The 111,955-nt window shown below is 65.3% G+C and carries 110 protein-coding genes, 7 tRNA genes and 1 pseudogene (2 of these 118 only partly in view); 57 read left to right on the top strand and 61 right to left on the bottom strand.

Features of this window, described 5'->3' with window-relative positions; all coding sequences use genetic code 11:
* Positions 1-782 carry the 5' portion of a hypothetical protein gene (locus ACAH01_RS02635; protein ID WP_372480140.1) on the bottom strand. It extends 22 nt beyond the left edge of the window, so only the first 782 of its 804 coding nucleotides appear in the window; it begins with the start codon at positions 780-782; the stop codon falls past the left edge of the window.
* A 434-nt stretch (positions 783-1,216) separates the two neighbouring features.
* Between ACAH01_RS02635 and ACAH01_RS02630 the strand changes: the two genes are divergently transcribed.
* Positions 1,217-1,798 (top strand): 2Fe-2S iron-sulfur cluster-binding protein, encoded by a 582-nt coding sequence (locus ACAH01_RS02630; protein WP_153554543.1) that lies wholly within the window; start codon positions 1,217-1,219, stop codon positions 1,796-1,798.
* A 64-nt stretch (positions 1,799-1,862) separates the two neighbouring features.
* Positions 1,863-1,935, top strand: a tRNA-Arg gene (locus ACAH01_RS02625).
* Positions 1,936-2,127: 192 nt separating this feature from the next.
* Here the strand turns inward: ACAH01_RS02625 and ACAH01_RS02620 are convergent.
* Positions 2,128-2,643, bottom strand: a complete 516-nt coding sequence (locus tag ACAH01_RS02620) for a DUF302 domain-containing protein (RefSeq protein WP_372480139.1) — start codon at positions 2,641-2,643, stop codon at positions 2,128-2,130.
* Positions 2,644-2,794: 151 nt separating this feature from the next.
* Between ACAH01_RS02620 and ACAH01_RS02615 the strand changes: the two genes are divergently transcribed.
* On the top strand, positions 2,795-4,117 hold the full coding sequence (locus tag ACAH01_RS02615) for a M28 family peptidase (protein WP_372480785.1): 1,323 nt from the start codon (positions 2,795-2,797) through the stop codon (positions 4,115-4,117).
* Positions 4,118-4,259: 142 nt separating this feature from the next.
* On the opposite strand, the gene ACAH01_RS02610 is transcribed toward ACAH01_RS02615, so the two are convergent.
* The 3 genes and pseudogenes from ACAH01_RS02610 to ACAH01_RS02600 form a co-directional block, all read right to left on the bottom strand.
* Complete coding sequence (locus ACAH01_RS02610; protein WP_372480138.1) at positions 4,260-6,209, bottom strand: ABC transporter ATP-binding protein; 1,950 nt, start codon at positions 6,207-6,209, stop codon at positions 4,260-4,262.
* Positions 6,210-6,276: 67 nt separating this feature from the next.
* The gene (locus tag ACAH01_RS02605) at positions 6,277-6,606 is read right to left on the bottom strand and encodes a DUF192 domain-containing protein (RefSeq protein WP_372480784.1); all 330 of its coding nucleotides are present in this window, start codon (positions 6,604-6,606) and stop codon (positions 6,277-6,279) included.
* Between the two features lie 165 nt (positions 6,607-6,771).
* A pseudogene (locus ACAH01_RS02600) lies at positions 6,772-7,257 on the bottom strand (DUF192 domain-containing protein); the annotation flags it as partial.
* A gap of 86 nt (positions 7,258-7,343) precedes the next feature.
* Between ACAH01_RS02600 and ACAH01_RS02595 the strand changes: the two are divergent.
* A tRNA-Val gene (locus tag ACAH01_RS02595) sits at positions 7,344-7,416 on the top strand.
* A gap of 357 nt (positions 7,417-7,773) precedes the next feature.
* On the opposite strand, the gene ACAH01_RS02590 is transcribed toward ACAH01_RS02595, so the two are convergent.
* The gene (locus ACAH01_RS02590) at positions 7,774-7,941 is read right to left on the bottom strand and encodes a hypothetical protein (RefSeq protein WP_012807947.1); all 168 of its coding nucleotides are present in this window, start codon (positions 7,939-7,941) and stop codon (positions 7,774-7,776) included.
* The gene (locus ACAH01_RS02585) at positions 7,941-8,126 is read right to left on the bottom strand and encodes a hypothetical protein (protein ID WP_153554548.1); all 186 of its coding nucleotides are present in this window, start codon (positions 8,124-8,126) and stop codon (positions 7,941-7,943) included. The genes ACAH01_RS02590 and ACAH01_RS02585 overlap by 1 nt, the downstream gene beginning before the upstream one ends.
* A gap of 168 nt (positions 8,127-8,294) precedes the next feature.
* Between ACAH01_RS02585 and ACAH01_RS02580 the strand changes: the two genes are divergently transcribed.
* The gene (locus tag ACAH01_RS02580; RefSeq protein ID WP_170092679.1) at positions 8,295-9,257 is read left to right on the top strand and encodes a hypothetical protein; all 963 of its coding nucleotides are present in this window, start codon (positions 8,295-8,297) and stop codon (positions 9,255-9,257) included.
* A 67-nt stretch (positions 9,258-9,324) separates the two neighbouring features.
* A complete protein-coding gene (locus ACAH01_RS02575; protein WP_372480137.1) occupies positions 9,325-9,966 on the top strand; it encodes an HVO_2922 family protein in 642 nt (213 codons plus the stop codon).
* 49 nt (positions 9,967-10,015) lie between these two features.
* On the opposite strand, the gene ACAH01_RS02570 is transcribed toward ACAH01_RS02575, so the two are convergent.
* The 3 genes from ACAH01_RS02570 to ACAH01_RS02560 form a co-directional block, all read right to left on the bottom strand.
* Complete coding sequence (locus ACAH01_RS02570; RefSeq protein ID WP_372480136.1) at positions 10,016-11,476, bottom strand: aryl-sulfate sulfotransferase; 1,461 nt, start codon at positions 11,474-11,476, stop codon at positions 10,016-10,018.
* Positions 11,477-11,548: 72 nt separating this feature from the next.
* Positions 11,549-12,280: a sugar phosphate isomerase/epimerase family protein gene (locus ACAH01_RS02565; RefSeq protein ID WP_372480135.1), complete on the bottom strand. Its 732-nt coding sequence runs from the start codon at positions 12,278-12,280 to the stop codon at positions 11,549-11,551.
* A gap of 68 nt (positions 12,281-12,348) precedes the next feature.
* Positions 12,349-13,239 carry an ArsR family transcriptional regulator gene (locus tag ACAH01_RS02560; protein WP_372480134.1) on the bottom strand — a complete coding sequence of 297 codons (891 nt, stop codon included), beginning with the start codon at positions 13,237-13,239 and terminating at the stop codon, positions 12,349-12,351.
* Between the two features lie 158 nt (positions 13,240-13,397).
* Between ACAH01_RS02560 and ACAH01_RS02555 the strand changes: the two genes are divergently transcribed.
* The 5 genes from ACAH01_RS02555 (at position 13,398) to fer (ending at position 16,070) form a co-directional block, all read left to right on the top strand.
* On the top strand, positions 13,398-13,877 hold the full coding sequence (locus ACAH01_RS02555; RefSeq protein WP_153554554.1) for an RNA-binding protein: 480 nt from the start codon (positions 13,398-13,400) through the stop codon (positions 13,875-13,877).
* Between the two features lie 389 nt (positions 13,878-14,266).
* Complete coding sequence (locus ACAH01_RS02550; RefSeq protein ID WP_153554555.1) at positions 14,267-14,485, top strand: hypothetical protein; 219 nt, start codon at positions 14,267-14,269, stop codon at positions 14,483-14,485.
* 171 nt (positions 14,486-14,656) lie between these two features.
* Positions 14,657-15,094, top strand: a complete 438-nt coding sequence (locus tag ACAH01_RS02545) for a hypothetical protein (RefSeq protein WP_372480133.1) — start codon at positions 14,657-14,659, stop codon at positions 15,092-15,094.
* 13 nt (positions 15,095-15,107) lie between these two features.
* Positions 15,108-15,317: a helix-turn-helix transcriptional regulator gene (locus tag ACAH01_RS02540; RefSeq protein WP_153554557.1), complete on the top strand. Its 210-nt coding sequence runs from the start codon at positions 15,108-15,110 to the stop codon at positions 15,315-15,317.
* A gap of 102 nt (positions 15,318-15,419) precedes the next feature.
* Positions 15,420-16,070, top strand: coding sequence for a ferredoxin Fer (fer, locus tag ACAH01_RS02535; RefSeq protein WP_372480132.1), 651 nt, complete (start codon positions 15,420-15,422; stop codon positions 16,068-16,070).
* A gap of 66 nt (positions 16,071-16,136) precedes the next feature.
* Here fer and ACAH01_RS02530 read toward each other — a convergent pair whose 3' ends face one another.
* Together ACAH01_RS02530 and ACAH01_RS02525 are read right to left on the bottom strand one after the other, a co-directional pair.
* Positions 16,137-16,805, bottom strand: a complete 669-nt coding sequence (locus tag ACAH01_RS02530; RefSeq protein ID WP_153554559.1) for a hypothetical protein — start codon at positions 16,803-16,805, stop codon at positions 16,137-16,139.
* 80 nt (positions 16,806-16,885) lie between these two features.
* A complete protein-coding gene (locus ACAH01_RS02525) occupies positions 16,886-17,035 on the bottom strand; it encodes a hypothetical protein (protein ID WP_170092686.1) in 150 nt (49 codons plus the stop codon).
* A 264-nt stretch (positions 17,036-17,299) separates the two neighbouring features.
* On the opposite strand from ACAH01_RS02525, the gene ACAH01_RS02520 reads away from it, so the two are divergent.
* From ACAH01_RS02520 to ACAH01_RS02490, 7 genes are all read left to right on the top strand, one after another.
* Positions 17,300-17,641 (top strand): hypothetical protein, encoded by a 342-nt coding sequence (locus tag ACAH01_RS02520; protein WP_170092687.1) that lies wholly within the window; start codon positions 17,300-17,302, stop codon positions 17,639-17,641.
* Between the two features lie 92 nt (positions 17,642-17,733).
* A complete protein-coding gene (locus ACAH01_RS02515) occupies positions 17,734-19,494 on the top strand; it encodes a nitrite/sulfite reductase (protein WP_170092688.1) in 1,761 nt (586 codons plus the stop codon).
* A gap of 219 nt (positions 19,495-19,713) precedes the next feature.
* On the top strand, positions 19,714-19,977 hold the full coding sequence (locus ACAH01_RS02510; RefSeq protein ID WP_170092689.1) for a hypothetical protein: 264 nt from the start codon (positions 19,714-19,716) through the stop codon (positions 19,975-19,977).
* Between the two features lie 159 nt (positions 19,978-20,136).
* Positions 20,137-20,421: a DUF6360 family protein gene (locus ACAH01_RS02505; RefSeq protein WP_153554563.1), complete on the top strand. Its 285-nt coding sequence runs from the start codon at positions 20,137-20,139 to the stop codon at positions 20,419-20,421.
* Between the two features lie 68 nt (positions 20,422-20,489).
* On the top strand, positions 20,490-20,792 hold the full coding sequence (locus ACAH01_RS02500) for a CPCC family cysteine-rich protein (RefSeq protein WP_170092691.1): 303 nt from the start codon (positions 20,490-20,492) through the stop codon (positions 20,790-20,792).
* A gap of 79 nt (positions 20,793-20,871) precedes the next feature.
* Positions 20,872-21,711 (top strand): aldo/keto reductase, encoded by an 840-nt coding sequence (locus tag ACAH01_RS02495; RefSeq protein WP_372480131.1) that lies wholly within the window; start codon positions 20,872-20,874, stop codon positions 21,709-21,711.
* A gap of 104 nt (positions 21,712-21,815) precedes the next feature.
* Positions 21,816-22,070, top strand: coding sequence for a hypothetical protein (locus ACAH01_RS02490; RefSeq protein ID WP_372480130.1), 255 nt, complete (start codon positions 21,816-21,818; stop codon positions 22,068-22,070).
* A gap of 66 nt (positions 22,071-22,136) precedes the next feature.
* On the opposite strand, the gene ACAH01_RS02485 is transcribed toward ACAH01_RS02490, so the two are convergent.
* From ACAH01_RS02485 to ACAH01_RS02460, 6 genes are all read right to left on the bottom strand, one after another.
* Positions 22,137-22,475, bottom strand: coding sequence for a hypothetical protein (locus tag ACAH01_RS02485; protein ID WP_153554567.1), 339 nt, complete (start codon positions 22,473-22,475; stop codon positions 22,137-22,139).
* Positions 22,476-22,585: 110 nt separating this feature from the next.
* Positions 22,586-22,657 (bottom strand) — tRNA-Ala (locus ACAH01_RS02480).
* A gap of 179 nt (positions 22,658-22,836) precedes the next feature.
* Entirely contained in the window at positions 22,837-23,148 is a 312-nt protein-coding gene (rpsJ, locus tag ACAH01_RS02475) for a 30S ribosomal protein S10 (protein WP_012808023.1), read from the bottom strand.
* Between the two features lie 3 nt (positions 23,149-23,151).
* A complete protein-coding gene (tuf, locus tag ACAH01_RS02470; protein ID WP_372480129.1) occupies positions 23,152-24,414 on the bottom strand; it encodes a translation elongation factor EF-1 subunit alpha in 1,263 nt (420 codons plus the stop codon).
* Positions 24,415-24,663: 249 nt separating this feature from the next.
* The gene (locus tag ACAH01_RS02465; RefSeq protein ID WP_170092724.1) at positions 24,664-25,614 is read right to left on the bottom strand and encodes a homoserine dehydrogenase; all 951 of its coding nucleotides are present in this window, start codon (positions 25,612-25,614) and stop codon (positions 24,664-24,666) included.
* Positions 25,611-26,144 carry an amino acid-binding protein gene (locus ACAH01_RS02460; protein ID WP_012808026.1) on the bottom strand — a complete coding sequence of 178 codons (534 nt, stop codon included), beginning with the start codon at positions 26,142-26,144 and terminating at the stop codon, positions 25,611-25,613. The genes ACAH01_RS02465 and ACAH01_RS02460 overlap by 4 nt, the downstream gene beginning before the upstream one ends.
* A 352-nt stretch (positions 26,145-26,496) precedes the next feature.
* On the opposite strand from ACAH01_RS02460, the gene ACAH01_RS02455 reads away from it, so the two are divergent.
* From ACAH01_RS02455 to ACAH01_RS02440, 4 genes are all read left to right on the top strand, one after another.
* Entirely contained in the window at positions 26,497-28,356 is a 1,860-nt protein-coding gene (locus ACAH01_RS02455) for a tail fiber domain-containing protein (RefSeq protein WP_372480128.1), read from the top strand.
* Positions 28,357-28,599: 243 nt separating this feature from the next.
* Positions 28,600-31,482: a histidine kinase N-terminal 7TM domain-containing protein gene (locus ACAH01_RS02450; protein WP_372480127.1), complete on the top strand. Its 2,883-nt coding sequence runs from the start codon at positions 28,600-28,602 to the stop codon at positions 31,480-31,482.
* A complete protein-coding gene (locus ACAH01_RS02445; protein WP_372480126.1) occupies positions 31,479-33,338 on the top strand; it encodes an ATP-binding protein in 1,860 nt (619 codons plus the stop codon). Before ACAH01_RS02450 ends, ACAH01_RS02445 begins: the two co-directional genes overlap by 4 nt.
* A gap of 50 nt (positions 33,339-33,388) precedes the next feature.
* Positions 33,389-33,745 carry a VOC family protein gene (locus tag ACAH01_RS02440; RefSeq protein ID WP_372480125.1) on the top strand — a complete coding sequence of 119 codons (357 nt, stop codon included), beginning with the start codon at positions 33,389-33,391 and terminating at the stop codon, positions 33,743-33,745.
* A gap of 201 nt (positions 33,746-33,946) precedes the next feature.
* Here the strand turns inward: ACAH01_RS02440 and ACAH01_RS02435 are convergent, their stop codons facing one another.
* A complete protein-coding gene (locus ACAH01_RS02435; protein ID WP_170092729.1) occupies positions 33,947-36,136 on the bottom strand; it encodes an elongation factor EF-2 in 2,190 nt (729 codons plus the stop codon).
* A gap of 248 nt (positions 36,137-36,384) precedes the next feature.
* On the opposite strand from ACAH01_RS02435, the gene ACAH01_RS02430 reads away from it, so the two are divergent.
* Positions 36,385-37,137, top strand: coding sequence for a DUF5781 family protein (locus tag ACAH01_RS02430; RefSeq protein WP_170092730.1), 753 nt, complete (start codon positions 36,385-36,387; stop codon positions 37,135-37,137).
* A 6-nt stretch (positions 37,138-37,143) separates the two neighbouring features.
* Here the strand turns inward: ACAH01_RS02430 and ACAH01_RS02425 are convergent, their stop codons facing one another.
* The 11 genes from ACAH01_RS02425 to ACAH01_RS02375 all read right to left on the bottom strand — a co-directional run bounded on the left by ACAH01_RS02425 (position 37,144) and on the right by ACAH01_RS02375 (position 48,789).
* A complete protein-coding gene (locus tag ACAH01_RS02425) occupies positions 37,144-37,920 on the bottom strand; it encodes an energy-coupling factor transporter transmembrane protein EcfT (protein WP_372480124.1) in 777 nt (258 codons plus the stop codon).
* A complete protein-coding gene (locus ACAH01_RS02420) occupies positions 37,914-38,618 on the bottom strand; it encodes an energy-coupling factor ABC transporter ATP-binding protein (protein ID WP_372480123.1) in 705 nt (234 codons plus the stop codon). The genes ACAH01_RS02425 and ACAH01_RS02420 overlap by 7 nt, the downstream gene beginning before the upstream one ends.
* Positions 38,615-39,199 (bottom strand): biotin transporter BioY, encoded by a 585-nt coding sequence (locus ACAH01_RS02415; RefSeq protein WP_372480122.1) that lies wholly within the window; start codon positions 39,197-39,199, stop codon positions 38,615-38,617. Before ACAH01_RS02415 ends, ACAH01_RS02420 begins: the two co-directional genes overlap by 4 nt.
* A gap of 170 nt (positions 39,200-39,369) precedes the next feature.
* Positions 39,370-39,984: a 30S ribosomal protein S7 gene (locus ACAH01_RS02410; RefSeq protein WP_012808036.1), complete on the bottom strand. Its 615-nt coding sequence runs from the start codon at positions 39,982-39,984 to the stop codon at positions 39,370-39,372.
* A 1-nt stretch (position 39,985) separates the two neighbouring features.
* Positions 39,986-40,414 carry a 30S ribosomal protein S12 gene (locus ACAH01_RS02405; RefSeq protein ID WP_012808037.1) on the bottom strand — a complete coding sequence of 143 codons (429 nt, stop codon included), beginning with the start codon at positions 40,412-40,414 and terminating at the stop codon, positions 39,986-39,988.
* Between the two features lie 222 nt (positions 40,415-40,636).
* Complete coding sequence (locus ACAH01_RS02400; protein ID WP_170092733.1) at positions 40,637-41,062, bottom strand: NusA-like transcription termination signal-binding factor; 426 nt, start codon at positions 41,060-41,062, stop codon at positions 40,637-40,639.
* Positions 41,062-42,249, bottom strand: coding sequence for a DNA-directed RNA polymerase subunit A'' (gene rpoA2, locus ACAH01_RS02395; RefSeq protein WP_170092734.1), 1,188 nt, complete (start codon positions 42,247-42,249; stop codon positions 41,062-41,064). Before rpoA2 ends, ACAH01_RS02400 begins: the two co-directional genes overlap by 1 nt.
* The gene (locus tag ACAH01_RS02390) at positions 42,249-45,167 is read right to left on the bottom strand and encodes a DNA-directed RNA polymerase subunit A' (protein WP_170092735.1); all 2,919 of its coding nucleotides are present in this window, start codon (positions 45,165-45,167) and stop codon (positions 42,249-42,251) included. Before ACAH01_RS02390 ends, rpoA2 begins: the two co-directional genes overlap by 1 nt.
* A gap of 2 nt (positions 45,168-45,169) precedes the next feature.
* A complete protein-coding gene (gene rpoB, locus ACAH01_RS02385; protein WP_170092736.1) occupies positions 45,170-46,996 on the bottom strand; it encodes a DNA-directed RNA polymerase subunit B in 1,827 nt (608 codons plus the stop codon).
* Between the two features lie 3 nt (positions 46,997-46,999).
* Positions 47,000-48,562: a DNA-directed RNA polymerase subunit B'' gene (locus ACAH01_RS02380; RefSeq protein WP_153554591.1), complete on the bottom strand. Its 1,563-nt coding sequence runs from the start codon at positions 48,560-48,562 to the stop codon at positions 47,000-47,002.
* Positions 48,562-48,789 (bottom strand): DNA-directed RNA polymerase subunit H, encoded by a 228-nt coding sequence (locus ACAH01_RS02375; RefSeq protein ID WP_153554592.1) that lies wholly within the window; start codon positions 48,787-48,789, stop codon positions 48,562-48,564. Before ACAH01_RS02375 ends, ACAH01_RS02380 begins: the two co-directional genes overlap by 1 nt.
* Positions 48,790-49,115: 326 nt before the next feature.
* Here ACAH01_RS02375 and ACAH01_RS02370 point away from each other — a divergent pair.
* From ACAH01_RS02370 to ACAH01_RS02335, 8 genes are all read left to right on the top strand, one after another.
* Positions 49,116-49,188 (top strand) — tRNA-Asp (locus ACAH01_RS02370).
* Between the two features lie 43 nt (positions 49,189-49,231).
* Positions 49,232-49,304: transfer RNA gene (locus tag ACAH01_RS02365), tRNA-Asp, on the top strand.
* A 270-nt stretch (positions 49,305-49,574) separates the two neighbouring features.
* Complete coding sequence (locus ACAH01_RS02360; RefSeq protein WP_170092737.1) at positions 49,575-50,228, top strand: hypothetical protein; 654 nt, start codon at positions 49,575-49,577, stop codon at positions 50,226-50,228.
* 55 nt (positions 50,229-50,283) lie between these two features.
* Positions 50,284-50,583 (top strand): winged helix-turn-helix transcriptional regulator, encoded by a 300-nt coding sequence (locus tag ACAH01_RS02355; protein WP_372480121.1) that lies wholly within the window; start codon positions 50,284-50,286, stop codon positions 50,581-50,583.
* A 72-nt stretch (positions 50,584-50,655) separates the two neighbouring features.
* Positions 50,656-51,042 (top strand): fluoride efflux transporter CrcB, encoded by a 387-nt coding sequence (gene crcB, locus ACAH01_RS02350; protein WP_372480120.1) that lies wholly within the window; start codon positions 50,656-50,658, stop codon positions 51,040-51,042.
* On the top strand, positions 51,042-51,398 hold the full coding sequence (gene crcB / locus ACAH01_RS02345; RefSeq protein WP_372480119.1) for a fluoride efflux transporter CrcB: 357 nt from the start codon (positions 51,042-51,044) through the stop codon (positions 51,396-51,398). The genes crcB (ACAH01_RS02350) and crcB (ACAH01_RS02345) overlap by 1 nt, the downstream gene beginning before the upstream one ends.
* Before the next feature lie 51 nt (positions 51,399-51,449).
* Complete coding sequence (locus ACAH01_RS02340) at positions 51,450-51,899, top strand: carboxypeptidase regulatory-like domain-containing protein (protein ID WP_170092741.1); 450 nt, start codon at positions 51,450-51,452, stop codon at positions 51,897-51,899.
* A 144-nt stretch (positions 51,900-52,043) separates the two neighbouring features.
* Positions 52,044-53,225, top strand: coding sequence for a tubulin/FtsZ family protein (locus tag ACAH01_RS02335; RefSeq protein ID WP_372480118.1), 1,182 nt, complete (start codon positions 52,044-52,046; stop codon positions 53,223-53,225).
* Here the strand turns inward: ACAH01_RS02335 and ACAH01_RS02330 are convergent.
* Positions 53,222-53,959: a protein-L-isoaspartate O-methyltransferase gene (locus tag ACAH01_RS02330; RefSeq protein ID WP_372480117.1), complete on the bottom strand. Its 738-nt coding sequence runs from the start codon at positions 53,957-53,959 to the stop codon at positions 53,222-53,224. The genes ACAH01_RS02335 and ACAH01_RS02330 overlap by 4 nt on opposite strands.
* Positions 53,960-54,121: 162 nt before the next feature.
* Between ACAH01_RS02330 and ACAH01_RS02325 the strand changes: the two genes are divergently transcribed.
* Complete coding sequence (locus tag ACAH01_RS02325; RefSeq protein WP_372480116.1) at positions 54,122-54,634, top strand: hypothetical protein; 513 nt, start codon at positions 54,122-54,124, stop codon at positions 54,632-54,634.
* Here ACAH01_RS02325 and ACAH01_RS02320 read toward each other — a convergent pair.
* Together ACAH01_RS02320 and ACAH01_RS02315 are read right to left on the bottom strand one after the other, a co-directional pair.
* On the bottom strand, positions 54,621-55,241 hold the full coding sequence (locus tag ACAH01_RS02320) for a protein-L-isoaspartate(D-aspartate) O-methyltransferase (RefSeq protein ID WP_372480115.1): 621 nt from the start codon (positions 55,239-55,241) through the stop codon (positions 54,621-54,623). The genes ACAH01_RS02325 and ACAH01_RS02320 overlap by 14 nt on opposite strands.
* Position 55,242: 1 nt before the next feature.
* Positions 55,243-55,899 (bottom strand): HVO_0476 family zinc finger protein, encoded by a 657-nt coding sequence (locus tag ACAH01_RS02315; RefSeq protein ID WP_170092746.1) that lies wholly within the window; start codon positions 55,897-55,899, stop codon positions 55,243-55,245.
* A gap of 136 nt (positions 55,900-56,035) precedes the next feature.
* On the opposite strand from ACAH01_RS02315, the gene ACAH01_RS02310 reads away from it, so the two are divergent.
* Positions 56,036-57,211: a hypothetical protein gene (locus ACAH01_RS02310; RefSeq protein WP_372480114.1), complete on the top strand. Its 1,176-nt coding sequence runs from the start codon at positions 56,036-56,038 to the stop codon at positions 57,209-57,211.
* Between the two features lie 167 nt (positions 57,212-57,378).
* Here ACAH01_RS02310 and ACAH01_RS02305 read toward each other — a convergent pair whose 3' ends face one another.
* Complete coding sequence (locus ACAH01_RS02305; protein ID WP_170092748.1) at positions 57,379-58,329, bottom strand: aminopeptidase; 951 nt, start codon at positions 58,327-58,329, stop codon at positions 57,379-57,381.
* Positions 58,330-58,452: 123 nt separating this feature from the next.
* On the opposite strand from ACAH01_RS02305, the gene ACAH01_RS02300 reads away from it, so the two are divergent.
* Positions 58,453-59,535 (top strand): type II glyceraldehyde-3-phosphate dehydrogenase, encoded by a 1,083-nt coding sequence (locus tag ACAH01_RS02300; protein WP_170092749.1) that lies wholly within the window; start codon positions 58,453-58,455, stop codon positions 59,533-59,535.
* A gap of 74 nt (positions 59,536-59,609) precedes the next feature.
* Here the strand turns inward: ACAH01_RS02300 and ACAH01_RS02295 are convergent, their stop codons facing one another.
* The 9 genes from ACAH01_RS02295 to ACAH01_RS02255 form a co-directional block, all read right to left on the bottom strand.
* Positions 59,610-60,098 (bottom strand): metallophosphoesterase, encoded by a 489-nt coding sequence (locus ACAH01_RS02295; RefSeq protein ID WP_170092750.1) that lies wholly within the window; start codon positions 60,096-60,098, stop codon positions 59,610-59,612.
* A gap of 114 nt (positions 60,099-60,212) precedes the next feature.
* Complete coding sequence (gene pgk / locus ACAH01_RS02290) at positions 60,213-61,427, bottom strand: phosphoglycerate kinase (protein ID WP_372480113.1); 1,215 nt, start codon at positions 61,425-61,427, stop codon at positions 60,213-60,215.
* A 45-nt stretch (positions 61,428-61,472) separates the two neighbouring features.
* Positions 61,473-62,303, bottom strand: a complete 831-nt coding sequence (locus tag ACAH01_RS02285) for a hypothetical protein (RefSeq protein WP_372480112.1) — start codon at positions 62,301-62,303, stop codon at positions 61,473-61,475.
* Positions 62,304-62,528: 225 nt separating this feature from the next.
* Positions 62,529-63,062 carry a hypothetical protein gene (locus ACAH01_RS02280; protein ID WP_372480111.1) on the bottom strand — a complete coding sequence of 178 codons (534 nt, stop codon included), beginning with the start codon at positions 63,060-63,062 and terminating at the stop codon, positions 62,529-62,531.
* Between the two features lie 98 nt (positions 63,063-63,160).
* A complete protein-coding gene (locus tag ACAH01_RS02275; protein ID WP_170092754.1) occupies positions 63,161-64,504 on the bottom strand; it encodes an oligopeptide/dipeptide ABC transporter ATP-binding protein in 1,344 nt (447 codons plus the stop codon).
* On the bottom strand, positions 64,488-65,555 hold the full coding sequence (locus ACAH01_RS02270) for an ABC transporter ATP-binding protein (protein ID WP_170092755.1): 1,068 nt from the start codon (positions 65,553-65,555) through the stop codon (positions 64,488-64,490). The genes ACAH01_RS02275 and ACAH01_RS02270 overlap by 17 nt, the downstream gene beginning before the upstream one ends.
* On the bottom strand, positions 65,555-66,598 hold the full coding sequence (locus tag ACAH01_RS02265) for an ABC transporter permease (RefSeq protein WP_208627330.1): 1,044 nt from the start codon (positions 66,596-66,598) through the stop codon (positions 65,555-65,557). Before ACAH01_RS02265 ends, ACAH01_RS02270 begins: the two co-directional genes overlap by 1 nt.
* 2 nt (positions 66,599-66,600) lie before the next feature.
* Positions 66,601-67,557, bottom strand: coding sequence for an ABC transporter permease (locus ACAH01_RS02260; RefSeq protein ID WP_372480110.1), 957 nt, complete (start codon positions 67,555-67,557; stop codon positions 66,601-66,603).
* A gap of 12 nt (positions 67,558-67,569) precedes the next feature.
* The gene (locus ACAH01_RS02255; protein WP_372480109.1) at positions 67,570-69,480 is read right to left on the bottom strand and encodes an ABC transporter substrate-binding protein; all 1,911 of its coding nucleotides are present in this window, start codon (positions 69,478-69,480) and stop codon (positions 67,570-67,572) included.
* Between the two features lie 593 nt (positions 69,481-70,073).
* Between ACAH01_RS02255 and ACAH01_RS02250 the strand changes: the two genes are divergently transcribed.
* The 3 genes from ACAH01_RS02250 (at position 70,074) to ACAH01_RS02240 (ending at position 73,473) form a co-directional block, all read left to right on the top strand.
* Positions 70,074-71,336: a Tat pathway signal protein gene (locus ACAH01_RS02250; protein WP_372480108.1), complete on the top strand. Its 1,263-nt coding sequence runs from the start codon at positions 70,074-70,076 to the stop codon at positions 71,334-71,336.
* A 54-nt stretch (positions 71,337-71,390) separates the two neighbouring features.
* Complete coding sequence (locus ACAH01_RS02245; protein WP_372480107.1) at positions 71,391-72,443, top strand: iron transporter; 1,053 nt, start codon at positions 71,391-71,393, stop codon at positions 72,441-72,443.
* 178 nt (positions 72,444-72,621) lie between these two features.
* Positions 72,622-73,473, top strand: a complete 852-nt coding sequence (locus ACAH01_RS02240) for a hypothetical protein (RefSeq protein ID WP_170092759.1) — start codon at positions 72,622-72,624, stop codon at positions 73,471-73,473.
* A gap of 112 nt (positions 73,474-73,585) precedes the next feature.
* Here the strand turns inward: ACAH01_RS02240 and ACAH01_RS02235 are convergent, their stop codons facing one another.
* The 4 genes from ACAH01_RS02235 to ACAH01_RS02220 all read right to left on the bottom strand — a co-directional run bounded on the left by ACAH01_RS02235 (position 73,586) and on the right by ACAH01_RS02220 (position 75,794).
* Complete coding sequence (locus ACAH01_RS02235; RefSeq protein ID WP_153554617.1) at positions 73,586-73,798, bottom strand: hypothetical protein; 213 nt, start codon at positions 73,796-73,798, stop codon at positions 73,586-73,588.
* A 459-nt stretch (positions 73,799-74,257) separates the two neighbouring features.
* Positions 74,258-74,330: transfer RNA gene (locus ACAH01_RS02230), tRNA-Lys, on the bottom strand.
* Between the two features lie 40 nt (positions 74,331-74,370).
* Entirely contained in the window at positions 74,371-75,360 is a 990-nt protein-coding gene (locus ACAH01_RS02225; RefSeq protein ID WP_153554618.1) for a GTPase, read from the bottom strand.
* A gap of 107 nt (positions 75,361-75,467) precedes the next feature.
* Positions 75,468-75,794 carry a hypothetical protein gene (locus ACAH01_RS02220; RefSeq protein WP_240936922.1) on the bottom strand — a complete coding sequence of 109 codons (327 nt, stop codon included), beginning with the start codon at positions 75,792-75,794 and terminating at the stop codon, positions 75,468-75,470.
* Between the two features lie 157 nt (positions 75,795-75,951).
* Here ACAH01_RS02220 and ACAH01_RS02215 point away from each other — a divergent pair, with 157 nt between their 5' ends.
* On the top strand, positions 75,952-76,269 hold the full coding sequence (locus ACAH01_RS02215; RefSeq protein WP_372480106.1) for an ASCH domain-containing protein: 318 nt from the start codon (positions 75,952-75,954) through the stop codon (positions 76,267-76,269).
* Positions 76,270-76,497: 228 nt separating this feature from the next.
* Positions 76,498-76,821, top strand: coding sequence for a multidrug efflux SMR transporter (locus ACAH01_RS02210; RefSeq protein WP_153554621.1), 324 nt, complete (start codon positions 76,498-76,500; stop codon positions 76,819-76,821).
* A gap of 28 nt (positions 76,822-76,849) precedes the next feature.
* On the opposite strand, the gene hisE is transcribed toward ACAH01_RS02210, so the two are convergent.
* From hisE to pdxT, 3 genes are all read right to left on the bottom strand, one after another.
* Positions 76,850-77,149: a phosphoribosyl-ATP diphosphatase gene (hisE, locus tag ACAH01_RS02205; RefSeq protein ID WP_153554622.1), complete on the bottom strand. Its 300-nt coding sequence runs from the start codon at positions 77,147-77,149 to the stop codon at positions 76,850-76,852.
* Positions 77,150-77,191: 42 nt separating this feature from the next.
* Positions 77,192-77,332, bottom strand: coding sequence for a hypothetical protein (locus ACAH01_RS02200; RefSeq protein ID WP_372480105.1), 141 nt, complete (start codon positions 77,330-77,332; stop codon positions 77,192-77,194).
* Between the two features lie 112 nt (positions 77,333-77,444).
* Positions 77,445-78,038 (bottom strand): pyridoxal 5'-phosphate synthase glutaminase subunit PdxT, encoded by a 594-nt coding sequence (gene pdxT, locus ACAH01_RS02195; protein ID WP_372480104.1) that lies wholly within the window; start codon positions 78,036-78,038, stop codon positions 77,445-77,447.
* Positions 78,039-78,244: 206 nt separating this feature from the next.
* On the opposite strand from pdxT, the gene ACAH01_RS02190 reads away from it, so the two are divergent.
* Positions 78,245-79,264, top strand: coding sequence for a PrsW family intramembrane metalloprotease (locus ACAH01_RS02190; RefSeq protein ID WP_372480103.1), 1,020 nt, complete (start codon positions 78,245-78,247; stop codon positions 79,262-79,264).
* Here ACAH01_RS02190 and ACAH01_RS02185 read toward each other — a convergent pair whose 3' ends face one another.
* Positions 79,265-79,852: a riboflavin synthase gene (locus ACAH01_RS02185; protein ID WP_372480102.1), complete on the bottom strand. Its 588-nt coding sequence runs from the start codon at positions 79,850-79,852 to the stop codon at positions 79,265-79,267.
* 98 nt (positions 79,853-79,950) lie between these two features.
* Here ACAH01_RS02185 and ACAH01_RS02180 point away from each other — a divergent pair, with 98 nt between their 5' ends.
* Entirely contained in the window at positions 79,951-80,184 is a 234-nt protein-coding gene (locus ACAH01_RS02180) for a hypothetical protein (protein WP_170092765.1), read from the top strand.
* 99 nt (positions 80,185-80,283) lie between these two features.
* Here the strand turns inward: ACAH01_RS02180 and ACAH01_RS02175 are convergent, their stop codons facing one another.
* The 3 genes from ACAH01_RS02175 to ACAH01_RS02165 all read right to left on the bottom strand — a co-directional run bounded on the left by ACAH01_RS02175 (position 80,284) and on the right by ACAH01_RS02165 (position 83,342).
* On the bottom strand, positions 80,284-82,125 hold the full coding sequence (locus ACAH01_RS02175; RefSeq protein ID WP_372480101.1) for a UvrD-helicase domain-containing protein: 1,842 nt from the start codon (positions 82,123-82,125) through the stop codon (positions 80,284-80,286).
* 554 nt (positions 82,126-82,679) lie between these two features.
* Complete coding sequence (locus ACAH01_RS02170) at positions 82,680-82,979, bottom strand: hypothetical protein (protein ID WP_170092767.1); 300 nt, start codon at positions 82,977-82,979, stop codon at positions 82,680-82,682.
* Positions 82,980-82,991: 12 nt separating this feature from the next.
* Complete coding sequence (locus ACAH01_RS02165) at positions 82,992-83,342, bottom strand: helix-turn-helix domain-containing protein (RefSeq protein WP_012808086.1); 351 nt, start codon at positions 83,340-83,342, stop codon at positions 82,992-82,994.
* Positions 83,343-83,475: 133 nt separating this feature from the next.
* On the opposite strand from ACAH01_RS02165, the gene ACAH01_RS02160 reads away from it, so the two are divergent.
* Complete coding sequence (locus tag ACAH01_RS02160) at positions 83,476-83,976, top strand: PadR family transcriptional regulator (RefSeq protein ID WP_170092768.1); 501 nt, start codon at positions 83,476-83,478, stop codon at positions 83,974-83,976.
* A gap of 259 nt (positions 83,977-84,235) precedes the next feature.
* Here the strand turns inward: ACAH01_RS02160 and ACAH01_RS02155 are convergent, their stop codons facing one another.
* Positions 84,236-84,415, bottom strand: a complete 180-nt coding sequence (locus tag ACAH01_RS02155) for an HVO_0416 family zinc finger protein (protein WP_153554630.1) — start codon at positions 84,413-84,415, stop codon at positions 84,236-84,238.
* 926 nt (positions 84,416-85,341) lie between these two features.
* Here ACAH01_RS02155 and ACAH01_RS02150 point away from each other — a divergent pair.
* The 5 genes from ACAH01_RS02150 (at position 85,342) to ACAH01_RS02130 (ending at position 93,348) form a co-directional block, all read left to right on the top strand.
* Positions 85,342-89,319: a VWA domain-containing protein gene (locus ACAH01_RS02150; protein ID WP_372480100.1), complete on the top strand. Its 3,978-nt coding sequence runs from the start codon at positions 85,342-85,344 to the stop codon at positions 89,317-89,319.
* Positions 89,320-89,560: 241 nt separating this feature from the next.
* Entirely contained in the window at positions 89,561-89,926 is a 366-nt protein-coding gene (locus tag ACAH01_RS02145; RefSeq protein ID WP_372480099.1) for a hypothetical protein, read from the top strand.
* A 100-nt stretch (positions 89,927-90,026) separates the two neighbouring features.
* Positions 90,027-90,701 (top strand): hypothetical protein, encoded by a 675-nt coding sequence (locus ACAH01_RS02140; protein WP_372480098.1) that lies wholly within the window; start codon positions 90,027-90,029, stop codon positions 90,699-90,701.
* Positions 90,701-91,315 (top strand): hypothetical protein, encoded by a 615-nt coding sequence (locus ACAH01_RS02135; RefSeq protein WP_372480097.1) that lies wholly within the window; start codon positions 90,701-90,703, stop codon positions 91,313-91,315. The genes ACAH01_RS02140 and ACAH01_RS02135 overlap by 1 nt, the downstream gene beginning before the upstream one ends.
* 1,202 nt (positions 91,316-92,517) lie before the next feature.
* On the top strand, positions 92,518-93,348 hold the full coding sequence (locus ACAH01_RS02130) for an IS5 family transposase (protein ID WP_372479458.1): 831 nt from the start codon (positions 92,518-92,520) through the stop codon (positions 93,346-93,348).
* 21 nt (positions 93,349-93,369) lie between these two features.
* Here ACAH01_RS02130 and ACAH01_RS02125 read toward each other — a convergent pair whose 3' ends face one another.
* The 5 genes from ACAH01_RS02125 to ACAH01_RS02105 all read right to left on the bottom strand — a co-directional run bounded on the left by ACAH01_RS02125 (position 93,370) and on the right by ACAH01_RS02105 (position 97,266).
* A complete protein-coding gene (locus ACAH01_RS02125; protein ID WP_372480096.1) occupies positions 93,370-95,220 on the bottom strand; it encodes a minichromosome maintenance protein MCM in 1,851 nt (616 codons plus the stop codon).
* A gap of 211 nt (positions 95,221-95,431) precedes the next feature.
* Positions 95,432-96,010: a hypothetical protein gene (locus tag ACAH01_RS02120; RefSeq protein WP_372480095.1), complete on the bottom strand. Its 579-nt coding sequence runs from the start codon at positions 96,008-96,010 to the stop codon at positions 95,432-95,434.
* Between the two features lie 69 nt (positions 96,011-96,079).
* A tRNA-Phe gene (locus ACAH01_RS02115) sits at positions 96,080-96,153 on the bottom strand.
* Positions 96,154-96,209: 56 nt separating this feature from the next.
* Positions 96,210-96,698, bottom strand: coding sequence for an N-acetyltransferase family protein (locus tag ACAH01_RS02110; RefSeq protein ID WP_372480094.1), 489 nt, complete (start codon positions 96,696-96,698; stop codon positions 96,210-96,212).
* Positions 96,699-96,909: 211 nt separating this feature from the next.
* Entirely contained in the window at positions 96,910-97,266 is a 357-nt protein-coding gene (locus tag ACAH01_RS02105) for a hypothetical protein (RefSeq protein ID WP_372480093.1), read from the bottom strand.
* 102 nt (positions 97,267-97,368) lie between these two features.
* Between ACAH01_RS02105 and ACAH01_RS02100 the strand changes: the two genes are divergently transcribed.
* From ACAH01_RS02100 to ACAH01_RS02075, 6 genes are all read left to right on the top strand, one after another.
* Entirely contained in the window at positions 97,369-97,623 is a 255-nt protein-coding gene (locus ACAH01_RS02100) for a hypothetical protein (RefSeq protein WP_372480092.1), read from the top strand.
* 204 nt (positions 97,624-97,827) lie between these two features.
* A complete protein-coding gene (locus tag ACAH01_RS02095) occupies positions 97,828-98,790 on the top strand; it encodes a MoxR family ATPase (protein ID WP_170092838.1) in 963 nt (320 codons plus the stop codon).
* A complete protein-coding gene (locus ACAH01_RS02090; protein WP_372480091.1) occupies positions 98,787-99,764 on the top strand; it encodes a DUF58 domain-containing protein in 978 nt (325 codons plus the stop codon). The genes ACAH01_RS02095 and ACAH01_RS02090 overlap by 4 nt, the downstream gene beginning before the upstream one ends.
* Positions 99,761-101,977 (top strand): transglutaminaseTgpA domain-containing protein, encoded by a 2,217-nt coding sequence (locus ACAH01_RS02085; RefSeq protein ID WP_372480090.1) that lies wholly within the window; start codon positions 99,761-99,763, stop codon positions 101,975-101,977. Before ACAH01_RS02090 ends, ACAH01_RS02085 begins: the two co-directional genes overlap by 4 nt.
* A 43-nt stretch (positions 101,978-102,020) precedes the next feature.
* The gene (gene yciH / locus ACAH01_RS02080; protein WP_015761607.1) at positions 102,021-102,314 is read left to right on the top strand and encodes a stress response translation initiation inhibitor YciH; all 294 of its coding nucleotides are present in this window, start codon (positions 102,021-102,023) and stop codon (positions 102,312-102,314) included.
* Positions 102,315-102,762: 448 nt separating this feature from the next.
* Positions 102,763-104,769: an ATP-binding protein gene (locus ACAH01_RS02075; protein WP_372480089.1), complete on the top strand. Its 2,007-nt coding sequence runs from the start codon at positions 102,763-102,765 to the stop codon at positions 104,767-104,769.
* Between the two features lie 43 nt (positions 104,770-104,812).
* Here the strand turns inward: ACAH01_RS02075 and engB are convergent, their stop codons facing one another.
* The gene (engB, locus tag ACAH01_RS02070) at positions 104,813-105,430 is read right to left on the bottom strand and encodes a GTP-binding protein EngB (protein WP_170092834.1); all 618 of its coding nucleotides are present in this window, start codon (positions 105,428-105,430) and stop codon (positions 104,813-104,815) included.
* Between the two features lie 204 nt (positions 105,431-105,634).
* Between engB and ACAH01_RS02065 the strand changes: the two genes are divergently transcribed.
* The 4 genes from ACAH01_RS02065 to ACAH01_RS02050 all read left to right on the top strand — a co-directional run.
* Positions 105,635-106,783 carry a Gfo/Idh/MocA family protein gene (locus ACAH01_RS02065; protein WP_372480088.1) on the top strand — a complete coding sequence of 383 codons (1,149 nt, stop codon included), beginning with the start codon at positions 105,635-105,637 and terminating at the stop codon, positions 106,781-106,783.
* Positions 106,784-106,849: 66 nt separating this feature from the next.
* A complete protein-coding gene (locus tag ACAH01_RS02060) occupies positions 106,850-108,097 on the top strand; it encodes a Gfo/Idh/MocA family protein (protein WP_372480087.1) in 1,248 nt (415 codons plus the stop codon).
* Positions 108,098-108,287: 190 nt separating this feature from the next.
* Positions 108,288-111,461 (top strand): PKD domain-containing protein, encoded by a 3,174-nt coding sequence (locus ACAH01_RS02055; RefSeq protein ID WP_372480086.1) that lies wholly within the window; start codon positions 108,288-108,290, stop codon positions 111,459-111,461.
* A 70-nt stretch (positions 111,462-111,531) separates the two neighbouring features.
* Positions 111,532-111,955 carry the start of a TIGR00341 family protein gene (locus tag ACAH01_RS02050; protein ID WP_170092830.1) on the top strand. 860 nt of this gene lie beyond the right edge of the window, so 424 of the gene's 1,284 nt are visible here — the first part of the coding sequence; it begins with the start codon at positions 111,532-111,534; the stop codon falls past the right edge of the window.

Here is a 111,955-nt window from a genome sequence, read left to right as displayed (position 1 = left end):
ACCGAGTCTGCGATACTCCAGACTTTCTGGGCCTCGGGGCTAATTTGGAGGGAAAGTCCTCCCTTTCCACCAGTGATACTCTCAATCGCAGACGTGGGACTGACAGAGGTGGTGTGATTGTAGGATCCCCAAAGAGTCGACGGTACTTTGCCGTCTCGCAGACGGAACACACCGCTAAGAGTCGCTGTGGCTCGTGGAAGCGGGTCAGGGTTCACGTCTCTCTTGTCGTGGTTATGAATCTTCACGGTACCGGCGAGGGCATCATCTGCGACGTCATCTGATGTAAACCGTGCGCTGTGGTCCTTGCTTGCCCTGACGACGGGATTTCCCACAGGAGCCCAGTCGGAGCTGTTGTATCCAACACCGATTGCGTCATCACACCAGTATGCATGCCCCAGTGTCATCGTTGGGTCACGGAGGGCCATGCCGACGGAAACCCGCACTTTGTCGTCACTCCCGTCGACCTTATTTTGACTGACGAACAGTTTGGAATCCGTGTTTTCCGGATCTCCGTATTTGTGTTGAGGACTGATGCGGTCTGCATCGTCGGTCTCCTCTGCGAGCGTCTCTGGATCGGTCTGTACGCTGAAGTCGTTGTGCGACTTGACAGTTGGATCCTCGATACCGAGGTCTTCCAGGTTTGCCCGGGCACCGGCAGCACCGTCCTGGATTATGCCCCGGTGAAACGCCTTATTGACCTTCTGTTTGGAGAGTCCGTGTGTGCGTCGGGCGGCGCTAACAGTTCCGACGGTACTCAGAGCCGCGACCGATCCTGCTGCCATGCGAATGAAACTTCGTCTATCTCGCATTGCGTCTTCGCAGACGTGTCTATCAATTATATTTTTTTTTTGTTTATACTTACTTATATTTTTTAATTCCTAATATTAGAGATATTACTGATGGTGGCGAGATCCGCGAGGGTCGAGCGGTGCTCTGTGTCGATCTGCGGGCGGCCATCAGCGAATGAGGTTGAAGCGTTGCTCAGGGAAGCACAAGTGCCCGCGACGGCGCGGGCGACAACACCGCCACGCCAGTGACGCCGCTGACACAGATGTACGTCTCCCTTCCTGTTGCCCCTAGCAGTTATTGTCGCGAACTCATCGACGTGCCACGACGGAGTGAATCCTCTCATCCCGCTTATGGTTGCCCCGAAGACGGGAGCCCCGCCCTCAGCCAAAACAACAGCTAAATAAGCCAGTGCTCCAAAGCTTCGCGCATGGTAGAACCAGTGAGTGTCGCCGCTGGGGCCGTGCTCACCATCGTCGTCGTCGCGGTCCACTACAGCTCGGGCACGGGCTGGGAACCGAACGAGGATATCTCCCAGAACGTGATCGAGAAACGAGCGGCGACGGTGCCGGAGACGGAGTTCCCCGAGCCGTACAACCGCTCGATCGGCGGTGGCGGCAGCGCGGCGGCGATCCCGGCGGGCGAAGAGGGCGCAGAGCTCGAAGAGGGCCAAGAGGAGGCAGACGACGGATTCGACCCCGACGAGATCGCCGACGACGAGGTCGAGTACTACGAGATCGAGTTCGCCAAGGAAGGCGAGACGATCGAGGTCGCGAACAACGAGACCATCCTCGACGCTGGCGAAGACGAAGGCTGGGACATGCCCTACGCCTGCCGACAGGGCCAGTGTGTCTCCTGTGCCGGCCAGATCACCGACGGTGCCGCCAGCGACTACATCCGCCACAGCCAAAACGAGTCGCTGTTCGACGACGACATGGAAGAGGGCTACTGCCTGACCTGCGTCGCCTACCCGACCGACGAGTTCACCATCGAGACCGGCGAGCAGCCCTGACCGAGCCGGAGCTGTTCTCCGCGACCGATCGATTCAAACCGATTCGAGAGCAACGGTTTTGCGAGGGCGGCTAGTTCAGTGGACAGAACGCCTGGTTCCGGACCAGATGGTCGGGGGTTCGAATCCCCCGCCGCCCGTACAGCGAACGCAGTGAGCGAACCGGCAGCGCGGGAGTCGAAGCACGGAACGAACGAGCGAACGCGAGTGCGTTCAGGCGGTTCGAATCCCCCGCCGCCCACTATTCTGTGAGGAGTGGACACGACGAACGAATAGCTGACCGAAGGCGGTTCGTCTTCCCGCGGCACAGCACCAGAGAGGGTTCCAGCGTGTCACTCGCCGCTGGCCAGGCCGGCCAGCGCCGAGCCGATCGTCTCCAGCGTCCCGGCCCGGTCGTAGATCCCGTGGCGCTGTGCGAGCCAGGCGGGATCGTTGTAGGTGACGGTGACGGTTCCCTCGACCGCCGTGACCAGGAGCTTCTGTGGGAGATCGATCGCCACGCTCCGGGCAGACTGCATCAGCGGTGTCCCGAGCTGTGGGTTCCCGAACACCAGCAGCGTCGTCGGCGGGAGCTCCAGGCCGGCCGAGGCGGCGTTTGCGGCGTGATCGACGGTGGCGACGAGCGTCAGGTTCTCGTTGTCCTCGATCGCCGACGAGATGCGGTCGACGGTCGCATCGAAGTCGGCGTCGCTGGTCACGGTGACGAGGCCGTCGGCGACTCGGCGACCGCTCGGCCGCTCGTCTCTGTGGGTCGCGCGGCCGCGCTGTCCCGTCACAGTGCCCGCGAGCGTGAGCCCCGTCCCGGCGAGCGCGAGACGGAGGAACTGTCGTCTGTCGTGGTCGGACATTACGTCTCCGAGTTCGAAGCCGGCGAGTAAGTTATACGCCCAGTACGGGGCGAAACGGACGCTTTCCGGCACCGCGAGGTGAGAAAGCCGGTCTTTCCGCGCGACGGATCGGACCCCGTGATTCAAACCGATGCCGAACCCAGAGACGGACATGACCGAGTGGATCGGCGAGACGTTCACGAGCGACGCGGGCTGGACACACCTCACCGAACTGGTCGATACGGGCACCCGGATGGCCGGCAGCGAGGGAGAACGGGCGGCCGCCGAGGCGACGCGGGACGCCCTCGCGGCGTACGCCCGCGACGCCGGGCTGTCCGCGTTCGACATCCAGGGCTGGGAGCGCGAGACGAGTGCGATCACGGCCGGCGACGAGACCGTCGCCAGCGACGACCGAGCGGTGATCGCGCTCCCGCGCTCGCCGGCCGGTGCGGTGACCGGTCGGCTGGTCGACGCCGGCCACGGCCTGCCCGAGGAGTTCGACGAGGCGGACTGCGAGGACGCGGTGGTGATCGCGCGCTCGGACGTGCCCGACTGGTACGACCGCTACATCCACCGCCGAGAGAAGTACTACCACGCCGTCGAGGCGGGTGCGGCGGCGTTCGTCTACGTCAACCACGTCGAGGGGATGCTGCCGCCGACCGGCAGCGTCGGCACGCCCGAGGAGCCACTCGGCGAGATCCCCGCCGTCGGTGTCGCCAGCGAGACCGGTGCACGGCTGGCCCGCCGCCACGAGGGCGACGAGGTGACCGTGGCCGTCGACTGTGAGACACGGCCCGCGACGAGCCAGAACGTCCACGCCGAACTCGGGCCCGACACCGACGAGGCGGTGCTCGTGACCAGCCACGTCGACGCCCACGACATCGCGGAGGGAGCGATGGACAACGGCGCGGGGACGGCGACGCTCGTCGAAGTCGCGAAGGCACTCGCCGCTCGCGAGGACGAACTGGACACGCGCGTGGAGTTCGTCGCCTTCGGTGCCGAGGAGGTCGGACTCGTGGGATCGAGCCACCTGGCCGACCGGCGGGAGTTCGAGACCGTCGCGGCGGTCCTGAACCTCGACGGCGTCGTCCGCGGCCGGACGCTCCAGTGTTTCACGCACGGTTTCGACGGCCTGAGCGAAGCCACCGACGCCGTCGCCGACCGGCTGGAACACCCGATAACGACCGCCCCGACGATGAGCCCCCACAGCGACCACTGGCCGTTCGTCCAGTGGGGCGTCCCCGGCATCCACGTCATGAGCGAGACCGACGGCGAGGGCCGTGGCTGGGGGCACACGCACGCGGACACGCTGGACAAACTCGAACCCCGGACGCTACGCGAGCAGGCAGTCCTCCTGACGGAACTGGCGGTCGAGCTGGCGGACGACGAACGGGCGGTCGATCCCAGGCCGCCCGCAGCCATCGCCGAGGCGCTCGAAGAGCAGGACCTCGCGGAGGGGATGCGGATCGTCGGCGACTGGCCCTACGACGACTGACAGCGCCGGCTCCGCACCGATCGCACTGCTGTCCTGCGATCGGGTGTGCATTGATTTTCAATGGCTACTATAGCGAACTCCCGCCTACCCTTCTGTTTCGGTCGGTGCAGCGGGCTCGTACAGAATGTCTCAGCAATCTCTTTCAGTCGTCGTCCCCGACCTCAGCGTCGACCTGCGAGCGGCGTTCGGTCGCGCGCCGGACGAACTCCTCGGGGAGTTCGTCGATCTCGCCGGCCTGGACGGCCCAGAGGTTGGCGTACAGGCCGTCCTCGCCCAGCAGGTCGTCGTGGGTGCCTCGTTCGACGACCTGGCCGTCTTCGAGCACGACGATCTGGTCGGCGTCTTTGACCGTCGAGAGGCGGTGGGCGATGGTGAAGGTGGTTCGGTCGGCGGTGAGTCGGTCCAGCGAGCGCTGGATCAGCATCTCCGTCTCCGTGTCCACGTCGCTGGTGGCCTCGTCGAGGACGAGAATCTCGGGGTCTTTGAGGATCGCGCGGGCGATGGCGACGCGCTGGCGCTGGCCGCCCGAGAGCTTCACGCCGCGCTCGCCGACCATCGTCTCGTAGCCGTCGGGGAGGTTCTGGATGTAGCCGTGGGCCTCGGCGGCCTTGGCCGCCTCGCGGATCTCCTCGTCGGTGGCGTCGAAGCTCCCGTAGGCGATGTTGTCGCGGACGGTGCCGTGAAAGAGGAACGTCTCCTGGCTGACGTAGCCGATGGCGTCCCGCAGGCTCGGGATGGTCACGTCGCGCACGTCCTGGCCGTCGATCCTGACCGCGCCGTCGTCCACGTCGTACATCCGCATCAGGAGTTTCATCACGGTCGACTTGCCCGCGCCAGTCGGCCCGACGAGTGCGAGCGTGTCGCCACCGTCGACGGTGAAAGACACGTCGTCGAGGATCACCTCCTCGTCACTGGGATCGCTCCCCTCTCCGTACCCGAACGTGACGCCGTCGTACTCGACTTCCCCGTCGGTGACTGCCAGCTCCTCGGCGTCGTCGGTCTCCTCGATGAGGCTGGGCGTGTCCATCAGGCCGAAGATGCGCTCGGCGGAGGCGTAGGCCCGCTGGTACATGTTGATGATCTGCCCGAACTGGGCCATCGGCCAGATGAACCGCTGTGAGAGGAGGATGAAGACGACGAACTCACCTTCGGACAGCGTCCCGGTGAAGATCCACGGTCCTTCACCGCCGTACACCCAGAGCCCGCCGACGAGGAAGGTGACGACGAAGCCCACGCCCGCGAGCACGCGCAGGCCAGGGAAGAACTTGATCCGGGTCTTGATCGCGCCCCAGTTGGCGTCGAAGTAGTCACGAGAGGTGTCCTCGACGCGGTCGGACTCGTAGCTCTCGGTGCTGTAGGTCTTGATGACCTGGACACCGCCGAGGTTGTTCTCCAGCCGGGAGTTGAGCTGGCCGACTGAAGAGCGCACGTCGGCGTACTTGGGCTGGATCGCTTTGATGAACCGGTAGGTGAAGAAGCCGATCGCCGGGACGATCACCAGTGTCAGGAGTGCGAGTTGCCAGTTGTAGTAAAAGAGGATCGCCGAGATCCCCAGGACCATCACCGACAGCCGGAACGCCGAGTTCATCCCGTCGTTGAGGAACCGTTCCAGGCGGTTCACGTCGTTGCTGAGGACCGACATCATCTCGCCGGTCTGCTTGTCGGCGAAGAAGTCCATGTTCAGGCGCTGCATCCGGTCGTAGGTGTCGGTCCGGACGGCGTGTTGGATGCGCTGAGCGAAGGCGTTCCACCCCCAGTTTCGGGTCCAGTGGAACCCGGCACCGAGGATGAACGCCCCGGCGATGATACTCGACGCGAGTATCACCTGGGATTCGGGATCGGTGGCGTACACGGAGAGGTCGACCGGCCCCAGCGCGAACGGTCGATTGTCCCGGAAGATCGCGTCGACGGCGATCCCGAGCAACACCGGGGGCAGCAGATCCAGCAGCCGCGCGACGATACTACTCAGTAGACCGACCGTGAACGCGCCGGTGTTGTCCCGGCCGTACTCGGCGAACAGCCGGCGCATCGGGTGATCGACGTTTTCTCGAACGTCCTCGAAGGCGTCGTCGTCCCCGGCGTCGACATCCATGCACGCTTGTGAATGGGTCGGTCACCTAAAGCCCGTCGTCTCCGTGAGAACAGCACACACGGAGCAGCTACGACGCGGTGACGTTCGGGAGTCGCAGTCGGTCGCCGACGGAGACGCCGGTCTCGTTGGTCCAGCCGCGGTTGACCTCCAGCACGTACTTCCCGGTACCGGGATACCGGCGCTCGTACTCGCCGTCGGGGACCGGCGCGTGGTGAATCCGGGTGACCGTGCCGTTGGGCGCGACGTAGACGATGTCCAGCGGGAACGACATCTCTCGCATCACGAAGGCGTGCTCGCCGGTTTCGGGAAAGACGAACAGCATGCCCTCGTCCCACGCCAGCGAGTCGGTGTCGCTCAGCCCGGTGATGCGTTCGCTGTCGTTGTCCGCGATCGCCACGGAGACGGTTCCCAGCGGCGTACACGCCTCGTCCAGTGCGGTCACGGTCGCGTTCGTCGGCGACGGCGCCCCCGTCGGTCCGGCGTCACAGGACGGAGTCGATGCGGTCTGTCGGTCTGGGCCGCTCTCGTCGCCGGTCCCCGCAGGATCGGTCGTCTCGCCGGGAATCTGTACCCGGTCGCCGACGCGGACGCCGGTCTCGTTGGTCCAGCCGCGATTGACCTCCAGGACGTACTTGCCCTCGCCGCTGTACTCCCGGAGGTCGCTCTCGCTGGCTCCGTCGGCGGGCGTGGGCGCGTGGTGAATCCGCGTGATCGTCCCGTTCTCGGCGACGAAGACGATGTCCAGCGGGAACGACATCGCGCGCATCACGTAGCCGTGGCGCTCCTGTCGGTCGTGGACGAACACCATCCCCTCGTCGGCAGCCAGCGACTCGGTCCGGCTGAGCCCGACGAGTCGCTGCTGCCACGTGTCGGCGATGCGGGCGTCGACCACGCCGAGTTCCGTCCCGTCCTCGTCGACGACCGTCACCGTCGTCCGCTCGTAGCTCCCCGGATCGACGAACTGGAGCCAGACGCCCGACCAGACGACGAGCGCTCCGACGACGAGGAGGGCGATAACTCCCCCGACGACCGCTGTCGACCGCTCCATGCTCGACCCCTGGGGTGTGATCGGGGTAACGCTGTCGCCTCCAGAGAGAAAGGGTTATTTCCCCGCATCGTTTCTCTGCCGGTGTCGGGCCCGTGGTCTAGTGGTTATGACGCTTCCCTTACAAGGAAGAGGCCGGTGGTTCAAATCCGCCCGGGCCCATTCTGCTGCGAACGACAGTGAGCAGCGAATGGCACACGCGGATTTGAGCCCTGCGAGACGAGCGAAGCGAGTCTTCCTCCGGTTCAAATCCGCCCGGGCCCATTCTGCTGCGACGAGTGGACACGAGGGGCGGAGCAATCACGCCGGGTGAGGATTTGAGCCTTGCGAGACGAGCAGCGTGAGTCTCGCTTCGGTTCAAATCCGCCCGGGCCCATGCTGCTGCGAACGACAGTGAGCAGCGAATGGCACGCGCGGATTTGCACCCTGGAAGACGAGCGAAGCGAGTCTTCCTCCGGTTCAAATCCGCCGAGAGCGCACGGCGCAAAGCGCCGCGAACGCCCGCTCATGATCCGTCGCTCACATCGCACCGGCGACGCCGCTGCCGATCGCGGCCCCACACTCGCCGCAGGCGACGAGGTAGAACCGCTTGGAGGCGGTGAAAAAGCCCGTCGTCGAGTCCATGTCGACGAACTCCACGTCGTCTTGCTGATCGAGCGTCGCCTCGCACTCGGGACAGTGGGCCATCAGACCGCACCTCCGTTCGACTTCGCACCGGCGACGCCGCTGCCGATCGTCAGGCCGCAGGCGGCACAGTTGGCCGTGTAGAACCGTTTTGAGGCTTTGATGAAGCCAGTCGTGGCGTCGGTCTCGGCGAACTCGATGTCGTCGGCCGTTTCGAGGGTCGTCTGACATTCAGGGCAGTGTACCATGCGGCCGGGCCTGCGCCGGCCTGCGGTAAATACTTCGTGGTGATACTACCGGCTGTAAATCTGTGAACGATTTCGCCACCCCAGGGTGGCGAAGATCTTCACGAAGTTACAGCCGTCAGTATGAGTGTCACCCCGAGACGTTTGTCCCGCGAAGTCGTAGGGTGCCACATGCCCACCTGCTACGCCGCGCTGGACGACCGTCTGCTGGTGATCGAGGACGACGACTGGATGGCCCGGGAGCGACCCGTGGCGGACTCACTGGAGTGTGTCGCCGCCGCGCCGGAGCGTCCCGGGCGGGTCTTCGTCGGGACCGTCGACGCGGGCCTCCAGTACAGCACCGACGGCGGTGACAGTTGGACCACTGGACTGGACACCGACGACCGTGTGACCGCCGTGACGGTCAGTCCGCACGATCCCGACGTGATCTGGGCCGGGACCGAGCCCTCGCGGGTGTATCGATCGACCGACGGCGGCGACTCCTGGAGCGAGCGGCCCGGGTTGCAGGACCTCCCCTCGGCGTCGCGGTGGTCGTTCCCGCCGCGGCCGGACACCCACCACGTGCGCTGGATCGCCGTCGATCCGACCGATCCCGACCGTCTGTCCGTCGCAATCGAGGCGGGCGCGCTCGTCCGGACGGACGACGCGGGCGAGCACTGGGAGGATCACCCGGACGGAGCGCGGCGAGACAACCACACGCTGGGCACCCACCCCGACGCGCCCGAACGCGTCTACACGGCGGCCGGCGACGGCTACGCCGAGTCGCGAGACCGCGGCGACACGTGGTCGTTCCCCCAGTCGGGACTCGATCACCGCTACGTCTGGGGACTGGCAGTCGGCGCGGACCCAGACGATGTCGTCGTGTCGGCGGCCACCGGTGCCCGTGATGCACACAGCACGGAAGGCGAGTCCTACGTCTATCGGCGGACCGAGGACGGCTGGGAGCGGGCGATGTCGGGACTGCCGGGCCCCGACGGGCTCGCGCGGGCGGTGCTGGCCGCCCACGACGGACGGTTCTACGCGCTGACGAACCACGGGCTGTTCGCGAGCGAGGACGGGACGGCGTGGTCGGCGCTGGATCTGGCCTGGCCCGACGAGTATCGCCAGCTTCCCCGCGGACTGGCGGTCGTCTGACCGCGAGCGCGGTCGACGGTGAGACGAGGGTCACCACTATGTGTTTGCCACTTGACGATCAGAATGTATGCCAGAAGAGACCATCCACGAGTCCAGCGAGACGCGCAGTCGAAACGGTATCGCGTCGTACTTCCGGCGGCTCGCCCGCAGGTTCGCCAGGGGCGAGCCCGCACCGGCCGACGAGGAACAGACGGTGACGGTGTCGGCACCGCCGGAGGCCGACCTGGAGACCGAAATCGAGCGGGAAGGCGAGCGGCTGAGCCTCGAAATCGAGGTCGGCTGGACCGAAGAAGCAGGGGCCGTCGACACCGACGCGGCCGCGAGCAAGGCGACGTTCGAGCTGTACGAGGACAGCGCCGAGGAGTGGCGCTGGCGGCTGGTCCACGACAACGGCAACGTCATCGCCGACGGGGGCGAGGGATACTCGTCGGCCCAGAAGGCAGAGCAGGGATTAGAGAGCGTCCGCTCGAACGCGCCGGGCGCGAACGTGATCGACCAGTCGAAAGACGACGAGAGCCAGGACGGCGGGAGCGACGCGACCTTCGAGCTGTTCGAGGACAGCGCCGGCCAGTGGCGCTGGCGGCTCGTCCACGACAACGGGAACATCATCGCCGACGGCGGTCAGGGATACGCCTCGAAGCAGAAGGCAAAGCAGGGACTCCACAGCGTCAAGCAGAACGTCCGGGGTGCAGAGATCGAACGCCAGTAATGACATCCTCCCCGGCGTTCACGCCAGGGAGGGCAGCCACCGGGTCCGATCAGAACGGGAGTCGTCGCCGGAGCCCGCCGAGGAGTCGCTTGCGCCGCAGGATGGCTTCGCCGCCGGCCCAACTCACCGCGAGCAGGCCCGCGCCGACGAGGAACGCGGCGTCCCACGAGGAGAGCCAGACGGGACGGAACCACGGCATGTAGTGGCCCCACAGCTGTGCGAGGGCGTTCGCGGGACCGGACAGCAGCGTCCCCGAGAACGTCGCCTGGAGCCGAGCCGGGAAGTCGAGGTTGTCGCCGGTTCCGGGACGCAGGCCCGCACTACCGGAGAGTTCGTAGCTGCCAGTGGCGTTTTGCTGGCGGATCGTCGGGCCGTTGGACTCGTCGCCGGTCCCCAGTCGCTCGGCGTCGTACGGTCCCCAGGTGGCGTAGTACTCCCAGACGATCTCGCCGGTGGGCGTGACCTCGATCACGCGGTGGTTGAGGCTGTCGACGATCAGCGTGTTGCCGTTCGGGAGTCGGTCGGCGTCTCGTGGCCACTTGAGCGAGTCCGTTCCGACCTCCCAGGTCCGTTCCCACGAGCCGTTCAGGTGGGCGTACTCGACGACCCGGTCGTTGCCGCTGTCGGCGACAAGCATCGTCGGCGTCCCGTTCTCGCCGATGAGGTAGTCGGGGTTGTGCTGTTCGTTGAGCACCGAGTAGTCGTCGTCACGACCCAGTCGCTGGACGATCTCGCCGGACCGTCGGTCGACGACGATCGTCTGATCGAAGTTGCGCGGCGACAGGAGCAAGCGATGCTCGCCGACCTGGTCCACGTCGTTGAGGTGGCTCCAGTCGGCGTTCATACCGCCGTCGGTGTCGTTGTGGAAGTGCTCGCGGAACCGCCAGCGCCAGGTAATCTCGTCGGTGGTCAGGTTGTAGACCACCACTTCGTCGTTGCTGACCTCGCTGGTCTCGTTCCAGGCCCGCATGTGGCCGATCACGAGTTCGTCCTCGCTGAGCATGTCGGCGTCGTGGGTGTCTTCGAAGGGGAAGCGCCGTTCCCAGACGCGCTCTCTGGTCTCGGGATTTAGCTCGTAGATCAGCGTCTCGCCGCTGCGGGGCGAGACGACGAGCAGGTTCCCATTGTCGAGGGGATCGACGTCGAAGAACCAGGCACCGGACCCCTGTCGGCTCTGGTAGGTCCAGTCCGTGTTCGCGCGCTCGTCGGCCGCGATCAGTCGAGCGGGCTTCTTGTCGTTGACCGAGCCCTCGAAGGTGTACCCCTGAACGCTGACGATCGTCGTGTTGTCGGCCGGCTGGGTCACCGTCCCGCGCTGGAGGGTGGTGTCCTCGGCCGACGTGGAGGTCGCTACGTTGACCGCGACGACCGCGAGCAACACACAGATCGTCGCGAGCAGAGCGAATCGGAGCCAGTCGGCAGAGGTAGCGTTCGCACGCGCTCGTGCGACGCGAGCAGTCAGTCCTGTCCCGATCCGTCGACAGGAAGCGAGCAGGCCGTCGGAGAACACGGGTGCGACTACTCCGACGGCACCTCTATACTTTTCGACTCCTCCGGCCCTCGCGGTCGTTACGGACGGCGATCAGGACAGGAAGCGCTCGGCCGCGTGGTCGAGTTCGCCGACGGGATCGTCCTGTGATCCGTTCTCGTAGATGCGCCACTCGATGCCGGCGCGTTCGGCGGCGTCGAAGACGGCGTCGTAGTCCACGTCACCCGTGCCGAAGGCGGCGTGGGCCGGTTCCGGGGCGTCGACGTGCGTGTCCGTGCAGTGCAGCAGGTCGATCCGGTCGGCGTGGCTGTCGATCACCGCGGCCGCGTCGACGCCGGCGTAGGTCGCCAGCCCGACGTCGAGTTCGAAGGCGACGCTGTCGGTCGCCTCGACGAGCACGTCGAAGGCCGTCCGACCGTCGAGATCGGCGAACTCGGCGTCGTGGTTGTGATACAGGAGCGGATAGTCGTGGTCCGCGAGCCGGTCGGCGAGCCCGTCGAGGCGGCGGGCCGTCTCGCGGACGCGCTCGACGGTGCCGAACGACTCGCTGTCGAGGTAGGGAACCACGAGCCGTTCGGTCCGGAGCGAGCGGTACTGCTCGACCGTCGCCGCCAGATCGTCTTCGAGGGCGTCGACGGGGACGTGTGCGGCCGGCACCGCGAGGCCGGTCTCGTCGAGTGCCGTCCGGACGGCCTCGGAATCTGCCTCGGGGACGCGGTAGGCGTACTCGACGCCGTCGAAGCCGGCCCCGGCGACGCGATCGAGGAGTTCGGGGACGGAACAGTCCATGTCTCGGAGCGTGTACAGCTGGATGGCACTGGCCATTGACAGAGAAGAGAGAGGGAATCGTCTTCAGCGTTGGTCTACGTGTCACGCGAGCGACGGACGGGGCGTCACTCGGCGGGCGTCGCCGGGTCGCGGCGCGTCTCGACGATCTCGAGATCACCGTCGACGACGACGGCGAGCCGGTCGCCGTCGCGAGTCACGTCGACGCGGAGCCGCCAGGGATCGTCGTCGACGACAGTGACCGGGTGGTCGTCGACACACCAGTCGAGTCGCCAGTAGGGCGTCTGTGCGAGGTCGACGCCGTGATCCTCGTAGAAGCTCACGACGGGCGACTGGTCGAGGAGTCCCAGCCCGACGGCCGAACAGAGTTCGTGAGCACACTGCCGGCAGCGGTGGGTCGCCCGCACCGAGACGCCCAGACAGCAGTCCTCGCCGCGTCCGATCGTCGTCGCCATCCGGCCGTTACACTCCGGACAGACGCCGTCCTTGGCGAGACAGTGGAGGTGGCGCACGCGCTGGTCGAACGCCGACAGGATCTCCGCGTCGGTCCGGTCGTGGAGTCCCCCCGGCGGGAACGGATACTCGCCGTGGCCGTGCCCACACGACGGGCAGGTGATCGACAGCTGCTCGTCGACGTAGTTGGCCGACAGGGTCGCGCCACAGCGGACGCACGGATCGTCGATCTCGATCTCGCGTTCCGGATGCTGGGTGAACGAGCCGGCGAAGATGGCCTGGACGATCCGCTCGCCCGCGGTCCGAAGCTCGTACCCGTCGTCGGTCTTGCGGACGAACTGGTCGGTCAGCTTCCCGAGGTGGTAGTTGAACTGCGCGCTGTCGGTCATCCCGACTTCCGCACGGATCTCGGAGAAGGCGGCCGGCTCGTCGAGTCGCCACAGCGCTTCGAGGATCGAGAGGCGCGTCTCCTCGCCGACGATCGCGAAGGCGTCGGCCGGCGCGAGACAGTCCTCACAGTCCTGGAGGTCGTCTGCCCTGCTCATACCCGACGGACGGGGGCGACGAAGTAAACTGTTCGCCAAAGCGGTCTTTTGTAGCACAGCAGTCAGGATCCGGGACGGTGCCCCCAGTACAGCGCCGTCCGACGAGGACGCCGGCCGAGAACGGTCGATTTATCTCCGCTGCCCACGACGATGCGGGCATGAACGTCAAGTCGCGCCACCACCTCAGGGCCGACGAGATCGACGCCATCGAGGAGGCCGTGGTCGCGAACCTCGGCGTGGAACTGGACGCCGACACCTTCGAGAAAGTGGAGTTCGAGGACAGCGACTGGGACGTGGTGCTGGTCGACGGCGACCCGCTCGTGCTGTACGTCGACGGCGAGCCGTTCCTCACCGTCGAGGGACTCAACGCGTACCCGCCCGAAGACCACGTCGTCACCGTCGACAGCGGCGCGATCTCGTTCGTCTCTGACGGCGCAGACGTGATGCGACCCGGCATCACCGAGGCCGACGACGACATCGCCGCGGGCGATCTCGTCGCGATCAACGAGGAATCACACGGGAAGTTCCTCGCCGTCGGGCGTGCGAAGGCGAGCGGCGACGAGATGGTCGGCGACAGCGGGAAGGTCGTCGAGTCGATCCACCACGTGGGCGACGATCTCTTCGAGTTCTCCGTCTGATCCGAGGGGACCGGACGAGCGAAGCGAGTCCGTCTTTTCACCCATGTTTTGCGAGGAGTGGTCGCGCTAGCGATCCGACGAGTCAAAAGATGGTTGCGCGACGATCTCTTCGAGTTCTCCGTCTGATCCGAGGGGACCGGACGAGCGAAGCGAGTCCGTCTTTTCACCCATGTTTTGCGAGGAGTGGTCGCGTCAGCGACCCGACGAGTCAAAAGATGGTTGCGCGACGACCTCTTCGAGTTCTCCGTCTGATCCGAAGCGACCGGACGAGCGAAGCGAGTCCGTCTTTTCACCCATGTTTTGCGGGAGGGCATCGGAGCGATGCCGTCAGTTCGGGGAGCCCCGCAGGCTCGGAGCAGCTATTTCCGTGTCGTGGTCGTGTGCAGCGTATGGAGACAGCGACGCGACTGTACGACCGCGTCGACGCGTGGTTGCGAGACCGCTCTCGCGTGCCGTACGCGGCGATACTGGGGACGGCGACGGGACTCGGTGTCCTCGTCGTCGGACTGGTGTTGGGCAGCGGATTGCTCGTCGTCCAGGCCGTCACGATGGCAGTCGTCGTGTTCGGGCTGGAGTGTGTGTTCGGAGTTCACCAGACCGACGAGTGACGGAGTTGGCCGTCATCACCCAGAGACAGTTGGAGCGGAGTGACGACCACCGCTGGTGCTTTCCCGGACAGTGACGACGTGAGCGGCGACCGAGAGCTGGGTCTGAGCGGTAGCTTTATCTGGGTGTAAAGTATTCTTTACTGTAAAGGGTGCTTTACACCTGCGATACCCATGAGCGAGGAACTCACCGCCAGACAGCGAGTCGAGAAGCGCGAGCAGTACAGCCAGTGGATCAACAGGTCGGTCGGTTTCGGCGTGCTGAGTTTCTTCGTCGCGACCGCGCTGTGGATGCTGACCGACAGAGCCGTGGTGCTCTTCGCGGGACTGGGACTGTACTGGCTCGGTTGTCTCGGGATGGCCGTCGGGTACTGGCAGTCGCCCGTGTCGGTCGGCGACGAACTCGAACGGCGGATGGAGCGCGAGGCGAGTCAGACGACGTTCCTGTTCGTCACCGTCGTGGCGATACTCGGTCTGCCGGCCGATGTCGTCCTCTCGACGACCGGCGTCTACACCGCTCCCGCCGCCGTCAGGGGTGCGCTCTGGGGATATCTCCTGTTGATCCTCGTGTTCGGAGCCGTCCACCGGTTCGTGAAGCGACAGTACGAGTGAGCCAGCGAGGAGCATGAAAAACGAGATCGACACCTACCGGGAACGAGCGGGGTTGAGCCAGGGCGAACTGGCAACAGCCGTCGGTGTCTCACGACAGACGATCAACGCGGTCGAGCGAGAGCGGTACGATCCGTCGCTGGCGCTGGCGTTCAAGCTCGCCGCCTACTTCGAGTGCCGCGTCGAGGCGCTGTTCGAGCCCGACCTGGAGCCGGTCGGAGAGTGAGCGAACGCACCCCCAGATTGAAGGGTGAGGGTCGGCGGCCGAAGTCGGCGCGAAAACAGTGTAGGGCGAAGGTTTATTCCCACCATACCACTAGCAGCGGGCGTGGCGTCCCCGTTCGAAGTTCTCGCCGTCGACCCGGACGCGAGCGACGAGGCAATCGAGCGCGCTTACAGGGAGCGGGTCAAAGAGACCCATCCCGACCACGGCGGCTCGCTGGAGGCCTTCCAGTCGGTGCGGGCCGCGTACGAGCAGATCCTGTCGGGCGAGGCCGACGGCACCGAACGACAGCGCGCCGACGACGCCGACAGCGACGACGACGGCGGCTCGATCCACCCGCGCGTGGAGTATCTCAACTACGAGGTACTGGACGATCACGGCTGGCACGCGGACGACGACGACCTCTTCGAGAAGGCGGCCGGGGCCGGACTCGACGACACCGACTACGGGAGCTTCCACGTCTACCCCCGCGAGTCGGTTCTGGAGGCCGCAGAGCGCAACGACTTCGCCTGGCCCTTCGCCTGCCGTGGCGGTGCGTGTGCCAACTGCGCGGTCGTCGTCCTGTCCGGAGAGCTGACGACTCGCGTCGATCACGTACTGCCCGACGAAATGGTCGACCGGGGCTTTCAGCTGGCCTGCAACGGGATCCCGACGAGCGACGAGTTGCAACTGCTGTACAACGTCAAGCACATGGCCGAACTCGAAGAGCTGCTGTTGCCGCCACGGCCCTTCGAGCAGGCCCACTCCGACGACTGAGACCGACCCCTCGGTCTGTGAGAGAGTTGGGCGGTGAGCGCGCGTGCCAGAGCCCGCCGAGTGGTATCAGTCCAGTCGGTCGGCCAGTAGCTCGCTGACGACCGCGCCGGGCGACTCCCCGTCGAGCGCCGCGCGCCGACGCAGTTCGCGGTACACGGCCGGATCGAGCGCGAGTTCGAGTTCGCCCAGTCGGACCCCCTCGGCTTCGAGCGCGCTGGCGACCGACTGACCGTCGTTGACGTCGCTCGCGACCGAGCGGACCTGTCGGACGGTCAGGTCGTGATCGAGCGCGGCCCAGGCGAGCTGGAGGCGGGCCTCGCCACCGACCCGAGCGATGTGTTTGGCCGCGGTGGGAGCGATGTGTCCCATCGCGACGTGACGGCGGATCGAGCGCGGGAGGTCGTGGACGCGAGACCACTTGCGGATGAACGAGACGGTGGCGTCGCCCCCAGCGCGTTCGGCGGCGGCCTTGTACGATCCCTCACCCCGGACCAGCGCGGCACAGGCGGCCGCACCGCGCAGCATGTAGACGTTGTCGTCGGCACCAGCGGTGTTCTCCGAGAACGCCCGGACGGTCCGTGCAGCCAGGTCGAGGCTCTCGGGGTCGTCGGGGTCGAACTCCACGGCCTCCTCGGCGCGCTGGCCGGTCAGGGAGGGGTCACCGCGGATGACCGGCTTCCCGACCGGCGACTCGCGCTCGGCGTGGCTGGGGCCGTCGTGGCCATCGGCAGTCATCACTTTCCGTTGGGAACGGTCCGATAAAAGGGTCCGGTCCGACGTGTACCAGGACACGTCGAGACGCGTCTCACAGCGACTCAGTCGTCTGCGGCAGCGTCGTCTCGGTTCTCCGAGAGGTGCTCCCAGATCTCGGTACAACCGCATCCGTCCTCGACATCGTCGAGGTGGTCGGTCGCTGGCTCTTCGGCTTCGACGTCTTCGCGTGAACTCTGTTGTGCGTCTGTCATTGGTTTGTGCATCGCGCCAGTGAGCGCGGTGTTTCGGTACTCACCCGTACTACCTACACCCGCATAAAGCCGCTCTCACCCGTAATCCCTTCCACCACTCCCGTTTGCCGGCAATTTGTGCAGGTATCTCCGACGGCGGGCCACGAGCGCCGGTCAGTGCCACCAACACACATGGACCACCAGAGAGAGCGGGGATCGTCGCAGTTGCGGCGAAACTTGGCTACGCCGAACGACTGACGTGGCCGGCGGATCTAATGACATCTAATGACGACCGACGTTCACCAGCTCGACGACGGGGCCTGGATCAGCGTCAACGACTCCCGAGAGGTGAACGTCAGCGACCTGTGGTTGCTGGCGGAAAGTGAGCTTTGCCGGTGTGAGCCCACCGATTTCCTCGCCGAAGGGTTCGTCGATACGGGCGTCGACCCCCCGAATATTCAGGCCCGTATCGCCGGTCGCTGTATCGCCTGTGGAACGGAGGGCGTGACTGACTGGCTCACCGTCGGACGCGTCATCGACCCCGAATCGGGCGAGTTCTACGGTGTCGTCCACGACAGCGTCCACATCCCGGAGAAGCGCCACCGACTGGCCGACCCGCAAGAATAGGCAACATCATCCTGTTGCGGGGAGAGGTGGGGAGCCTTGTCGAGAAGGCGTGTTGTATATGGGTGGGTCCCAAGAATAGAGGTACACTAACCATGCCGACGAAAGTCGAGAACTGGAAAGACGAGGTGTACGGCAACGAGATCCGTGACCACCTCATGGAGTTTGCCGAAGAGGGTTGGGACGCAATTCCTGAGGACGAACACGACGCCTGGTTCGAGCGCTTCAAGTGGTGGGGCCTGTACCACCAACGCTCCGGCCAAGAGTCGTACTTCATGATGCGGATCGGGACACCGAACGGCGTCATCGAGCCCGGACAGCTGGAAGTGATCGCGGAGGTCGCCGACAAGTACGCCCGCGGCCCCGAGGAGAACCCGGAGTTCGGTGACGCCTACTGTGACTGGACGACCCGCCAGTCGATCCAGCTCCACTGGATCAAAATCGAGGACATTCCGGAGATCTTCGAACTGCTCGAATCTGTCGGTCTCTCGACCCAGCAGGCCTGTGGTGACTCCTGGCGGAACATCGTCGGCTGTCCCGTCGCCGGCAAGGACAAACACGAACACATCGACGCCTGGCCGATCGCCGAAGACCTCCACGAGACGTTCAAGGGCGACGACGACTACGCGAACCTCCCGCGCAAGTGGAAGGTCTCGGTCACGGGCTGCGATCAGGGCTGTGGCCAGGGCGACATCAACGACCTCGCCTACGAGCCAGCCGAGAAGGACGGCGAACTCGGCTTCAACGTCCGCGTCGGCGGCGGCCTCTCCCGAAAGGAGCCCCGCCTCGCCCGCGACATCGACGTGTGGGTCCCCCCGGAGAAGGCGGCCGACATCGGTCACGGGATGTCCGCACTGTTCCGCGAGTACGGCGACCGCGACGACCGATTCAACGCCCGCATCAAGTTCCTCATGGACGAGTGGGGTCCCGAGAAGATGCGGTCGGTCCTCCAGGAGGAGTTCGTCGACTTCGAGCTTCCGCGGGCCGGCGAGGACATGCGCGACCAGTACACCTACAACGCCGGCGGCAACGAACACGGCGACCACGTGGGCGTCCACGAACAGCCCGACGGCAACTACTACGTCGGCCTGAACGTCCTCGTCGGTCGGATGGGCGTCGACGACGTGTACGAACTGGCCGAACTCGCCGAGGAGTACGGTTCCGGCGAGGTCCGGCTGACCCAGCGCCAGAACGTCATCGTCACGGACGTCGACAGTGACCGCCTCGACGCGTTCCTCGACGAGCCGCTGCTGGAGGACTACTCGCCCGACCCCCACCCGTTCATGCGGGGCTCGATCGCCTGTACGGGGACGGAGTTTTGCTCGCTGTCGATCGTCGAGACCAAGAACCGACAGGTCCGCTACGCCCGCTGGCTCAAGGACAACGTCTCGCTGCCCGAGGGTGTCGAGGACTTCCACATCCACCTCTCGGGCTGTACGGCGTCCTGTGCCCAGCCCCAGATCGCCGACATCTCGCTGCGGGGTATGAAGACCCGCAAGGACGGCGAGCCGGTCGAGGCATTCGACATCGGCCTCGGCGGCGGCCTCGGAGAGAACCCCCACTTCGCCGACTGGGTCGAGATGCGCGTCGCCGCCGACGAAGTGCCGGGCTACATCGAGAATCTCCTCGACGCCTTCGAGGCCGAGCGCGAGGGCGACGAGACCTTCCGCGAGTTCGTCGCGGACCGCGACGAGGAGGCCCTACAGTCCCTGGCAGACCCCGAAGAGACCGGCTACGACGATCCGTACCTGGGCAACACGAAGATGACCTGGTACCCCTACGCCGAGGACAGCGACATGCAGTCCTCGCCGGCACCGACCGACGCCAACGACGAGCCGCTGCCGTCCGACGACTGATACCGTCGGCTGTCCATCTGTGACCGATTTCGCCTGGGGTGGCGAATTTCTCCACGAAGGGACAGCCAACAGTACGAGACGAGTCGCCGGAGTCCCCTCGTCGACGGTGTACCATCGTCGTCGTTCGTCCGTGCGACCAGCGCGGAGAGACGATCGCGCTGGACGGGCTCGTCAGTGCGTTGCCCCAGTGCTTTTGTACTGGCCCGCGAACGCTCTAGCATGGGATCTGACGGCGGTCGGAGCAACCTCAAGACGATCGCGCTGGGCCTCGCGGTGCTTTTCGTGCCCGCACTGATCATCGTCGCGACCCTGGAGTTTCTGATTCTCACCGGCGATCTCGTGTTGAACGAGCTGACGCCGCTCCAGCTCGTCGAGTTATATCTCATCGACCTCGTGCTGTTCGCTGGCGGCGCGTACCTCCTCTATCGACTCTTGCTGTACTCGATCGGAGGCCCGCTCGGCGGCACGGACGACGAGGAGTGATACTGCCGGCTGTCACTTCGTGAAGAGCTTCGCCACCCCGGGGTGGCGAAATCGTTCACAGATTTACAGCCGGTAGTATGAGTCGCCGTCGATCGTGCAGTGTCGACGACGGATCGGCAGTCACCGACGCTATAAGTCCGAGCCACTACTGTGTAGCATATGGTCGATCGGATCATGCGGGTCAACGCGTACACGACCTTCGACCTGCTGGAAGGACACGTCGAGGGACACGGCTTCGAGGAAGACGCCTACGCCGTGTTGAACGTCAGTACGGACACGCGTGAGGACCCCGACGCCGTCGAGGTACAACTGGAGATGGACAACACCGAGGTCGACGCCGTGGAGCCTCACGCCGACACCGTGTCGCTGTCGCCGGCCGAGGCTCGCGAGATGGCCGCCGAGTTAGAGAAGTACGCCAGCAAGGTCGAAGCCAGCGAGGAGTAGCACGGATCTGGCACGGACCGGTAGAACGATCCCGTGGTTCTTTGGTGTGTCGTGACATACCGCAGAGTATGTCGACGGATTCGCCCGGAAACCCTGCCTCCCGCGAGCTGGGCTTTTGCCCGTGTTGTGGCTACCGGACACTGCCGGAGGGCCAGCCCGGTTCCTACGAGGTCTGTCCGGTGTGTCACTGGCTCGACGACCCCGTCCAGTTCGGCGACGCCGAGTACGTCAGCGACACCAACCACGTCTCGCTCAGCGACGCCCGCAGCAACTTCGAGAAACACGGAGCCTGCACGCCCGAGGCCGCAGACCAGACTAAGACGCCCGCCGACGCGCCACGTGACCCGAACTGGCCCTACGCCGAGGAGTGACCGGCATCGAGGCCGTGAGACGGTGTCCCGTTCGCTGCATGCACAACGATTAACACCACGTGTACTCCCATCCTAGACGATGTCGCATCCAACGCGTACGCTCCCGAGCGGTGACGAGCTTCCGATCGTCGGCGTCGGCACCTGGAACATCGACGGCGACACGCTCCGTGATTCGGTCCGGGCCGGACTGGACGCGGGCTACACCCACGTCGACACCGCGGAGGGGTACAAAAACGAAGACGAGATCGGCGACGTGCTGGCCGACTACGACCGTGAGGAACTGTTTCTCACCTCGAAGGTCCTCCCCAAGAACCTCGACTACGAGTCGGTGATCGCCTCGTGTGAGGCCTCGCTGGAGCGACTCGGGACCGACTACCTCGATCTCTATCTCGTCCACTGGCCCAACCCCGCGATCTCGCTGCGCGAGACGATGAACGCGATGGCGACGCTACACGACCGCGGACTGATCCGAAACGTCGGCGTCTCGAACTTCAGCGCCTACCAGCTCAGCTGTGCCCACCACGTCAGCGACGTTCCCATCGCGGTCAACCAGATCGAGTTCCACCCCTACCTCCAGCGGCCCGACCTCGTCGACTACTGCCGCGAGACCGACACCGTGATCGAGGCCGCCGCCCCCCTCGCCCGGACGGAGATTTTCGACGACCCAGTGGTTCAGGAACTGGCCGAGACCTACGATAAGTCGACAGCACAGATCGTCCTGAAGTGGGCCGTCGAACAGGACGTGGTCGTCCTCCCCAAATCGTCCTCGCCCGAACACGTCCGCCAAAACGGCGCGCTGTTCGACTGGGAGCTGGCCGCCGAGGACCGCGAGCGCCTCGACGACCGGGACCGCGACCAGCCCGTCTACGACCATCCCGCTCGCGACTGGACCGGCGACACGTACGGCATCTCCCAGTAACTGGCACCGCTGCGACGAGTCCACGCCGAGACGAGTCGGAGTCGTCGCACTCGTCTGACCGTCGATCCCAAGCGATAGGTGAGTGGCACTCTCAGCCCCCGGTGATGGACGCCGACATCGACACCGCCGCCGAAGACCCACCACTGGGACTGCTCGCCGTCGCCGTCGTCGGTCTCCTGCTCACTGCGGCGGGCGCGCTCGCCTTCGTCCTCAACCTGGTGGGCACCAGCGATATCGTCCTCGGGGTCGTCCCCGCCCTGACGCCGCTGTTCGATCTGGCGCTGTTGGTCACCGTTCTGGGCGTCGCCCTGTTCCTGTTCGCGATGACCGAGTGGAGCCCGGATCTCGACACCCGATAGCTCCACTCCGACCGACGAGAAGAGAGTGACCGGAGCGACGGACCTCGCCACAGACACGCGACGGTATCAGTACCGGACAGTGTCGTCGACCCGCTCCCAGTCCGGTGCCTCGACGAGCGTCCCAAGCGCGTCGTCCAGTTCGGACCGCGTCGCTCCGTAGAATCGTTCTCGGCCCACGGGCGTCCGCACCCGAACGAGATCCGTGTGATCCGTCACGTGGAACAGCGACAGCGTCCACGGCCTGTTCGTACAGTCCCACCTGCTGTGTACCGTCGCCTCGTCGTCCGCGACGACACGCGCCCCCAGCTCCCAGCTCAGCCGCGTCAGAATCGGGAGCTCGAACGGCACGGCGTCGGGAAGAGTAGCGCTGTCTTCGTCGCCGGGTCGAGCGCTATGAGCAGCCATACCACGCTATCGGACAGCTGTGAGTAAAAGCGTAGCTATTCGCCGACGATCAAGGGCGGCGCTGTGTCGGACGACGAGAGAACGACTGATGGAGCGAAGCGACGGAAGAATGGACTCGCCGGGATTTGAACCCGGGGCCTCTTCCTTGCGAAGGAAGCGATCTACCACTGATCTACGAGCCCGCGTTGGCCACTCGCGCGCGGAACGGTTTAAACCCTGCGCGTGAGAGTGGCGTTCGGGAATCCGTCACACAGTGTCGGACGCCGAACGCTGGTTCGAAGCGGACGCGGCGTCGTGGCCGCGTTCAGTCCCGAAAGGCGGCGACGCCGTCTTTCGACCTTCGGACTCGCTGAGCGAGTCCTCAGTCCTCGAGGACGATCTCGATTGAGACGTCGTTCGGGACCTGGATCCGCATGAGCTGGCGCAGTGCTCGTTCGTCGGCGTCGATGTCGATGAGTCGCTTGTGGACGCGCATCTCCCAGTGTTCCCACGTCGCGGTCCCTTCGCCGTCGGGGGACTTGCGGGTGGGGACTTCCAGCGTCTTGGTCGGCAGCGGGACGGGGCCCGAGAGCTCGACGCCGGTCTTGTTCGCGATCTCGCGAACGTCACCGCAGATGTCGTCGAGGTCTTCGGGGCTGGTCCCTGCCAGCCGGACGCGTGCCTGTTGGGACATGCGTTATCGCTCGTCCACGTCGAGGACTTTCCCAGCTGCGATGGTCTGACCCATGTCGCGGATGGCGAAGCTCCCGAGCTCCGGGATCTCGCCCGAGGGCTCGATGCTGAGGGGCTTCTGGGGTCGGATGGTGACGACCGCGGCGTCGCCGTTCTGGATGAAGTCCGGGTTCTCCTCGGCGACCTCGCCGGAGGACGGGTCGATCTTCTGGTCGATGGACTCGATCGTACAGGCGACCTGTGCGGTGTGAGCGTGGAAGACCGGGGTGTAGCCGGCCGTGATCACGGACGGGTGCTGCATGACGACGATCTGGGCCTGGAAGGTTTCGGCGACCGTCGGCGGGTCGTCGGCCGGGCCACAGACGTCACCGCGGCGGATGTCGTCCTTGCCGATGCCACGGACGTTGAACCCGACGTTGTCGCCGGGCTCTGCCTTGGGCACCTCTTCGTGGTGCATCTCGACGGTCTTGACCTCGCCGCCCACGTCGCTGGGCTGGAAGGAGACGTTGTCGCCGACGTTCAGGATACCGGTCTCGACACGGCCGACCGGCACCGTACCGATGCCGTCGATCGTGTAAACGTCCTGGATCGGGAGGCGCAGCGGTGCGTCCGTCGGCGGCTCCGGCTCGGGCAGGTCGTTGAGTGCTTCGAGCAGGATGTCGCCGTCGTACCAGTCGGTGTTGTCCGACTCCTCGGCGATGTTGTCGCCTTCGAACGCGGAGATCGGGATGAAGCTGGCGTCCTCGGTACCGAAGCGGACCTGGTTGAGCAGGTCCTCGACCTCGGAGACGACCTGGTTGTAGTCGGACTCGCTGTAGTCGACGAGGTCCATCTTGTTGACGCCGACGATGAGCTCGCCGATGCCCAGCGTGCGTGCCAGGAAGACGTGCTCGCGAGTCTGGGGCGCGACACCGTCGTCAGCGGCGACGACGAGGACTGCGTTGTCGGCCTGGCTCGCGCCGGTGATCATGTTCTTGACGAAGTCGCGGTGACCAGGACAGTCGACGATGGTGAAGTCGTAGGCGTCCGTGCTGAACTCCTGGTGGGCGATGTCGATGGTGACACCGCGTTCGCGCTCTTCGGCGAGGTTGTCCATGACGTAGGCGAACTCGAAGCCGCCCTTGCCCTTCTCCTCGGCTTCTTCCTTGTGCTGTTCGATGACGTGCTCGGGGACGGACCCTGTCTCGTAGAGGAGTCGTCCGACGAGCGTACTCTTTCCGTGGTCGACGTGGCCGATGATGGCCAGGTTCTGGTGTCGGTCGCTCATTGTTGTATCTCACGCGCAGAGGCGCTATATCGGAGTCTTTGCGCGGTAGTTCATAAAACGATTTCGAAAGCGTCCGTAGGCCGTCCCGACGCCGTCCTGCGATTTGGCACGCGGTGACACGGGCCGAGCCCCGTTCGCGGCCCGCTCACACCACCGGAATCGGGGCCGATCGGGGGACAGAGGTGCCCCTGAGGTGCCCAGAGAGCGCGCGCGACACGACCAACCGGGTGGCGAGAAAGAGGAGGTCGGCTACTCGGGAAGTCGCCCGACGTCGGCCAGGACCGCACTCGCCGTCTCGGGGCCGCCGGCACCGCGACCCGAGATGTTGAGTCGTCCGGCGTGTTCCGTTTCGAGCTGGACGATGTTGCGCGTCCCGGAGACGGAGAGCGCGGCGTTTTCCGGAACCAGCCGCGGGCCGACGCGAACGTCGCCGTCGGCGACCTCGCCGATGAGGCGGATCGTGCGGCCGTCTTCCTGTGCGAGTTCGAGGGCGCTGCCGGGGATCGAGCTGATCCCCTCGACCGTGGCGTCGTCGAGCGTGTACTCGCGTCGCTCGCCCGCGAGGACGTTCGCGACGATGACACACTTCAGGGCGGCGTCGGTGCCCTCGACGTCGAACGTGGGGTCGGCCTCGGCGACGCCGAGATCCTGGGCCTCGGCGAGGACGTGTTCGTAGCCCAGGCCCTCGGCGGCCATCCGCGAGAGGATGAAGTTCGCCGTCCCGTTGAGGACGCCCCGCGCCGCGGTGATGTGTTCGGGGTCGAAGTCGTCGATCGTCGACAGGACGGGCATCGCACCGCCGACAGTCGCCTCGAAGAGCACGTCGCCCGCGCTCTCGCGTTCGAGCGCGCGCACGTCGGCGTACCGTTCTGCGACGGGGCCCTTGTTCGCGAGGACGACGTGACGGTCCCGCTCCAGTGCGGCCTCGACGTGACCGAAGCCGGGCTGGGCGTCGCCGAGCGTCGTCGGCGTGGCTTCGACGAGGGCGTCGTACTCCGCTTCGAGAGCGGTCTCGGGCCGGGCCGATCCGACCGTCCCGTCGGCCTCTTTGGCAGCGAGGGCCGCGTCGACGTCGATCCCGTCGGCGTCGACGACTGCCCCACTGGAGTCGGCCAGTGCGGTCACGGTGTGGCCGTAATCGCCCGCGAGTTCCGCGACCGATCGGCCCACCGCACCGGCACCGAGGACTGCGAGTTTCACGCGTCACCACCCGCCGTCAGCGGCTCGACGACAGTCAGTTCCTTCTCGGCGGCGATCTCTCGGACCGCCGCCAGCGCGTTGTCGGCGTTGCCCGCCTCGGTGGCGAGACGGAGTCGTGCGCTCGATACGTCTTCGGTGCCTTCCGGGGCCGACAGCGACAGGTCGGTGACCGTTGCCTCGGTGGCTTCCTGGATGTGTGAGAGCGTGTGAGAGAGGTCCGTGTTCACCAGGTGACCCGAGAGGACGATCGTCAGCGCCTCGCTGTAGCGCTCCGCGCCGGCCTGGATGATGTTGAAGTTCTCCGCCTGGAGGGCCTCGACGATGTCCTCGAACCGCTCGGGCGTGGCCTCCAGGTCGACCTCCACGGGGATGTGTCCCCGTGGCGTCATGTTCCCACGCTCGTGGAAGATAGAGAGGAGGTTGCCGCCGTTGTCGGCGATCGGGTGGAGCGCCCGGAGCAGTTCGCCGGGTTCGTCGACCAGTTCGAGCCGGACTGTGTAGGCTCGAACCTCGTCCTGCGAGTCGCTCATCGACCGCTCACCTCCTTCTGGATACTGCCGCTCATTGTGCAAGCACACGAACCGCGTGCTATAAGAAACCGTCCGTTCGCCGTCGACAGCCAGCGTCCAATCACCCAAGAACGGTCGTGCCGACGGTGAGACAGACGACCCCGATATCGATTTAACGGACAGTACTGCCAGAATCGGCCGGTGCCAGACCGAACACTTGAGGCTTTCGCCAGAACATTCATCATGCTGCTTGGAAACTCTTCACAGGGATGGCGCGAACGACGACCACAGAGAGACGGGTCCGGGATCACGGGCGGGGAGGAGACCGAGGCGAATCGAAACCACGCAGTCGGCGGCTACCGGAGACACCGGGATGACGACGGACGACCTCCGTCGGCGAGTCGAACGACTGGAGGCGATGGTCGCGACGGCGGACGACGAGCCAGAGGGTGAAGACGGTCTGACGCGTCGGACGATACTGAAGGGGCTGGGACTCGTCGGCGTCGGCAGCTACGCCGTCGGGAAGGCACGGGCTGATCCACAGGGCCAGCTCGGGACCGACACCGATCCGGTCGCGACCGTCTACGCCCAGCAGCTCCACGGCGGCCTGACGAGCAACACGGCGGTGAGTTCACTGCTGGGGCCGGGGCTGGGGATCGACAGCGGCTCGCTGTCGGCCGACGTGACCGGCGCGACGAGTACGGGTTCCGGCACCGACATCTACACCGGGACGACCGACAGGGACCTGCAGCTCCGATCGCTCGTCGGGGGCACGAACGTCTCGCTGTCGAGCGCCAGCGGAGCGGTCACGATCGACGCGACGGCCGGCTCGTCGGTGTGGAGCGATCCGGACGCGGACGATCTCCTCGAACCGACCAGCTCGTACACGGGGATCGATCTGAGTGGCGTCAGCAACCCGCGGGTCGTGACGCCCTGGATCGGCACCACGACGGCGACGGCGTTCGAGGCCTTCGTCGGCACCACCCGCGTCGCCCGGTTCACACCGACCGGAACCGACGGAAACACCGAAACGGCCGCGGGCAACGTCCTGCTGGGTCAGTACGCCCAGATCGGTGACGGGGCGACGGGCGTCGCGGTCGGCGGCGGCGGCAGCCCGACCAACAGTCACGAGAACGTCGCCTACGACAACTACGGGACGATCAGCGGCGGCCAGAACAACACGGTCGGGAGCAACGACGGCGATCCGGTGACGGCGGCCCACGCGACGATCGGTGGGGGCTACAGCAACACCGCTTCGAGCGAGTACGCGACGATTGCCGGCGGAACGGCCAACACCGCGTCTGCCAAGTCCGTGGCCGTCGGTGGCGGCAACGACAACACCAGTTCGGGCAACTACGCGGCCGTCGCGGGTGGCTACTCCAACAGTGCGAACAGCCAGTACGGGACGATCGGTGGCGGGTCGACGAACACCGCGTCGGGCCAGCACGCGACGGTCGGCGGCGGAAACAGCAACACGGCCGGCGGCGACCAGTCGACCGTCGACGGCGGGCAGAACAACAGCGCAACGGGACCGTACGCGGCGGTTCCCGGCGGCCAGAGCAACGCGGCCGCTGGGAGTCACTCGCTTGCGGCCGGCCGTCGCGCGGCGGCCAACGACGCCGGGGCGTTCGTCTGGGCAGACAGTCAGGACGCCGACTTCGCGTCCGACACCGACTACAACGGCTCCGGCGTGACCGGAACCGACACGTTCCACGTCCGGGCGCAAAACGGTGCCCGCATCGTCAACGGGGCCGGAACGACCTACATTCCGAGCGGGTCGACCGGGTGGACGGCGACGTCGACCAGAGCGGCGAAGACGAACTTCCAGCCGATCGATCCCGACAGCGTCCTCGACGGCGTCCGCTCGCTGGACGTGGCCACCTGGGAGTACAAGACCAGCGACGGCGAGGCCGCCGGAGTCGAGCACATGGGTCCGACCGCCGAGGCGTTCGACGACGCCTTCGGTCTCGGAGAGAGCGAGCGCCACATCAACTCCATCAACGCCGACGGCGTCGCCCTGGCGGCGATCCAGGGACTCGCAGACCGGGCCGACGAGCTGGCGGGCGAACTCGAACGGAGAGACGAACGCATCGACGAACTCGAAGGACGGCTCGCCGAACGAGACGAACAGGTCGACGAGCTGGCGGACGAACTCGAACGGAGAGACGAACGCATCGACGAACTGGAGGCGCGACTGGACGATCTCGAAGCGCTCGTACAACAGGGTGACTGAGACTGACAGCTGTCCGAACATTGCAGGACGGTTGCAGGGTAGTCTCTCGATTGATAACAATTGCCAATGCTTATAAGTCCGAACGGACGCGTAGTCACTGGTAGCACTATCGACGCTGTCGCGGCGTCGTGTCGGGGTTCTTGCCGACGAAGCCGGCGGGACCGTGACGGCCGACCAGAGAGAACGTACGACTGCGTCGGCGAACCACGCCGACCGCGGCGACAACTGGGATGACCGAATTACATGGAATCATGCACTCGTCGGGCAGTTGTCGCCGGGACGCTCGTCGCGGTGGTCCTCGTCTGGAGCGGACTCGTCCCGCTGTCGGCCGGAGCCGCGAGCGTCTCCGGTCTCGACTGCCAACCGGGGAGCGAGGGGGCCGTCTTCGCGACCGACAGCGGCCTCGAAGCAGTGTACGACGGCGAGACGCTGGACGGCAATCCGTTCGTCGACGACACCACGCTCGCGTTCCCGAACGTCACCGTCAGTGCGACTGACACCGCGTCGCTTCGCATCGTCGCAGCGACCGACGACGGCGTCTGCCTGCGCTCGATCGAACCCACCAGTGCACCGCTCCGGGTGACGCCGGACGCCGGTGAGACCGTCGTCGTTCGCGATTCGCTGGTGAACCTGAGCTACGGCTCGTTTCAGTACGCACGCTCGGCCGGCGGCGTCGATCTGGCGTACAACGCCAGCGCGCCAGCCGAGATCACGGTCGAGGACGGAGACCTCTCTGCCGGACGCACCGTCGAGGCCGTCGACGCCGACAGCGGGACGCAACTGACGACCGGAACCGTCGGTGCCGACAACACGGTCGACCTCCAGTTGCCGGCGGGACACCGGACCGTGGATCTACAATACGCGTCGACACAGACGGCGACGGCCACGTCGACCGTCCAGCCGGCCGCGACGGCGACTCCGACAGCGACGGACACCGCGACTCCGACGGCAACGACAATGGACACCACGACTCCGACGGCAACGACAACGGACACCACGACGCCGACGGCGACCACGGCGCGGACGCAGACACCGACCGCGACGGCGACTCCGACCGCGGGGGAGACGCCACCAGACAGCGACTCGGACACGGGCGGTTCGTCGGCCGACGACGACACTGCGACGCCGACTCCGACGCCGGACAGCACCCGGACGGCGACCGAGACCGCGACGCCCGCGAACGCCACGGAGTTCACCGTCCCGGAGTGGACCGGCGAGCTGGTGGCCTACGAGCCGACGCCACAGACCCAGCACGTCGGCGGCCTGCTCCCGTTGACGGTGTCGCTGTGGGGACTCGCCCTGTGGCTCGTGATCGCCCGTCGAGGACCCGAGACGCGCTTGCTCGCGCTCGTCCTCGTCGTCGCCTCCGTGCGAGCGACGAGCGATCTGACCCAGATCGTGCTCGACGGCTTCGTCGGCGTCGAAGCCCCGCTCGCGACGCTCAATCTCCTGCTTGAGTTCGCGACGGCGGTGCTGTTTGCCGGCTTCGCCGTCCAGTACGCCGACCTCGGCGAGCGCAGGACCCGGCACGCGAAACGCGCCCTCGGTGTGCTCGGGGCAGTCGGAGCCACCGCCGTCCTGACGAACCCTCTCCACGGACAGGTCTTTACCGACGCGGCCGTCGCAGCCGGCCCCTTCACCTACGTGACGGCCAGCGTCGGTCCGGTCGGCTGGCTCCTGTTCGCACTCACGACCGGGCTGGTCGCTGCCGGGGGCGTGCTCGTCGCTCGAACCTTCGTCGTCGGCTCGCCGCGAGGAGCCTGGCGACCGGTCGCCGTCATCGGGATCGGACTCGCCGTCGCGGTCGGCATCGCGGTCCTCGACGTGCTGGAACTGGGACCGGTGACCGGCTACGACTACAGTGCGACCGGCGTCAACTACTTCCTCCTGGCGACGACCGTCTCGCTGCTGGGCTACGGCTTCCAGCGGCTCAAGCCCAGCGGGCAGCGCTCGATCGTGGCCGACCTCGACGACGCGATCGTCATCCTCGACGACGCCTGGCGGGTCGTCGAGTGGAACGGGGCCGCCGAAGAGATCGTCCCGGAGCTGTCGACCGGGCGCTCGTTCGACGCCGTCTTCTCCGAGCCCCTGGCGCGCCCGACCGTCGATCAGACGGTCACCCGGGAGATGAGCCTACAGGTCGATCGGTGGGTGACCGACCGCGAAGCCGACGCCGAGTCGCCGACCGACAGTGACGACCGGACGGACGGAGACTCGGACGGCCAGACGACGGTGGAAGCCACCGACCGAGCCGAGACAACAGATCCCGGTGCGAACGAGACACAGCCGGACAGCGCCGCCGAAGCCCACGGCGAGCCGCCCGAGACCGAGCGACGCCACTTCATCGTCAACGCACGGGCGGTGACGACCGAGACCAGCAACGTGATCGGTTACACGGTCCGGTTCGCGGACGTGACGGCGCTGAAGCGCCACATGTCTCAGCTCGAGCGTCGCAACGAGCAGCTCGATCAGTTCGCTGGCGCTGTCACGCAGGATCTGCGCGGCCCGCTGGCCGAGGCACGCGAGGAGACGGAGCGTGTGCGAGCGGTGCTGGTGGACGCCGACGAGCCCGAGGCTGTCGACCGACGGGCACTCACGACTGCACTCGGTTCGATCGACGCGGCGCTGAACCGGATGGCCCAGCTCGTCGAAGACATCCTCGGACTGGCTCGCGACCGAGAGTTACAGACCGATCCGGAACCGATCCCGTTCGACGCGATCGTCGAGTCGGTCTGGGACCGCTTCGATCCGGAGGCGGCTACCCTCTCGGTCGAGGCCACCGGCGAGATCAGCGCCGACCGCGAGCACCTCGATCGACTCCTCGCCGTGCTGGTCCGGAACGCGATCCAGCACGGCGGCGAAGGGGTCACCGTCCGCGTCGGTCTCGACGACGACGGCTTCTACGTGGCCGACGACGGCCCCGGTATCGACTCGTCGGTCCGAGACCGCGCGTTCGAGGCGGGCGTGACGACCCGCGACGCTGCGGCCGGTCTCGGGCTCACGATGGCCCGACAGCGGGCCGCGGCCCACGGGTGGGAGATCGCACTCGACGGCGACGCGGCGGGGACGAAGATCGTCGTCAGCGGCTGTGAGACGGAGCTACCGTCGGAGGTGGTCGACGAATGACCGGCGGCGGGCTGTCCCGAGCGGTCGCGACGGCGCTGTCCGAGCTGCGGTTCGACTACGCCCCGTCGCTCCAGACCCAGCACCTCCTGCTGTTTGCCACGATGACTCTCGTCACCGTCGGGCTGGCCTACTGGATCACGCGAACCAGACAGACGAGGGGGGCACACCTTTTCGCGCTCACGCTCGTCGTGCTCGGGGCCCGGCTGGCCTCGGACGTCGCCCACGGGCTCGTCGGCGAGCTCTGGCCGGTCCTGGAGGTGCTGGTCGCGCTGAACCCGGTCCTCGAACTGGGGCTGCTGGTGCTGTTCGTGCGCTTTGCCGGCCGTTACGCCGGTGTCGAGCGGGTGGGGTCCGACCGGGCACGTCGAGCGATGGGCGGCCTCGTCGCCGTGGCGGCGATCGCGATCGCGACCAACCCCGTCCACGGACTGGTGTTCGACGCCGTCCGGCAGGTGTCGAGCCCGTTCACCCACGTCGTCGTCGAGCGTGGCGTCCTCGGGTTCGGCCTGCTGGGGGTCAACGCCGTCCTGTTGCTCGCCGCTGCCGGCCTGCTCGCGTACGCGGTGACGACGGGGTTCCGGCCGGCGTGGTGGCCGGCGATCGTCCTCTCGATCGCGGTCTCGGTCGCGATCGTGGTGATCGCCCTCCAGCTTCGCGTCGGCGGGGCACTGTACCAGTACGACTACACGGCGATCGGATACGCCGGGTTCTTCTTCCTGACGACGCTGGCGCTGGTCGAGCACGGCCTGCGCCGCATCGAGGTCGTCGCACGCGAGGAGATCCTCGACGACATCGACGACGCCGTCGTCCTGCTGGACACCGACGGCACCGTCGTCACGACGAACGCCGCCGCCGAGGGGCTGTTCGGGACGCTCGACGGTGCGGAGGGGTTCCTGGATCGGTTCGACGAACTCGGGAGCGAGCAGCTGGACGGCGACCGAGAACGGACCGCCATCACGATCGACCCCGAGACGACCGAGTGGGACACGCTCCGGAACACGACCAGGACCGCAGGGCGGGGGCCGCGGCACTTCCTCGTCTCCACCGAGTACGTCACCACGCAGACGACGCGGGTCATCGGCCACGTCGTCCGGTTCGTCGAGACGACGGAGCTCGAACGCCGCTCGCGGGAGCTCGAACGCAAGAACGACCAGCTCGACCAGTTCGCAAGCACCGTCTCTCACGACCTGCGCAACCCCCTGAACGTCGCGACTGGCTACCTCCAGATGGCGACCGAGGCCGTCGATCCCGACGACAGCGGGGCCTTCGACGTCGCGGCGGCGCTGACCTACCTCGACAAGGTCGAGGTGTCACTCGACCGGATGGCGACGATCATCGACGACATTCTGGCGCTGATCGACAACGCCGACCCGGTGACCGACACCGAGGCCGTCGACTTCGATTCGGTCGTCTCGGCCGCCTGGTCGACCGTCGACACCCGGTCGGCGACGCTCGAACGGAGCGGCGAGGGGACGATCGAGGCCGACGAGACACGTCTCCAGCGCCTGCTGGAGAACCTGTTTCGCAACGCCGTCGACCACGTCGGCGACGAGGTCACGATCGAGGTCGGGCTGACCGGGGACGGCTTCTACGTGGCCGACGACGGCCCCGGAATCCCCGAGGACGAACGCGAGCAGATCTTCGAACACGGCTACACGACCGGCGACGAGGGGACCGGACTGGGCCTGTCGATCGTCCAGCAACTCGCCGAGGCCCACGGGTGGACGGTCTCGCTCGATCCCGACGCCGACGGCGCGAAGTTCGTCGTCGAGGGCTGTGCGACGACACGCCGTCCGGCACAGACGACGGAGTCGACCGAGCCCGAGCGGCGACACCGTCCCGAACGAGAGCGGTGATCGATACCGGTGTCGACAGCCTTTTTTCCCCGGCGCAATGATTGCTGTGCATGACAGAGCTTCAGTTTATTACCTTCGCTTGTGACGCACCGGAGCGACTGGCGACGTTCTGGGAAGCCGCACTCGACGGCGAACGCCGCGACACCGAGGTCCCCGAGACGGCACTCGTCGACCGCCCCGGCGACGGCCCTGCTCTCCTCTTCAAGCGACTGCAGTCCGGCACGAAGTGGCGGATGGCGCTCCACCTCGATCTGTCGGTCGAAGACAGAGCCGAGAGCGTCGAGCGACTCTGTGAACTCGGGGCGACCGTCCGCGAGACGAAGACGGAACACCACGACGGGACGACCGCCGAGTGGACAGTGCTGGAAGATCCCGAAGGCAACGCCTTCTGCGTGTCCGAGTACTGACTGTCGAAGCAGGTGTCCCGCGGTCCGGCCGCGGTTTCACGGTCTGATCAGCGCTCTGACGAGCGATCGTTCGCTGGCAGTCGGGCTTTTTTCGCCACCGGGAGAGCCAGCTCTCCCGAGTCACTTCGCACCACTCAGTGAGACCGCGTTTTTCGAGGAGCGGTCGCCGGAGGCGACCCGACGCCGAAAGAGGTGGTTTGCCTAGAAGTAGTCGATCGTCTCGGGCAGTTCGAGCTTCATGCCCTTGCGGGTGCGGATCTCGTCGATCTTGTCGGGCTGGAGGTTGTCGGCCATGACCTGGAAGCCGGCGTTCTCGGTGTTCCAGGAGGCACGGCCCTCGGTCGCCGAGCGGATGTCCGAGGAGAAGCCGATCATCTCGTCGACGGGCGCGACGCCCTCGACGACCATCAGGTCGCCTTCCTGGTACATGTCGTCGACGCGGCCACGACGGCCCTGGATCTCGCCGGAGGCAGCGCCCATGTGCTCGTTGGGCACGTCGATGCGGACGTTCTGGATCGGCTCCAGGAGGCGGATCTCGGCGTCGATCAGGGAGTTGTGGACGGCCTCGCGCATGGCCGGGATGACCTGTGCGGGACCGCGGTGGATGGCGTCCTCGTGGAGGCGGGCGTCGTGGAGGCGGATGAGCGATCCCTGGACCGGCTCTGCGGCCAGCGGACCGTCGTTGAGCGCCTCTTCGAGGCCCTCGATGAGCAGCTCCATCGTCTCGTTGAGGTGCTGGATCCCCTTCGTGTCGTCGATGAAGACGTTCGTCCCGTGGATGTGCTCGACGTTCTGGGACGTCTCCTTCTCCATGCCGGCTTCCTGCAGCGCTTCACGGCGCTCCAGTTCGGGCATGTCCATGGAGGCGTCGCCGAGCTTGATGGCGTCGACGATGTCCTGTTCGAGCGGTTCGACGCTGATGTAGAAGCGGTTGTGGCGGTTCGGCGAGATGCCCTCGACCTCGCGGGAGGCCTGCTGGGGTGCCTCGCGGTAGACGACGATCGGTTCGCCGGTGTTGACCGGGATGCCCTGGTTGCGCTCGATGCGCTGGGTCTGGACTTCGAGGTGGAGTTCGCCCTGCCCGGAGATGAGGTGCTCGCCGGTGTCCTCGTTGATCTCGATCTGGATGGTCGGGTCCTCCTTGGAGACCTGTCGGAGCGTCTCGATGAGCTTGGGCAGGTCGTCCATGTTCTTGGCCTCGATGGACTTCGTGATGACCGGCTCGGAGATGTGGTCGATAGACTCGAAGGGAGTCATCTCGACGCTGGAGACGGTAGAACCGGCGATGGCGTCCTTGAGGCCGGTGACGGCGGCGATGTTGCCGGCCGGCACTTCCTCCACTTCCTCGCGTTCGCCGCCCATGTAGATCCCGACGCTCTGGACGCGGTTCTTGCCCGCGGTCCCGGAGACGTACAGCTCCTGGCCCTTCTCCAGGGTGCCGGAGAAGACACGACCGGCGGCGATCTCGCCCGCGTGGGGGTCGACGCCGATGTCGGTGACCATCAGGACGATCTCTCCGTCCTCGTCGACGAGCTTCATGCTCTCTGCGACCTCGGAGTCGGCGTCGCCACGCCAGATGCGCGGGATACGACGGGGCTGGGCGTCGATCGGGTTCGGGAAGTGCTCACAGACCATGTCGAGCACGACGTCCGACAGCGGCGTCCGCTCGTGGAGCTCCTGGCGCTTGTCGGCGCGTTCGAGTTCCATGATCTCGCCGAAGTCCATCCCGGTCCGCTGCATCGAGGGCATGGAGACGCCCCACTTGTACAGCGCAGAGCCGAAGCCGACAGTCCCTTCCTCGACGGAGACCGTCCAGTCCTCGTCGATGTCGTCCATCTCCTCGGTCATGCCCCGGATGAGCTCGTTCACGTCGGCGATGACGCTCATCAGGCGCTTTTGCATCTCCTCGGGCCCCTCCTGCAGCTCGGAGATGAGTCGGTCGACCTTGTTGATGAACAGCGTCGGCTTGACACCCTCGCGGAGTGCCTGTCGGAGGACGGTCTCGGTCTGGGGCATCGCGCCCTCGACCGCGTCGACGACCACGAGCGCGCCGTCGACGGCGCGCATCGCTCGGGTCACGTCACCGCCGAAGTCGACGTGGCCCGGCGTGTCGATGAGGTTGATGAGGTGGTTGGTGTCCTCGTACTCGTGGGTCATCGAGACGTTCGCCGCGTCGATGGTGATCCCACGCTCTTGCTCGTCCTCTTCGGTGTCCATCGCGAGCTGCTCGCCTGCGGTGTCGTCCGAGATCATCCCGGCACCGGCCAGCAGGTTGTCCGTCAGCGTCGTCTTCCCGTGGTCGACGTGTGCCGCGATAGCGATATTCCGGATGTGCTCCGGAGTGTTCATCAGTGTCTCGCATTCCTGTACAATTTTCTTACGTCGGCCCATTATACGGCATAGTATCAACAGCACCGTCAAAAGAGTGCTGTTTCGGTCTGAGTGCGTCAATTCGGAGCACGACGACCGGAACCCACCAGGGAGCGAGTGCGACGACGAGACCGAGACGGTGTGTTCCGCCGTCGAGGCGGAGAGTACAGAAGCCGACGCTCGTCGGCGTCGATCCGTGCTGGGACGACGATCGCCAGGTTCGGACAGCCGACAGCCTCATACGCAGAGAGCGCGTGGTAGGAACACACATGGACGTCCACGTTCGGGGTGGTCCAGCCGCGCCGTTTCTCAGTGCCGCCGACCTGTTCGCCACCGAGTACGAGATCGACGGCGACGTGACGGTCCGCGTCCGCGACGATCCGAACGAACGGACCCGCGTGAGCCACGACGAGGAGAGCCACTGTCTGACGATCTCACGGCAGGCGGCGACGAGCGCGATGGCCCGCGAGCTGGCGCTGCACGAGTTCGCGCACATGCACCGCTACGAAGAATCTCACCCCTCACACACCCAGTCGACGCGAGAGGCGATCTACCTGGCGCTGGCGGGCCAGAGCGTCGAGCGACGCACCCTCTCACACTGCTACCAGATCGCCAACCACATGAAAGACATCTACGCCGACGACGTGTGGCTCGACGTGGTGCCGGCGGACAAACTCGTCGCCTTCCTCGAATCGAGTCTCGCGGCCGCCGTCGCGGACTCCCCGCGAGAGCGGGGCACCTGGGACCGACTGACCCCCGCGACAGACCCCGACATCAACGCCGTCAACGCCGCCTTCGCGCTGGCGCTGGTCGAGCGCCACGACCTCGTCGGCCCGGAGCATCCGATCTACGACCTCGCTCACGCCGCCGCCGAGGACGCCCCACAGGTCGGTTTCGAGGAGTTTAAACGGCGATTCCGCACGCTGGCTCGCGACACCGACGAGAGCGAGTACCGCAAGGCACTGGTCGACGTGACTCGGGCCTACGCGGTCGCGAGCAACGGCGACAGCGCCGCCGACTGATACGGTTCAGTGGAGATGCTGACCGGCGATCGTCGCCACGCGGTAGACGATCACCGGGAAACCGCTCCAAAAACCCGTACGAACCAGCGGCGACAGCGCCAACACGACACCGAGCCCGGCGACCGGATAGTCCATCCGACCGAACGTCAGTGCCGGTAGCGTCGGGTTCCAGGCGAAACAGCGGGCCCGCAGCGCGACTGCCAGCCGGTCGGAGCGAGCCAGCGCCCGATCGATTCCCTGGACCGCGAGTCGTCGTGCCCGGTCCGTCACCGGCCGGTCGGCCCCGCCGCGGGCCACCATCGCCGTCCGGATCCGCCGGAGATCGGACACGACGAGCGGGAAGAACCTGACGACCAGTCCCGTGCCGACGCCGAGCAACTGACCGGCTCGTCCGGGGACGAGGCGTTCGACGGCACCACGGGTCGCGCGCACGGGCGTCGTGTAGACGTAGACGGCACTGACGGCCAGCACCGGCGGGATTCTGGCGACGGCCCGAAGCGAGGTCAGCGCCGGTTCGACACGAAACCACGGCGGTCCGATCGCGATGCCGGCGATCACCGGCCCCAGCGCGAGCACGAGGAAGACGACCCAGTAGGCCCTGGCGACTCGCCGGGGATCGAGTCGACCGGCGAGCAGTGCGAGCGCGGCCAGCGCGTAGACGCCGGCCAGCCAAGAGAGAGTCGTGTCCGCGAAGGCGGCGACGGCGAACCCGGCCTGAAAACACAGCTTCGATCGCGGATCGAGTCGGTGGGCGAACGTCTCGCCTGGTCGGTAGCTCAGCATCGTGGATCACGGACGCCGACGCCATCCAGTTCGTCGAGCACCGCCGAGGGCGGCCCGTCGAGTGCGATCTCGCCGTCGACCAGAGCCACGATGCGATCGGCGATCTCGGTCAGGTCCCGCAGGTCGTGCGTGACGACGACGACGCTGGTCTCGCCGTTCGAGAGAGTCGCGAGGTGATCGAGGACCGAGCGACGCGCCGCCAGATCGAGGCCGGTCAGGGGCTCGTCGAGCACGAGGTGGGCGGGTTCCATCGCGAGCGCCCCGGCGATTGCCACCCGGGCCTGCTCCCCGCCAGAGAGGTCGGCGATCCGGCTCTGGCGCTCGCCGGTGAGTCCGACCGCGGCGAGCGCGCGATCGACGCGGTCGTCGATCTCCGACCGTTCGAGGCCGAGGTTCTCCGGCCCGAAGGCCACGTCCGCGCCGACGGTGGCGGCGACGAACTGGTCGCGGGGGTGCTGGAACACCATGCCGACGCTCGTCCGGGCCGTGACCGGCGCTTCGTGTGCGTCGTGGCCGTCGACCTCGACGGTCCCCGCCTCGGGCGTCAACAGGGCGTTGAACTGCCGGACGAGCGTCGTCTTGCCGGAGCCGTTTGGCCCCACCAGCAAGACGCTCTCGCCGTCGTCGATCGTCAGGTCGACGTCGTCGAGGACGACCACGCCACCCCGACGAGCCGTCAGGCCCCTGACGGCGATCATTCACGGACGAGGTAGCCACCGCGTACGATCGCGATCGCGACGGCGACCTTCAGGAGGTCGAAGGGAACGTACGGTGCCATGGTCGCGGCGGCCCGTTGCACCGACAGTCCGAGAGCCCAGGACATCCACGGGACGCCGACGGCGTAGATGACGACGACCGCGGCCACCAACGCGAGCACCTGGGTCGCCAGGCCGATCGTCTCCAGCGACCGAGGCGTAGTCCGCCGATGGGCGATCCCACCCGCGATGACAGCCCCGAGCAGGAACCCCACGAGGAAGCCACCGGTCCCCTGCCCGACGAGGACGTAGCCAAGTCCCGCGTTCCAGTTCGAGAAGACGGGAGCGCCAGCGATCCCCACCAGCAGGTACAGCGCGAGTGCCAGCCCGCCCCACAGCGGCCCCAGCAAGAGGCCGGCGAAGAATGCGCCGAAGGGCTGGAGTGAGAACGGTGGCAACGATCCCGGCAGCGGGATTGACACCTGTGCCAGCGCCGCCGTCAACGCCGCCAGCAGCACTGCCGTCGCGAAGTGCTCGACCGTCTCGTCGCCGACGAGGGCGACAGAATCGTGTTGCTGTGCCATATCGTGGCTTGCTACGTCAACAGAGATATACCCGGTGGTTTACGACGCCGTCACAGGGGTGGCGTCGCCAGTGCCGGCCGTCCGTGCCGACGATCGCGACCGCCGCGAGTCCAACAGCCACGGCTGGCGGCGTGACGGGGCGTGTCAGAGAAAACTGCGCGCAGAGAGGATTACCGGGCTGCGGCCGCGACGCGTTCCTTCTCTTCTTTCTGGTTGACCGCGTAGGTCTGGACGTCGTTGTTGGCCGCGCCGATGAGCTGCTGGGCCAGCGCGTCCTCGGCGTCCGTCGTCGTCTTGAACGAGTCGCCGTAGACGCCTTCGGCGAGGAACTTCAGCGCCTGGTCGACGCGGCGCTGGGGCGCGACGTCGACGGCCTTCGGGACGGAGATGCCACCGTACTTCAGGCGGACGGTCTCCTCACGCGGGGCGCTGTTCTCGACGGCCTCGACGAGCACCTGCACCGGGTTCTCCTCGGTGCGCTCGTGGATCGTCTCGAAGGCGTCCTTGACGATGGTGGTCGCCAGCTGCTTTTTGCCCGTGTTCTCGTCGGTCTGCATCAGGCGGTTGATGAGTCGCTCGACGATGCTGATCTCCGACTTCTTGAACTGCTTTTCGGAGTGGCGGCCCATCGTGTGAGCGATCGGCGTCACCGTCACGTAGCGCTCGGTCGAGGGGTCCGAGAACTCGATCTCGGTCACGTCCCACTCGCCGAACAGCTGTGCGGGGGCGGCCTCGTCGTCGGTGCCGGCAGGTGCGTCCGGCTCGGGAGCGTCGTCTGCCGACATGTTATCGCACCGGCTTCTCCGCGTTACCGCGAACCAGTTCGATGAGCGAGACGCCGTTGACCTTCTCGACCTTGTAGTTGACTCCAGAGATGTCACCCATGGCACGACCCTTCGCGCCACCGATGCCGGCGATCGTCACTTCGTCGTGTTCGTCGATGAAGGAGATCGCACCGTCGCCGGGACAGAACGCCGAGACCTGCTTGCCGTTCTTGATCAGCTGGACCCGGACACACTTCCGGATCGCGGAGTTGGGCTGTTTCGCTTCGATACCGATCTTCTCGAGCACGATCCCTCGACCCTGGGGCGCACCTTCGAGCGGGTCGGACTTCTGGCCCAGCCCGCGCTCGCGGCGCGCGTAGTCAGAGTCGGACCACCGGTGGTTCTGGCGGTCCTTCTTGAGTTTGCGTGCGGCGTATTTGCCGTTCGCCATATAGGCTTTCGTATCCCTCGGAGCTACTTAAGACTCCTCTTTCGTCGGCGCGAAACGGACGGAGAACGGGTGGTAGCGACTCGCACGCGGGCAGTGAAAGAGACGACACGAGCGATCGACCTTCGCGGCTTCTCCGGGGGCGTAGACGGTGCCAGCCGACAGCGTCGCCAGAAAGGGCCTCACGGCCGCCGAGACGCGTCCTCGCCGGCCGAAACGTCGCGGCTACGTCAGTTCGATACCGTCCACGTCGAAGTGGCGTTTCGCGAGCCGGCGGGCGGCGTCGATGTTCTTCCCGTCGGCACCGATCGCGACGCCGCGGTCTTCCTGTGCGACCTCGACGTAGGCGATGGTGTCGTCGTTCTCCGAGATCGTCACGTTGTACACCGCGGCCGGTGCGAGCGTGTTCGCGACGAAGTTCGCAGCCGTGTCGGCGTCCTCGATCAGCTTGACTGCGCGGTCGAGTTTCGCCTCGATGCGGTCGACGACGACGCCGCCGGGACCGATCGCGTCGGCCATCTCGCCAGCCTTGACGACGTAGATCACGCGGTCGTTGTCGTCGTCGATCACGCAGTCCCGGACAGTTACGTCTGCCTCGGTCTCGAACAGCGCGATCAGCCGGCGCGCTTCGTCCGAGAGTTCGACGGGCATCAGTCCTGGCTCGCACCCATCCGGAGGTCCACGTCGCCGGTGCCAAGCTGGACCGGCTTACCGACGATCACGTTCTCGATGACGCCTTCGAGCACGTCGACCTCGCCGTGGATCGCGGCGTCGAGCAGGTGGTTGACCGTCACCTCGTAGGCCGCACGCGCGAGGACACTCTCCTTGTTGCCCGAGATACCGTGGCGACCGATCGACTCGATCTCACCGCGGTTGGTCATGATGTCGGCGACCAGCATCAGGTGCCGGATGTTCACGTCGTCGAGCCCCTGCTCTTCGAGCGTGTGCATCGTCTCGTTGATCAGCGTCTCGCGGGCCGCCTCGATGCCGAGGTTGCGGTAGATCTCGTGGATGTTGTTACACGTCGTCCGGGAGGCGTCGATCCCCTCGATACCGAGCACGTCGCCGAATGCCGACCCCTCGGTGTAGAGGACGAACTCCTCGCCCTCGTCGGTCTCTTCTTTCCGGATGACCACGCGGGAGATGTCCTCGATCCCCTTGAAGACGACCTCGCGAAGCTCTTCGACGAGTTGGAGGAGGTCGCGATACGACGGCTCGTCGGGGCCGAACTCGATCATCGTGCCGGCCTGGCGGGTCTGGACGCCCAGCTTCGACTCGATGGTCTCGGCGATCTCCTCGGCCACGTCCTCGACCTGGTCGACGGTGGGCCACCGCTCCATCAGCGTCTCCTCGTTGAGGTCGATCTGGACGAGCATGTCCGCGACGTTGGTCGAGATGTCACCCAGCGCGAGGATGCGCGTGGCCTCGATCTTCCAGACGACCTCGTGGGCCTTCTCCCGGTCGGTCGCGTACTCGTCTTCGAGGTGGACCGTCATCATCGGCGTGTCGGGCGTCTTCCGGGCGTCGACCAGCTCGATGAGCCGCGGCAGCCCCTGGGTCACGTCGATCTCTGCGACCCCGGCGTAGTGGAACGTGTTCATCGTCATCTGGGTGCCGGGCTCGCCGATCGACTGGGCCGAGACGGTCCCGACCGGGTCCAGCGGATCGACGCGCGTCTCCTGGTAGCGCGACTGGACGGCCTTAGCGATCTGGTCCGCCTCTTCAACGGTCACGTCGCGCTCTTCGATCGTACTGTACACGTCGTCTTTGAGCCGTCGCGGGAGGTCCGTATCCTCCACGATCGCCTCGATGTCGTCGGTTACGTTTGCTCGCGTCATCAGTCGTCACCCTCCGCCATCCACCAGTCGTCGGTGTGTTCCGACAGGTTGGTGGGTTCGGTGCGTTCACCGAGGAACTCGCTTTTGATGCTCTCGGAATCGAACTCGGCGTCGAGAACGCTGTCCGCGATCTCCTCGACGTCGACCGGCGTCTCCTCGTTCGAGGAGACCTGCACCGGCGAGGTGCCGTCCTCGCCGAACTCGAACTGGACGATGTTGTCCGAGGTGTCTCGGACGGTGCCGTCGTACTGGGCTTCGAGTTCCGAGAGCGCGTTGATCAGACGGCGCTGGAGGTAGCCGGACTTGGAGGTCCGGACTGCCGTGTCGACCAGCCCCTCGCGGCCACCCATCGCGTGGAAGAAGAACTCCTTGGGGTTGAGGCCGGAGCGATACGACGCCTCCACGAAGCCGTGGGCGTCCGATGAGAGGTCGTCCTGCTTGAAGTGTGACAGGGTGCGGTCCTCGTAGCCGCGGTTGATCCGCTCGCCACGGACCGCCTGCTGGCCGACACAGCCGGCCATCTGGGTCAGGTTGAGCATCGACCCACGCGCGCCGGACTCGGCCATCACGACCGCCGGGTTGTCGTCGTCGAAGTGATCCCCAGCGATGTCACCGGCGGAGTCACGGGCCTTGCCCAGCGTCTGCATGATCTTCATTTCGAGGGTCTCGTCGACCGTCCGACCGGGCAGCGACTCCAGTTCGCCCCGCTCGTAGGTCTCGATGAGTTCCTGGACGCGGTCGTAGGCGTTGTCGATTGCCTCGGTGATCTGGGCCTCCGCGGCCTCCGGGACGGACTCGTCGTCGATCCCGATCGAGAACCCGAAGTGCATGATCGAGCGCATCGCCAGCGCGGCGATCTCGTTGATGAAGATGCGCGCGCGGGTGTTGGAGTACTCCTTGGTGATGGTGTCGACGATCTCGCCGCCGAACCCACCGACTGCGCTGTCGTCGATGGTCCCCTCGACGAGCTGTCCGTCCTCGATGATCACGTCGTCGCCAGCCTCGCTGGTGAACGTCAGATCGAGGTCGTCGGGCAGCAGCTCCGAGAAGATGTCCCGACCCGTCCAGTAGGGCGTACCGTCGTCGTCGATCCCAGATTCGGGCGGGAGTTCGTCGATCCGGGTCGCACGCAGCAGGTCCAGCGCCTGGGTCTCGTTGAACTCCGGATTGGTGTGGGTCAGCAGGTAGGTTCCACTGATGTGGTCCTGGATCGCGCCGATGATGTTCTCACCGAAGCGCGGGCTGAGGATCTGTTCCTGGACGCGCATCAGCACGCGAGCCTCGGCACGGGCCTCCTCGTTCTGGAGGGCGTGCATGTTCATCTCGTCGCCGTCGAAGTCCGCGTTGTACGGCGGACACACCGTCGTGTTGAGCCGGAACGTCTTGTAGGGCATCACCACGACCTCGTGAGCCATGATGGACATCCGGTGCAGCGACGGCTGGCGGTTGAAGATGATGATGTCGCCGTCGATCATGTGACGGGACACTTCCCAGCCCGGTTCGACCTTCTCGGCCAGCTCCTCGCAGTTCTTCTCGGTGACCTTCAGTCGGCGGCCGTCGGGCCGCTTGACGTAGTTGGCACCGGGGTGGGCCTCGGGCCCGTTGGCGACGTAGCGACGAGCGTTGTCGAGGTTGCGCTCGTTGACGTTCATCGTCTGGGTCATCTCCTTGGCCACGCGGTCGGGGACGCCGACCTCGTTGAGCGAGAGCGTCGGGTCCGGGGAGATGACGGTCCGGGCCGAGAAGTTCACGCGCTTCCCGGACAGCGAGCCACGGAAGCGACCTTCCTTGCCCTTCAGGCGCTGTGAGAGGGTCTTCAGCGGCCGGCCAGAGCGGTGGCGGGCCGGCGGCGTGCCGCTGATCTCGTTGTCCATGAACGTGGTGACGTGGTACTGGAGCAGTTCCCAGAGGTCCTCGATGATCAGCTGGGGCGCGCCGGCCTCGCGGTTCTCCATGAACCGCTGGTTGATCCGGATGATGTCGACCAGCTTGTGGGTCAGGTCGTCCTCGGAGCGCTGGCCGTTGTCCAGCGTGATCGACGGTCGCGCGGTGACCGGCGGCACGGGCAGGACGGTGAGGATCATCCACTCGGGGCGAGAACGGGCGGGCTTCATGCCCAGCACCTCGATGTCCTCGTCCGGGATGTCCTCGAACCAGTCCCGGATGTCGCTGGGCATCAGCTTGTTCTCGTCTTCCTCGGTGAGATCTACGTCCAGCGCCGACTCGATGGCCCGTCGGTCGTCCTGTCGAGGGCGGAATTCGCCGGAGATGATCTCTTGAACGCGGGAGGGGTCGATACCCGTCTCGTCGGCCAGCTCCGAGGGTGTGGTCCGTTCGCGGCCGGCCTCCTCGTCGGGCTCCATCGCGGCGACGATCCGCTGGGAGTACTCCGAGGAGAGCACGTCCTGGACCTCGTAGTAGGTCGTCGGCTTCTCGTGTTTGATGTCGTACTGGGGCTCGCCACAGAACGGACAGCGGTCCTTCTTGCGGGCTTGCCGGATCGCGGCCTTCGTCACGTCGTTGACGTCCTTGCCCAGCTCCTCGGATCGTTCGAGGCGGTCCTCGAACTCCTCGCGTTCGCGTTCGTCGAGACAGAGCCGCGAGCACTCCCGACAGGTCCCGCGCAGCAGGCGTCGGATGAGCTTGTTGAATCCGACGTGGATGACGGGCGCTGCGAGTTCGATGTGACCGAAGTGGCCGTTACACGACCCGCTGTGTTTGCCACAGGTCTTGCACTCGAGCCCCGGGTCGATCACGCCCAGACGCGGGTCCATCAGTCCCATGTCGATCGGGAACCCGTCGTCGTCGTAGGTGTCGGCCGTGATGACCTTCGTGGCGCTCATGTCGCGGTACTCCTCGGGATCCATCAGCCCGAAGCTAATGGAACTGATCGACTTGGGTGTCTGTTGTGCACTCATCGTTAGACTGCGTCTTCCAGTTCGATGCGCGGTGCGATTCCGAGCGCCTTCATCTCGTCGAGCAGGAGCTTGAACGCGTACGGCATCTCGACCTCGTGGATGTCGGTCTCTTCCTCACAGTTGGGACAGTAGATGCGGCGTTGCTCGACGTTCTCGACGGCGGTCATGCCACACTCGCCACAGATCTTGATCCACTCGCGGTCGGACTCGTCGAGGAGCCGTTCCTTGAGGACCATCGCCGCCCCGTGGCCGATCAGCACGTCCCGTTCCATGTGGCCCACGCGCAGGCCGCCCTCACGGGCACGCCCTTCCGTCGGCTGACGGGTCAGCACCTGCACCGGCCCGCGTGAACGGGCGTGCAGCTTGTTCGAGACCATGTGGTACAGCTTCTGGTAGAAGATCGTCCCGACGAAGATCTCGGCTTCGACCTTCTCGCCGGTGACGCCGGAGTACATGACCTCCTTGCCGGAGGACTTGAATCCGCGATCCTCCAGCGCGCCGCGCAGTTCCTCCTCGTCTTCGCCCGTGAAGGCGGTGCCGTCGACGCGCCGGCCTTCGAGTGCGCCGACCTTCCCGCCCAGCATCTCCAGTACGTGGCCGACCGTCATCCGCGACGGCAGGGCGTGTGGGTTGAGGATGAGGTCGGGCACGACGCCGTCCTCGGTGAAGGGCATGTCCTCCTGGGGAGCCAGGTGACCGACGACGCCCTTCTGTCCGTGTCGGGAGGCGAACTTGTCCCCGAGCTCGGGGATCCGCTCGTCACGCACGGAGACCTTCGAGAGCTTCGAGCCGTCCTCGCCTTCCATCAGCGTGACCGTGTCGACGACCCCGCTCTCGCCAGAACGCATCGTGACGCTCGTCTCGCGGCGCTTCTGGGGGCTGAGACCGCCCATGTCGTCCGGCTCTTCGAGGAACCGCGGCGGCGAGGTCTTGCCCAGCAGGACCTCGTTTTCCTCGACGTTGGTCTCGGGGTTGACCAGCCCGTCCTCGTCGAGGTGCGTGTACGCCTCCTCGCCGCGTGCGCCTCGTACCTCGTCGTCGGGAATCTCGAAACGGTCCTCCTGACCGCCGGGGTAGCGCCGTTCCTCGCCCTCGTAGGTCCGGAAGAAGTGCGAGCGAGCGAGCGCACGCTCGACGGAGCCCTCGTTCATGACCAGGGCGTCCTCGATGTTGAACCCCTCGTAGCTCATCACGGCGACCGTGAAGTTCTGAGCCGCCGGGCGGTCGTCGTAGCCGATCTGTTCCGTGGTCTGGGTCTTGACCATCGACAGCTGCGGGTAGTGCAGCAGGTGCTGGCGCGTGTCCGGGCGAATCCGGTAGTTCGCGCTCGGCAGCCCCAGCGACTGCTTGATCATCCCCGACCCCATCGTAATCCGGGGCGAGGCGTTGTGTTCCGGATACGGGATCATCCCGGCACCGATCCCGAACATCAGCTGTGGGTCCACTTCGAGGTGGGTGTGGTCCTCGGTCACGTCCTCCTCGCTGACGGCGACGAGGATGTCCTCCTCTTCTTCGGCGTCGATGAACTCGACGACGCCGCGTTCGACCAGTTCTTCGAAGCCCAGTTCACCGTCTTTGACCTGCTGGACCTCCGATTCCGTGATCAGTGGTTCGCCGTCCTCGACGACCAGCAGCGGGCGACGGGCCCGGCCGGCGTCGGCGTTGACGATGACTTCGTCCGTCCGATCCTTGACGGAGACGTTGACCATCTCCGAGACGTCCCCGCGTCGGCGGGCCTGTCGGATCTGATCTGCGAGCTGTTCGGGGTCGGGATGTGTCCCGACCAAACTGCCGTTGACGTACACTTTGGCGTCGCGTCCCTGACTCATGATTTAATCGTCCGCTGGCTGCTCGATTCGCTCGATCCCGGGGATCCCCTGGACCCCCATGTCGGCGAGTTCCTGTTTGAGATCCTGTTCGTCTTCGACGTTCTGGGAGAGTTCCATCGCCTGCGCGAAGTTCTTCACCAGACCACAGTTGGGTCCTTCGGGGGTCTCGGACGGACAGATCCGGCCCCACTGGGTCGCGTGCAGGTCACGCGCCTCGAAGTGGGGCTGGCTCCGAGAGAGCGGCGAACGGAGACGCCGCAGGTGAGAGAGCACGCCCATGTAGTCGGTCCGGTCGACCAGCTGGCTCACGCCCGAGCGGCCGCCGACCCAGTTGCCCGTCGCGATCGGGTGTTCGAGCCGTTCGGTCAGCACGTCCGATCGGACGACCGTCGACACCGAGAGCTGACGGTTGCGCATGTTCGCCCGTTCGAGCTGGTACTTCACGTCGCGTGCCAGCTTGTTGAGCGCGGTCCGGAACAGGTCTTTCATCAGGTCGCCGCTGACCTTCAGACGCTTGTTGGAGTAGTGGTCTTTGTCGTCCGCGTCGCGTCGACCGAGCGCGAGTTCGAAGCAGGCTTCCGCCATCCGGCAGAGGTAGAAGGCCTTGTTGATGCGCACGTCCTCTTCGTCGACGCCCTCCTCGTGGAGGTGCGGGAGGAGATAGCGGTCGATGACGTAGTTGGCTCGCTTGAGTTGGTAGTTCTTGCCCTGGCCGGAGGCGACGCGCTCCCCGAGGGTCTCGATCGCGCCCTCGGTGGTCTGGACGTCGGCGGCCTCCAGGTTCTCCAGCATGAACTTCACGATCTCCGGGTCGTCGCTGACGCGGTGGACGATCTCCTCGTCGGACTCCAGCCCCAGCGCACGCACGAGGGTCACGAAGTTGATCGAGCCCGAGACGCTCGGGAAAGAGACTTCGAGGATACCGTCTCGCGTTCGTTCACAGAGGACCAGCGCGCGGTAGCCACGGCGCTGGGAGAAGGTCTTGGCGACCTGCACGTCGTCGCCGTACTTGGTGTCGTGTTCCGCGAGGATCTTGTTGGGCGCGAGGTCCTCGCTGGTCATCAGCACGCGTTCCGAGCCGTTGACGACGAAGTAACCGCCGGGGTCGGCCGGGTCCTCGCCGATGTCGATCAGCTCCTCGTCGGTGAAGCCGTTGATGTTGCACTTGTTCGAGCCGACCATGATCGGCATGCGGCCGATCTTGGTCTCGGTCTGGTCGACGACGACTTCCTCTTCCTCGTCGCCGCCACGGACGATCGCCATCTCCATGAAGACCGGCGCGGAGTAGGTGATGTTTCGCAGCCGGGCCTCCTGTGGGTAGAGCAGTTCCTCGCTGCCGTCGGCCTCGCGGACGCGGGGCGTGACGACGCGTACGTCGCCCAGTTCGACGAAGACCGGCTCCTGGCCCTCCTTGTCGCCGATGTCGGTCTCGATCGTCTCCTTCTCGTCGACGACCTGCTGCATGCCCCGGTCGAGGAAGGAGTTGAACGATCGGAAGTGATGCTCCGCCAGTCGCTCCCGCGAGAAGTACTCCCGAGAGATCGCACGTCGGTCGTTGACGTCCATCAGGACACCACCAGTCGGTACACGACTGCCTGATCGGTCGTTCGCGAATCACGGACGATCTTGATCACGTCGCCGACCTCGGCCTCGTCGGGGGTGGCCGGGTCGGTGCGCTTGATCTTCGGCAGGTCCGTCTTTTTGATGTTGTACTCCTCGAGCACGTCGTCGAGAACGTCCTCGTCGACGATGCTGTGGTCTGGAACGAGTTCGTGTTGGCTTACGTCTACCATGTGTGTTGTTGCCGGCGAGTGGAGAAGGTGGCTGTCACGAGATACTACAGGTCGTTATTAGCGGAACGCATTTAACCCTTGCCAAGTCCGTCTGCAGTAGCTATCCGACACCGGACCGGCCGTCGCGTCACCTCACACTATGCGAACGACCTTCATAGTCGTTTGGGTCCGGGAACGGACGGACGGCTCCGGACGGGAGACGGCGACAGACGATCGTTTGAGCGGCCTCGAATCCCGCCGCCAATCCGTTCCACGACACTACAACCCAATGACGGCGCGTTTGGAAAGCCTTAATACTATCACCAGGATACGATGAGATGCGTCGTGCCCGGATGGTGTAGTGGCCCATCATACGACCCTGTCACGGTCGTGACGCGGGTTCAAATCCCGCTCCGGGCGCTTCTGCTGTGAACAGACCGCCGAACAACTGAAAATGCGTCGTGCCCGGATGGTGTAGTGGCCCATCATACGACCCTGTCACGGTCGTGACGCGGGTTCAAATCCCGCTCCGGGCGTTCTACTGCGAACTCGCTTCCAGCGGAGCGTCTCGCCGTCGCTCTGCCAGCGGCGCTTCTTGCCGTCGAGCGACGGAGACCGAGTCTGCCGAGGCGATCGACACCCAGCTGTGGCTCACAGAACACGTGGCGTAGAGGGGAAAGAGTCCCCTCACCCTGTCATAGGTCCGTCCCACCTCGGGAGGCGGACACGGATGTGATCGGCCGACGGCGATAAATGCTTTGCGGGGGTGGGGAACTGTTTAGTGTCGGCGCACGAATCTCGCCCGTATGGAGGACGTGGACCGCGAAGCGATGCCGCGGGCGATCGTCGAGGAGTTTCTGGCACGCGAACGCGGGACGCGCGCGCTGCTGGACGACCTCGAGAAGCTGGCGATCGAGGGCCGGACCGAGGAGTTGCACGACCGCATCGAGAACCTCGCCGAGAACGACGAGGCGGTGTTCTACACCGTCGCGTTCAGCCTCGCGGACTCGGTGCAGTTCTTCGGCGACGTGGAGGCCCAGCTCGACGTGACCGCGGCCGATCGGCTCCGGGAGCTGGCCGAGACGTACCCGACGCTGGCAGAACCGTTCGCCGTCGTTCGAACGGAGCTGTCCGAAGACCGCAAGAACCCGGTGACGAACGTCAGCTACAGCGTCGCCTACCACCGTGGGATCGAGTCACCGATCGTCACCTACCGCCCGCTCTCGGGCGGGCGAGAGCTCTACGAGTCGCGAGCGACGCCGTCGGAAGTGCTGGGCACGGCCGCAGACCTCGTGGCGGCGACGACCGACGCGCTGGACGTGGCCATGGAGAGCGATCACTCGGTCAACACGGAGGAACTGAGCGAGCTGATCGACCGGCGCGAGCGACTGGAGACGGAGCTGTCGCGTCTGCGCGACGATCTCGACGAACTCCGGCGGACGCCGATCGACGGGGAGTAGCGAGGCGACACCGGATGCGTTTATGTGTCCACGGACAGAAGCACGGAGCGAGCACATGGGACTGGACCGACTGGCCGAGCAGGTCGAGAAAGAACGGCGTGACCTCCAGATTCTCGAAGCCGTCATCGAACACGGTCCGATCGGGATCGCGCGCCTCGCCGAGGAGGCCGAGATCCCCGAACACAAGGTGCGGTACTCGCTGCGGATGCTCGAAAACGACGAGCTCGTCCAGCCGACACCAGAGGGTGCAATTCCCGCCGACGACATCGAAGCGCGGATCGCGGCGATGAACCAGGGGATAGAGCGGCTGCGCGACCGGACCGAGACGCTGAAGACGATTTTCGACGCGGAGTGAGCGGCCGGACGCTTCGACAGCGAGACACTCCATCACGAGAGCAGATCCGTCGACGGCCACGACAGTACCCAGATGGCAGAGAGCACCTCACACCACACGGTCGAAACGCTCGTCCTCGTCGGCGTCGGCGGGTTCGGCGGTGCGATCGCGCGATACGTCGCCGGGCAGTTCGTCGCCGGCCCCGCCGGGACGATGCTCGTCAACACCGTCGGGAGTTTCGCGCTCGGCGTCCTCGTCTACGAGGCCGTCCACCTGGGACGGCTCTCCAGCGCGGCGCGGCTGACCGCGACGACCGGCTTTCTCTCGTCGTTTACCACGTACAGCACCTTCGCTGTCGAGACGGCCGGCCTGGCTCCGGCGTGGGCGCTCGCGAACGTCGCCGGGAGCTACGCGCTGGGTCTTGCCGGCGTGCTCGCCGGGCGTACGCTCGTCCGCAGAACTGGCCGGAGGGGTGGGTGATGGTCGCCATCGAGCCCGCGGTGCTCGTCGGGATCGGCGGGGCGCTCGGCGCGCTCTGTCGTCACTCGCTGGCGACGGCCGTCGACCGGGAAGCGCTCCCGTTGGGAACGCTGACCGTCAACGTCGTCGGGAGTTTCGTCCTCGGACTGGTCACCCTCGCCACACCGAGCGAGAGCGTCGCGCTGCTGGTCGGTGTCGGTGCCTGCGGGGCGTTCACGACGTTCTCGTCGTTCGCGGTCGAGACGGTCCGGCTGTGGGAATCGGGCCGCCCTCTCGTCGCGGTCGGCAACGCCGTCGCCAACCTCGTGGGCGCGCTCGCGGCCGTCGGTCTGGCGTGGCTCGTCCTCTCGCTGTGAGTCCGTGGCCGAGGCGCGGGTTTATGTACCGGGACGGGACCACGACTCGCCATGTTCGTGGAACTGTGGCGCGACGACCGGGCCATCGAAGGACTGCCGATCAGACTCGTCATCGCCCTCGTCGTCGGCGTCGCGAGCCTGAGCGTCATGATGAACACCATCTCGGGACTGGACACGATGACCGTCAGCGAGCTCGACGTCGACCCCTCGAAGGAGGTGGTCGGAGAGGGCGAGACGGACGTGACGCTCACGGTCGTCGATCCGGACGGCCAGCCGGTCTCGGACGCGACGGTCGTCGTCACCGGTGGCACCGCGACGCTGGACGGTGCGGTGACCGCGACGACGGACACAGGGGGCAACGCCACCGTCACGATCACGCCGCAGTTGGGGCCAAACCAGCAAGAGGGGACGGTGACGATCGACGTGAAGCCCCCCGCCAGCGGCGGGTACAGCGACCGGCGGCGCAACACCCGAATCCTCGTCGTCGAGGACGGCGGCTAAACCGCCAGCCGCGAATCGCCGCAGCGACTGGTGTCCCCAACCTCGTTGGACGACCCCGCTGTGTCGGCCGGTAAGCGAGCGTTACGCGCGCCGACGGAGAGAAACGACTCTATAATTATCCGGTCGTGGGCCAACGACCACCGCATGAACCTCGCCGCAATCGGGTTCGGTAACGCGGGTGGCAAGATCGTCGACAGATTCCTCGCCTTCGAGGAGCGGTCTGGGCGGTCGCTCACGACGGAGGCGCTCGCGATCAACTCCGCGGAGATCGATCTGGCGAAGTTAGACGTGCTCCCGCCCGACCGTCGGCTCATCATCGGCCAGACCGACGAGCGGGTGAAGGGACGGGGTGTCGGTGCCGATCCGGAGCTGGGCTCGGAGATCGCTCGCCAGGACCTCACCGAAATCGAGCGCCAGCTGGACGCCGTACCGATCCACGAGACCGACGGCTTTCTCGTGGTCGCCGGGCTCGGCGGGGGGACCGGGAGCGGTGGTGCGCCGGAGCTCGCCGAGCGGCTCGGTCGGATCTACGACGAACCGATCTACGGGCTGGGAGTGTTGCCAAGCGCCGACGAGGGCGGTCGTCCCTCGCTCAACGCCGCCCGCTCGCTCCAGGCCTTCGCCGACGCGACGGACAACCTCATGGTGTTCGACAACGACGCCTGGCGACAGACCCAGGGGTCGGTCGCGGCGGGGTACGACCGGACCAACCGAGAGATCGCGCGGCGGTTCGTCACGCTCCTGGCAGCCGGCGAACTCGACGGCTCGCAGGTGTCCGAGTCCGCGATGGACGCCAGCGACATCCGCCGGACGCTGGCGACCGGGGGTCTCAGCACGATCGCGTTCAGCCAGGCAGACGTCGAGGCCGAGACGAAATCGAAACAGGGACTGTTGGGCCGCCTGCGGTCCAACGGCGAGAGCCACACCGACGAGGGCGACCTGGCGAAGAAGATCCACGGGCTCGTCCGGAAGGCCGTCCAGTCGCGGCTCACCTGTCCGGCAGACGTCGCCTCCGCCGAGCGCGCCCTGATCGTCGTCTCCGGCCCGCCACGCGAGGTCTCACAGAAAGGACTCCAGCGGGCCCGTCAGTGGCTCGAACGCGAGACCGACAGCGTCGAGGTGCTGGCCGGCGACGACCCCCGGACCGACGCCGACGCGCTCTCGGTGGCCGTGTTGCTCTCGAACGTCACCGAGGTGCCACGCGTCGACGAGCTCCAGGAGCGGGCCGTCACGGCACAGGAAAACAGCCAGCAGCAAGCCGCCGAGCGCAGAGCGGAGATCGACGAGTTGCTCACCGACGAGGAGAACGAACTCGATCCCCTCTAGTAGTCGTCCCAGTCGATCCACTCTTGCTCCCAGCCCGCCCGTGACTGGGCGGCCTGCTGGGCGCGTTCGCGGTCCTCGCGGTGGGTGCGGTTGCGCTCGACGGTGTCTGCCTGCTCGCCCTCGACGAGCATCGGCTGGAAGGCGACCCCACCGAGACGGCGCTGACTGCCGTCGGCCGCGACGACCGTCAGCGTCTGCTCGGCCGCACCGAGTGGCATGACCAGGTGGCCGCCGTCGGCCAGTTGCTCCTGGAGCGCGCGCGGCGGTTCGACGGCCGCCGCCTCCAGCAGGATCTTGTCGTAGGGTGCGTACTCGGGGAGTCCCTCGGCCCCGTCCCGACGGTCCACGAGGACCGCCTCGTAGCCGGCCGTCGCGAGGTTCGAACGGGCGTCGGACACCAGTCGGCGCGTGATATCGATCGCGTGTACGCGCTCGGGGCCGACGATCTCGGCGACGAGCGCGGCCGTGTAGCCGACGCCGACGCCGACGATCAGCACGTCGTCGTCCGCTTCGGGGGCCAGCGCTTCGAGGAGTCGTGCCGCGGTGCTCGGTGCGAGGACGCGGGTCCCGAACCGTTCGAACGACCGGTCGGCGTAGGCCGCCCGGTCGTCCTCGACGAACGCGTCCCGCGAGACCGTTCGCATCGCGTCGGCGAGACGAGGTGTCTGCAGACAGCCCTTGCTCTCGTGGGTCAGGCTGTCGACCATGTCTTCCCGCAGCACCGCCTGTTCCATACCCGAGGTTCCCGCCGGAAGTATATGAATGGCCCGCCCCGGAGTGGCGCGAGAACCGACGGCAGAGCGGAGTCTGCGTGAACCGCCAGAGGCCGAGCCCGAGGTGCTCGCCCCGTTCGTCCGTAGAAAGATTCACGAGTCCATCGGTCGAAGGCGACCACGATGCCGGGCACACCCGAGCCGGTCGTCGGGAGCGCAGTCGTGACCCTGGGGCTCGCGGTCGCGGTCGGGACACTCGTCGCCGTGGTTCCGCTGGTCGTCGGCCGGCGGCCGTCACCCCGGCGATACGCCGCCGTCGGCGGGGGCGTGTACGCGCTCGTCGTCGGGGGCCTCTGGGCCGTCCCGCGGATCGGCGTCGCCGGGTTAGGGTGTTCGCTCCCCGGAGACGCGGGGACGTGTGGCCTGTTCGCACTGATCGGCGTCCTCGTCCTCGCCGGCCAGGGGGCCGTGGCGCTGTACACCCACAGCGAGTACGGCTACGTCGTCCCGCTCGGCGCGACGGCGTCGGTGACGCTGGTGCTGGCGTGGTCGTTCCTGCGGATCGGGGGCGAAAGCGACCCGATGACACTCTACGCGCTCTTTTTCGGGCCGGCGGCAGTGGGCGTCACGTGCGTCCTCGGCGTCTGTGAGGCGATCGTCCGACGGCGGCGGGGAACCACGGTCACTGCATCGTGACGAACCGGACGCTGCCGTGGTGCTCGCGTTCTAGCTCGCCGTCGGCCCGCTTTCGAGCACGGACGAGCGTCTGCGGGCGTCGACCAAGCGGGCCGAGCACCACGCTACCGGTCCGGAGCTGTTCGACGACCGCCCGGGGGAACTGCGCTGCGCCACAGGTGAGGTACGCCCGGTCGTACGGCGCGTGCTCGGGCCAGCATTCGCGGCCGTCTCCCCTCCTGATCGCGACGGTGTCGTAGCCGAGATCGGCCAGGCGCTCGCGGGCCGTCTCGGCGAGAGTGGCGTGGTACTCGACGCTGTACACCGTGTCCGCGAGTTCGGCGGTCACGGCCGCGTGATAACCACAGCCGGTGCCGATCTCCAGAACCCGGTCGTCGGGGGCCAGGTCCAGCAGGTCGGCCATGATCGCGACCATGTGGGGGGCGCTGATCGTCTGCCCGTCCCCGATCGGGAGGGGGCGGTCGTCGTAGGCCCGTTCGCGGTGCTGCTCGGGGACGAACTCGTGGCTGGGGACCGATTCGAGCGCCGTCAGCACTCGCTCGTCGTCGATGCGGTCGCTCTCGGCGAGGCCCTCGACGAGCGCTCGTCGCCGAGCCGCCCAGTCCATGCTACCACGCCGACCAGGCGGTGGTCGACTCGTCGCGGACGTACAGTCGCTTGATGTCTTTCGCGAGGGCGCTGTCGCGGTCCTGGTCGTACTGCTCGCGGTCGTAGCCGTGCGCGTCGTCGCGGACGTGGAACCCTTCGACGGTGAACTCGTTGTCGCCGAACTCGTCGGTCGCGCCGACGGTGAACTCGTAGTCGCCGGGGACGTTGAGCTTGAAGCTCTCGGTGCTGTCGTGGCGGCCGTCTTTGGGGTGCATCGTCACGTCGACGGCGACGTTCCCGACCGCGCGGGTCCAGATGGTCTCGACGTCTTCGGCGGTCCCGGAGTCGACGCGTCCACCTTCATCCAGTTCGACGGCGGTGATCCGCACGGTCATCAGGGCCTCCTCGGCGTCCAGCAGGAACTCTTCGCCCTTGGCCAGTTCCTCCTCGGCCGGCACGTCGACCTGTGCGCTGAACGACTCGCCGTCCTGTGAGACGACGACGCGGCGCTGTACCTCGTCGTCGTCCGGGAGCTGTTCCTTGTGGGTGTGGTCACATTCCGTACAGCGAACCGTCACGTGGCTGCCGGGGCTGAGCACCTCGTGGACGGTCTCGAAGGCCGGCGAACACGCCGGGCACGGCAGGGCGAGGCGATCGCCCGGTGTCGCGTCTGTCATAGGCGAGCGTACTCGGGCCGAACGTAAAGGGTCGTCGTCCCGGCCGTCTGGCCGCCTGTGACTGCCGGCCGGGGACGCACAAAACGAGATCGAACCGTACAGAAGGGCCTTACAAACGGCGGCCGACGACAGATGTATGGCACCGATACGCCGCCGCCGAGCCCTCCAGCTGGCGGGCGGGAGCCTCAGCGCGCTCGTCGCCGGGTGCGTCGGCGGGTCACCGTCCACTGGTACCGACGAGCAGACCGACACGCCGACCGACGAACCGACAGAGACACCGACAGACGAACCGACGGAGACACCCATGGCCGCGACCGAAGTGACCGGGAGCGAGCAGGTCCGGTATCCGTCGGGCCCGTCAGAGCCCGACTGGGCGGGAGCGGACGCCGTCGGACACGTCTCGCTGGCGGCCTCCCGAGAGCGGGCGCGAGCGCTGCTCGCGCCGTTCGAGCTCCCCGAAGAACGACGCGAGCCGGTGGTCGAGTTGCTCCGGGGGACCGACTTCGAGCGGTCGCTGCTGGCGCTGGTCGAGACCGTCGGCCCGAACGGCTGCTACCGGACCGTCGAGCTCTCGAACCTCGCGCTGAGCGACGACCGACTCGTCAGCGACGCGAGCGCGGTAGACGAGAGCGACGGCGAAACGGCCTGCACCGAGGCGCTGACCTACCCCGCGACGCTCGTGCGGGTCACCTTCGACGGGACACCGCCGGAACGGGCGACGTTCACGATCACGGACGGCTGGGGCGAGAGTGCCGACGTGACGGGGACGGTCGAGGATCGAATCGGCCCGGACCCCGACGATCTGGCCGGTCACGTCCGCCCGGACGACGACCCCGTCGTCCGAGAGCCGCTGTCCTGTGACCGCGAGGGGTTCAAGCGCCACGAAAGCTGGGTCGACGATCCACCGTGGGGACTGGCCACCGACGACGACGGCGCGCCGACGTTCGCGCTCCGGGTCGACCGACTCGAAGCCGCCGTCGGTGAGACGGTCACGGTCGCGATGACCAACGTCAGCGACAGCGTGCTAAGCACCGGCAACCGCCACAAATACGGCTTCCAGACGCACACCGAATCGGGGTGGGAAGACGTGCGCGGCGCGACCGACGGCGACCACCTGCCCTACACCGACGAGGCGATCAGTCACGCCCCCGGTGACGGATTCGAGTGGACGCTGGCACTCACCGAGGAGGGTCTCGTCGCGGACCACGTCCACGCCGACCGACTGGTCGTCTGTCCCGACCTCGAACCGGGTCGCTACCGCTTCGTCTTCTGGGAGCCCGCCGTCGCCGTCGCGTTCGACCTCGTCGAGTGATACTACCGGCTGTACATCTGTGACCGATTTCGCCACCCCGGGGTGGCGAAGATCTTCACGAAGTGATAGCCGGCAGTATGAGGCGGGCTGGTGGTGTGTCGCCCCGGCTCACTCCTCCCGAGGAAGTTTCACTTCCTCGCCGTCCTCGCATGTCGCTTCGCTCCCGCTCACTCTGCGTGTGGCAGTTCTACTGCCACACCGTCAGCAAACACGGTCGGTTCTCGCAGAATGCCGTCGAGGTGGATCGGCGCGGTCGTGTCCCCGCCGATGGCGTGATCGTCGCCGATCGCGATGTGGACGGTGCCGCCGGCCTTCTCGTCGAGGAGCACCGAGCCAACGAGGTCCCGGACGGCGACGTTTGTCCCGATCCCGAGTTCGGCGAGGTTGTAGGCGGCGTCACCGACGGCTTCGGCGGCCTCCTCGATCTGCTGGCGGACGGCGTCGTCGCCGATCTCGGTGACGAGCCCGTCCTCGACGGTGAACTCCAGCAGTTCCCCCTCCAGTTGCCCGTGGGGCATCATCGTCCCGTCGACGACGAAGGTGCCGTCGGCGGTCGTCGGGCTACAGAACACCTCGCCGGCCGGGAGATTCGACATCTCGCCGGGCTCGTGGACGATGCCGGTGTCGAGTTGCCACTCGCGGTCGCCCAGCCCGAAGGTGATGTCGGTCCCCTGGGGGGAGGTGACTCGGATCTCGTCGGCCCCCTCGACCTGTGCGAGGACGTCTCGACAGTGGCCCGCGATCGCCTCGTAGTCGGCGTCTAATCCCATCAGGAACACGCCTTCGGTGATGCCGGGGAGCGTCGCGACGCGGGCACCGGCCTCGTTGGCCTCGCTGCGGGCCTGCGTGTGGCTCAGGCTCTTGGTCGTCGGTGCGAGCACGACATCCGCGCCGGCCATCGCGGCGGCGACCGGTTCGGGTGGCTCCTCGCCGTGTTGCTCGCCCGGCGGGTACCGGAGGAAGACGGTGTCGTCGCTGATCTCGCTGGCGACGCGGTACAGCGCCTCGCCGATGGCCTTGCGCTTCTCGTCGGTGACGACGGCACAGGACTCCGTCGACTGGAGGTTCAGACACTGCTCGACCGCGGTTCTGGCCGGCTTTCGAAGCGACGAGTTCATGCACGGTAGTGGCCGCCCGACCCACCTAAAGGTACCCGGCCGCGAACAGGGTACTCCGAAGCGAGTACGTTTCTATCACTAACAATCATAAAGAATATGGTCGCCACCGGCGAACCTCCGTGTATGCTCCGCGTGGGCATCAACGGCTTTGGCACCATCGGAAAACGGGTCGCCGACGCCGTTCGTGCACAACCAGATATGACGGTCGCCGGGGTCGCCAAACGAACACCCGACTACGAGGCCGAGATCGCTCGTGATCGGGGCTACTCGCTTTTCGCCGCCGCAGAGACGACGCCGTTTACTGCGGCTGGAATCGACGTCGCAGGGCAGGTCCGCCAGCTCGTGGCTGCGAGCGACGTTGTCGTCGACGCGACGCCGGCCGGCGTCGGCGAGCGAAACCGTGCGCTGTACGAGGAGTTAGAGACGCCAGCGATCTACCAAGGCGGCGAAGACGCGAGCGTCGCGCCCGTCAGCTTCAACGCCAGGGCGAACTACGACGAGGCGGTCGGTGCCGACGCCGCCCGCGTCGTCTCGTGTAACACGACCGGGCTGTCACGCGTCCTGGCACCGCTGGAGGAACGCTACGGGATCGAGAAGGTGCGCGCGACGCTGGTCCGACGCGGCGGCGATCCCTCACAGACCGGGCGTGGACCGATCAACGACACGCTGCCCGACCCCGTTTCGATCCCCTCCCACCACGCACCGGACGTCAAGACGGTCTTCCCGGAGCTGTCGATCGACACCATGGGCATGAAGGTGCCCGCGACGCTGATGCACACCCATGCGATCAACCTCACGCTCCGGGCGACGCCCACCGCCGAGGACGTTCGCGAGCTACTGACCGCCGAGGGGCGACTGCTCGTGATCCCGGAACGGCTGGGCATCGACGGCGCGGGCAAGCTCAAAGAGTACACCCGCGACGCGGGCCGACCCCGCGGCGACGTGTGGGAGAACTGCATCTGGGCCGAGTCCCTGACCGTCGAGCCCCTGTCGGACGACCGTGCTGACTGCTACCTGTTCCAGGCGATCCACCAGGAGGCCGACGTGGTCCCCGAAAACGTCGACGCCATCCGGGCGATCGCCGGCCTCGCCGACGGCCCCGAGAGCGTCGAGCGCACCAACGAGGCCCTGGGGATCGGCTGCGGGCTCGCGGGGATAGAGCCCGACACGACTGTGCCGACCCGCGACGCCGCGAGCGACGACTGATACTGCCAGCAGTCACTTCGAGATTCGCCACTGAGGTGGCGGGTTCGTTCACAGACTGACAGCCGGTCGTCCGCTCAGAGCCGGTGGAACTCGATCTCGCCCGACTCGGTGTCGAGGACGGCGACGTGGAGCGGTTCGGGTGCGGTCTCGATCGGGATGCCACCGGGGTTGATCCGGACGGTGCCCCCGTGTTCTTCGAGCACGCGCTCGTGGGTGTGGCCGTGCAGAACGTAGTCGTAGTTGCCACACTCGACCAGCGCGTCGACGATCGCGGGGCTGGTGCCGTGGTAGACGGCCACCTCGACGCCGTCCAGGGTCAGCTCACCCATCTCACCGAGGTAAGTGCCGAACTCGTCGATCTGGGCGGCGAGTGCCCACTCGCCGTCGTTGTTCCCCCGGACCGCGTAGAAGTCGAACTCGTGCTCGAAGGGGGCAGCCGAGAACGGTGCGACGAAGTCACCGCAGTGGACGACGGCGTCGACGCCGACGGCGTCGAACTGCTCGATCGCTGCCGCGACGAGGTCCGTGTCGTCGTGAGTGTCCGAGACGATCCCAACGTGCATACACGATATGCTGGGCCGGGCGTGGAAATCGGTGTCGATCAGCCCGGCACGGCGCTCACGCGGTCTGGCGTCCAGCCCCGGTAACGAGGGCGACGCGGTCGTCCGGACGGGCCGTCACTCCCGCTGGAGGATCTCGACGCCGATCAGCGAGGCCCCGGTGAGCGCGCGGATGTACGCCCCGCCCGCGATCGAGACGTGTCCGAAGTCGTCCTCGCTCATGCCGTACATCTCGATCGCTCGGGAGGTGTCGCCGCCACCGACCACCGAGAAGCAGTCGGTCTCGGCGATCGCTTCCAGCACCGACACGGTCCCGACGGAGAAGCGCTCTTCCTCGAAGACACCCAGCGCACCCTTCACGAAGACGGCCTCCGAGTCCCGGACCACGTCGGCGTAGTGCTCGGCCGTGTCCGTGCCCACGTCCATGAACGAGACCGTCTTCTCGTCGATGTCGGCTACGTCCATCTCGGTGCGGTCGCCGTCCTCGTCGGCGTAGGCCATGTCCGTCGCCAGCGTGATCTTCTCGCGGTTCTCTTCGAGGATCTGCTCGATCAGCTCGTGGTTGTCCTCCCACTGGGAGTCGTAGAGATCCAGGTCGGGATCGAGATCGAAGCCCACGGGCGCGCCGTCGGCCCGCAGGAACAGTTCGCCCGCGATCCCGCCCAGCAGGAAGTCGTCGACCGTGTCGCCGAGGTGGTCCATCACGTCGATCACGTCGGTCGCCTTCGTCCCGCCGACGGCCATCGTCACCTGCCCGTCGAACTCCTTCTGTGCGATGGCGGTGTTTGCCTCGTACTCGGTCTCCATGACGCGGCCGGCGTATGCCGGGAGCACGAGCGGGAAGCCCACCAGCGAGGCGTGCGAGCGGTGGGCCGCCGAGTAGGCGTCGTTGACGTAGGCGTCGAACGCCGGGGCCAGCGTCCGGACGAACTCCGTCTCGGCCTTGACCTCGGGGTCTTCCTCGGGCAGTTCCTCGTCACACATCCGGGTGTTCTCCAGCAGGAGCACGTCGCCGCCTTCGAGGGCGTCGATGGCGGCCAGCGCGTCCTCGCCGAAGGTGTCGGCGACGAAGTCCACGTCCCCGCCGATGTGTCCGCTCAGGATGTCGGCGTGCTGTTCGAGCGAGACGAACGTGTCCCGGCCGGGACGGCCCTGGTGGGCCATCAACACGGTCTCGAAGCCACGGTCCGCGAGTTCCCGAACCGTCTTCGCGTGGCGTTCGAACCGGCGGTTGTCCTGCACCGCGCCGTCCTCGACCGGCGAGTTCAGGTCGAGGCGGACGAGGACGCGCTGTCCGTCTGCGAGGTCGTCGAGCGTCTGGAACGCTGCCATACGCGAGGAGAGAGGCGTCCGGGAGAAAAAACCGCCCGATCCCTATTAGCGAGTGAGCTTCGCCTCGTGGTTCTCGTCGAGTTCGCGCAGTCGATCGCCACACGAGCCACACTCCGCGGCGATCACCTCGTGGAGCCCACAGCAGGACTCGACGGTGTCTGCCGTCGTCGTGATCTGGCCGCCACACGCGGGACAGTCGTCCCCGAGCGTGCGCAGTTCCTCGCGGATGGTCCCGCGCTGTTCGACCGGCACGTCGGCCCAGCGGTCGGTCCACGCTGCCATCGCCGCGTCGGTCGCCACGTCCGCGAGCAGCGCGGCCTCGCTTGGCCACTTGCGAATCCGGTTGTCGATCTCGATGGCCGGGTAGTCGCGGTCCGTCGTCGCGACCGAGTCGGGAGCGGCGTCGAACAGGGTCGCCAGCGTCGCCGGTTCCCGCAGCGAGTCGCGGTTGGCCTCGACGTGCTCGTCTCGCAACGCCGCGAAGTCCTCGGTGAAGCGGTCGCCGTCGTCGCGGGCGACGACGCCCTCGTCGACGAGGAACTGTTCGGGCTCGACGGCGTTCTCGCGGTGGTACTCGATCTTCTCGATTATCTCCAACTCCTCGTCGTCCGCCTCGTGGTCGTCGAAGCGCGCACGAATCGACTCGGGGAGGTACCGCTTGGTCAGCGTCGGCGTCCCGGGGACGAGATAGCCACGCAGGTAGATCGACACCAGCGAGGCGACGAAGACCGCGACGCCGGCCGGCGGGACGACGACGCCGACGAGCGTGCTCACCACGGCAGCGATGACGACGTTGACGGCGGTACAGGGGACACAGCGGTTCTGACCGGTGTACTCCGGTCGGCGAACGCGCTCCACCACAGAGAACTCTGTCATAGAGGGGTTTGGTGGTCGGCCGTCAAAACTGGTCGGGCTTTCACTGCCGCGATGTTCAGATAAGAGAAGGAAACTGGAGAGAACGCACCGAAAGCCCTCGCGGTGCTCGACCGCTCCGGGACTCGCTGCGCTCCAGTAGGTGCTTGCGTCGTCCGGGACGGATCGAGCCGAGGGCGTTCGGTGTTTGCAAGTCAGAAGGAGCAACGGCGTATCTGAACACTACCCTCAGCGCACGAGTCGAACGACACACTCGTCGGCGAGAGGCCCACTCTCGTGTCCGTCGACGTTGACGTGTGCGCCGAGGGCGTACTCGCCGGGGTCGGCCGGCTCCCACTCGCGCTCTGTCACCCGGAACCGTCCGCTCCACTCGCCGGCAAACTGCTTGCGTTCGCCCCGATCGAAGTGGAGTTTGCCGTCCTCGTCTGGCGGGTCGTACTGGTCGACGTGGGACGCTTCGGTGAGGCCGTCGACCGTCCAGGCCCACAGCACCGGCGACCGCGTCGTCAGCGTGATCGGGATCGGCAGCGCGTTTTTCATCGTCACGCGAAAGGGGATCGCACTCCCGAGTTCGTACTCGGTCTGGGGCGTCTCGATCGACAGCGAGATCGCCCGGCGACGGATCGCCCTGGGGACGAGCCACCGGCTCAACAGGCTGCTGTTGACCGAGCGAGCCGACTGTGGTCGGTACTCGTCGTCATCGTCGTCCGGAGTAAAGGGGTCCACGTCGTCTGGCGGTCCCCCACCGAGCAGTCCGCGCATCGACTGTACGGCGGGTCGGAACGAGCAAAAACCTTGGCGTCCCGGCCGCGTCCAGTCGTCCCGACCGCGACGGTGCGATCACCGCGCGGACGGCGAGGTCAGTCGCCCGCGAGTTCGCCGTCGCGGAGGACGGCCGGTGGATCGGGATAGTCGTCCTCGTACAGCAGACAGGCGATCTGCTGGCCGTCGCCGGTGTGAGTCAACGGCGGGTCCCGTCGTTCACAGGGCGACTCGAAGGCCTCCGTCGCACGGCTGCGCGCGCCGTCCAGATCCGCCTGGGCCAGGTCGTCGACCAGGTCGGACAGCACCGACTCGACCTGGGAGTCCCCGACCTGCTCGGGGAGCCCGAACTCCTCGCGGACGAGCTGGTCCAGTTCGTCCCGGCCAGCGTCGTGCGGATCGGTGTCTTCGTCGGCCGGAATCGCCGTCAGAGACTCCAGGGAGTCGGTCTCTGAGAGCCGGATCTTCAGGTCCATGACGGCACGCCACACGGACTGGTCGAGGTCGTACTCGTCTGGCTGGATCACCCGCGGACACCGCGTGTGGAACCGACAGCCGCTTGGCGGGTCGATCGGCGACGGGACGTTGCCCGACAGCAGCGTCTGGTCTGCCTCCCAGAGCGGGTCGGGCTCGGGAATCGCCGACAGCAGCGCTTCCGTGTAGGGGTGGTGTGGCGGGTTGAACACCGACTCGGTCGAACCGACTTCGGCGACCTCACCGAGGTACATCACCGCGATCCGATCCGAGATGTGTTCGACGACGCTGAGGTCGTGGGCGATGAAGACGTAGGAGAGGCCGAACTCCTCTTGGAGGTCTTCGAGCAGGTTCAGAATCTGGGCCTGGACGGACACGTCCAGTGCCGAGACGGGCTCGTCGCAGATGATGACCTCCGGATCGACCGCCAGTGCTCGCGCGATGCCGATACGCTGGCGCTGGCCCCCGGAGAACTCGTGGGGGTAACGGTTGGCGTGGCTGGGGTTGAGCCCGACCGTCTCGAGGAGTTCGTAGATCCGCTCCATGCGAGCGTCGCCGCTGGCGATGTCGTGGATGTCCAGTGGCTCGCCGATGATGTCGCCGACGGTCAGGCGCGGGTTCAGGCTCGAAAACGGGTCCTGGAAGATGTACTGGAGGTCGGTGCGCAGCGATCGCAGCTTGGAGTTCGAGACCTCGGTGAGGTCGATCTCCTGTTCGCCGTCGTGGTAGTACACCGACCCCTCGGTGGGTTCGACGAGCTGGAGCATCGAGCGGCCGAGCGTCGTCTTCCCGCAGCCACTCTCACCGACGACACCCAGCGTCTCGCCGGCTTCGAGTTCGAGATCGACGCCGTCGACGGCTCTGACCAGCTGTGGCTCGCCGAGCAGTCGGTCGACGAAGCCCTCGTCGCTCTCGTAGTACTTCGTGAGCCCCTCGGTTCGGAGGATCGTTCTACTCACGCTGATCACCCGGTGTGATCTGTGGCTCCTCGCCCTCGACTTCGACGGTGTAGTCCAGCCCGCCGGTCAGATCGCCGGTGTACTCCAGGCAGGCGGCGGCGTGTTCGTCCGGGTCGCCGCTGGCCTCGTGACCGGTCTCGGGATCGACCAGCACCGGGTCTTTGCGGGTGCAGGCCTCCTCCGCGTACGGACAACGGGGGTGGAAGCTACAGCCCGTGGGAACGTCGACGAGGTCCGGCATCGTGCCGGGGATCGTCTGGAGGCGCTCTCGGGTGTCCCCGATCCGGGGAATCGAGCTCATCAGCCCGACCGAGTAGGGGTGTTTCGGGTCGTAGTACAGCTCCTCGACCGGTGCCTTCTCGACCGGGCGACCGCCGTACATCACCATCACGCGATCGCACACCTGTGCGATCACGCCGAGGTCGTGCGTGATCAGTTGGATCGACGTGTCGAACTCGTCGGCGAGGTCCTCGAGCTGGTCGAGGATCTTCGCCTCGATGGTCACGTCCAGGGCAGTCGTGGGCTCGTCGGCGATCAACAGGTCGGGATCGCAGGACAGCGCCATCGCGATCACCGCTCGCTGTTGCATCCCACCGGAGAACTCGTGGGGATAGTCCGAGTAGCGCGCTTCCGCCTCGGGGATCCCGACCTCGTCGAGGAGGCGGATCGTCCGCTCCTTTGCCTCCTGCTCGCCGTAGTCGAGGTGGTGTCTGATCACCTCGGAGATCTGTTCGCCGACGGTGTAGACGGGGTTGAGCGCGGTCTGGGCGTCCTGGAAGATCATGGCGATCTCGTTGCCACGGATCGACCGGACGCGCTCTTCGCTCATCTCCAGGAGGTCCTCGCCTTTGAACAGGATCTCGCCGCTCTCGATCTGGCCGGGGTCCTCGATCAGGCGCATCAGCGACATGGCGGTGACGCTCTTGCCGGCACCGCTCTCGCCGACGACGCCGAACTTCTCGCCGCGTTCGATCGTGTACGAGAGGTCGTCGACGGCCCTGACGACCCCCTCTTCCGTGTAGAAGTTCACGGTGAGGTCGTTGATCTCGACGAGGGCCATCAGTTACCACCTCCCTGTTCGACGTCGACGTTGCTCTGGGCGTCCAGCGCGTCGTTGACGCCGTCACCGATCATGTTCATGGCCATCACGAAGATGAAGATTGCTCCACCGGGGAAGACCGTCGCCCACCACGGGATCGAACCGCCCGGCCCCTGGATGAGCGTCTCGCGGGTCGCGTCGAGCATCGTCCCCCACTCGGGGGTGCCCGGCGGGAAGCCGAGACCGAGGAAGCCAAGCGCCGCCACGCCGATGACGACGGTCCCGATCGACAGCGACGCCTGGACGATCAGGGGCGCGATGGCGTTGGGAACGATGTGTCTGAAGATCACCGACCGGTCACGGGCACCGAGCGCCTGTGCGGCCGTGACGTACTGGTTTTGTTTGACCGAGAGGATCTCACCGCGTATCAGTCGTGCGTAGCCGGCCCAGCCGGGGAAGGCGAAGGCCGCGACCAGTTGCCAGTAGCCACCACCCAGGATGGCGATGATCACCAGCGCCAACACGAGCGCCGGGAAGGCAAAGACCGTGTCGACGATCCGCATCATGACCTCGTCGACCCAGCCGCCGTAGTAGCCCGCGACGGCACCGTAGACGAGCCCGAAGCCGGCGGTGATAAAGACCACGACGAAGCCGATCGAGATGCTCGCGCGGCCGCCGACCAACACACGGGAGAACATGTCGCGACCCGAGGCGTCGGTCCCCATCGGGTGGGCCAGCGACGGCGGGTCGTACGCCTCGACGTTCAAACCGGGTTCGAGGAAGAGACTCTTCTGCGGCTCGAAGGGTGCGAGCGAGATCGGCTGGACGGTGATGCCTGCGATCTCGACCGGCCGCGCGAACGTCGTCAACACCACCATGATCGCGACGACCGAGAGGCCGATCATCGCCGTCCGATTGCTCTTGAACTGCCGCCAGGCGCGGTGCCAGCGCCCCTCCGTTCCGCCACCCGTTCCACCTGCTGTCCAGTCGGACAGTGGCTCCCGTTCGGTCACCTGTTCCGTGTCGAAACCGCTGATCTGTATCCGTCCTCGTTGCGTAGACATAGTTAGTCGTATCTGATCCGTGGGTCCAGCATCGCGTAGACGATGTCTGCGAGTAGGTTCGCGAGCACGAGTGCGACGCCGGTAAACAGCGTAATCGCCAGGATGAGATTGACCTCGCGGGAGGTGATCGCCTGGACGAACTCTCGGCCCAGTCCGGGCCAGCTGAAGACGACCTCGACGACGACCGAGCCAGCGACGATGTTGGCCGTCAGGAACGCCGCGACCGTCGTCACCGAGATCAGAGAGTTACGCAGAACGTGCTTGAGGATCACCGTTCGCTCGGGGAGCCCCTTCGCGCGCGCAGCAGTGACGTACTCTTTGTTGAGCTCCTCGGCCATCGACGAGCGCATGATCCGCATCAGCGTCGAGGCAGAGGCGGTCCCGATCGTGATGCCGGGCATCACGAGGAACCACAGCGTGTCCAGACTCAACAGTCCGTTCCGCGGGGGCAAGACCGGCCAGATGTTGAACACCAGCGCACCGAACAGGATCAGCATCAGGCCGAGCCAGAAGTTCGGGATCGAGATGCCCGAGAGGGCGATGAAGCGACTCACGTGGTCGCCCAGATCGTCCTTGTTGACGGCCGCGTAGATCCCCGTCGGGATCGCGATGACCAGTGCGAACACCCATCCGAACAGCCCGAGAACGATCGTTTCGGGCAGTCGGTTCATGATGACGTCGTTGACGCTGACACCAGAGCGGGTGATGACCGGACCGAGATCGCCCTGTAACACGTTTCCGATCCAGCGCAGATACTGCTCCCAGACCGGGAGGTCGTATCCGTATCGTTCGCGCAACGCCGCCTCTTCGGCCGGACCGACATCCGGGTTGAACGACACCAACACGTCGATCGGGTCGCCCGGCGTGAGATGTACCATGCCGAACGTGACGATCGAGACACCGAACAGTATCGGGATCGTCAGCAGTACTCGTTTGACGATGAAACGTCGAAGGCCCATACGTTGTCCTCGTTATCTGCTGAGGTACGTAATCTGTTCGTCCTGTGGGGCGAACAGTCCGTATCCGATGATGTCCTGCGTGCTCGGATACGTGTTGAACCCGTTGACGGCGGTGTCGTCGACGACACCGACGAGCGTACTGTGCGTACCGTAGGAGTTGGCGCTGAGTTCGAGGACGCGTTCCCAGACTTTGTTGTACCGTTCCTGTCTGAGCTCGGGGTCCTGGGCAACGTCGACGCCGTACCGGGCGTCCCGAAGCAGCTGGCTCAGGTCGTCGTCGTCGATGTTCTGGAAGTTACAACACTGGGCGAAGTTGTCCTGGGAGTGGACGGACTTCGCGTAGCCGTGTGGGTTGAACCCGCCCGAGAGTCCGATGAAGGCGAACTTGCCGTCGTCGTAGTACTCCTCGCTCAGGAGCTGTCCGATGAAGTCGAGGAACTCGTAGGTCTCCAGCGAGGCCTCGAAGTACTCCGACTGGTTGAGCGACTGCTGGATCAGTTCGACGGTACGGACGCGGTCGTCGTTGTCGGAGTTAGTCTCAAGCTGGATCTCGATCGGGGTCTCCCAGCCGTTGTCGTCGATTGCTTCTTCGATGAGCTCCGTCGCGCGTTCGCGGTCGAGTTCGTTGTACTCGCGGCCGTCTTCGACGAGTTGCTCGTAGTCGTCGGTCCCGGTCGAGGCAGCGACGGGTGGCAGCGGCGTCCAGGCCGGGCTTTCCCACCCAGAGAAGACGCTCTGGGCGATCGTCTCACGCGGGATGAGGTGGTTGATCGCCTGTCGGATCCGCTTGTCGGTGAAGGGTTCGACCGTGACGGGGTGCTGGAGGAACGTGTAGCCGGCACCGTCGGTCGGGGCCGTCCGGAAGTCTTCGGAGTTCTGGTAGTCGTTGAGCGTACTCGCGGTCAGCCCGTAGCTCATGTCGATCTCGCCTTCCTGGAGGGCAGCGGACCGGGAGGCGTCCTCCGAGACGAACGCTATGTCGACCTCGTCGACGACCGGACCGTTCGGGAACTCCGAGGGACCCTCGAACCAGTCTTTCATCTCGGTGTCGAACCAGTAGTCGTCGAAGGCGGTGAACACGACGTACTCGCCTTCCTGGAACTCGTCGAGTTCGAACATCCCGGTCCCCATCGGGGTGTTGCCCTGTCGGGGGTCCATCTCCTCGGGCGGGAGCGTCGCCGACTCGGAGGGATAGATTGGTGCCTGGCCGAGTTCCAGCACCGCGGCCGCGTCGGGTTCCTGCACGTAGAGGTGGACGGTGTAATCGCCGTCGGCCTGGATGTCCAGCATCGAGTCGTAGTACTGGCCCGACAGCGTCGAGTTTCGAATCCGCTCGTAGGATTCGACGACGTTGTCGGCGGTCATCTCGTTGCCGTTGTGGAACGTGACACCCTCGTGGAGGTCGAACCGGAAGTGCATCCCGTAGGTGCCGTCGGCAACGGCGTCGCCCGCTTCTTCGACGGTCAGGACGCGGGCGTCGTCGCCGGAGGCGGGATCGTTGTCCGGGTGTTCGAGGACGATCTGTGCGTCCGTGTCGATGACCATCCCGCCGTCTTCGGTCTCGGTGTAGGGGACGGTGGTCATGTAGTCGGCGTAGTCGGCCGGCGACGCCTCCTGTACGTCGACCTGTTCGTAGGACTCGGCGAGCCACGGATAGATGTCCCCGCTCGCGCTGGTCGTCACCATTCCCTCGAAGATGAGGTTGTGGAGGATCGAAGCCGTAGCGGAGCTACTGTACGCGAAGTCGAACGTGTCCGGACCGCTTCCGATCGCGGCCCTGAACGTCCCACCTTCTTCGATCTCCGATGGATCCACCGTGACGCGGTCCTGGACGGGATCGACGCCGCCGTCGCCGCCGTCACCACCGTCGCCGCCGTCACCACCGTCGCCACCGAGCTGATCCGAACAGCCCGAAAGTGACATTGCAGTGAGTGCAGCTGCGCTCTGGAGGACCTTACGACGCGAAAAACCGGGCAAATTATCGTCCAAATTTAATTTCGACATGTCTGAATCACCAGTGAAAGCCTACCCCACCATCACAGTGATCATCAAAAAGGGTTGTGGCGTTGTCTCACGTATCGCGCCAACTCAAAATAAATAATCGTTTTTTCGCTCGAAATAATCTGGTGAACAACAAATGTACTTGTACCCGATCAGGTTAACGGTGATCAGAACCCCACTGCGACAACAACACCACTGTGGTTTGAGATGTCACTCCATCGATTCGACCGTCTGGTGGCAGTGGGCCGCTCCTGTCGAAGAAGACTGGGACAAGCACCGGAGAGCGACGGCGAGATCGCGTCGTCGCGAGAGATCGATCGTTAAGAGATATCCCATTTCGTTTAACGACTTAGCCCAGTCCGTGTGAGCAGTGACGGAGACACGCTACTGGCGGTCACCGTGTCGCGGGGTCCGCTCCGCCGCGGTGCGAACTGGTTCAGGACTCACGGCCGACCGGGAAGACGACGACAATCCGTATCAGAAGGATATTTGCAGTGGCGTGCCTAGGACCGTCGATGCAACCCACCCAGCGCGGTGTCTCACGGCGCGAGTTCGTCAAGGCGGCCGTGGCCATCGGCGGGTCGGCCGCGCTGTCGGCCTGTCTCGAACGAGAGTCCCCGGATCTGGCGACCGGAGATCCCTCGTCGGTCCCCGACCGCCAGCACGCCTGGAACGAGGCGTTGCCACGAGACGACCACGGAAACGTCCGGATCCCCCGTCACCACGCCCTCTTGCTCGTCGAGTACAGTGAGACGGGCGTCCCCGACGACGACGCGCGCGAGACCGTCGAAGCGGCGTTCCGGTCGCTCGAACGAGCCTACCCGTGGAGCAACGAGGGACTGCTCTTTACCGCGGGCTATTCGCCCGCGTACTTCGACCGATACGACGCCGACCTCGACGGCGTCGCGCTGCCAGCGCCCACGGCACTGGCCCCGTTCGAAGACCCGGAACTCGACGAACCAGACGCGGTGCTACACCTCGCCAGCGACTACGGCAGCGTCGTCCTGGGGGCCGAACAGGCCCTGATGGGCGAACGGTCGACGCTCAACGGCGTCGACGTGTCCGGCTTCGGCGAGATCTTCGACCGCGTCGACAAGCGGACCGGGTTCGTCGGCGACGGCCTCCCCGCGGAGAACCAGGACGTGGACGGGATTCCGGACGACGAACCCGTCGACGAGGACGCACCGCTGTTCATGGGCTTCGAGTCCGGCTTCGAGAAGAACCAGGCCAGCGAGGGCGGCGTCACGATCGAGAGCGGCCCCTTCGCCGGTGGGACGACCCAGCACCTCTCGAAGATCCGGCTCCACCTCGACCAGTGGTACAATCAGGACAGTCGCTCCCAGCGCGTCGCGAAGATGTTCTGCCCGGCCCACGCGGAGGACGACCGCGTCGAGGGCGTCGGCGAGAACCTCGGCGACGACAATCAGGTCGGCGACTGCGTCGACGACGTCGAGGCCGACGCTGGCAGCCACGGGATCGTCGGTCACGCCCAGAAGAGCGCCCGCGCACGCGACGAGAACGATACGCCCGTCCTGTTGCGCCGGGACTTCGACTCGACCGACGACGGCGCGGCCGGCGTCCACTTCCTCTCGCTGCAGTCGTCGATCGCGGACTTCGTCGCGACGCGAGCGGCGATGAACGGCAGCGACGTGAGCGAGGAGTCGAGCGTCGGGACGCGACTCAACAACGGGATTCTCCAGTACATGACCGTCCAGCGACGGGGCAACTACCTCGTCCCGCCACGCTCGTCGCGTGCGCTGCCACGGCCCAGCCCGTAGCGTCTTCGACGGTCAGACCACATCGCTATAGAGGGACCAGTGCCAAGCGCCGGTATGGACAGATCGCAGTACACGCGTCGATCGCTCCTCGGTGGCGTCGCCGGGCTCGGTGCGACCGCGATGGCCGGCTGTTCGGGACTCCTCGAAAGCCAGGCCGTCGGCGAGCCGCCAGTCGTCGAGGAACGGCCCAACGCGGTCTACTACCCCACACACGTCGAGGGGATGGAGATGATCGGCATGACCGACGCGGGCGACCGTCGGATCGGACTGATGTACTCCTACGCCCACCGGTTCTGGACGATGGACGTGGGCGACACCGCACGCGTCTCCGCCGGTGACGCCGACGCCCACCTGATGGCGAGCGTCTGGGATCCCGACAGTGGACAGGTGTTGCCCGTCCGGAGCGGGCTCTCGGTCACGATCGAACAGGACGGCCAGACGGTCGACGAGCGCACCCCCTGGACCATGCTCTCACAGAACATGGGCTTTCACTACGGCGACAACGTCTCGCTCGACGGGAACGGCACCTACACCGTCACGGTCGAAGCCGGCGGACTCGGGATCGACCGGCTCGGCGCGTTCGCAGATCGCTTCGCAGAGCCGGTCACCGCCGAGTTCGAGTGGGAGTTCAGCCGGGGCCGGCGCAACGAGATCAGCTTCCAGCAACTGGATGGGGCCGGCGACCCCGGCGCACTCGAACCGATGGAGATGAAGATGCCCCTCTCGGTCGCGCCCGCTCGCGAGGACCTTCCGGGACGGATCGTCGGAACCGGCGAGACCGGCGACGCGACCTTCGTCGTGGCAGTGACTGACCGCGACGGAGAGCCGTACCTCGCCGTCGCCCCCCGGACGCCGTACAACCGCTACGTCCTGCCGGCCATGTCGCTGTCCGCGACGCTCACCCGCGAGGGCGAGGCGGTCCTGGACGACTCGTTGTCGGCCGCGATCGATCCGGAACTTGGCTATCACTACGGGAGCGCAGTCGACGGCGTCGAATCCGGCGACGAGCTGACGATCGCCGTCGATTCGGTTCCACAGGTCGCTCGCCACGAGGGCTACGAGACCGCCTTCCTCTCGATGCCCGACGTGGAGCTGACCGTCGAGTGATACTGCCGGCTGTAGATCTGTGACCGATTTCACCACCCCGGGGTGGCGAAGCTCTTCACGAAGCGACAGCCAGCAGTATGAACCACGACCGCGGAGCGCGGTCCGCCCGCCGTTCACGACCGCTGTGGTGCGCGTGGAAAAGAAATCGTTATAGGTCGCGGCTTCCGACCGTCGAAGTATGCAACGACGAGCCGCGGCGATTTACTTCGTGTTCTTCCTCGTCGTCGGTGCGGGGGCGTATGCCTACATCGGCGTCGCCGAGCAGACCAGCCAGCCACAGTACGACCTCGACGGAACGATGGTCGAGAGCAACGGGACGGTCGCGATCGGCGAGACCGAGTACACGCTCAGCGGGATCCATCGCGAAGGTGGGAGCCACGGTAGTGGCGGCGAACTGGTCTCGGAGCTGACCTGGACCAACGACTCCTACGTCGGCACGGGATCGATCTCGCACAACTCGACGACGGAGTATCAAAACGAGAGCTACCGCGTCCTCATCGCCAACGAGACCGGCGTCTCCGAGTTCACGCTGGAGGCCCAGCAGAACGTCAGCGCAATCTTGCAGGCCGACCCCGCGGTCGAGAACACGACCGCGACGCGTGACGGGACCGAGTACGTCGTCTACCAGAACAACGACACCATCCAGCCACTCGCGGAGTACCTGCCCGAACCCGAGCGCCAGACAGTCTCCGAGGGCGAGACCTTCCCGTACGAGGGCAACGACGCGACCGTCGCCAACGTCACCACCAGCGAGGTCCGCCTCGAATGGGACAGCTCCGAGGAGAACACCGTCGAGCTCACCGAGGGCGGGAACGTCACGCTCGCCAACGGCCAGCAGTACTTCGCCAACTACCACGGCGAGGAGTCCGTCTCGGTGGTCCCGGCCAGTCAGTACAGCGAGTACGTCCAGACGAACAACGAACTCGATAGCTTCCAGACGCGGCTCAACGGTCTGTGGGGAATCGCGATCATCAGCGGACTCGCCGCGCTGACCGTCCTCTCGACCGCGTACCTGCCCGTCCGGGGCTAACGCGTCCGGCCGTCACTCTTTCGTGAGCGCCACTCTGCGGGTATCGAACGCCGCTACAGGCGGATCGCCGCCAGTGTGAACAGTCGCCGCCAGAAACCGCTTCTCGCTCGCGTTACCGCCCGTTCCAGCTGAGCGACGCCAGCGCCACGCCCAGCGCGATCGTCGCCACGACTCCCAGCATCTGTAGCACCGACACCATCAGACTCCCGTTGGTCGTCCAGGGCGTGCCCGCGACAGTTCCGAGTCCGATCAACACGAGCACCACGCCCGTGCCGATCCCGAGCGGTTCCGCGAGGTCGTCGAATCGCTCCGTGAGTGCGTTCATACTCGCCACCTCGGCACTGACCGTGGTAAATCTCGTGGTTCTCGCACGCGCCGTCGAATCGCCGACCCGGAGACACCGCTCGGCGTGTTACTCGCAGCGAACTGCGACGGGAGAGTCGAACCGAAGGAGGACGGTCACCTCGCCACGCGCGGCGCTGCGACTTCCGGGGTCCCAGTCCCTCCGTAGCGCATTTGCTGCTCGCGGAGTGCTCGCAGCAAGATACTACGGGCCGGGAGGGACTTGAACCGAAGGAAGAAATTCTCACTCGCTTCGCTCGTTGCGCGTTCCTTCCAGGGTTCAAGCCCACGTGGCCGCTTCGCTCCTCACGTCCGTTCGTCGCAGAAGCGGGCCGGGAGGGACTTGAACCACCTCCACTTCGCTCCCGGTGGTCGCTCGTGGCGTACTCAAGTCCCTCCGTAGCGCATTTGCTGCTCGCGGAGTGCTCGCAGCAAGATACTACGGGCCGGGAGGGACTTGAACCCCCGACCGTCTGGTTAAAAGCCAGACGCTCTGCCAACTGAGCTACCGGCCCTCGAATTGGTGTGGGGGCAGCGAGGGCTAAGGGCTTACGATTACTCGTCGTCGAAGGGGAGTTCGATTTCGTAGCCGACGGCCTCGATAGCGGCGTCGAGTACGCCGTCGACGTTGTCTTCTTCGGTGACGCTCATGTAGTGGTCGGCCTCGACATCGCGGGTGAGATCCGCCTTGTTCGCGATCGTCAGAACGGGCGCGTCGAAGCGGTCTTCGAGCGCGTCGCGCAGTTCCAGCTGGACCGCGATCGGGTAGCCGCAGTTGCCGCTGGGGTCGAGGAAGACGAGCACGGCGTCGGCGAGGTGTTCGACGGCGCTGACGGCCTGAGACTCGATGTCGTTGCGCTCGGCCTCGGGGCGGTCGAGGAGCCCCGGCGTGTCCACGAGCTGGTAGCGGATGCGGTCGCGTTCGACGTGGCCGACGCGGATCTGTGTCGTCGTGAAGGGGTAGCTGGCTGTCTCGTTGCGGGCGTTCGTGACGAGGTTGACGAACGACGACTTGCCGACGTTGGGGTAGCCGGCGACGACGATGGTCGGTTCGTCGGGGCGGATGTCAGGCAGCGTCTTCAGGGCGTCGCGGGCGGCGGAGATGCCGGCGAGGTCGTCTTCGACTTCCTCGACGATGTCCGCCATCCGGGCGAACGCCTGCTTGCGGAGCTTGCGGGCGGTGTCGGCGTCGCCGGTCATCCGGCCCTGGTACTCGCTGTGGATGTCCTTGGCCTTGCGAGAGGCCCACTGGACCTCCGAGAGGTGCTGGCGCAGGGCGTCGATTCCGCCCTCGCCCTCGACGTTGCTCGTGATGATCGCGTCGGCGAGTTCGACGTAGAACGGATCGAGCGTGTCGATGTCGGGCCACGCGGTGACGACGTTCTGCAGGTTGTCCGAGACGATGTTCGACGCCGTCTGGAGCATCGACTGCTGGCCCTCGATCCCGGTCTTCGCCTTGCCGGCGCGGGCAGCCCGAGAGAAGGCCTTGTCGATGACTTCCTCGGCGGTCGGCGTCGTCGGAAGATCCTCGAAGGGATGGCTCATTGGACCGGGATACACGGCCTGCGCGTAAAAGCACGTTCGTTCGAGCGCGCGTCTCGAAGCGTCGGTGCCCAGCGCCGTCGAATCCCGGCGTCGGGCCGAAGCCAGGGCTACTGTTCCGTGAGCAAGTCACAGTGTCGCTGGAGAGACGACGGCAACTCCTCGGCGTGCTCGTGGAACAGGTCGACGAGCGCGGCCGCCTCCGCGAACCGCGGCCCGCGTCTGGCACGCAGTGGCTCTCGGTCCCACTCGATCAGATCCGCCTCGGCCAGCGTCGGCAAGTGTAAGTGTACGAGTTGCCGGTGTAGCAGGTCCGGGTCGCGTTGTGGCGGCGACGAGTGTGCAGCCTCGGGGAGCGCCAGCGTCTCGTCGGCCCGCGCGTCGGCCAGCGCGACGACGAGCCGTCGGCGTGGCTCGGCCGCGAGTGCCCGAAACATCGTATCCCACCGTTCGGTCGACCGTCGGCCATCGACGGACCCCGTCATAGTTGCGCGGGAGTTGTAATCCAATTCGCAAAAAATTTCTGAAGGAGAGCTGTCACGAATTGTCGTTCGTTTCGACGCCGCTTTTGTATCGCGTGGGACAACGACGGGTATGGCCGAGATCGACGCCGGAGAGATCCTCCCCAACGAGCACGTCCAGCAGATGGCCGCCGACGGGACGGTCACACAGATGCACCGCGGTCACGCCTACGCCAGCGAGGGCGACACCTTCGTGATCGACGGCCAGCGCTTCGAAGTGACCGACGTGATCCACCGGACGCTGGGGGACCTGACCGACGAGGACGCACGGCGCGAGGGGTCGGAGGACCTCGAAGCCTACAAGCGACGCCTCGAACGCGTCCACGACGAGTTCGAGTGGGACCCCGAGAGCGACGTGGTGTGCCATCGGTTCGAACCCGTCGGAGAGTAGGGTGGTGCCGACCACAGGGAGGGACCACCGTGATGCCGAGCGGGGAGCACAGCGACCCGCGAGGAGTAGCGAGGAGCAGCCCGAACGAAGTGAGGGCTGGTCCTCGGAACAGGCGAACGGCGACCGTCGGGAGCCGTGAAGTAGGGTGGTGCCGACCACAGGGCAGCCCTCTCCATACCGAACGCAAGCAGAACTCATAGCCCGGAGCGCCGTCTACGTCGAAGCGAGATGTCGTGGTACACACTGGTGCTGGCGGGACTGTTCGAGATCGGGTGGGCGATCGGGCTCGAATACTCCGACGGGCTCTCGAAGCCGGTGCCGACGGTCGCCACCGGGATCGCGCTCGTGATCAGTATGGTCCTGCTGGCGCGTGCCGTCGAGGACCTCCCTATCGGCACCGCCTACGCCGTCTGGACGGGCATCGGAGCCGTCGGGACGGCCTCGCTGGGGATCGTCCTCTTCGACGAACCGGCAACCCTGCTCAGGCTGGGGTTCGTCGGCCTGATCGTCGTCGGCATCGTCGGCCTCAACCTCGTCTCGGGCGGCCACTGATCGCCGATCGCAGACGGCTGCGAGCGCGCTATCGCCGCTGGGCCAGTTCGTCCCGCAGGTCTTCGACGCCCATATCCTTCATCGCCAGCAGCACGAGCAGGTGATAGACGATGTCGGCGCTCTCGTGGGCGATCTCCTCGTGGTCGTCGTCCTTGGCCGCCAGGATCAGTTCCGTCGTCTCCTCGCCCAGTTTTTCGAGGACGGCGTTCTCGCCTTTCTCGTGGGTGAACAGCGAGGCCGTGTAGGAGTCTTCGGGCAGGTCAGCTTTGCGCTGCTCGATGACGCTGAACAGTTCGTCGAGAATCTCGTCGGCGTCGGCCTCGGTCATACGTCACTGGGCGTGGCGGTGGGCCTTGAGCGCATCGCTCCATCACTCCGCTCGTTGGTCGTTCATGACGTAGTAGTACCCCGAGAGCGCACCGTAGTACAGGAGGCCGGCGATGATCGGGAACAATACGAACGAAAACCAGTGGTTCGGGAGCAGGTCTCCAAAAAGTACTGCCGAGGTCATCAACGAAGCAAAAAACAGGACGACGCTCGTGCCGAGAGAGGGGGTTTCAGCCGCCACGGGATGAGTGTACCGAGGTAGGTGTCAAAAATACGTCGGATCGAAGGGTCGCCACCTACACCTCAACGGTCTCGAAGAACGCCAGATCGTGAATCCGGGGGTCCTCGGTCAGTTCGGGGTGGAAGGAGGTCCCGACGACGGGGCCCTGTTTGACCGCGACCGGACGGCCGTCCCACTCGGCCAGCACCTCGACGCCCTCGCTCACGTCGTCGATGACGGGTGCGCGGATGAACACCGCGGGGAAGGGGTCGTCGAGCCCGCGCACGTCCAGTGGGGCCTCGAAGCTGTCCGTCTGGCGGCCGAAGGCGTTGCGCTCGACGGTCACGTCGAGCAGGTCCAGCGCGTCGACGCGGTCGTCCTGGGGGTCCGTCGAGGCGACGATCAGGCCGGCACAGGTCGCCAGCACGGGCTTGCCAGCGTCGACGTGGGTCTGTATCTCGGCGGCGATCCCCTCGTCGTGGAGCAGGCGGGAGATCGTCGTCGACTCCCCGCCCGGCAGCAGCAACACGTCACACTCCGGGACGGTGCCCGAGTGGCGGATCTCGTGGATCTCGGCGTCCTCGCCGTGGGCTCGTGCGGCCCGCTCGATGGCGGTCGCGTGCTCGGAAACGTCGCCCTGGACGGCGATCACGCCAGCGGTCAGCGTCATGGCCGCCCGTAGGCGATTGGGGGCGAAAAAGCTCTCGTTGTCGTGAGCGAGCGAACACACCGGCAGACTCGCCTCGCTCGACTCCCGACCGTTCGCTCGCTTCACTCGCGAACACCCGAAAGGACGAGGTTCGATCAGGGAAGGGCCGTTCGTCCAGACACCCTGACTGACCAACGCTTAGGTGCAGGGATTCCCTTGCCGAAGACATGGGAGACAGACGCCGCGATCCGGTGTCGATCCGCGACGACGGGTCACAGGACCTCTACGACGTTTCAGAGTGGGAAGTCAGGTCGTGGCTCGATCGCGTCGCGTGGTTCTGTTACGCCGCGCTGGTGTACTCGCTGCGCGGGTTCGTCGTCCTCGCGGCGATCGCAATCTTGCTCTCGCAGTTCCTCGTGGGCGGTCTCGGCGCGCTGGCGAATCCGGTACTCGGCGTGTTCACCGTGCTGTCTGCGATCCCGGCGCTGGCACTGGCCGCCTACGCCTGGTACACTGACGTGACGACCAAAGAGCCACTGGCGTTGCTCGTCGCGACGTTCGCGCTCGGAGTGTTGTTCGCCAGTTTCGCCGGTGTCGCCAACAGTGGCCTCGGCCCCGCAGTCCAGGGGATCGGGTCGGGCTTTCTGGCGTCGATCGTCGGTACCGTCCTCTTCTACTTCCTCGTCGTCGGCCCGGTGGAGGAGGGCGTCAAGCTGCTGTCGGTGCGGCTGGTCGCCTACCGGAGCGACCGCTTCGACGCCGTCATCGACGGGGCGGTGTACGGTGCAGTCGCCGGACTGGGCTTCGCGACGATCGAGAACGCGCTGTACATCACCCAGAACGCCGACGCTGGCGTGACCGTCGCCAACGCCGTCATGGAGGCCGGTTCGATCACGTTCCTGCGCTCGCTGGCCGGTCCGGGCCACGTGATCTACTCGGCGTTCGCCGGCTACTACCTCGGACTGGCGAAGTTCAACCGCGAACACACCGGCCCGATCGTCATCAAGGGACTCATCGTCGCGTCGCTGATCCACGCCACCTACAACACGCTGGTCGGCGTCGTCCCGGCCGTCGTCTCGGTGCTCACCGGTGTCTCGCCGCTGCTCGCCTTCCTCGGGTTCGTCCTCGTCTACGACGGCGTGTTCGGGGCGTTGCTGTTGCGCAAGTTCAACGCCTACGAACGGGCCTACGAGCGGGCACACGCGAACGAGGTGCCCGATCCGGAGCTGACGGAGTTCGATCCCTGATCACACCATCCGCTCGACGTACTTCGCGACCACGTCGACTTCGAGGTGGACGACGTCGCCGGGAGACTTCTCGGAGAGCGTCGTCACGTCGTAGGTCGTCGGGATGATCGCCACGGCGAAAGAATCCTCGCGGCGGTCGGCGACGGTGAGACTGATGCCGTCGACGGTGATCGAGCCCTTCTCGACGACGTAGCGCTCGACGTCGGCGGGCAGCGAGAAGGTAAAGCGCCAGTCGCCGTCCTCGCCGCCGACCCGCTCGATCGCTTCGACAGTCGCCGTCGCGTCGACGTGGCCCTGCACGATGTGGCCGTCGAAGCGCCCGTCGGCCGGCATCGCGCGTTCGAGGTTCAGCGTGTCGCCCGCAGCGACGGCGTCGAAGAAGGTGCGGTCGATCGTCTCCTCGGCCAAGAACACGGAGAACCACTCGCCCGGTTCGAACTCCTCGACGGTGAGACACGCGCCGCTGACGCTGATCGACTGCCCGTGCGAGAGGTCCGCGAAGTCGGTGCCGATCCGCAGCCGGCGGCCGTCCGCCGTGTCCTCGACTGCCCGCACTTCGCCCGTCGCCTCGACGACTCCCGTGAACATACCACCGCTTGGTACAGTCGTCACAAGAGAATTATGGATAACGGAGATGGAACGAGCGTGACGAACGGCTTTTGCCAGACGGTCGCGTACGCTGGCCCATGCCACGCGGGATTCTGGAGCTGGTCGGCCTCGCCGGCTCGGTACTGTTCGCCTCGTCGGTCGGGCTGTTCGGCCTCCAGACGCTCACGGACGGCGACACCCTCGCCGGACTGGGCTATCTGGCCGTCGCGGCGCTGATGGTGTTCGTCCCCTACTACGTGACGACGCCAGACGACGTTGCGACCGGTGCCGCCGAGCGGGCAGTCGGGTGGGTCGTACGAGACGACGACTAGGCGTCTGTCTGCCAGTCGGCCGGCGATGTCGGGAAAATCGAGACGACGAGCGGTCGACGATGCCCTCGTGTCGCCGGAGTGTCTCAGAGACCGAAATCGTCAGGGCGTCGGCAGCGGTTCCTGGGCTTCGAGGAGGAGTTCTTCGGGCGAGTCGGGCTGGGGTTCGTTCTCCAGGATCACGTCGATGGGGAGCGTCGGTGCGCCGTCGACGAGGTTCTCCATCAGGACGAGCCGCTCGCGGGCACGACTCATGCCGACGTAGAACACGCGCCGTTCGTTGTCGGTCAGGGTCGGGATCGGGTCGGTGTGTTTGGTGAACTCCTCGTCACCCGGCACGTGGCGGTCGTTTTGCTCGACCTGTGCGGCCATCTGCTCGACGACCTTCTCGGTGAGGTCGGTGCCGACGAACACGTGGTCGGCCTCGCGACCCTTGGCGGAGTGGATCGTCCCGAGACGGACCTGGTCGGCGTCCATGCCGGCGTACTCCCCGTGGAAGTAGGCCTCGACGGTCCGTTCCTGGAAGTTGGTCACCTTCCGGAGCATGTCGGCGGCGGCCCGCGGGTCGGGCGCGAACGGTGCGTGTTCGCGGATCACGTCCGGATCGAGCTCGATGTCCGCCAGGTCGTCTTCCTCGCTGGCGTCTGCGATCTCGTCGAGTTCGTCGAACAGGTCGTCGCGGTCGCCGGTCCCGAAAGCGGAGTCGGCGAGCATGTCCGCGAGCCGGCGACCCTCCAGCACGGAGAGGGGTTCGTCGGCGTCGAGCGCCTCGACACCGCGGACGTACTCGGTGAGTCGGTCGGTCCACATCCGCTGGTCGGTCAGGCAGGTGAAGGGGATCCCCTCGCCGATGAACTCATCCATGAACTGGAACATCTGGTACCGCGCCCGAAAGAGGATCATCACGGTCCCCTCGTCGTCGTCGACGGTCCGGCGGATCTCGCGGACCAGATCGAGCATCGAGGGGTTCAACATCGGCAACACCTCGCCGCCCTCCTTGCGCGGATTGAGGTCTTTCTCCTGGCGCTTCTCGATGTGGCGCACCTCGCGGTTGACCACGTTGAGAATCGAGGAGGGCAGTCGGTAGGAGTTGGGCAGGATCTCGTCGACGTCGACGTCTTCCTCCAGCAACAGATCGGGGTCGGCACCCTGCCAGGCGTAGACGACCTGGTCGTCGTCGCCCGCGATGAGGATCTTCGTCATGCGGGGTTTCCACTCCTCGTACACGTCGTACTGGAGGGTGGTGATGTCCTGGAACTCGTCGATGATGAGGTACTCGACGTTGGGTAGCAGCGATCGCTGCTTGACCCGTTCGAGCATGTCTGCGAAGCCGGTGAGGTCGTTGTCGCCCTTGTAAGTGCGCCAGGCGCGGATCGCTTCGGGCACGTCCAGCCGGTCGTCGTCGCCGGGCCAGGTCGGCGTGTACTTGTTGCCCGTCTGGGCGTTGTCGTCGATCTCGGGCGGGAGTCGGACCTCCTCCTCGTCCCACTTGAAGGGCACGTCGTACCAGTCGGCCACGTCCCGGCGAGTGCGCTGGAGCCACTGGCTCGTGGCGATGACCTTGTTCCCGAGCGTCGTCGAGCGGGCCGACCGACGGCGAGAGCCCTCGTACTCGTCTTCGAACTCCAGTCCGAACTCGTCACAGAACGCCTCTTTGTCGGACTCCCCGACCACGTCGCCCCGAGAGAGGTCGAGCAGTTCGTACGCCTTCGCGTGCATCGTACAGACGTTGCCCTTCAGGGAACGGGGGTTGATGTCGAGTCGTTCGGCCAGTCGCTCGCGGATCTCGGCGGCGGCCGCACGCGTGTACGAGACGACCAGAATGTCGCGAACGTCGGCGTCGTCCTCGGACAGCAGTTCTTCGACGCGGTCGAGCAGCGCCGTCGTCTTCCCGCTCCCCGGACCGCCGAACAGCCGAACCACCTGCGGGGTCGTGTCAGTCATTGCACACAGAAACGAGCCGCTCACTCATAAACGACGTGCTTTCTACGGGTGGGTGTTCGGCGTCGCTGACGACGCGACAAGACAGATCGGAGACGACAACGAAGGCGTCCTACGAGTGTCGGGGAGACCGTGCCTCCCGTACGTCTGCGCCGTCACGGATCATGTCCTCGCAGTCGGGACAGACCCGCGGGTCGGTGTCTTCTTGAGGTGTGAACACGCGTACGTAGTCTTTGGTCACGAACGAACCGCAGTTCTGGCACTTTGGCATGGGCTCTCTCCCAATCTAACCCATACTGGTTATCGCTAATATAAGTATCGCCGATTTACATAATGATCGTTCCAGTCGTGGCAGCCACACACTGCTCACACGGCCGGGGCGACCGCGACGCGACCACTCTCTCCGTACGAGACTCGGACTGTGCTTCATACTGCCGGCTGTCACTTCGTGAGGATCTTCGCCACCCCGGGGTGGCGAAATCGGTCACAGATGTACAGCCGGTAGTATCACTGTGGACGCTGTCGTCGGAAGGATCGCACACAGACAGCCGGCACCGTCACCGGTACAGAGAGAGATACAGCATGCTGAAGCCGATGATGAAGGGGATCGTCTCCGCGAACTGGAAGAACAGGCGAGTTGCCTCCCCGGCGTCGCCGACGCTGAGCTGGGTGATGACGCTCGAAACCGCGACTCCCATGCTGATGAACGCGAAGCCGACGAAAGCCGCCTGGAGCCGTTCGGAGGGACGCTTTCGGTAAGCCTGGAAGCTGATCAGAGTGATCCCCAGCGTCAGGCCGAACACGACCATCCGTAACAGTGCCAGCAATCCACTCGCGATCACGACGCCGTCGACCATCCTACCTACCACCTAGTCGGGGTTGAGTTCGTCCCAGAGCTGACTGAAGCGGTCTGGGAGGTTCTCTTCGCGGTAGATCCGGACCTTGTACTCGTCGTCTTCCAGCGAGATGACCGTCGACTCGAAGTTCGACTCGTACACCTTGTAGTGGTTCCCGTCGTCGGCCACGAGTGTGCGAGCCGTCACCAGTTCGTACTCGGTGAGCATCTCGATGCGGCGATACACCGTCGGCAGCGACATATCGCACTCCTCGGCGAGTTCCTTCGCCGACTGGGACTCGCGACTGATCGCGGCCAACACCTGCCTGGCGTGCTGGTCGCCGATCGTGTCGAGTATCTCTTCGATGCTCTTCTCGTCGTTCACTACCGGAATGCTTCTCCTCTCGTCATATAAGCGTTTTCAGCCGACGGGGTTCTTTCAGATCCAGAAAACACTGACGGGAACTTATGCACGGACCCGCCCTACGTCAGATTGCGGATCGACTCCAGGTGACCACATGACCGAAGACGAACTCCGTCACGTTCCGACGGGCGATGCGGGACACGCCAGCGCCGACGAGCGCTTGACCCCCCTCGTCGGCGGGCACGACACCGAGACGTCGTCCGACCGATCGAATCGTGACGGCGTGCCAGAGACGCTACTGTCTTCGGTCGGCGAGGCCCTCGCCGATGGCGACGCTGCCATCGACGAGAGTCTCGTGACGGAGAGCCTGGACGAGATCCTCCTCGCGTTGATCGCGTCTTCGACCGATCAAACGCACGGCACAGAGCTGATGGACGAACTGGAGCGGTGTTTCGACGCCCAGTTGAGCCCAGGAACGGTCTACCCCCGACTCCACGAGCTCGACTCCGAGGGACTCCTCGAGATGCACGAGCTCGTCCAGACCAAGCAGTACTCGATCAGCGACGACCCCGCTGCTCGAGAACGCATCGAACGCGCGGTGTATCAACACCTCGCGATCGGTATGTTCCTGCACGCGTCACTCGACGACGCGTAACTCCGTCAGAACTGACCCCCCAACTCTCTCCCCCCTCTCGACGTTCGAGAGCGACGGTGACGCTTCGAGCACCGCGAAAGTTCACAGACCGACAGTCGCCACTACGAAGACATGTTGCTACGAGACGAGCCGGCAGACTCCGGTAGGAAGGACAGCTATGGTAGCTACTGAAAATCAATGCACGCCCGACCGCACGGCGGAAGTGCGATCGGTGTGTAAATCGTTTCAGTCGTTGCCAGGACGTGTGTGCTGCTGAGAGTCAGTTAGCGGGCCCCCAGCCACACACCGAGCACTCTGTGGCCGATCCGTCGTGAAGACCGCCACAATCCGGACACTGTTTCTTGTTGTAGCTTTCTTCCCAACCAGTCGCTTCGACGTCGTGACCCCGCTGGGACAGGAACTCGTCGATCATGTCGTCGGTACTCGGTGCGGTCGCCATACATGCTATGGTATACCACACCAGTATATAGCTCTATTGGTATCGACCCTTGTTGCCACGACACATAGTACGGGGATACGACTGGACACTGGCGGCCGTCACGTCGTCGAGACGCTGGTCACACCGAGGTAGCGATGGTCTGCAGAGGTGGACGGCGACACCGTCGCCGTGTCGCAGTATCTCTCCCTCGGTGTGACGACGCCTCGTACCGCCGGCAGCGTGGACGAAGCAGAACGCATCCAACCGTGTCGATGTCACTCGACGGTCGAAAACGGAAAGGAAGGGTGGTGGGGGTGGGTGGTGGGTGCTGGCACCGGGATGGTGCCGTGTCTGAAGAAAGGGAGTGATGGATAATAAAAATAGTGGCGAGAGTATCACAGACAATAACGAGGGGTAGACAGAAGGCGGCAGTAGCGAGTTGCTGGAGTTCTCTTTAGTAGTTGGAATCAGGTGCGAACATTCGACACCACGTCGACGACTGTCTCGAAATCGGCGGCGAGACGAGCAGCGTCGACAAAGAACTCGATGGGCCCTGGCGGGGAATATCCAGAAAGTGCTGGGGCGTCAGCCACTCGATTACGCCGTGGAACCGCCTTGAAGCGTCACATCAGGAACAGCCCTTCGGTTAGATTCCACGACAATCTCCATTCGGCCGGGGTCTCGTGTCGGCGTCGGAACAAGCCGGGTACCACAACTGAGTTGCTGCGTTGAACAGCCCCCGAAGGAACCGGGATTGCCGATGCGATTTTGCGGTCTCCATCTCGGCACGTCCAACGGCAGTCTCAAGATGAGGTCCCATAGACACAAGAATACGTGTTAATCCGCCCGGCATAATCCACCCCTAACCAATCCAAAATATGCATGCTTTTTACCTCATTTTTAGGTGATTGGAAAGATATTAATTGGTGAAAAATAGTATCGGTGATATGCCCACAGGAACGAAGCTACTGTCACTCCTTCTTTCAGTTCTTCTCATCACTGCGACGTTCACACCTGTCGTCGCAGTTGGGAGCGTGGCTCAGAGTGCTGGCAACGATGTGGTTACCACTGATAGTGCTGGAAACGAGCCCGTCGACCCCCCAACAGACAACACCAACCAAACAGACGGCGTCAATCAAACAGACGATGTTAATCAAACAGATGGTCGAGAAAACGAGCCAATCTCTAACACTGCGCCGCCGAAGGTGAAGAAGAGACAGGCCGTCCAGATTCTCCAGGCCATCGACGCCGAGCAACACAGTGGCAACGCCCAACACATCGATCGCGCCCGTGACCGCGCGAATGGAACGCTGAGTGAGTATCGTGGTCCGGTACGAGTTTCAGATCCGCAGGTGTTCACTGACGACGGCATCGCGATTCGCGCGCTCATGCGGCTCGTGGATTCTGAGTACAGCAACGATACTCGGCGAGCGACGGAACTCATCTACCAGGCGGACAACGAAAGTGCTCGAACGACTGTCGCCGATACACGCCGGCTCTTCGATCAGTACGAAAGCGAGTTAGATCGAGGCACCCGCCAATCTGCCGAGAGTCAACTCGCGGTCGCCGAGCGGGCGATCGAACGGGCGAACCGCTGGGATACCGAAGCTACCGAGGGGCGGGAGTACTATCACGCCCGGGCGACGGCAATTCCGCACCTCCGAACCGCTCACCGGCACGCCCAGATGGTTCTCGACGCTATTGACCGGAACGAAACGACGAGCGTCACGATCGAGCAGCGTGCTGATCCGGTCCGGCCGGACAACGAATCTCTGTCGTACCCACTGTACGGGAACGTCACTGGAGCCAATCCAACCACTGAGCCTCAGGTTGTTATCTCAGTTAATGGAACGCAGGTGAAGACGGTCAACACTACCGTTGTGCAGAACTCCGCTGGACAGAACCGCTCGTACAACACGTCGGTCGAGCTCGAGGAGCGCGTCAATCGTATCGAAGTGTCGACGGTAGGAGACAGCGGATCCTCGGCGGTCCTGCACCTCGACGGTGATGGGCTGCCAGGCACGTACGAAACGAGCGTCACGGGGACCGATCCGCTCGATCCGAACAGTGACGCCGCGTCGACGGCGGCGAACGAGTCGAACAACGAGACGGTCGACGGGGCAGAAGACTTCGACGGAGACGGCCTCTCGGCGGTGAGGGAGCGCGAACTCGGGACAGACCCACTCGACAACGACTCGGACGAGGATGGGCTGACCGACGCCGTCGAAGTGTTCCTGACCCAGACGGATCCCCTCGCCGCTGACACGGACGGTGACGGAACGCCCGACGAGGCCGAAGATCCCGACAACGACGGCCTGGCCAACGGCGACGAGGTGGCGAATGGGACTCGTCCGCTGGTCCCCGATAGCGACCGCGACGACCTGCTTGACGGTGAAGAGATCGAGGAGTACGGGACGAACGCGACGGACCTGGACACCGACGACGACGGCCTCGACGACGGTGCGGAGATCCGACTCGGCACCGATCCGCTGGTCGCTGACACCGACGGTGACGGCGTCCTAGACGGCAACGAGACGTTCGAGACAGAGACCGAAAACAGTTCGCTGGGCGTCTCACTGGAGCTGACTGGCGAGGGCGACGTAGCAAACGACACGACCATCGCTCCGCAGAACGACTCGATGTTCAATACCTCCCGTGTAGAGAACATGAGCCAGTCCCCGGTCGTGGAACTCACCGCCGAACAGGAGTTCGATTCGGCCAACGTCACGATGGAGTACGACGATACCGGCCTCGAGAACGAATCACAGGAGGTGGCCATTTTCACCTACGATCCGGAGGCAGGCATCTTCGTCCCGCTGAACTCCACAGTCGATCCCGCAAACGGCACCGTCACCGCACAGACAGAGCACTTCTCGACGTTCGCGGTGTACAACATCGAAAACTGGGCGGCGACGTACGACGCGAAGGAACCTGTCCGGGAGACGGGCGATGATGGGGTGACACCAGTCGACGTGGTGATGCTGATGGACGTTTCGGGGTCGATGGATTATTACGATCGAAACCGATTAGCGAAGGACGCAGCACAGCGGTTCACTGGTGGATTGCTGGAAAAAGATCGAGCAGCTGTAATCGAATTTGACAACTTCGGGCGTGTACAGCAACCCCTCACAAGTAATTTTACAGCGGTCAATCAGTCGATTCAGAACCTAAAGTACGAAGGTGGCAATGGCGGCACTGACTTTGCATCGATTGCTGCGGCAAACGAACACTTTGCCGAGCGTGGGGGTTCCGACCGTGCGAATATTACAATTTTCTTGACTGACGGTAGATCTGATTACGCTGATGGAACTGAGATGGCAGCTGAAGCGGCGGAAAACAACATCACGATCTACCCGATCGGATTTGGTGGTGCGAGTAAGAGCCAGCTGGCCCCAATCGCGAAACGGACTGGCGGGAACGTCTCCCTGGTCGACAGTGCAGCGGACCTCCCCGAGGTCTTCTCTCGTGTGGCCGAGAACACGACGACGATCAACGACACAGACGGTGACGGGCTGAGCGACGAACGCGAGACCTCTGGAATCGTTCTCGGTGGCCCGGACGGTGAGGTCGTACGCACCGATCCCACGTCGAACGACACCGACGGAGATGGGCTGTCTGACGGCCGAGAGGTCGGAGAATTTAAATCGGTGTCGTTCACCTTCAACGGCGAAGAGTACGAGGGATCGTACTTCGATTACACTGCGAATCCCACTACTCCCGATACTGACAGTGATGGCTTATCAGATGGCGCAGAAGTCGCATTCGAAACCGACCCACTCCGAGGCAATCCGGACAATGATCAATTCTCCGATCGGTACGATCCTCAGCCATACATCGAGAACCGGCCGCCTTCACTGAATATCACATTGGATGAGCAGGGTGCTCTGGTATTGCGGTCGTACATGGCTTTTGTAAGTGTAAGTGATGAAAGCGATATTCAGCGTCTTGAAATAAACTATACGGGGGGGACAACGAACGTCTACCACCCCGAGAAGTCAGAAGTTACTGCAGTTGTACCAGGTCCGCTGAATTCTCCATCACTCTACATAGAAGCAGTGGATGAACACGGGAACGCACACCCGGTAAACGTTCAGATGGAAAATGAAAGCGCCGTTGTCAGTGCCGGGATTAGTCTGGCAGCTCTGCCCAGAAAGGCTAGTTTGAGTCAAACTACAGTGCGGGGGATCAGCAAGACACCACTTGGCATTCTCGTGACCGCGTCACTGGGGTACGCGATCAACGAGGAGGTCGGAGATGAGCAGAGGCGAATAGCCCAGTCACCTCTCTCGCCAACTCCCGAGGTCAGAACGTACGAGAACAATGGCCAAGAAGTCTCCCTAAACAGAGGGTTCGTAGAGGAGCAGGACGGCTATTATCGAGGCTATGGTTGGGAGTACATTCAGGCAACCTCCGAACTCACTCGGGACGATATTGGACGAATCCTCGAAGATGGCGAACGCGTAACAAGCGGAGAGGTTACGTACGTTATCGGGGACACGGCTGTCTCAGACAAAGCAGCGATAGTGTCCATCATCGGAGGAACGGTAATGACGGCTTCAGAGGCACAGGGAGATGGAGGGGGCGAGTACGTTGAAGACCAGTGTGGAAGAGAAGTTTATATTCCAAGTGAGCAGGAGAATGACCATCCATACAAAGATGGGATCACGAGAGACGATATCACTGACGCACTACAGAACCCACTAAACAACCGTATCTGGAGTGTCAGCGACGGATTTTATTATGTAGGACAGGGCGCAAACGGAGTCTGGTTCATGGTTCATGTCGTTGCGAACAAGCATCCGGAACATGCTCTCTACAGTGCGACCGTGTTGACGGAGCTCCGTGGGAATTGGAACGGAGGGAGCGGTGCTGAAAATGAACTGCAAGATCCGAACGGCAAAGATGCAAGCGAGTATAATTGCTAATATGTCCAAAGACAACTCTCGGTCTATAGAGCGTACAGCTGACGATCTTTGTAACGAGGGGGAAGTTGCGAGTGCAGGCTTTCACTATGCCTTCGCTGCATACCGGGAACTGGGAGAGTCTGTACCGAACTACGTAGATCAAGTGTCATCCGGTCTCTCGCTGTTATTGAAATCCACATTCTGTTTCCGAATGGCCGGTCGCGATAAGATGCACTCCACAAAAGCTAGACAGGGAGTATTGATGGCTGATGAGTTTCGAGAGCAGTTGGCGACGACCGTTGTTGAGGAGGGAGCATTCCACGAGTATTGTGGTGACTTCCAGATTCTCGGCGAGCTTGATGATAACAGGTCGCGATACGATGATGCGCTTCAGGCGTATCGAGATTACGAGCGGGAAACGACTGTCAGCCAGCGGATTGGCCAACTCTCGGAGCCGATTTTCAAAGAAAACACAAAACTTCTTCGTAACCTTCATTCTATGGCTGGAGTTGCGCTTGAGGACGACCTACTGACAAAAATAGAGTTTCAGTCTCCAGTGGAGCGTGTCGAATACAAACGGAAGCAACTCCCCAATCTCATCAAAGACGCGATAGAATCATCCACATAGTGAGTCGACATCCTATTAATAAAGCAAATCTTCGGCCTCAGCGATCATATCGGGATTCAGTCCTGAGGCGACGGAAGTGGTGTCGTAATTGAGACTCTCGGTGCGTGATGAGCAGAGGCGAATAGCTCAGTCACCTCTCTCGCCAACTCCCGAGGTCAGGACCTACGAAACTAATGGTCAAGAGGTCACCCTGAACGAAGGGTTCGTAGAGGAGCAGGACGGCTACTATCGAGGCTATGGCTGGGAGTATATCGATGAGACCTCCGAACTCACGCAGGATGATATCGGTCGTATCTTGGAGAATGGAGACCGGGAGACCACCGGTGAGGTCACGTATGTAATCGGGGACGGTACCGATGCGGAAGAACAGGCAATTCTGGAAATCATCGACGGGACGCTGATGGCAGCCGGCACTGGGAGTAGTACAGTACAAGACGACTGTAATGATATAGTGAATGTCGAAGACCGCGGTGATCACGCAACAAGGGACGGAAAGCCAGTGGATAGTAAAAGCACACTCCGAGAACTGATCCGTTCTGAAGTCGTTCGAATTGTAGACGTCGCTAGTAAGAGATATTATATTGCACAATATGGTGGTGGGTATGTACTGATTGCTGCTCAAGGCAATCCCGGTTATCGGGTTGTGCAAACCATCCTTACCGCGAGTACGGCCGATAATATCTACCGGACCATAGAGAAGGCGCTCAAAGATATACCCGGCAATGAAGAGGAAAAAGATACTGTGTACGATTCAGAAAATGGAGTAGATTGTTGATGGTACGCGAAGTGGGAAATTCGTTAGCATCCACAGCCGACTCAATTCGAGCAGAAGGTAGATTCACAGATGCGGCTGAGTATTACTCACGGGCCGCGTTCGAGTGCTTTGGTGACGGTGTTTCTGCTCCATATGGTATCACGACTAGCTTCGGAGAGCAGTATCTCTTGGAGAGCGCGACCTGCCATCTAATCAGTGGTAATCAAAACCGTCTCGAAAATCGTGCCAAGATCGGGATTCTGGTTGCAGAAGACGTACTGAATCGAGAGTGCGATCAACGGCTTACGAGTGCGTACGATCAAGCCCGACGTGGCGCTTGGTACGAATTCATTGGCGATTTCCGATTGCTTCGCGGAGATGATCCGAGCAGATCGTATGACCAGGCTCGAAATATGTATCAAAAATTTGGCGACCCTCCAGCATCGCTCGCAGAGCAAGAGCATTTGAATTTATTTGCATTTTATCGGTCGGTTCTACGAATTGCCGATGGCGATCCGATGGTGCAACAAGAAACAATCGACGAGGGGAGCTTATGTGAGTGGGTTGACCACAAGGAATCAACACTACCGGAATCAATCGAAGATGTCCGTGAGATGGAGTCCAAGAACTCCTGAGGGTACCGATTGCTCGAAAGCACCGACATTTGGGGACGGCGACCGATCCTTTGACTCAACGGAAGATACGAGAGATATGATCGACGGCGTCAGCAGGATATATTGACAATAATGAAAAGTCAAGCTTACCAATTAGCTGAGGAAGCGCAGGTGGCGAGAGAGTCTAGACAGTTACAGAAAGCAGGGGACTTGTACACTGCTGCCGCGCATGAGCATGCAGGAACTGTTGTTGAACACTCTGGACCAGACACGGATCACACGAAACGAGCGGTCGCCCGATTCGTATATGCTGCGACGTGCTATCGTATCGCTGGTAATGATTGTCGGGCGCAGAACCGGTGTGACATCGGGATTCTCCTCGCGGAAGACTACGCTGCGTATCTCGCCGAGCGAGACCTCGAATCAGGCACGTTCGCGGACCTGCGTCAAGGGGCCTGGCCAGAATTCATCGGCGATCTCCGGACCATCGCTCAGCGTGACGATGCGGATGACGCGTACGACCGAGCGATCGAGATCTACGATTCGGTCGGAGACTGGGAATTCGTGTACGGTGAGCAAGAACACATTCGATTGGCCTCGTACTACAGAGATGTACGACGTGGCCTGGGCGACGAAATCCCGGACGATGCTCCCGAGGCTAAAGGGTTTGGCACAACGTTTGCCGAGTGGGTAGCGTACAAACGGGCGCGACTACCCGACCTTTTAGAAGCACTCGAAGCGCGACAAGACTGGCCATAGCCACGTGACGAACACATGTGTAGTACATAGAACGTTACAAATTCGGAAACCGGGTCCGAGCGTGCTCCGCAGCGCTCAGATACACACGAGTCGCTGACGCAGGCTCAGGACTCGAGAGTGGTAGACAGTCGCGAGCGGAACCCAGTGGTCCGTGTTATTCAACTCACGATGAGGGCCTTGGGGCAGAACACGTCTACGAAACCTCTCCTCTGGAGACGCCCGGTGACGTCGAGTAGGTACTCTCGAACGTCGTCGCCATAGCAACGTCCCAGGGCTATGATGTCGTCATTGGCGAGAACCCCAACGGCGATGGCCACATCGCACTGTACATACTGGGCTCGACGATCGTCAGTGCCACCAGCGTTGACAGGGTTAAAGAGACCCTTCGGCTCTGTTGAATCACTAGACGGCGTCGGGATAGGTCGCTAAATCAAAGGAGTTGAAGCGGGATGATTTGGTTGTCCATGACACAAATCTCCCGCTTCACTGGAGAGATTGTACCGATTGCTCAAAGAGTTACTGGCGATGGAGACGAATCCGCCGCCCCGGAAGGTGGCGGCGGATTCGCCGATTACGCCCTCGTTTCTCTCCATTGTCTGCGGATTTACCTTGATGCGTCCTACCGAATGACGATTGACCTGCTCAAAGAGATGCCACAAATAACCGGGGAGATCGGCCTCAATGCGGCCGATCTTCCCTCTCCATCCACGTTGTGTAAAGCGTTCGACCGGATCGAGATGAGCGTTTGTCGAGTGTTGCTGCGCCAGTCGGCGCAGCTACACGACCCATCGAAACACGCTGCTATCGACGCCACATTCTACGAACGCTCGGCCGCCAGCCGCCACTACTGCCAGCGAATCAGCTACCGCGTGCAGAAGCTAAAAGTCACGAAACTCGTCGATACAGACACTCAAGCCGTCCTTGACGTACACTGTTCGACGAATAGGGAAGGAAGCGACGCAGACCTCGCCGAGCAGATCGCCCGTCGGAACGCGGGCGATCTGCGGTCTCTGGCCGCCGACAAAGGCTATGACAAGCAAGCGCTCCGCGAAGCATTGCGTGAACTCGGCATCAGACCCCTGATCAAGCACCGCATCTTCGCTCCCTACGACCACGCACACAACGCCAGAATCGACGAACAGCGATACAACCAGCGCTCGATGACTGAGACCGTCAATTCGGCTGTGAAGCGCTCGCTCGGCTTCGCCGTGCGAGCGCGATCCTGGTTTCGTGAGTTCCGCGAAATCGCCCTGATGTGTGTCGTCTACAACATCAAACGTGCTGTGAAACAATGAAATCTACCGCCTTATGGCGATTCAACACAGCCCATCAAACTCACCCTCTTCGGGATCGTATCCGACTTGCTTCATCGACTTAGTCACCAGCTTGATCGCCCTCTCAATGTCTTCGATCTCCACAGTGTCCGAAAGTCGAATCCGCGCACTCGACTCCGCAAGCCGCTGGATTGCCTCGACCTTCCGAAACGTCAACGGAATCGGTGAGTCGTCGTCTTGCTCACCAGCACTCGCGCGGAACTCGACGAAGAACTGCTTGAGCCGCTCCGCTACTTCGTCGTCCTCGATGATCGGACGACAGGTCTGCTTGGCGTGAGCGACGTAGGCCCGTAGCACATCTCGATCGATCGCCGGTTCGACCCGTTGCTGTTCCTCGTCACTCAGCTCCGCTCCACGAGTATGACGGCCTGCAGCCTGTCGACTCTGGACCATGTGCTCGACCACTTCCGCGTCGTCTTCCCGATTGGGCTGGTCAGACACCATGAACATCAGATCGAATCGGGAGAGCAGCGTCGGTCCCATGTCGATCTGTTCACCCTTCGGTCGGTAACGTTCGAAGCGGCCATTCTTCGGATTCCCCGCCGCCAGTAGCGATGTGCGAGCGTTCAGCGTGGCGTTGATCCCGGCCTTGTTGACGTGGACCTGCTGGCTCTCCAGGGCGTCGTGCATCGAGGACACTGCGTCGGATTGCATCTTGTCGATCTCGTCGACGCAGGCGATCCCGCCGTCGGCCAGCACAAGCGCACCGGCTTCCAGTCCCCACTCGGTATCACCGAAGTCGTCAGCGACCGCCGCCGCAGTCATGCCTGCCGCCGTCGCACCTTTCCCCGATGCGTAGGTCGACCGCGGCGCGATCTGGTCGACGTAGCGGAGGAAGGTCGACTTGCCACAGCCGGGGTCCCCGAGGAGGAGCATGTGCCAGTCGCCGCGGTCGCGGCTTCCGTCGGGATACTCGTGTGCCCACCCGCCGAAGAGCTGGAGAGCGACGGCGAGCTTGACGTGCTCGTCCCCCCGGTGCTTCGGGTTGATCGAGTCGATCAGGAGCTGGTACGGATCACCGCGCTCGCCGCTCGCGATAGCTTCGATCTCGTCGCGGTGCTCCTCTACGTCGACATCGTCGTAGTCGCTCTCCTCTTTCACCACTGCCCGCGCGTCGAGGTTCGTGTCGAAGTCGAGACCCTGCTCTGTGCCCGGCTCCTCGATATCCAGCATACCCGTCAGGACCACTCTGTCCCCGGCGTCGAAGCCTTCGATCAGGTCGTCTTCGAGGTGAACGTCGACGCTTGGGGCATCACCACCCTTCGTCTGCTCGGGCGGTTGCTGGAGTCGAGCGTACTGGTGGTCGATCCAGCTACTCGCACCGGCGTCAAGCGAGAACGGTCCTTGCCGCTCGCACCCCTGGCACTCGTGGGGTTCCTGCAGCGTATCGCCGGTCTGTGGGATCGTCGTCTGCGTCCCGCAGCGCTGGCACTCCCACGTCGCCTTGGTGAGTCGGGGCTTCACGTCTGAGACCTTCTGTACCTGCCCGCGGATGTCCAGTAGCTGGCCGATGTTTTCGTGTCGAGAGACTTCGGACACGTCGAAGACATCCGTCTCGGGGAGGTTGTACAGCCGGACGTGCGCGTCGTCGAGATCGACAGCGACCGGCAGGTCGTAGAGTGCGAGTGCTTCTTCCAGGTACTCCTGCAGTTGCTGGGGATGGTTCCGAACGTCGTCGGCGATGTCGGGATCGAAGCGGTACAGGTCGTCGTAGTCGACGTAGAGGGACTTCTGTTCCCGCGGGTAGTGTTGAGCGAGCTGGCCGATCTCTTCCGAGTAGTAGTCCCGGAAGAATGCTATCAGGTCGTCGACGAGTTCGTGGTTTTCGGGCATCGTGTGTTTCTGTGAAGTCTTCACAACAGCCGCGCAGGCTGTTGATCGGTGTGATGAGCGAGCGGTGCGAGCGGATTGCGAGCGTACTAACAGCTATCCGATAGTTGTTTACAGACCCGTCCTACCCTGCAAATCCTAAGGGTTCAGACGGTTTCGCTGAAACTGGGTCGACTCGGTGGGGGCTTCCCCCATCGCGGCTGTTGTGAGGACTTCACAGATTCTCGCCCTCCTCGTCAGCCGTGTACTTGCGGGGGAGTGTCCCGGCGTCGAGATCGAGGCGAAGCTCTCCGTTCCTGTACTGGAGCGCCTTCCCGTCGATCAGCCGGGCGGCACGCTCCATGTCGCGGTAGATCGTCGTTCGGTCGATGTCCGGGAAGTGGAGCGCTTCCTCGGCTTCGTCGCGGTCGACGGTCGCTGCAGACGGCTCGTCACGCCGCTCACGCGCTTTCGCCGCGCGGTGAAGGTGCTGGACCAGCGTGACCGCGCGTTGCTTGCCGGACATCTTGTCGGCGTTCTCGACGACTTCGAGGATGTCGGTGCGCGCGTCGAGCCGTGCGACTTCCGCTTCGAGTTCCTCGACCCGTTCGTCGCGCGCTTCCAGCTCGTCCTCTAACTCCGCGCGCTGCTCTCGCTCGTCGTGTAGTTCCTCCCGAAGTCCCGAGACCTGCTTCGAGAGCGCGTCCATCCGTGCAGACACCTCCTGCACGGTGGTTTCGAGGCTCTCGTCCCCGGGGTTCGCGTCGGCAGAATCGGCTCCATCGCCGCGGTCTGCGGGGTCGGGATCGCTCACGCCGACCACCCCGCGAGAGACCCCCGGCTACGGGGGGTAGTCATTCCGGCATGTAAACCGAGAAGGGTATGCCGCCTCCCGGATTTGAACCGGGGACAGCCCGATCTTCAGTCGAGTGCTCTCCCAGTCTGAGCTAAGGCGGCGCGCATTCGTGACGAGGCCGAGGGTATCAAAAAGGATTTCGAAAGCGGGCGGCGACTCACAGCGGTCGTTCGTAGGTCACTTCGTCGACGGGAACGTCGGCGAGCGTGATCTGCTGGCGGTCGACGAGGGTCGCGCCGTGGCGCTCGTAGAACGTTCGTGCTCGGTCGTTGGCCGCGAGCACGCGGATCTGGAGCCGTTCGCGGCCGCGCTCTCGGAGCCGGTCGGTGAGGGCGACGAACAGTCGGTGTCCGATGCCCGCGCCCCAGCGGTCGGGCTGGACGTAGATTGCCGACAGGCTGGCGAGGTCGGCTTCGATCTGGCCACCGAAGGCGTATCCGACGACGCCGTCGTCGACCGCGACGAGGTAGGTGGTCGCGTCGTTCGCGACGCCGTCGGCGACGACCGAATCGGCGTACCACTCCTCGACCGTCGCCTCGACGGCTTCGGGGCCGAGGACGGGGTCGTAGGCGGCGTGCCAGGTTTCTCGGGCGACGCGCTGTATCGCCGGGACGTCGCCGTGTTCGGCGGGGCGAACCGTGACCATTGCTCACCGCTTGGTCGGGCGTCGGCAAAACTGTCGGGGATCAGGGCAGAAAGAGGTCGGCGGTGTCGAACTCGCTCCCGCAGTCGTCACACTCGTAGTCGGTGCCGTTGGTCGTGGAGACGTGGCCGTCGCAGTTCGGGCACGTGGAGCCGTCGATCATCACCCGTGGTACCGGGTACCACGACAAAGCTCTTTCGGCCGCCGTCGTTCGTCACTCGGTCGCCCGACGGCGATTGCTCGCCAGGAGCACACAGAGCAGGGCGAAGTAGGTGACCAGTCCCCAGGACAGCGCCGCCACGACGAGTGGTCCGGCGAGCGCGTAGCCAGCCAGTCCCACGGCGAGGAGTCCGGCCGTCGAGCCCAGCTGGACCACGGGGCGCGTCCACAGGCGCGCGACAGCCGACGATCGCAGGAACGCAACTTCGACCAGGAGCGCCACCGCGACGCCGCTGGCGATCGCTGTCGGGGTGGTGAGCGTGTCGACTGCTCGCTCGGCGACCAACAGCGCGAGCAGTCCGGCCGACGCGAGGGCGGCCAGCAGTGCGTCTCGGCGTACCGTCGCGGTCACGTCTCGTCGGAGGTCGCCGGGGCCGAAATCGCTGTCGGCGGCTCCGGGCGCGGTTCGGTCCCCACCGACAGGTCCAATGTTCGCCCGTCCCAACGGGCTGGTATGAGTGACGACGCCTCGCTGACGGACTTCGTCGGCGACGCCACGGACGACGAGCCCCGAGACGAGTCGTCGACGAGTGGGGACGAGCAGGCCGACGCGGAGGGCGGTCGGGTATCGCCGGACAGCGTCGAACCGGCGGCGACGACGGCAGCCTGGTCGCCCGACGGCGAGCCCTGCCGCCGGTGTGGGACCTCGGTTTCGTACCGCTGGCAGGGAGAGGACGGACTGGTCTGTCCCGACTGCAAGGAGTGGTAGACCGACGGTCCCGCGGACCGTATCGTCTGTCTGCGGTCGTGTATGTGTCGAGCTAACAGGCAGCAGTATTACAAGCGCTGATCCCTAAGGAGGGGTCACGACTGGCATCGCGCCCGGCGGCGGCAGTGCCAGGCCGTCCGCCGACGGGGCCACTGCCGGGGGCGTGGTCCCGTGACAGCGTGCCTGCGGTGGACACTGACAACAATGACAGATACCGACACACCACGAGGGTCCCACTCCGAGTCTGCCCTCGGCGAGGCGAACCGAGTCGCGACTCAGGTCATCGAGAACGTCGAGCGGGTCATCGTCGGCCACCACGAGGAGATCGAACACATCCTGACCGCGATGCTGGGGCGGGGCCACATCCTCCTGGAGGACGTTCCCGGCGTCGGCAAGACGATGCTGGCGAAGGCCGTCGCAGCCTCCTTCGACGGCACGTTCAAGCGCGTCCAGTTCACGCCGGATCTGTTGCCGTCGGACGTAACCGGTGTGAACGTGTACAACCAGCAGACCGAGACGTTCACGTTCCAGGAGGGGCCGATCTTCGCGAACGTCGTCCTGGGTGACGAGATCAACCGCGCGCCGCCCAAGACCCAGTCGGCGCTGCTGGAAGCGATGGAAGAAGAGCAGGTCACGGTCGACGGGGACACGCGGGACGTGCCCGATCCGTTCACCGTCATCGCGACCCAGAACACCGTCGAGCAGAACCGGACCTACGCGCTCCCGATGGCGGAGCTGGACCGCTTCATGAAGAAGCTCCACCTCGGCTACCCCAGCGCCGACGACGAGGCGGCCATGCTCGCTCGCGTCGTCAGCGACCACCCCATCGAGCGCCTCTCGCCGGTCGCCAGCGTCGCGGAGTTTCGCCGGGCCCAGCGGACGGTCTCGGACGTGACGATCGAGGCACCGCTGCGCGAGTACGCGACGCGACTGGCACGCTACACCCGCGAACACGGCCAGCTTGGCGTGAGCCCCCGCGGGAGCATCGCGCTCTTGCGGGCGGCACAGGCCCGCGCGGTGCTGGACGGCCGAGACTACGTCGTCCCCGACGACGTGCGCGCGGAAGCACGCGTCGTGTTGCCCCACCGCATCCGAACCGACACCGCCGAACAGACCGGCGCGGGGCTGGTCCGGACGGCCCTCGACACTGTCCCGATCGAAGAATGAGACCGACACGCCGCGGCGTCGCGACGCTCGCCGTCGTGGGGCTGGCAGTGACGATGGCGTGGCTGTCCGGCCCGCGGTCGCTGAACGCCGTCGCCGCGCCGCTGTCGATTGCCCTCGCGGTCGGCGCGCTCCAGGTGAAGCGTGCGGGGGCACCGACGGTCGAGCGCAGCCAGCCCCGCCGTGGCTTTCCCGGCGAGTCCCGGACCGTCTCGCTGACGGTCGAGGGACGCGGCGTCGCGACGATCTCCGAGGAACTCGCCGACGGCCTGTCGGCGGCGGCCGAGTTCGAGCGGACGCTGCCGGCGACGGTCAGCTACGACCTCGCGTACGACGCGCGCGGCGTCTACGAACTCACCCGGACGACCGTCGCCGTCCGGGACGTGCTCGGACTGGTCGAACAGCGCTACGAGGTCACCGAGCGCACGGAGGTCGTCGTCTATCCGCCGGTCTACTCACTGGGTGGCGCGACCTTCGAGCGGACGCTGGGACTGGACAGCGGCCAGCGCAGCGAGTTCGACCGACTCCGCGAGTACGTGCCCGGCGACTCGCTGCGAGACGTCCACTGGAAGTCCAGTGCCAAGCACGACGACCTGCTGGTGACGGAGTTCTCCGATCCCGTCGGCGACGAGGGGCTCTCGATCGCCGCCCAGTCGACCGAGGGCCACGCCGACGAGATGGCCGCTGGCGCGGCGACGGTCCTCGTCGGCGCGCTCCGGGCGGGGCTGACCACCGCGATGACGGTCCCGGCCGGCTCGATCGAGGCGGGCCACGGCCAGCGCCACCGCCAGCGGGCGCTCGAACTCCTCGCGCGGACGAGCAGCGGCGACGTCGACGAGACTGCCTGGAACCGAGCCGACGTACGCATCCGTGCCGACGCCACGGGCGTGAGCGTCTCGCTCGGCGACGCCGTCCACGAACTGGCGGAACTGACGACCACGCGCGACAATCCGCTGGTCGCGGAGGGTGTCTCGTGAGTACGGCAGACCGGCTGGGACTCGACTGGCCCACAGTCGAGAGTGTCGGCGTCCCCGGACGGACACGCACCGCGGCGCTGGTCGCGGTCGCGGCGCTGCTCGGCTCGACGCTGCAAGTGCTGTACTTCTTCATCGACGTGGTCGGGCTCCCTTCGCGGTTTCTGGCGGTCGTCGCCGCCTCGCTGGTCGCCGCGACGGTGCTGGCCCGTCTCCTGACCCCGCGCAGCGCCGTCGCGCTCGGCGGCGTCCTCCTGCTGGTCGGGCTCTGGTGGTACGTCCAGCAACTGAGCGGCTCGCCGCGGATCGGGGAGTTGCTGACCGATACGCTCTCCTTGCTGACTGGCAACACGCTCCTGCGGATCACCAACATCCGGGCGTGGGTGCTCGGTGTCACGCCCGCACCCACCTTCCTGACGTGGTACTTCGCGATGCGACGCCGGTATGCCCTGGCCGTCGCCGCGGCGGGCGGGACGCTGGGGTTCCTCGTCCTGACCGGCGACGCCGACCTGCTGACGACGCTGTCGGGCGTCGTCGCCGCGGTGGCGACGCTTGGCTTTGGCGACTTCGACCGCCGCGGCGAACCGATCGTCGACGCCGAGACGATCCTCGTGACGGCCGCGCTGATGGTCGTCGTCCCGTCGCTGGTGTCGGTCGTCCCCGCCACTGCGGGACTGTCACTGAACGTCGACGGCACCGGCTCGGAGACGGTCGAGGCGAGTCTCCTCCAGAGCGGCGACCAGCTCTCGGTCCAGGGCTCGATCAGCCTCTCGCCCGAGGTCCGCTTTACCGTCACCAGTAGCGAGCCTCGCTACTGGCGGATCGGGAGCTTCGACCGGTACACCGGCGACGGGTGGGTCAGTCAGACCAACAGCCGCGCGTACGGCGGCGGCCGACTCGACGAGCCGCCCGGCCCGACCCGGATCGTCGAGCAGCGCTTTCGGGCCGAAACGGACGCTGGAGTGATGCCGGCGGCCTGGAAACCGATCCAGAGCCGTGGCAACCCCGCCACACGCGTCGATGGCGACGGGGGCCTCGCGACCGGCGCACCCATTCGAGAGGGCGACAGTTATCGCGTCACCAGCGCCGTCCCCGCGGCCACGCCGGCCCAGCTCAACGACACCACGCGTGCGTACCCCCAGCAGATCGAGGAGACGTACACGCAACTGCCGGCGAGCACGCCAGACCGCGTCGGCGAGCGGACCGACCGGCTCACACGCGAGGCCCGCACGCCCTACGAGACGGCCCTGACGATCGAGAACTGGCTGGAGAACAACCGCGAGTACTCGCTTGACGTGCGCCGTCCCGACGGCAACGTCGCAGACGCCTTCCTCTTCGAGATGTCGGCCGGCTACTGCACCTACTACGCGACGACGATGGCGACGATGTTGCGGACACAGGACATCCCGGCACGGATGGCCGTCGGCTACACGTCCGGTGAACGGGTCGCCGAGGACCGCTGGGTCGTGCGCGGACAGAACGCCCACGCCTGGGTCGAGGTCTACTTCGAAGAGTACGGCTGGGTCCGGTTCGACCCGACGCCCGCCAGCGACCGCGAGAGTGCCCGCGACCGGAACGTCGAGTCGGCCCGGCAACGAGATCGCCCGTCCGTCGACACCAACGAGAGCGGCGGCCCGGAGTGGTCGCCGACGCCGACGGCGACTCCCCAGCCGCTCACACCGGTCGACAACGCTACCGACGCCGGGGGAACGCCGCTCGGTCCACAGACCCGTCCCGGCGTCAACCCGGAAGACAGCATCTCGACCGCGACGCGGGTCGGCGAGTCCCGCACCGAGATTGCCGATGCGACGACGGATCGCCCTGGTCCGGCCAGTTCGCTGCCGTCCCGTCGGGAGGCGGCACTGGGACTGCTCGCGATCGTCGGGACCGTGATCGGCGTGCGCCGGAGCGATCTGGGCCGGCGCGTCTACCGGAGCGTGTGGCTCTACTACCAGCCCCGGTCGACCCCCGAGCGAGACACCGAGCGGGCCTTTCAGCGGCTCGTGTACTATCTGGGCCGCGAACACGACCGGCCGCGCCGTCCCGACGAGACCGTCCGAGCGTACCTCGATGCCGTCGACGCCGACGAGCGCGCACGCGAGGTGGCGTCGATCAGAGAACGGGCTCGCTACGCCGGCACGGTCGACGAGGCGGCGGCCGATCGGGCCGTCTCGCTCGTCGACGAGATCGTTCGCTCGCGTGGCACGGCGAAATAACCCCGACAGTATTTAATACGTTGATTTCGTAGCCCGCAGTGTAATGTCGGAAGTCTGCTCGACGTGCGGGCTCCCTGAGGAACTCTGCGTCTGCGAAGACGTGGCCAAGGAGTCTCAGGAGATCAACATCCGCATCGACGAGCGCCGTTACGGTAAGGAGGTAACGATCATCGAAGGGTTCGATCCATCGGACGTGGACATGGACAGCCTGTCGTCGGATCTCAAGTCCAAGTTCGCCTGCGGCGGGACCGTCGAGGACGGTCAGATCGAACTCCAGGGTAACCACACGGGCCGCGTCGAGGACTTCCTGCGCGATAAGGGATTCAACGTCGCCTGATACGGCCGGCAGTCGTTGCTGATGGGGGGTGTCGCCACGAGACAGACACTCGCCGGGACATCGCTACGACTGCCGTCCGACACCGGACTACTTGTCGCCGGGCCCGCACGGCGAGCGCAGCGGGTGCGTTCGTGGCGACCGTCTCGGTCGCCCTCGTCTTTCGCCCGTCTATAGTAACAGCTGCAACGGTTTACACACCGATCGCACGACCGCAGTGCGATCGGGTGTGCATCGATGTTCGATGGCTACGATAGTACTGTCAGTCTCAGTGGCGTCGCTGTCGCCGTCACGGACTCGGAGTCGGCGTTCCGGGCCGTCCTCGACGGACGCTGCGCCGCGTTTCTGGCCAATTTCAGTACGAGGACAATTCATACTACGTCCGATTATCGAAAGAAAAGCTGGGAATTAAGACGCGTCGGCTGGTGCTCTCACTCGGAACAGGTGACCGATGGACGACTTACTGAGTGACCCGACCACGGTTCTCGTGGTCGGCGGACGCGAGCGGGCGGTGGCCCCGACTCGGTCTGCCTCGGCGGCGGGCTCGATCGGCGAGGTCGTCGTCGACAGCGTCGAGGCCGCGCTCACGACGCTGTCGGACCGTCGGGACGTGGGCTGCGTGCTGGTGACGGCAGCCCCGACCGACGCGTCGGTCGTCGAGGCGTGTGAACAGATTCACGCGGTCGACGAGCACCGCCCCATCCTCCTGTCGCTCGGGGACTCGGCCGGTCGGACGGCGGCACGCGCCACGCAGGCCGGTGCGAGCGAGATCGTCCTCGACGAAGACGACCTGCCCGACCGCCTCGCTGCCGCCGTCGATCGGTACGAACGCCGCCGCGACCAGGCCGCCGAGAGTAGCATGTTCAGGACGCTCCTCGACGGCGTCGAGGGTGCGGTGTACGTCAAGGACCGCGAGGCTCGCCACCTCCGCAAGTCGACGAGTCCGGGCGATTTCAGCTCGGAGGCGTTCATCGGCCAGACCGACGTGGATATGTACGGGGAGTCGGACAACGCCGTCGAGTCCTACGAGGACGACCTTCGGGTCATCGAGGAGGGTGAGCCACTCTACGACAAGGAGGCGAGTTACACGACCCCCGACGGCACCCACTGGTCGTGGACGACGAAACTGCCCTGGGAACACGACGGCGAGGTCGTCGGACTCGTCGGCTGGACTCGCGATGTCACGGAGATCGTCGAGCGTCGGGAGCGCCTGAAGTGCCAGGACCAACGGATGGAGGAGTTCGTCCGGTCGATCCGACACGACATGAAGAGCCCCATCCAGATCGCTAGCGGCCGGATCGCCCTGGCCCGCGAGACCGGCGACGTGACGACGCTCGAACAGGCCAGCGAGGCGATCACGCGCATCGACGAGATCCTCGACGACCTCACGCAGACGGTCCTGGAGAACTCGTCGCTCTCGCCGGAGGGGGTCGGCGTCGGACAGTCGAGCCCGGTGTCCCTGCCCGCCCTCGTCGAGGACGTGTGGGAACTGGTCGGCTTCGACGCCGCGTCGCTGGAGGTCGAGTTCGGGCCGGACGCCGTCGTCAACGCGCCCCGATCGAGCATCCGGCCGGTCCTCGAAAACCTGCTCAAGAACGCGGTCGATCACGGCTGCTCGGGCGTGACCGTCCGCGTCGGACCGCTGCCGTCCGGTGGGCTGTACGTCGCCGACGACGGTCCGGGAATTCCCGAGACCGAGCGAGAGCGCGTCTTCGAAGACGGGTACACGACGACCAGAACCGGCACCGGGACGGGGCTGAGCATCGTCACGAACATCGCCGAACAGCGCAACTGGGAGCTCTCTCTCACGGAGAGTTGGGCCGGCGGAGCCCGCATCGAACTCCGGAACACGCTCGTGGTCCCCGATCCGTCGGTCGCGCCGACTGCCGACGAGACGATCGCGCTCACCGAGGGGGTCGACGTCGGCGACGTGCTCGTCGCGGGCGAGTCGACGGCAGAGGAGGGCCGCTGGCACGTCACTGGCTCCGGTAAGAACATCTACGGCGAGTGGAACGAGTTTCACTACCGCTGTGCCCGCGTCGAGGGACCGGTGCGGATCGAGGGGCGGTTCACCGACCTCGACGGTGCCAACGAGTGGAGCACCGCCGGGCTGATGGTCAGAGACGGACTCGACGACGAGGCGTCGTACGGACACGTCGGCCTCACCGAGGGCCACGGGACGAAAATCGACTGGCGGACGAGCCAGGGTGCCAGCGGCACGACCCGCCATCTCGAAGAGTCGTCGCTCGATGCCCCGTGGTACCGCGTGGACCGGATCGACGACACGCTGACGATCTACTGCTCGACGGACGGTCGGTCGTGGCGGCCACTCGACCAGCGCCGTATCGAGCTGACCGACCCCGTCTGGGTCGGCACCACGGTCTGTAGCGTCCAGCCCGAGGAACTGGCCCGGTCGACCGTCGAACACCTCACCGTCACGCGTCTCGACCCGGAGTGACCGCGCCAGTGGTGCGCGAAACCACCCGACGCGGAGCGCGGGCCTAGAAGAACTGGAACAGATCGTCTCGCCCGGCCTCGTGGAGGTGGTGGCGGACGGCCTCGTCGAGCGCGTCGACGGAGCCCCGCTTGGCGCTGATCGGGGCGATCGTCTCCTGCCACTGTTGCCACGGTGGATAGAGGCCGAGACGATCGCAGATGTCGTTCAGCCGCTCGTCCTCGTCGTCGACCTTGTCCATCTTGTTGACGGCGACGACGGGCTCGACGTCGACGTCTCGCAGGAAGTGAAACAGCTCTACGTCGTGGGGGATCTCGTCGGGACCGGAGTGGCGGTCGATGATGTCGACGGCCGCCTTCCCGTCGAGGACGAGGATGCCGACGAGGATCTTGTCGGCGTTGGCCTCGACGTACCGGACAACGTCGGTCTTGATCTGCTCGCGGACGTCCTCGGGGACGCCGTTCATGAACCCGAAGCCGGGGAGGTCGGTCACCATGAAGTCCGGCCCGGCCCAGTCGAAGTGGTTGGGCTTACGGGTGACGCCGGGCTTCTGGCCGGTGTCGACGCTGTGGCCCGTGATCTCGCGCATCAGCGTCGACTTGCCGACGTTGGACCGGCCCACCAGGACGATCTCGCTGTCCCGGTTCGGTCGCTGTTCGAACATACCCGCGGTAGACGGCGGAGCCTGAAATCCTCGCCGGTCGCGAACGACCGGGCGGCTCGCCTCGGTCGGGCACTCGGATTAACACCTGCTGTTGTTCTCATCGGTGGATTTAACAGTATCTTCGATGATACTCTCGATACCCGCAGTTGATCGCCGGGCCGCCGTCGCGGCGAGTGGCGGCCGAGTCCGGACACGAACACCATCATGGAGACAGTTACCATCGGCATCATCGGCGCGGGGAATCGAGGCGAGGAACACATCCGGAAGTATCGCGGCGTCGAGGGCGCGACGGTCAAGGCGATCGCGGACATCGACACGGCGGCCGCGGGAGAGCTGGCCGACGAGTTCGGGATTCCGGACGTCTACGAGGACTTCGAGGCGATGCTCGACGATCCGGAGATCGACGTGGTCAACGTCTGTGTCCACAACAACCTCCACGAGCCGATGGCGGTCGCCGCCTTCGAGGCCGACAAGCACGTCTTCTGTGAGAAGCCCCTGGCCGGCAGCTACACCGACGCCGAGAACATCGTCGACGCGGCCGAGGCGGCCGACAAGCTCCTGGCGGTCCAGAACGTCGAGTTGCTGACCCCGGAGACGCAGGCGGCACGGACCTTCGTCGAGTCGGGCGATCTCGGCGACGTGTCTTTCGCCCGGTCGGTGTACTCGCGGCGGCGCGGCCGCCCCTACGTCGACGGCTACGGCACGCCCGCGTTCGTCTCGAAGGAGTCGGCCGGCGGCGGGCCGGTCTTCGACATCGGCACCTACGAGATCGGTCGCAACCTCTACCTGCTGGGCAATCCCGCCGTCGAGCGCGTCAACGGCCAGACGTTCGATTACACTGAGGACAGCCTCAGCGAGGAGCTGACCGGCGACAACGCCGATCTCTATCGAGAGCGTCTCGAAGAGTCCGGCCACGACGTAGAGGACGCCGGCACCGGCGCGGCCCGACTGGCCGACGGCTCTCGCCTGGAAGTGCGGGCCGCCTGGCACTCCTACCAGCCCGACGAGCGCGGCGTCGTCGTCGGTAGCAAGGGCGGGATCGCCTTCGATCCGGTCGAACTCCTGACGACGATGAACGACTACGAGACTACTGTCGAGATCGACGTGGACGGCTTCGAGACCCGTCACGGGCTGATCCGGGGCGAGAGCGGCTACGAGGTCGACGAGCGACCGAACCAGTACGACCACTTCGTCGCGGCCGTCCGCGGCGAGGTCGACCAGATCCGAACCGACGAGATCGCGCTCAACTCCATGCTCGTGATGGAGGGGATCTACCTCTCGGCCGAACGGGGCCGGGAGGTCACCGCCGAAGAGATCGCCGAGGCGTCGGTGTCCCGATCCGTCGACCTGTAGGGTACGGCCACCGTTGTTTGGACTATCGAACGAATCTATTTACCGTGCTCCGTCGTACCGTGTGCCATGGCAACGAACAGACTCGGCGTCGGCTTCGTGGGTGCCGGTTTCATCACACGGGAGTTCCACGCGGCGACCTTCGAACGCATTCGCGACGCGGACGTGACGGGGGTCATGAATCCCACGGTCAGCAAGGCCGAGGCGGTCGCGGACGCCTGTCGCGAGGCCGGCAGTGGGGACCCGATCGCGACCGGCGACGTGCGCGAACTGGTGGCCCACGAGGACGTGGACGCGGTCTGGGTGACCTCGCCCAACCACACCCGCGTCGAGACGGTCGAAGCGATCGTCGAGGAGGTCCAGCAGGGCGGGGCCGACCTCGCGGGCATCGCCATGGAGAAACCGCTCGCCCGCACCGTCGGCGAGGCCCAGCGCATCGTCGACCTGGTCGAGGGGACCGACCTGAACCACGCCTACCTCGAAAACCAGGTGTACATGCCCGGCGTCGACCGGATGAAGGAGCTCCTGTGGGACTCCGCCGAGGGGGCCGGCAGACCGTACCTCGCACGTTCCGCGGAGGAACACGCCGGACCCCACTCCTCGTGGTTCTGGGACCCTGAACGACAGGGCGGCGGCGTCCTCTCGGACATGATGTGTCACTCCCACAAGGTCAACAGACACCTCCTCAGTCGGCCCGGCGAGGACGATCTGGAACCGATCGCGGTGACCTGCGACATCTCGACGCTGAAGTGGGGACGGGACGACTACGCCGCCGAGTTGGCCAAAGAGTACGACGTGGACTACCACGAGTCGCCCGGCGAGGACTACGCCTCCGCGAGCGTCTTCTACGAGACCCCCGAGGGCGACCTCGTCGTCGGCGAGGCGACCAACTCCTGGTGTTTCGTCGGCTCGGGACTGCGCATCACGATCGAACTGCTCGGCCCGGAGTACTCGGGGACGATCAACACGCTGGAATCGGGCACCGACGTGTTCTTCTCGGACCGGGCCGCGGAGGGAGCGGGCTACGTCGTCGAGAAGCAGGCCGCCGACCGCGGGCAGATGCCGGTCCTCCCCCAGGAGGGCGCGACCTACGGCTACTTGGACCAGAACGAGCACGTCGTCTCGGCGTTCCGGGCCGGCGAGAACGCACGGGAGGACCTTCGGGACGGACTGGACGTGGCGAAACTCGTCGCGGCCTCCTACCTCGCGGCCGAGCGGGGCGAACGCGTCGACTTCGACGACGCCGACCTCGCCGACTACGTCCCCGAACCGGCCCGCGGCGAGTTCGCGGCCGGCCCGGCCGGCGTCGAGCGGTGAGGTGACGGGCCGGCTGCCGAAGCCGACGCCACGTCTCAGCACGAATTAATTAAACTAGTACGTGCACTAGTGATAAATCTATATATGGAAATATCCCGTAGCTGACGATAGAATCAAGGCTCCTGTTCGAAGAATCTGATGGTTGGTTGGGGGCATCGCAACGGAATCAGCACGCAGTTTGGGGGATACTATGAGACACACACGACGCGATCTGTTACGGAAAGCATCGGCACTGTCGGCGCTCGCACTCGGTGCGAGCTCGACCGCAACAGCACACTCGGGCCACTGCGACGCGCCCGACTGGGATTCGAACGCAACCTACAGCGGCGGCGATCAGGTCGTCTACGACGGCGCGCTGTGGACCGCCGAGTGGTGGACCCAGCGCGAACCCGACGCCGACCTCGGGGCCTGGACCCGCGAGCACGACTGTGACAAGGACAACGAGGGGCCGACGGCGTCGTTCACGATCGACGGCCGCTCGCCCGCGCCGGGCGAGACGGTCAGTTTCGACGCGTCGGCGTCGTCGGACCCGGACGGCTCAATCGCGTCATACGAGTGGGACTTCGACGACGGAGGCTCCGCCACCGGCGAGACCGTCACGCACAGCTTCGACGCAGCGGGCGAGTACACGGTCACACTGGTCGTCCGAGACGACGAAGAGGCACCGGCCACGGCGACCAAGACCGTCACCGTCGGCGAGGGATCGAACGTGGCACCCGACGCCACCTTCACCGTGGATCCGGCCGAGCCCGCCACGGGCGAGACGGTCAGCTTCGACGCGGCCGACTCCTCGGACTCGGACGGCTCGCTCGCGAGTTTCGAGTGGGACTTCGGCGACGGAGCCACGGCGACCGGCGAGTCCGTCACCCACACCTACGAGACGGCGGACGACTACACCGTCTCGCTGACCATCACCGACGACGACGGTGCCAGCGACTCCAACGACACCACCGTCACGGTCTCTGCGTCCGGCTCGGACGGCGGCAGCTGTGACGGCGTCGACGCCTGGGACGCGGACGCGACCTACAGCGGCGGCGATCAGGTCACCCACGACGGCGATCTGTGGGAAGCCAGCTGGTGGACCTCGGGTGACGAACCCGGCGCAAGCGAGTACGGCCCCTGGGAGAACGAGGGTGCCTGTGGCGAGGGCAACGAGACGCCGACGGCGTCGTTCACGACGGACGCGAGCACGCCCGCACCCGGCGAGGACATCACCTTCGACGCGTCGGCGTCCTCGGACCCGGACGGCTCGATCGCGTCCTACGAGTGGGACTTCGGCGACGGCTCGACGGCCACCGGCGAGATGGCGACCCACGGCTACGCCGAGGCGGGCGAGTACACCGTCGAGCTGACGGTCACCGACGACGCGGGCGCGACCGACAGCACGGCGACGACGGTGTCGGTCAGCGACGCCGACAACCCGACCCAGATCACGATCGACAGCAGCATCGACGGCTGGCTCGGTGCCGAGCCGGCAGCCATCGAGGGCGAGCGGAACCCGACGATCTCGCTGACTTCCGGTGAGTCCTACGCGTTCACCTACAACAACGTCGACGGGATCCCCCACGACCTCGTGATCCGCAACGCCGCTGGCGAGGAACTGCTGGCGACCGAGCGGGTCGGCCAGGACGGCCAGAGCCGCACCCTGGAGTTTGAGGCCACCGAGGAGATGGTCGAGTACGTCTGTACGGTCCATCCGGAGTCGATGGTCGGCGACCTCGCGATCGACGGGAACGCCCCGCCGATGGCGGGACTGACGGTCGACACGGCCAATCCGGACCCCGGCCAGGAAGTCACCTTCGACGCCTCAGAGTCCTCGGACTCGGACGGCTCGATCGCGTCCTACGAGTGGGACTTCGGCGACGGCTCGACCGCCACTGGCGAGACGGCCAACCACACCTACGCCGAGGCGGGCGAGTACACCGTCGAGCTGACGGTCACCGACGACGGCGGCGCGTCGGCGGTGACCCGCACCGACATCACGGTCGGCTCCGTCAACGAGGGGCCGACGGCGTCGTTCTCGGTCGATCCCGCCTCGCTGTCACCCGGCGAGGAAGCGACCTTCGACGCCTCGGAATCGGCCGATCCGGACGGTTCGATCGCCTCCTACGAGTGGGACTTCGGCGACGGTTCGACGGCCACCGGCGAGACGGCCAGCCACACCTACGCCGAAGCGGGCTCTTACTCCGTCGAGCTGACGGTCACCGACGACGGCGGCGCGACCGCCACCACGACGACGACGGTCCAGGTCGGCGACGGCAGCGACGTCACTGCCGAGACCACGCTCGAAGAGTTCTACCCCGCGTACGACGAGGACTTCAATCCGGAGTACACCGAAGGCGGCGTCCAGGGACTGCTCAAAAACGAGCTGAACGGCGACGCCAGCGAGTACGGTGCCGACGTCGACGCGATCCAGAACAACGCCGGGGACGGCTCGATGCAACTCGGTTCGCTCGGCGACCGCGGGCTCGAACTGGTCAAGCAGTTCGACGCGGCGGGCGTGCCCCGAGAGAACAACGCGCGGATCATGCCCTGGGTGGTCGGACTGCCCGAGGAGACCGAACCGATTCCGTTCAACGACGGCAGCGGCCGGGACGGCGGCCTGACCGCCGACGCCGGGCCGGTGTCGCCGGACAACGATCCCTCGGTGCTGATCCAGGACGCCTGGCCCAGCGGCGAGCGGTTCGACGACGACTACCTCCAGCCCGATCGGGTCGAGTGGAGTAGCGGCGTCAGCGACAGCCAGTACAACAACAGCGACAACCCGATTATCGAGGCCACGACGGAGAAGGTCCACCCGGTCACGGGCGAGACCCTCGGCGACGGCTTCACCGCCAACGCCCCGGTCGAGGCGACTGCCGAACTCCACGGCGACGGCTGGCTGTTCGACACGTCGCTGATCTTCGAGAACCGCACCGAGGTGCCGCTGCTGATCGACGGTGCGATCATGTGGTACGTCGCGCCGTCGAAAGAGGCCACGGGGCTGGACCAGTTCTCGTACGACAACTCACAGCGCAAGAACTTCTCGGTGGGCCACCCACAGCGCGACGTGATCGAGGTGGCGCTGCCCGACGGGGCCAAGCCGGGTCCCTTCGAGGGGACCGACGCGCCGCTGTCGGCGTACGGCATCCGGGTCACCCACCACGACAACCCGTACATGTACCGGGTCCTCTACCCCAACCAGAAGTTCTCGATGACCTACGGGAACGTCACGGGCCCCAGCCAGTACGACTGGCCCGTCGACGATCTGGTCGACGTGATGCTCGACACGCTGCACCTCGAATTCCGCACGCAGATGGACAGCCTCGAACAGAACACCGAGCTGGTCGACGCACTCGACATGCGGAACCGCTACGGGAACTAGACGCCCACGGCACTCGCTCTCGACGCGCGGACCCCACCGTCTTTTGCTCCTCGGGCTCACAGCAGGTGACGTGCGACTCGTACAGGTCACGATACCGGCGGGCAAGCGCGACGCCATCCTCCAAGCTCTTGACGACGAGGGGATCGACTACGTCGTCAACGACGAGACGAGCGGTCGGGAGTACACCGGCGTCGCGTACTTCCCGCTGCCCAGTGCGGCCGTCGAGCCGGTGCTCGAACAGCTCCGAGCGGTCGGGATCGACGAGGACGGGTACACGGTGATCGTCGACGCCAACACCGTCATCTCCCGCCAGTTCGACGAACTCCAGGAGCGGTACGACGAGGAAGAAGACGAGGACCGGATCGCTCGCGAGGAACTGACCGCCAGAGCCAGCGACATGGCACCCGCCTTTTCGACGTACGTCGTCATGACGGTCGTCAGCGCGCTGATCGCGACGGCCGGGCTCTTGCTCGACTCGCCCGCCGTCGTCGTCG

The organism is Halomicrobium sp. HM KBTZ05, from assembly GCF_041530035.1.
Classification (GTDB): Archaea; Halobacteriota; Halobacteria; order Halobacteriales; family Haloarculaceae; genus Halomicrobium.
The sequence above is the reverse complement of the archived record's forward strand: the minus strand, read 5'-3'. Positions and strand labels throughout refer to the sequence as shown.

Coding starts and splice junctions, on each gene's coding strand:
- ACAH01_RS02630 (WP_153554543.1), top strand. CDS start 1,217: ATGGTAGAACCAGTGAGTGTCGCCGCTGGGGCCGTGCTCACCATCGTC.
- ACAH01_RS02620 (WP_372480139.1), bottom strand. CDS start 2,643: ATGTCCGACCACGACAGACGACAGTTCCTCCGTCTCGCGCTCGCCGGG.
- ACAH01_RS02615 (WP_372480785.1), top strand. CDS start 2,795: ATGACCGAGTGGATCGGCGAGACGTTCACGAGCGACGCGGGCTGGACA.
- ACAH01_RS02610 (WP_372480138.1), bottom strand. CDS start 6,209: ATGGATGTCGACGCCGGGGACGACGACGCCTTCGAGGACGTTCGAGAA.
- ACAH01_RS02590 (WP_012807947.1), bottom strand. CDS start 7,941: ATGGCCCACTGTCCCGAGTGCGAGGCGACGCTCGATCAGCAAGACGAC.
- ACAH01_RS02585 (WP_153554548.1), bottom strand. CDS start 8,126: ATGGTACACTGCCCTGAATGTCAGACGACCCTCGAAACGGCCGACGAC.
- ACAH01_RS02580 (WP_170092679.1), top strand. CDS start 8,295: ATGCCCACCTGCTACGCCGCGCTGGACGACCGTCTGCTGGTGATCGAG.
- ACAH01_RS02575 (WP_372480137.1), top strand. CDS start 9,325: ATGCCAGAAGAGACCATCCACGAGTCCAGCGAGACGCGCAGTCGAAAC.
- ACAH01_RS02565 (WP_372480135.1), bottom strand. CDS start 12,280: ATGGCCAGTGCCATCCAGCTGTACACGCTCCGAGACATGGACTGTTCC.
- ACAH01_RS02560 (WP_372480134.1), bottom strand. CDS start 13,239: ATGAGCAGGGCAGACGACCTCCAGGACTGTGAGGACTGTCTCGCGCCG.
- ACAH01_RS02555 (WP_153554554.1), top strand. CDS start 13,398: ATGAACGTCAAGTCGCGCCACCACCTCAGGGCCGACGAGATCGACGCC.
- ACAH01_RS02550 (WP_153554555.1), top strand. CDS start 14,267: ATGGAGACAGCGACGCGACTGTACGACCGCGTCGACGCGTGGTTGCGA.
- ACAH01_RS02545 (WP_372480133.1), top strand. CDS start 14,657: ATGAGCGAGGAACTCACCGCCAGACAGCGAGTCGAGAAGCGCGAGCAG.
- ACAH01_RS02540 (WP_153554557.1), top strand. CDS start 15,108: ATGAAAAACGAGATCGACACCTACCGGGAACGAGCGGGGTTGAGCCAG.
- ACAH01_RS02530 (WP_153554559.1), bottom strand. CDS start 16,805: ATGACTGCCGATGGCCACGACGGCCCCAGCCACGCCGAGCGCGAGTCG.
- ACAH01_RS02525 (WP_170092686.1), bottom strand. CDS start 17,035: ATGACAGACGCACAACAGAGTTCACGCGAAGACGTCGAAGCCGAAGAG.
- ACAH01_RS02520 (WP_170092687.1), top strand. CDS start 17,300: ATGACGACCGACGTTCACCAGCTCGACGACGGGGCCTGGATCAGCGTC.
- ACAH01_RS02515 (WP_170092688.1), top strand. CDS start 17,734: ATGCCGACGAAAGTCGAGAACTGGAAAGACGAGGTGTACGGCAACGAG.
- ACAH01_RS02510 (WP_170092689.1), top strand. CDS start 19,714: ATGGGATCTGACGGCGGTCGGAGCAACCTCAAGACGATCGCGCTGGGC.
- ACAH01_RS02505 (WP_153554563.1), top strand. CDS start 20,137: ATGGTCGATCGGATCATGCGGGTCAACGCGTACACGACCTTCGACCTG.
- ACAH01_RS02500 (WP_170092691.1), top strand. CDS start 20,490: ATGTCGACGGATTCGCCCGGAAACCCTGCCTCCCGCGAGCTGGGCTTT.
- ACAH01_RS02495 (WP_372480131.1), top strand. CDS start 20,872: ATGTCGCATCCAACGCGTACGCTCCCGAGCGGTGACGAGCTTCCGATC.
- ACAH01_RS02490 (WP_372480130.1), top strand. CDS start 21,816: ATGGACGCCGACATCGACACCGCCGCCGAAGACCCACCACTGGGACTG.
- ACAH01_RS02485 (WP_153554567.1), bottom strand. CDS start 22,475: ATGGCTGCTCATAGCGCTCGACCCGGCGACGAAGACAGCGCTACTCTT.
- rpsJ (WP_012808023.1), bottom strand. CDS start 23,148: ATGTCCCAACAGGCACGCGTCCGGCTGGCAGGGACCAGCCCCGAAGAC.
- tuf (WP_372480129.1), bottom strand. CDS start 24,414: ATGAGCGACCGACACCAGAACCTGGCCATCATCGGCCACGTCGACCAC.
- ACAH01_RS02460 (WP_012808026.1), bottom strand. CDS start 26,144: ATGAGCGACTCGCAGGACGAGGTTCGAGCCTACACAGTCCGGCTCGAA.
- ACAH01_RS02455 (WP_372480128.1), top strand. CDS start 26,497: ATGACGACGGACGACCTCCGTCGGCGAGTCGAACGACTGGAGGCGATG.
- ACAH01_RS02450 (WP_372480127.1), top strand. CDS start 28,600: ATGGAATCATGCACTCGTCGGGCAGTTGTCGCCGGGACGCTCGTCGCG.
- ACAH01_RS02445 (WP_372480126.1), top strand. CDS start 31,479: ATGACCGGCGGCGGGCTGTCCCGAGCGGTCGCGACGGCGCTGTCCGAG.
- ACAH01_RS02440 (WP_372480125.1), top strand. CDS start 33,389: ATGACAGAGCTTCAGTTTATTACCTTCGCTTGTGACGCACCGGAGCGA.
- ACAH01_RS02435 (WP_170092729.1), bottom strand. CDS start 36,136: ATGGGCCGACGTAAGAAAATTGTACAGGAATGCGAGACACTGATGAAC.
- ACAH01_RS02430 (WP_170092730.1), top strand. CDS start 36,385: ATGGACGTCCACGTTCGGGGTGGTCCAGCCGCGCCGTTTCTCAGTGCC.
- ACAH01_RS02425 (WP_372480124.1), bottom strand. CDS start 37,920: ATGCTGAGCTACCGACCAGGCGAGACGTTCGCCCACCGACTCGATCCG.
- ACAH01_RS02420 (WP_372480123.1), bottom strand. CDS start 38,618: ATGATCGCCGTCAGGGGCCTGACGGCTCGTCGGGGTGGCGTGGTCGTC.
- ACAH01_RS02415 (WP_372480122.1), bottom strand. CDS start 39,199: ATGGCACAGCAACACGATTCTGTCGCCCTCGTCGGCGACGAGACGGTC.
- ACAH01_RS02410 (WP_012808036.1), bottom strand. CDS start 39,984: ATGTCGGCAGACGACGCTCCCGAGCCGGACGCACCTGCCGGCACCGAC.
- ACAH01_RS02405 (WP_012808037.1), bottom strand. CDS start 40,414: ATGGCGAACGGCAAATACGCCGCACGCAAACTCAAGAAGGACCGCCAG.
- ACAH01_RS02400 (WP_170092733.1), bottom strand. CDS start 41,062: ATGCCCGTCGAACTCTCGGACGAAGCGCGCCGGCTGATCGCGCTGTTC.
- rpoA2 (WP_170092734.1), bottom strand. CDS start 42,249: ATGACGCGAGCAAACGTAACCGACGACATCGAGGCGATCGTGGAGGAT.
- ACAH01_RS02390 (WP_170092735.1), bottom strand. CDS start 45,167: ATGAGTGCACAACAGACACCCAAGTCGATCAGTTCCATTAGCTTCGGG.
- rpoB (WP_170092736.1), bottom strand. CDS start 46,996: ATGAGTCAGGGACGCGACGCCAAAGTGTACGTCAACGGCAGTTTGGTC.
- ACAH01_RS02380 (WP_153554591.1), bottom strand. CDS start 48,562: ATGGACGTCAACGACCGACGTGCGATCTCTCGGGAGTACTTCTCGCGG.
- ACAH01_RS02375 (WP_153554592.1), bottom strand. CDS start 48,789: ATGGTAGACGTAAGCCAACACGAACTCGTTCCAGACCACAGCATCGTC.
- ACAH01_RS02360 (WP_170092737.1), top strand. CDS start 49,575: ATGGAGGACGTGGACCGCGAAGCGATGCCGCGGGCGATCGTCGAGGAG.
- ACAH01_RS02355 (WP_372480121.1), top strand. CDS start 50,284: ATGGGACTGGACCGACTGGCCGAGCAGGTCGAGAAAGAACGGCGTGAC.
- crcB (WP_372480120.1), top strand. CDS start 50,656: ATGGCAGAGAGCACCTCACACCACACGGTCGAAACGCTCGTCCTCGTC.
- crcB (WP_372480119.1), top strand. CDS start 51,042: ATGGTCGCCATCGAGCCCGCGGTGCTCGTCGGGATCGGCGGGGCGCTC.
- ACAH01_RS02340 (WP_170092741.1), top strand. CDS start 51,450: ATGTTCGTGGAACTGTGGCGCGACGACCGGGCCATCGAAGGACTGCCG.
- ACAH01_RS02335 (WP_372480118.1), top strand. CDS start 52,044: ATGAACCTCGCCGCAATCGGGTTCGGTAACGCGGGTGGCAAGATCGTC.
- ACAH01_RS02330 (WP_372480117.1), bottom strand. CDS start 53,959: ATGGAACAGGCGGTGCTGCGGGAAGACATGGTCGACAGCCTGACCCAC.
- ACAH01_RS02325 (WP_372480116.1), top strand. CDS start 54,122: ATGCCGGGCACACCCGAGCCGGTCGTCGGGAGCGCAGTCGTGACCCTG.
- ACAH01_RS02320 (WP_372480115.1), bottom strand. CDS start 55,241: ATGGACTGGGCGGCTCGGCGACGAGCGCTCGTCGAGGGCCTCGCCGAG.
- ACAH01_RS02315 (WP_170092746.1), bottom strand. CDS start 55,899: ATGACAGACGCGACACCGGGCGATCGCCTCGCCCTGCCGTGCCCGGCG.
- ACAH01_RS02310 (WP_372480114.1), top strand. CDS start 56,036: ATGGCACCGATACGCCGCCGCCGAGCCCTCCAGCTGGCGGGCGGGAGC.
- ACAH01_RS02305 (WP_170092748.1), bottom strand. CDS start 58,329: ATGAACTCGTCGCTTCGAAAGCCGGCCAGAACCGCGGTCGAGCAGTGT.
- ACAH01_RS02300 (WP_170092749.1), top strand. CDS start 58,453: ATGCTCCGCGTGGGCATCAACGGCTTTGGCACCATCGGAAAACGGGTC.
- ACAH01_RS02295 (WP_170092750.1), bottom strand. CDS start 60,098: ATGCACGTTGGGATCGTCTCGGACACTCACGACGACACGGACCTCGTC.
- pgk (WP_372480113.1), bottom strand. CDS start 61,427: ATGGCAGCGTTCCAGACGCTCGACGACCTCGCAGACGGACAGCGCGTC.
- ACAH01_RS02285 (WP_372480112.1), bottom strand. CDS start 62,303: ATGACAGAGTTCTCTGTGGTGGAGCGCGTTCGCCGACCGGAGTACACC.
- ACAH01_RS02280 (WP_372480111.1), bottom strand. CDS start 63,062: ATGCGCGGACTGCTCGGTGGGGGACCGCCAGACGACGTGGACCCCTTT.
- ACAH01_RS02270 (WP_170092755.1), bottom strand. CDS start 65,555: ATGGCCCTCGTCGAGATCAACGACCTCACCGTGAACTTCTACACGGAA.
- ACAH01_RS02265 (WP_208627330.1), bottom strand. CDS start 66,598: ATGTCTACGCAACGAGGACGGATACAGATCAGCGGTTTCGACACGGAA.
- ACAH01_RS02260 (WP_372480110.1), bottom strand. CDS start 67,557: ATGGGCCTTCGACGTTTCATCGTCAAACGAGTACTGCTGACGATCCCG.
- ACAH01_RS02255 (WP_372480109.1), bottom strand. CDS start 69,480: ATGTCACTTTCGGGCTGTTCGGATCAGCTCGGTGGCGACGGTGGTGAC.
- ACAH01_RS02250 (WP_372480108.1), top strand. CDS start 70,074: ATGCAACCCACCCAGCGCGGTGTCTCACGGCGCGAGTTCGTCAAGGCG.
- ACAH01_RS02245 (WP_372480107.1), top strand. CDS start 71,391: ATGGACAGATCGCAGTACACGCGTCGATCGCTCCTCGGTGGCGTCGCC.
- ACAH01_RS02240 (WP_170092759.1), top strand. CDS start 72,622: ATGCAACGACGAGCCGCGGCGATTTACTTCGTGTTCTTCCTCGTCGTC.
- ACAH01_RS02235 (WP_153554617.1), bottom strand. CDS start 73,798: ATGAACGCACTCACGGAGCGATTCGACGACCTCGCGGAACCGCTCGGG.
- ACAH01_RS02225 (WP_153554618.1), bottom strand. CDS start 75,360: ATGAGCCATCCCTTCGAGGATCTTCCGACGACGCCGACCGCCGAGGAA.
- ACAH01_RS02220 (WP_240936922.1), bottom strand. CDS start 75,794: ATGTTTCGGGCACTCGCGGCCGAGCCACGCCGACGGCTCGTCGTCGCG.
- ACAH01_RS02215 (WP_372480106.1), top strand. CDS start 75,952: ATGGCCGAGATCGACGCCGGAGAGATCCTCCCCAACGAGCACGTCCAG.
- ACAH01_RS02210 (WP_153554621.1), top strand. CDS start 76,498: ATGTCGTGGTACACACTGGTGCTGGCGGGACTGTTCGAGATCGGGTGG.
- hisE (WP_153554622.1), bottom strand. CDS start 77,149: ATGACCGAGGCCGACGCCGACGAGATTCTCGACGAACTGTTCAGCGTC.
- ACAH01_RS02200 (WP_372480105.1), bottom strand. CDS start 77,332: ATGACCTCGGCAGTACTTTTTGGAGACCTGCTCCCGAACCACTGGTTT.
- pdxT (WP_372480104.1), bottom strand. CDS start 78,038: ATGACGCTGACCGCTGGCGTGATCGCCGTCCAGGGCGACGTTTCCGAG.
- ACAH01_RS02190 (WP_372480103.1), top strand. CDS start 78,245: ATGGGAGACAGACGCCGCGATCCGGTGTCGATCCGCGACGACGGGTCA.
- ACAH01_RS02185 (WP_372480102.1), bottom strand. CDS start 79,852: ATGTTCACGGGAGTCGTCGAGGCGACGGGCGAAGTGCGGGCAGTCGAG.
- ACAH01_RS02180 (WP_170092765.1), top strand. CDS start 79,951: ATGCCACGCGGGATTCTGGAGCTGGTCGGCCTCGCCGGCTCGGTACTG.
- ACAH01_RS02175 (WP_372480101.1), bottom strand. CDS start 82,125: ATGACTGACACGACCCCGCAGGTGGTTCGGCTGTTCGGCGGTCCGGGG.
- ACAH01_RS02170 (WP_170092767.1), bottom strand. CDS start 82,979: ATGGTCGACGGCGTCGTGATCGCGAGTGGATTGCTGGCACTGTTACGG.
- ACAH01_RS02160 (WP_170092768.1), top strand. CDS start 83,476: ATGACCGAAGACGAACTCCGTCACGTTCCGACGGGCGATGCGGGACAC.
- ACAH01_RS02155 (WP_153554630.1), bottom strand. CDS start 84,415: ATGGCGACCGCACCGAGTACCGACGACATGATCGACGAGTTCCTGTCC.
- ACAH01_RS02150 (WP_372480100.1), top strand. CDS start 85,342: ATGCCCACAGGAACGAAGCTACTGTCACTCCTTCTTTCAGTTCTTCTC.
- ACAH01_RS02145 (WP_372480099.1), top strand. CDS start 89,561: ATGGCTGATGAGTTTCGAGAGCAGTTGGCGACGACCGTTGTTGAGGAG.
- ACAH01_RS02135 (WP_372480097.1), top strand. CDS start 90,701: ATGGTACGCGAAGTGGGAAATTCGTTAGCATCCACAGCCGACTCAATT.
- ACAH01_RS02130 (WP_372479458.1), top strand. CDS start 92,518: ATGACACAAATCTCCCGCTTCACTGGAGAGATTGTACCGATTGCTCAA.
- ACAH01_RS02125 (WP_372480096.1), bottom strand. CDS start 95,220: ATGCCCGAAAACCACGAACTCGTCGACGACCTGATAGCATTCTTCCGG.
- ACAH01_RS02110 (WP_372480094.1), bottom strand. CDS start 96,698: ATGGTCACGGTTCGCCCCGCCGAACACGGCGACGTCCCGGCGATACAG.
- ACAH01_RS02100 (WP_372480092.1), top strand. CDS start 97,369: ATGAGTGACGACGCCTCGCTGACGGACTTCGTCGGCGACGCCACGGAC.
- ACAH01_RS02095 (WP_170092838.1), top strand. CDS start 97,828: ATGACAGATACCGACACACCACGAGGGTCCCACTCCGAGTCTGCCCTC.
- ACAH01_RS02090 (WP_372480091.1), top strand. CDS start 98,787: ATGAGACCGACACGCCGCGGCGTCGCGACGCTCGCCGTCGTGGGGCTG.
- yciH (WP_015761607.1), top strand. CDS start 102,021: ATGTCGGAAGTCTGCTCGACGTGCGGGCTCCCTGAGGAACTCTGCGTC.
- ACAH01_RS02075 (WP_372480089.1), top strand. CDS start 102,763: ATGGACGACTTACTGAGTGACCCGACCACGGTTCTCGTGGTCGGCGGA.
- engB (WP_170092834.1), bottom strand. CDS start 105,430: ATGTTCGAACAGCGACCGAACCGGGACAGCGAGATCGTCCTGGTGGGC.
- ACAH01_RS02065 (WP_372480088.1), top strand. CDS start 105,635: ATGGAGACAGTTACCATCGGCATCATCGGCGCGGGGAATCGAGGCGAG.
- ACAH01_RS02060 (WP_372480087.1), top strand. CDS start 106,850: ATGGCAACGAACAGACTCGGCGTCGGCTTCGTGGGTGCCGGTTTCATC.
- ACAH01_RS02055 (WP_372480086.1), top strand. CDS start 108,288: ATGAGACACACACGACGCGATCTGTTACGGAAAGCATCGGCACTGTCG.